Origin of the sequence: Anaerobacillus sp. MEB173 (assembly GCF_052119505.1) — a bacterium.
In the GTDB taxonomy this organism is placed as follows: Bacteria; Bacillota; Bacilli; order Bacillales; family JBJMAU01; genus JBJMAU01.
The window spans coordinates 1-109,106 of sequence record NZ_JBJMAU010000010.1; the positions used below are offsets into that span (position 1 = coordinate 1).

The following is a 109,106-nucleotide window of genomic DNA, read 5'->3' on the forward strand; positions in this document are numbered from 1 at the left end:
CAGGGAATGAACCCTTTAATTTGGAGTTGCGCTGTAAGCTTCCTCGGAAAGCCCACAACAATTCTAAATTATAAATTCTTAATTCTAAATTAGCGTAGCCCGGTGGCGATAGCGAAGAGGTCAAACTCGTTCCCATGCCGAACACGACAGTTAAGCTCTTCAGCGCCGATGGTAGTTGGGGGTTTCCCCCTGTGAGAGTAGGACGTTGCCAGGCAAAAAAACAGGACTAATCCTTTTGTGATTAGCCCTGTTTTTTTTTTGCTGTATTTAAGTGGGATGAACTGTTGACTTGACCAGGTTTAAGTTCCACAAGCAGAGACATTCGAACTTATACTGTTATAATAAGACCATCTAAAAAGAACCCTACATAATTGTGCACTAAATGTCGGATGGATTCATGAAATTTCAGTTATCCTTTTGAATAAGGAGGTAAAAACTGCTTACAAAATATCTATTTAAATATTACAAAAGTTATAAAATTCTAAAAATTTGTTCCCCCTAGGGTAATCGTGTGTTACATTATAAATAGAAAACACACGTTTGCATTAGGGGTGATCAAATGAAGGTGACAAGAACACTGAAAATGATTGAGAAAGATGAAACGAAATTACATGAATTGAATGAATTGATGCGCGTGTTTTGTTCTGCTGTTCGTTATTCCTTTAACCGCCTACAAGAAGGGCTTGCCGATAAAGCATTGATTAAAGAGGTAAACCGAAAGTATGGCATCAATAAGCGTTATGCTGAAGATGCTGTATTGTTCGCCCAATCTACCCTTAAAAGTCAGAAAGAACTCCTCCCACAACGAATCGAAGCTGTTCAAGCTAAAAAGAAAAAGACAGAACAGAAGCTCCAAGAGTATAAAGATGGAAGGAAGAAACCGAAAAAGGTTGATCTCCTTGTTTGTATTGAAGGGCTTACGAAACGGATCGCCAAGCTTACTGAAAAAGAAAAAATGCTGATTAAACATCAAGAGGAAAACACCGTTCCAAAAGTCATTTTTGGTGGTCGAAAGAACTTTTATGCGAGAATGAAAGGGAAACTCTCGAGGGAAGAGTGGAAAATGGTACGCTCCAATACTCTTTATTCACGTGGTGACCGCTCAAAAAAAGGAAACCTGAATACACGAGTTGTTTACGATGAAGGAAAGCAATCGTTTTTCCTTGAAGTTGCCAATCCATTGTTGTTGCAAACTGGAAAGCGAAACGCACCTAGGATCCGTTTGGCCCTTCAAATCCCTGATAAATTTTTTGAAGAAATCATTGCTGTTATCTTTCCAAATGAAGTGGGAACAAAACCAAATGGAAAAGCAGTTGAATCCTATATTCCTTATACCATTGAAATAAAACGAATGAATGAAAGCTATTTTGTTCATCTCACATACGACTATGAAACACATGGCAAAGAAGTAGGAGTCTACCAAAAGCTTTCTGCCGATCGAGTGGCAGGGATTGATGTCAATGTCGATCGAATTGCGGTTAGTATTTTGAATCAACAGGGGAATCTTCTCAAAGTGAAGACGTTTTATTGCCATGAACTTGAATACGTATTGAGCAATAAAAGAGAGAATATTTGCGGGGAAACAGCAAAAGACATTGTGGAATGGCTTCTGACCGAACATGTAGGGGCGATTATATTAGAAGATATTCACATCAAGCAGGATCATGATACGAACCGAAAATTGAATCGACTGACTCACCAGTTTACGAAAACAAAAGTACAAAGAGCGGTTACATCAAGGGCCGTAAAGAATGGCATCGATGTCAAGAAAGTTCATCCTGCTTATACATCAGTAATTGGACGCTTCAAATACAGTAAACCATATAGCCTATCCGTTCATGAAGCTGCCGCCTTTGTGATTGGAAGAAGAGGCTTAGGTTTTGACGAAAAGCTTCCAAAAGCACTGTTGAAACAAGTACAGCAAAGTGTCAAACCACATTTGATTTCTCTTCTTGGATCAATGGAAGAAACTGAGAAAAAATCAACAACTGGAAAAGCAAAGCGACGCTATCTTGGAATGTTACTGAAAAATATTGAAACGTTTAAAGAACAACATGTGTGGAAACTTTGGAATGTGTTCATAAAACATTACAAATGAAGAACCAGGAAATCAAATTCAAGGAGGTGTAAAACTGGTTACTAAAAACTATGCAACAAGCTGACCGTTAGAATGGAATGGTTTTGTTGCACGAGCCGACCCTAACAGGGTACCGCAGAAAAGCTTGTACTTTAGGTACATGACGGGACGTTTCCCACTGTGGAACGGAGTGAGAATCTCCGCGGTAGGTCACCTTTCCTGGTTCGGTGGCGCAGGTTCGGGAACGAACCTTTAGATTTTTATAGATTTTAGCAACCAGGTCACACATAATGGATTTGCTTAAGAATATGAATGATGCCATAAAGTATTTGGAAGATAACCTTACAAACGAAATTGATTATAAAGAGGTGGCACGGATATCTCATTGCTCAGAATATCATTTTAAAAGAATGTTCTCTTTTCTAGCAGGTATTACGCTTTCGGAGTATGTTCGCCGAAGACGCCTTACGCTTGCTGCATTTGAACTAAATCAAAGTAATACAAGGGTCATTGATGTTGCGATAAAATATGGATATAGTTCAGCTGATTCTTTTACGAGAGTTTTTCAACATTTACATGGGATTACACCGTCAGAAGCGAGAAGTAATGGGCAAGCATTAAAAGCATATCCACGAATGACCTTCAAATTATCAATTGAAGGGGGAGACGAAATGAATTACCGAATTGAAGATAAAGAGGCCTTTCACATTGTTGGTATTATGAAAAGGGTACCGATTATTTTTAGAGGTGAGAACAAGGAAATCACTGCGATGTGGAAAACATTGAATCCAGAGAAGATCAATCAACTGATTGCTTTATCAAATAGTGAACCTAAAGGGATAATACAGGCATCCACTAACTTTTCGGAAGGGCGTATGGAGGAAAAAGGAAGTCTTGATCATTATATTGGTGTGGCAACTACGAATGAATGTCCAGTAGACTTTACTAAGCTTGATGTTCCTGCCTGTACTTGGGCTGTCTTCGAATCAGTGGGGCCTTTTCCAGATACGTTGCAGGAAACTTGGGGACGAATTTATTCTGAGTGGTTTCCGTCCTCAATTTACCAGCAAACTGAAGGACCAGAAATTTTGTCGATTAAAAGTAAAGATTTAAGTTCACCAAGTGTGAAAAGTGAAATTTGGATTCCGGTATTAATAAGAAAATAGAGTAAGCAGTGGATAACGAGATCGCTATTATTTCTTCAGTCAAAAATGACGTGTAAATGAATACACGTCATTTTTTAATTTCTGCTAGATAAGTCTAATGTTTATATCTTTTGACCGCTTTTCCGTAATCTGGAATAGCGATTTGATCAAACTCATTTGCAAGATTTTTCAACCCCTTGGATAATTGTTCACCGGTAAGTGCCAGTCCGTGTCCAGTGATAGCTATAGCAGGGTCTAATTCTGCCAATGTATTTACAGATTGCCACGCAGATTCCCAATCAGGTGTAAAATACCGAGGTGGTCCACTAATTTCTGATTTTTGCGTTAGTACTGAGTATAAGGAGTCTTGTCTAACCGCTACAAATGCGTCCCCTGCAATCAGAGAGCGGTCTTTTTCTCTATATATTGATATGTGCCCTGGTGTATGTCCAGGTGTGTGTAACCATTGAAACTCATGGATATGAGGAATACTCCCATCAGTTGGTAGGGGCTTTACATGCTCTCCTAAATTAATGGATTCATTAGGGAACAGTGAAGATACTTTTGCTATCATCCCACCCTCTACAGTAGGATCAGGATCGGGATAACTCTTTTTCCCTGTTAAAAAAGGAATCTCTAGTTCATGAGCATAAACGGGAATATTCCAATATTCAACTAACTCTAAAATCGCTCCAACGTGATCAAAGTGGCCATGGGTGAGGATGATTGCTTTAGGTCGATTATCTTTACCAAATCGTTCTTCTGCAACAGAAATAATTTCATCTGCTGATCCGGGCATTCCTGCATCAATTAATACATAACCTTTTCCTTTTTGCTCGCCAACGAATACGATATTTACTATTTGTACTGTATAACTATAGAGATCAGGTAGTACCTCGACTCCTGATCCATTGGCTATAGAGATAGCTGGTATAAATTTATAATCACTACCATAAGACATCTGATGTTGATCCATATATTCACTACTTTCTGCTTGTTTTAGCAAAACTCTCTAATAATATTAAGTTTCTTTGACTTAATTATGTAGTTTTTTACAAAACAGCCTAAACAATTCTATACAAGCATAAATAGAAGATTTATGAAAAATGTAATGATTATTAATGGATTGGGAGGGTCCTTCAAAAAACTGATGTGGACAAAACAGAACAGAAATTAGCTAGCCATTGAGAAATGATTAAAAAATATTGTGAAATGCAGCCATTAGTAAGTGCTATACTTGTAATAACAGGTAGTAATGAAAGGCAGAGTCATGATGAATCTCAAAGAAAAGGTAAAAAAGCTTCCAGCTTCCCCGGGTGTCTATTTAATGAAGGATTCATATGGTCATGTTATCTATGTGGGGAAGGCAAAAAATCTAAAAAATAGAGTTCGTTCATATTTCCAAACCTCTAATCATCATTCAAAAAAAGTTGAAAAGTTAGTCGGTCATGTAAAGGATTTTGATTATCGTTTAACCGATACGGAATTCGAAGCATTCATGCTAGAATGTAAACTAATTAAACAATTACAGCCTATGTATAATAGATTGATGAAAAGTCCCCAATCCTACACGTATATCCTCATCGAAAGGGATAAGGATTTTCATCGAATTGAACTGGTCAATCATATTAATAAAAATGACAAAAATCTATATTTTGGACCATATACAGGCAAAAATAACGCAGGAAATGCCATTAAAGGGCTAAAAGAATTTTTAAAAATGGACTGTTCGCAACCATCTGCTAAAAATATTCCCTGTTTAAACTATTCTCTAGGTTTATGTATGGGGAAGTGTTTTGATCACTCAGCATTACAACAGTACCAGTTCAATATAAATCGAATAATAGCTTTACTTAAAGGGAATGACACGAGCATTCTTGAAGAGATGAAACAAAAAATGATGGAAGCTTCGCTGAATTGTGATTTTGAAAAGGCCGCAAAGATTAGAGACTCACTTGAAGCCGTCAATCAGCTTTTGAAAAAAGAAAAGGTAATCGAGTTCACAAAAGAAAATAAGTATATTGTTATGATGGAAGCGATTGATAATCTAAACGTGAAATTGTTCATCATTAACAGAAACAAAGTAATTTTTAACGAAATAAACGAGATAGAAGATACAAACATAAACGAACAGTCTGCGACGATTAAATCTACTATTCTAGCTCATTATAAAGCTTATCTCCCTTACTTACGCTATGAAGTTAGTAAAGATGAAATTGATGAAGCACAAATTATCTATCGTTATGTAAAAAGTAATGCTTGTAAATATTTTTTCATACCTGAAACATTGCTTTGCACAGAAAATGAAGAAAAAATCGACTTAGAAATAGCGAATTTGTTCAAAGTCTGGTACAACAAATTCTTGCATCTAAGCTCTCATATTGATTAGCCTGATAATTTTCGTGTATAAAAAAGACTACCTCCAGCTTATACTCCCGGAGGTGAATAAGCTGGAGGTAGTTTAGCCCATCCTCGTTTTCTCATTTTTGTTTTCAGAGTTGCACCATATATTACTGCTTCATTAAAAAATCGAACCCATATAGCTCCCATATCAGTTCTAACACATTCTGCTGCTCCAAGAGAGGATTTTGCAGCCATAGCCAGGATTTTTAAAGCTAATCCATTTGCTATCTCGTCATCTGTTAATTTAACACCTGGGGGAATAACTTTATTGTCGCTAAAAGGTTTTGGCTCTGAGACAGGTGGTAAAGTAACTCCTTCCTTTCTCATGAACTGTTCAAGTTGTTTAGCTTGTTTTGAGCATAACTTAATAGCATCGTTAAGTATCCCTATTAATTCATCATCATTAGTTGTATTTAGCCCTGCTTCTTCAAAAGCAATCGCTTCTTTTACAATTCCGTAATAAAGCCAGCAATAAGAAGCTTCAATGATATTTAATTGTAATTTCGGCTCATCATCGATTATTGTATTGAAAGCACTGCTTACCATCTCAATTAAATTTGGCACTATCTTACCCTCCTTACGTTTTTAATTTACCCAATATTTGTTTTGTTATTTAACTTTTTCCATATTTTTTACAAAGAGCAAATTCTAGTTGTATTTAATATATATTTTGTATTCAAAACATGCTGCTGAAGCCTAAACAATACAGTCAGCTATTCCTTAATGATCTTTTTTATTAAATGGCTGTAAGGATTGTTGCTAATAGTATATAAAAGGTTTTTTTGTGCGTTTTATACAGATAATTTTCTAAGAATTATATAATTTAGAATTCAAAGAAAGTTCTAGGTAAATCATTGACTTCATCTGCAACTCGAATTCCAGATTCGATTGCTCCCTGGATCCATGCATGAGCCGTTGAAGCATGTTCGCCAGCAAAATGAACCCTACCCTCGGGAGTAGATATATAAGGAAATAATTCTTTTACCTGTTCTGGTTTAAACATTGTGAAAGCCCCAGCTGAAAATGGATGCCTGATCCAACTATGGCTTACACCCCCTTGAAAATCTTGATACACCTGATTACCATGAATTCTAGCCAAGTTTCTTAATACATACTCCAAGCGATCATTATCTTCTAAACTATCCCATGGAATAGCATCATCATCCCATGTATAACTTCCCAAAATGACACCAGGTCCATCTGTGCCAAGGTTATGACTTGGGTATTGCACATATTTAATAGGCAGATCAGTTAATGTTTGCCCGCCATACAGCCCTTGCTTTTCCCAGAACCTGTTCTTAAACTGGATTCCTGTCTTCGTAGAGCCTGCATACTTAGTTTCCCGAATAGCCTTCCATTTGTTTTCAGAAAATGAATTACGTGGTTCAATATCTACAAATTGTAGTACCGAAAAAGGAATGGTCACAATCACAAGATCACCAGTGATTTTAAATGGCTCTAAAATTCGATGGACGGCTCGAACCGTGACTTGATTGTCATGCTGGGTTATTTTCTTCACATAAAGACCATAATGGATATTATCTTTCAATTGATCCGTAAATGCGTTTGGAAGTTGGTCGTTTCCACCCGTAATTTCATAAAAGGTAATATCAGGAGTAAATAGGACTAACAGTTCACGCAATATTTCCAAGAAAGAAAGTTCCATCAATCCTTCTAATGTAAGGATAACTTTAATCTTTTCGATAGCTCCCGAAGATAATGTGCGTCCAAATGGATTATGTCTTAAATAAGTATCCATGGAGTATCTATCGAGCTCTTGTATTGCCCAAGACCAACCTCTTATTGGGTCTCGTTCAACAAAATCTGTCACCGGTTTTATCGCCCACTGAAGCAATTCTGAAGCAGTTTTACCTCTTTCGTGTGGATAAACCGGAAAGCGCAAAATGTCAGGGTGTTGATCATACACCCTTAATCGAGTTCTAATCCCTTTCACATAGATAAGGTCATTAGGAGTTGAATTAATAAATTCATTAATCGGAAGCTGAAATTTTTTTATATACTCTAACGTCAACGAATGAGTATTAGGAATACGCATAGCTCCAGCTTCAAGATATTGCCCATCCCTAAAATCTCTTTTTAATGTATAGATTCTTCCTCCGACCCTATCTGTAGCTTCAAGGATTGTTACATTATGTCCAGCCTGTTTAAGTAATGATGCAGAAACAAGCCCTGCCATACCTGCCCCAAGAATAATAATCTTTTTCGGAATCTTGGTTTTTTTAAGTCCTTTTCTGATGATTGAAATCATTTGTTCCATAGGCAACTTAGGGATTGCATAATTTAACATTCCATTTCTCCTCTACTGAATAGACTGGAGTACAATAAACTATCGATTATTCCACCTTATTCAGATAGGGGCTAGTACTATGATAGAAAACTAGTGTTCAAACTAAACCCTAATATGATCATCTTATCATCATCTGAGCATAAAAATTACCTGCTGTGATCTTTGTAACTCGTTCATTTTTGTTCAAACAGATTGGAAAATGATGTTAAACTAAAGAGGAGGAGAGGTTAAAAAGGCAAAAGGAGAGAATGTTGATTTGAAATCTAAAAAAAGAGTAGCAATTGTAGTTATCGTTATACTATGTGTCTTGGTTTCAATAAATCTATTAAAAAAAGATTTGTGGGAAGTGAACGAAGAATTATTAAGAGAACAGATAACGTCAATTGAACAATCGGTTGAAACGATAAATTTATTAGATTTCACTCCATTTGAGTGGGATGTTGTTTATTCTTTTGACCCATATACTTCGAAAGATAAGGTTTATGAGACGGTAGGGTATAAATGGGATAATATCAGTGAAACAGTTAGTGAAGGAATGAACCAAATCGTTTTTATGAAGGAAGAAAAAGTCATTTGTTATATATATGGTTATCCTGAAAATAACAGCTATGGGCTTTATTTTTCTGGAGAAACAATTAACTATGTCGCTGAAATGCTTAAAGTGAATGACAATTTAAACTTTCAAGTATTTAGAAGTAGTAATTACATATATTTAAAGAATTAATAGCAAAAACATCTTCAAGTAACGATTAGCTTCTTCTAAGAGCTGGTCAAAATCTATACGAAAACAGCCTATAAATAATGATAAAGTTTCAATAGCAAAAGTGCTGAGGTTCTCGAATAATTTGTGTTATAATTTTCGGTGGCAGAAAACTATTATAAAAATTTTTGTCATGTATATGAAGCAGGTGGAGACATTGATGAAGAAACATAATACAAAGACATATCGATGCCCGGTAACGTTGACAAATAAGGCAAAGGACAAGATGCGGGAGCTCGGACTTGATGAGCGCTCGTTTTTTTCGTTGCAGACATCCTTTTGTATTTATATAGAGAAGTATCCACAGACGGATGATCGACCGCTTTCGGCGGGGTTATTCTTTGACAATGAGGGTAATGCGCGCCTTGCCGATCAGTCCAATGGGCTGGTGGTCGTTCTTCATTGTGTGGTGGAAAAAGATCGGTTCATTGCGACAAACGTAACGACAAGAGCGGCGCATTCATCTGTACAGACAAACTGGCGCCGAGCGGTGAACATAACATTTGATTTGAACGTACAGCGGGGTGGGATGCTCCCGTATGATTTGTTGAACTTGATTCATGAAATGCCGATTGCACAGGAAAGCTCTGAATATGTAAAAAAACGGATTGCCAGCTGGGAAGGCTATTTGAAAATTCAGGAACGAACTGCCGATATTCCGGATGTGACCGCGCGTTATTCGAGGCTGACCTTTAATGGTGATTTCAGCCGAATGACGATCATTGGCTGTCAACTCAGTGACAAGGACTGGTCCTTACTCAAAGAGATGAGCGTCAAACTGAAGGGTATTGACAAGGATGTCGGGAAGGTGCTTAAGACGAATCGCTCTGCTTTGAGTGTTGAAGTAGAACTGAACAGTTATATGGAAAATTGGGCGAGGCAGCAGCGATTTGATATGAAACAAAAAGAAGTCGTCTTCAGTAATTTTGCGACATTGAGTCAGGTGAAAAGACTACGGCAAGGGTTTAAGATTTTAGAAAACGGAATGGCCGCAAATCCTGAGCTTGAGCGTTTATTGTTTGAAAACAAGCCGCCAGTTCGAGCGCCGAAGAAGCAAGCGACAATCCGCTTTCACAATCGCTTGAATGAGTTCCAACAGGAAGCGGTTCGAGGTGCGATGTCTGTGGATGATTTATACGTCATTCAAGGGCCGCCTGGTACGGGAAAAACAACCGTTATTTCGGAAATTTGCCTGCAAAATGCAAGGGCCGGGCTACGGACACTTGTTGCTTCGCAGTCAAATTTGGCGGTCGACAATGCTCTTGGAAGATTGCTGGCAAATAAAGATATTCGCATTCTTAGGGTAGGGCGTACAGAAAGCATTGAAGAAGAAGGCAAGAAGTTCATTGAAGAAAATGTCGGCCAGTATTGGAAAGATCATACGTTAAACGAAGTCGCTGCTCATTATGAAGCGCGTAAAAACCGCGAAATCGAAATCGAGGCAGAATGGACGGCAAATGAAGAGGAGCAGAAGAAGCTTGAACCAGTGCTTGCCCGAGTAGAGGCGGAGCTTGAAGCAAAACAGAGAGCGGAAAAGCAGTTTAGCGAAAACCAGCACATCATTGATGAGCAAAAAAAGAAAGCAAGTGTTACTGAAGCGGAGATGCTGACGGCTACGCAGCTTGTCGATGAGCTCGAGGAGTCTCTGTATGAGTTGAATGCATTGATGGAAGAAGATGAACTTTTTCTACGCAGTGAGCCAGATCTTTTTACGATTCAAAAAGAGTGGGCAGCCAATGAGCAATTGATTCAGCGCTTACAGCAAAGCATTGCCTATCAGGAGCTTGAGGAAGAAATTGGTGAAAAAAAACAAACAGTGGAACAAGCTTCAGCTGAATGTGAAAAGTGGTCTGATGAGACGAAGCAGACGAGTGCTATTACGGCAAAAATACGGGATGTACAACAAATTGACCGCTTAAGATGGATTATGCTTGAACATCATGTGGAGCGATCGTTAACAGTACAGCAGTTGCTTGATGAACTCGAGGACATTCGTGCTGCTATCAAGCAACTTGAAAAATTAAAGCTATATTATGATAAATTAAGCAAGGCAATTTCATACATTGAATCGCTTTTAGTGCGCCATCAGATTTCGATCGACGAACTGCAACAGCAGAACAATGGATCATCAGCTTACACGGCAGTGGAGATCGATCAATTTTTAGCAGAACTGAAAAGTCAGCTTACAGGAAAGTCAAAAATCTATCCACAGACACTTAAGGCTTACCTTGAAGGGTTATATGCAAGAAGAATGTTCATACAGCAAAAAAGTCGACGGTTCAAACCGTTTGATACGTATAAAAAGATGGCACAGGAAGCATTTCAACAGTTAAAGTTGGAAATGATTGAACAATGCCAGGATAAACAGAATGAAAAAAATGCGTTGTATCAAAAATGGCTGCGGACGTTGGAAGAAGAGACGAGCGCACTTCATGCATTGCAAACAAAGCAGATGCAAATAACGACCGATCCTATTCCAAACGCAAAAGAATTGCTTCGTCAAAAGGAAGATGAAGCGCTTGGATTACAAAAAAGGAAAGAGAAATACGAGGAAGTGAAGCAGCGGATTGAAAACAATGGCCAGAAGAAGGAAAAAGAGGTCATGGAGCTGCTTGAAGTTCAGCGAAAACTTACTCAAATCGATGTACGTCTAACACAGCTGAAAAACAATATTCACGAGAAGGAACAAGAACAAACACCTTTAAAGGAAATTTTATCTAAACAACCAGAACAAGAGCATGAAGAGCTGTTAAAGCAATTGGCGAGTCTATCCTTTAAGCGTGAATCGCTGAAACAGGAAAAGAAGAGACTGCCACTATTTCAGTCCATCCAAGGGCAGTGGCTATCTTTATTAGAGGAAGCAAGCGACCACGATCTTGATGAAATCCGCAAGCTGTATGTTAAGCATGCCAACGTCATTGGTACGACATGTGTAGCATCGGCACGTAAAGATTTTATCGAAAGTTTCCCAATGTTTGATGTCGTTATCATTGATGAAGTATCAAAAGCAACTCCGCCTGAGCTGCTTTTGCCGATGTTGAAAGGGAAAAAAATTATTCTGGTTGGTGACCATCACCAACTTCCTCCACTTCTAGGCAATGATACGCTTGAAGAGACATTGCAGGAAATGGCCAATGAAAGCGATGATTTTGAAGGGAAAGCCGAATTAAAAAAACTGTTAAAAGAATCGTTGTTTGAAAGATTATTTAAAAATTTACCGAAAAGCCATAAAACGATGCTCGCAATTCAGTACCGGATGCATGAGAATATTATGGAAACCATTACGCCATTTTATAAGCAGGAAAATGAACAGCTTCAATGTGGCTTGACTGACTCCGATACGCAACGTGATCACTTGTTGCAATCACCTCTTATTAAGAGAGAAAATCATCTGTTATGGCTTGATATCCCGAATGACCCGGCGTTCTTTGAGGAGAGAATGAAAGGTGGAAAAAGCTTGTACAACCCTTCTGAATTGAGCAGAATTGCTGAGCTCTTGGAGGAATTAAATACTGCGACAGCACAGGCAAAGCAAGAGGGAAGAATAAATGCTGATGAGAAAAAAAGTATTGGTGTAATCAGTTTTTACGGCGAACAAGTAAAAAGAATCGACCGTTTAATCGATCAGGAGCTCCGATTGCCGCACTTGACGATTCGTACCGGGACAGTGGACCGCTTTCAAGGTATGGAAATGGATGTCATTCTGTTAAGTATGGTGCGTAATCACGATAACAAGCATGATGATATCGGCTTCGCAAAAGACTATCGCAGGCTGAATGTTGCTTTATCAAGAGCGAGGGAGTTACTCGTTTTAATCGGCAGTACAAAAATGTTTACCGAACGGACAAAACAAGCAGATGCAAGAAAGATGTATAGTCACGTATTAGAGGTCACCAAAAAACAGCATGGGCTCAGAACACTTGAAGAGGTGAAATAAGATGGATAAGTTGACAAAACGTTTACGCGCTACTCTGCTTGAGAATCCATCAGTACAAATCAAGGAGTCAGTAACCTGGTATTTACCGGTTAAGACAATAGATGTGACATATAAACGGGTCAAACGATCGAAAATGGATATTCTCATGAAAATGATGCTCCTCGCTTTTGAACAGACGGATATACGCAGGGCCGCTAATTTGTCGGAATTGCTATTAGTAGAGGAACTTTTCATTGCTGATTTAATTGAAAAAATGCAACGGACAGGCTTGATTCGGCTGGAAAATGCCACCTATAAGCTAACTACGAAAGGACATGAGCAACTGAAGACGGGCATCATCGAGGAAGAAATGGATGATGAATGGACTGAGCTTTTTTTCAGTCCAAATCACAATGAATTTTGGACGGAGATGACTGAATCAATCCCCGATACAGAGAAAGAATTGTCTCTTTACCGGTATATGAATGATCAGGATATGATTGACAATGATCGCATTTTGCAAGTTGTTTCCGAGAAAGAAAACGGACTGGACGAAAACGGCTTTCAGATGGTCGTCTCTGACATCATTAGCTTGGACCAAGAGACGGTTGAACGTGTTCCATGTCTGGAATTTCGGATGTACAATAAAGAACAAGATGTTTTCTACGCGCGCGTCTGGAATACGTGGCTCGGGCGGTGGGACGATACTCTTGAGAAACAAATAGAAGAGCAAGAACAACTGGCATGGCGGGAAAAATGGGCGACAAAAAATGAACGTGCCGAGTAATTTACAGTGTAACGATAAAGGGTACAAATCGAACATCGATGAGTACCCTGTTTTTTTGCTAATAAACAGGATTAATATTAACAATATATTTTGTGTTAATGCATATCCAAAGATAACAATAAATAAGATTATCATAGTTCTCCTAAATGTTACATATTTGTGATAATAGTGGTTATTTTTTTAATTACTGGTAACAGTTTAGTAGAATAATAAGAGAATAATGATTGTCTCCTAGTTTGTAAGGTTCTTACCACTAGAGGCATAATTATTTACACTTATTTTACTCAGAAAGGGGAAAGTATATGGACGCTAAAAACAATGCAAACACTGGAGGATGCCCGTTTCACGGGGGTGCTACTAGTAATAAATCGAGTGGTACATCAAATCGTGACTGGTGGCCTAATGCGTTGAATTTGAATATTTTACATCAGCATGACAAAAAATCTAACCCTATGGGAGAAGAGTTTGATTATAAAGAGGAATTTCAAAATTTAGACTACTATGCCCTTAAGCAGGATCTTGAGGACCTAATGACAACGAGTCAAGATTGGTGGCCTGCTGACTATGGACATTATGGTCCATTATTTATCCGTATGGCTTGGCATGCTGCCGGTACATATCGTACTGGTGACGGTCGGGGTGGTGGTGGAACTGGTAACCAGCGTTTTGCACCGCTTAACAGTTGGCCAGACAATGGTAACCTTGATAAAGCTCGCAGGCTGTTATGGCCGATTAAGCAAAAGCATGGCAACAAAATTTCTTGGGCCGACTTGCTTCTGCTAGCAGGTAATGTTGCGATAGAATCAATGGGAGGCAAGACGTTTGGTTTTGGAGCAGGACGAGAAGATATCTGGCATCCAGAAGAAGACATCTACTGGGGTGCTGAAACAGAATGGCTAGGTGATAATCGTTATTCAGGTGAGCGTGATCTTGAAAATCCACTCGCTGCTGTTCAGATGGGGCTTATTTATGTTAATCCAGAAGGTCCTAACGGTAAACCAGATCCTGTTGCAAGTGCTCACGACATACGTGAAACGTTTGCACGTATGGGGATGAACGATGAAGAAACCGTTGCACTAATCGCCGGCGGCCATACTTTTGGTAAGGCGCATGGTGCAGGTGATGCCGCTCACGTTGGTCCGGAACCAGAAGCGGCTCCGATTGAAGCACAAGGGTTAGGATGGATAAGTTCACATGGCAAGGGCAATGGTCGTGACACGATTACGAGCGGTATTGAAGGAGCTTGGACTGCGAATCCGACACAGTGGGATAATGGGTACTTTGATTTATTGTTTGGCTATCAATGGTGGTTGACAAAGAGTCCTGCAGGTGCGTGGCAGTGGCTGGCTGTAGATCCAGATGAAAAAGATCTTGCACCAGATGCAGAAGATCCATCTGTACGAGTTCCGACGATGATGACGACCGCGGATATGGCATTACGTTATGATCCAGAATATGAAAAGATTTCGCGTCGTTTCTATGAGAATCCAGAAGAGTTTTCAGATGTTTTTGCTCGTGCTTGGTTCAAATTGTTACACCGTGACATGGGTCCTAAAGCAAGATATTTAGGTCCGGAAGTTCCAGAAGAAGATCTTATTTGGCAAGATCCGGTACCATCTGTAGATTATGATTTGACAGATGCAGAAGTAACAGAGCTTAAAGCAAAGATTCTAGACTCAGGACTTACAGTGAGTGAGCTCGTAACAACGGCTTGGGCTTCAGCTAGTACTTTCCGTGGCTCAGATAATCGTGGCGGTGCTAATGGTGCCCGTATCCGTCTAGCTCCACAGAAGGATTGGGAAGTAAATCAGCCAGAACAGCTTGAAAAAGTGCTCACTGTACTCGAAGACATTCAACACGGTCTAGATAAGAAAGTCAGCATGGCTGATTTGATTGTACTGGGCGGAAGTGCTGCAGTTGAAAAAGCGGCACGAGATGCTGGCTTTGATGTCACCGTTCCATTTGTATCAGGACGCGGCGATGCAACAGAAGAACAGACAGATATTGAAAACTTTGAAGTGCTGGAACCAGTCGCTGATGGTTTCCGAAACTATCAGAAGAAACAATACAGTGTAAGTGCAGAAGAGCTCCTCGTAGACAAGGCACAACTGCTCAATCTGACTGCACCGGAAATGACTGCCCTTGTCGGTGGTATGCGTGTTCTAGGTACAAACCACAGTGGCACAGAACATGGTGTATTCACAGACCGTGTCGGCACACTTACGAACGATTTCTTTGTTAACTTGCTTGATATGGGTGTGGAGTGGAAGCCTGTAGAAGAAAATGTTTATGTAGGACGTGATCGCAGTACAGGTCAAGTCTTGCGTACAGCAACGAGAGTGGATCTCGTATTTGGTTCAAACTCTGTTCTTCGTGCCATTGCAGAGGTGTATGCACAAGACGATAACAAAGAGAAGTTTGTAAATGATTTTATTGCTGCCTGGGTTAAGGTAATGAATGCAGACCGCTTCGACCTAAAGTTAAGGCAAGCACAAGTAACAAGCAAGTAAAGTAATAAAGGTCGCGACTTTTCAGTAATTCAATGAGAGTCAACGATTTGATAATGTTGTTGCACGAAAAGCAGAAATGTTTGTCTGACGGTAGTTCTTTAGGAACTACCGTTATTTTGTGAAAAGATCATTTCCTAGTTTATTTAAGAATTATTTAAGAATTACATAAGAGTGAATTTAGAATTGACTTGTATACAAATATAGATAATAATAATATTTTTCAATTTAAAGATTCGTTTGTAGGTGGTAACAGTGCAGTAGGAAACATTGCTAATCAGTAAAATTATGGGATTGATTACTCAGATAGCATCAAAGAGGGTGAACGTACACCAGACTAAACAGTACCATTCACTATATGATCTTGCTCAGCTATTGAAGCATAAGTAACCATTTAACAGAATTAGAAAGAAAGTGGTTAAATGAAGAATTATGATAAAATCAACAGCTACGGCTTAACATAACAAAAAAAGAAAAAAGACAGCTAATAAAAAGCTGTCTACACGTGTTTTTAGAAGATCTATTCTAGAATGAAAAACAAAATCATGTGGTTTTTTGAATGATAAAGTGGGAGAAGAAAGCGATATCTTTAAAAGGACTCATCTTCCCTAGTTCTAATTCAAGTGCAAGAAGATCATCAACATGAGGGTCATGCTGCAGAGTACTCTTTTCATGAAGATAATCAAACACACATCGAATCCCATAGTGTTTTGTTAATTTGAATTTCAGAAGGTCAAACCATTTGTAGTACGTCTCTGTACTGTATTGATGTACAACAGCTCCAATAAGAGGATTGTATTCCTGTTCTTCTCCAATGGCTTCCTTTGCCTGAGTGAGATCTTCTTCTACCAAAGCTTTTTTAAAAACCTTAGACGCAGGGTTGTGATTGATGATCGAAATATAACCATCTTTTGTAAGAAGCCATTGTAGTTTTTTCAAGAACTCTGTAGGATTTTCCATATAGCCAAGAACATTGTGACAAAGAATAAAATCAAAAGTCTCACTTTGGAGTGTATGTTCTAAACTAGTAACATCCCCGAGTAGAAACGTTATGTTTTGCCCCTTTTCCTTAGCTTTTTGTTTGGCAGTTTCAATCATATCTGGTGTAATATCGATGCCTGTTACTTGGTGTCCGAGTTCAGATAGCCAAATACTTGTTAAGCCAAACCCACACCCGATATCTAGGATTCTTAATGATTTTTCTTTGTTGAAATGACCTTTTATCTGATTCCATGTGATGGAATAAAAGAGTTTTCCAGATGGATTTTCAACATCACTAAGATAGTCAGGTAAACTTTTCGTAAATGCGTCAATTAAATTTTGCTTCTGTTGCATAGTTACACCTACCTTATTTATAAAAAACTTACTTATAATACTGTTTTTATCATTCATTTTTTCCTTTTTTTAGTGGAAGGTTGATTTATATTCAGTATAATTATAATATTATGTTTTGTCTAAAAGGGGGAAATTATGATTCGTGGTTCATGGAGAGCGTTAGTATGGATTGGAATAGCTGAATTATGCGCATTAAGCTTATGGTTTAGTGCATCAGTTATTGCGTCCGAACTAATTGAAATTTGGAACCTAAGCCCTAATTCAGAAGCATGGCTATCTGCTTCTGTTCCAATTGGATTTGTAATAGGTGCATTGGTTAGTTCATATTTTGGCATAGCAGATCGTTTTAATCCTCGAAAGGTGTTTGCACTTTCAGCGTTTCTAGGGGCACTATTGAATGTCTCACTTTTACTAGTAGATCATGCTTTTTTCGGTATCCTGCTTAGGATATTAACTGGTGTAACACTCGCTGGTGTATACCCGATAGCTGTAAAAATTTTATCACAATGGTTTCCAAAAAAACGTGGACTTGCTATTGGTATCTTAATAGCCGCATTAACCCTAGGGTCCTCTTTACCACATTTCATTGTAATATTCTCTTCTTCTTTAAATTGGCAATTAGTGATTATTTGTAGTTCAATATTGGCTCTGCTGGCAGCTATAATTGTCAATTGGGTTTTAGAAGATGCTCCAGTAACAACTAAAAAATTACCTTTCTCTTTTAAATTAATCAAAAAGGTAGTATCGAATAAACCAGTAATGCTTGCGAACTACGGTTACTTTGGGCATATGTGGGAACTGTATGCGATGTGGACGTGGATACCTAGCTTTTTGACCGCTAGTTTTACTAGCTATTCACCAGGGATTTCTCCTTGGTTCATTGCATTATCCTCATTTATTACAATCGGAATTGCAGGTGGAATTGGTTGTGTATTAGGTGGACTAGTCTCAGATAGAATTGGAAGAGCCAACTTAACGATTATTTCTATGTTTATCAGTGCTATTTGCTGTATCTTGATTGGTTTTACTTTTGGACAATACATTTGGTTAACTTTAATCCTTTCTATCATTTGGGGAATGTCTGTCATATCAGATTCTGCACAGTTTTCGGCCGCAGTTTCAGAAGTAGCAGAAGTAGAGTATGTGGGAACAGCCCTTACTTTTCAAATGTGCATCGGTTTCCTCATCACTATATTTTCTATCAATCTAATCCCTATTATTCAGAGGCTTGTTGGTTGGGAATGGGTCTTTGCATGTTTAGTGATAGGACCGTTTCTTGGTATTGTATCTATGCTCCAATATAAACGGCATGAATCTAATAATGTTTAAGAGACAGTCAGCAGAAGAGTTGAAGAAATTTCATTTATAAATGTGCTTAGAAATGAATAAGTAGGAAACTGAAAAGGAAATCAAACTAGTTATTGGACAATAATTTACTACATATATTAATGAAGGGAGATGAGAAATAAGGAGGAATAACATGGCAAATCCCATTGTTTCTCGGTCGTTAGATGAAATTAAATTTTGGTCAAGAATTATGAAAGAACATGCTTTATTTTTAAGTTTAGGATTCACCTATGAGCATCAGCAATTAATTGATGAGGCAAACCAATTTATTTCGTTGTTTGAAAGAATTGAGGAAAGGTTATCAAGATTTACGATCAATTCAGATTTACGCCAAGTTCAAGCTTTCAATACCGAGGTTTATCAAGCTGCTGCTGCAATATGGAGTTATAAAAGAAAGGTATTAGGCTTAACTTTACGCTGTGAAATTCGTGGCAGCAACAATTATCCGTTATTAGTAGATCATATTAGCAGAGAAGCTGCATACTTTGCTAATCGCTTAAAAGAGCTAAATGAAGGGAAATTAGCTCCAACCCCAGATGACGTCATAGAAGAAAATGTATTCTTCTTAAAAATAATGGCTGATCATGCTAAGTTTATTGGTCATCTATTAGACCCTTCAGAAAGAAAGTTAGTAGAACAGGCTAGAGAATTTAGTCATGATTTTGACCAACTGGTTTTTCAGGCAATTGATTTAGACTCAATGCGGCCTCAATCTGAAACCGTACCAATCTTGAATCAGTTCTTAGATCAAAACAGAGTTTCAGTAGTTTCATTAAGGGATTTTAAGAAAACAGCAAGAGAATTAATAGAGGCTTGTCGTATTAAAAGTAATATTCATCCACTCTTGGCAGATCATACATTTAGAGAAGCTGAAAGATTTTTGGAAATTATTGATTTATTTGAATCACATCTTAATTAAAAGAAAAGGTAAAAATAAAAGCTCTCTTACAAGGAAAACTTTAAAGAGGTCTTTCTATGAGACGATTACAATAAAAGTAATCGTCTTTATTGCTTGTTTCAATAAAACATGTTACTATTTAGTCACATAACACACATTACTTACATGAATTAGTACATTAATTATATTTATAGAATTGAAAGGAAGATGGAATGGAAGAAAATCTTTCCTCAGTATTTAAAGCTATAGGTAACCCGACTCGGAGAAAAATTCTTGATATCCTGAAAGAAGCACCTAAAACTACAGGTGAACTAAATGATTTTTTCCCTGATGTCACTAGGTATGCCATCATGAAACATCTAAACATTTTAGAAGAAGGTAACTTAGTGCTTGTTAGGAGAGAAGGAAAATATAGAAGAAACTATCTTAATGCGGTTCCTATCCAAGAAGTACATAACCGTTGGGTAGGAAAATATATGGAATCAACCGCTAATTCATTACTCAATTTACGTTCAAAAGTAGAAAATAATGAAGGGAAATATACGATGACTACAAATAATAATGTATTTCGAATAGAGCAAGAAATATTTATGAATGCACCACGAGAAAAAGTATTCAAGGCTTTAACTGAAAAGGTAGAAGATTGGTGGGAGTTCCGATTGGCTCCAGAAGGAAAAACATCTCACTTTACATTTGACCCGATTCCAGGAGGACGATTTATCGAAAAGTGGGGGAAGAATGAGGGGGCAATTTGGGGAAATGTATATTATGTAAATGCTCCAGAAGAAATACGTTTATACGGTCATCTAGGAATGCAAGGTGCCGTAAATAGTTCCTATACCTATCGTCTGATTGAAAAAGAAGATGGAACATTGCTCCAACTTTCACATTCCGCTTCGGGTGTTATTCAAGAAAATTGGGAACAAGATCACAAAAAAGGTTGGGAATATCTTCTTGGAACTTTACTAAAAAACTATGTAGAAAATGAATAACTCTTTTATGTTTTTTCTCTTAATACGAAAGTGGAGGAATTATTAATGGTAGACGTAAATACAGAAATTATTATAGATTGTCCAATCTCAAAAGTATCAGAGTATGCAGCTGATCCAGATCATGCGCCCGAGTGGTATGTAAACATTCATTCAGCTGAGTGGAAAACACCAAAACCACTTTCGCTGGGCTCTCAAATTGCTTTTAAAGCGAAATTTCTAGGAAGGGAACTTGCTTATGTATATGAAATTGCAGAATATATTCCTGGAAAGAAACTTGTAATGAAAACCGCTAATGGGCCTTTTCCAATGGAGACAATCTATACATGGCAAGCTTTAGATAATAATCACACACGAATGACTTTAAGAAATAAAGGTATTCCAACTGGCTTTTCTAAAATGTTTTCTCCTTTTATGTCATCGATGATGAAAAGAGCAAACATGAAAGATTTAAAAAAAATTAAAAGTATTCTTGAAAGATGAGTTACATTCAAGATATGAATCAGGATATAAGAAAAGAAAGCACTTTGTAAAAGTGCTTTCAACAAAAAAGATTCTAGTAATATGGTTTCATAAACGCTGCCCCAACGATAATTAATAAAATGAACAGCACAACAATTAACACAAAATCATTATTTTTTTTGATTGGAGACACATGTCCGTAATCACTCATGAGTTTCACCTCCATATTTACAGGTTCAATATACTTTATGTATTTTCTGCAAACATGTTTAGACGAACTATACATGACAAAAAAACATTTTTTTGTATTTAAAGAAATTTGGATTATTAATATTGATGTAACCGAGTATCAAGTAAAAAATTTAGTCATCTATGCAAGTCTTTGTTGACGAACGCACGTTCTTTGTCTTAGAATACAATTAGAGGTAATAATGGAAGAGTGATTATTACCACTAACAAGTTACTCATGTAGGTTTAGAAATTACTCATGTAGTGAAAAAAATTAGAATCAAGGAGCTGTATAATTATGTCATTACGATTGTCTCCCTATTTAATGATGAACGGAAATGCAAAGGAAGCTATTCAATTTTATGAAAAAGCATTGGGTGCGAAACTTCTTTTTAACCAAACTTTTGGAGAAATGCCGAAAAATCCCGAATTCCCTTTACCTGAAGAAGCAAAGGAACTTGTGGCACACGCAATGATAAAGGTTGGCGAAACGGACCTCATGTTTTCAGATACATTTCCTGGTCAAACAAGTCAAATTGGAGATCAAGTTACGATCTGTATTACAACTAATGACATCGAAAAATCAAACCAAATTTTTAAATCTTTACAGCAAGACGGACAAGTAAAAATGCCATTGCAGGAAACTTTTTTTAGCCCAGCTTATGGAATTGTAACGGACAAGTTCGGTGTAACATTTCAAATTTACACAGAGGGTCAACAATAAATCAATATTTTTCAAGAATAAAAAAACAGCCCCATGGATAATTCAAAAGGGCTGTTTTGTTAATTTGGGCGTGTTTAATATTATGTCTTTACTGAATCAAAATTTGTTCCATTAACTAATTTATTTGCAATTAAATAGATTACAACATAAAAAGGCACAGAGGCTAAATAATGCCAATTAGGGTAGTCAAAAAAACCCAGCCATTTAAACAATGGTTCTCCAATAAACGCAGTTAAAGCTGAAAAAATTAAGGCTTTTACTAGAGGTTTGATATTTGGTTTTATTTGGATAAAAAACATTACTGTTACTGGTAAGAGAGCAAAATCCCAAGCAAGGAAATCAGGCATTATAGGGATTAGTTTAATATCGTAATGCCACAAACCCATACTTACACCAGCATAGTTTAAAAAAGTTGCTATGAATGCTACCCAAACCCCACCAATAAGGAGACGATTCGTGCTTTCTTTTTTTCTAAAAATAATCCATAACAACCAAGGGAGAATTAGTAAACAGAGGCCTATCCACCAACCTGCACTAAAAACTATATGTTCAATCCATATTTCTACTATATTAGTGTTAGCTTTATCAATAATGACGTATTGTTTTTCAATAAGTTTTTCAACATCCTTATCAGGACTAAGCATTTAATATCCTACTTTCAATTAAGATAAGGACTATTATTGACTACAATTTTTAAAAATAAAACATGTGAAATTTATAATGATTGGTTAATTTGATTACAGCCAACTAAATGTACCACATATGACAGATTACCCGGACAAAAGTAAAGTCAATGGTGGCGGACTTTTGGTTACGCACTATAAAAGCGATACATTAAAGTAGCAAAAAATAAGGAGGACGCTAATATGACAATGAATAATAAGGAGCTGTCACTAGAACAACGTGAAGAACTACTCGCAACGTTGAAAGCCCGTTTCGAGAAAAGCATGAACCGGCATAAAGGTCTTGAATGGGCCAAAGTACAAGCTAAGCTTGATGCGAGTCCTGAAAAACTGTGGTCTCTCTATGAAATGGAAAGAACTGGCGGTGAGCCGGATGTTGTTGACTATGATGAAAAGTCGGGCGAATACATATTTTATGATTGTTCAGCGGAAAGTCCTAAAGGCCGCAGAAGTGTTTGTTACGACCGTGAAGCGCTTGAGTCAAGGAAGAAACATAAGCCGGAAACTAGTGCTATTGATATGGCAACAGCAATGGGTATTGCACTTTTAACGGAAGAACAATACCGTGAATTGCAGAAACTTGAAAATTTCGATATGAAAACATCGAGTTGGGTGCAAACACCTGATAATATTCGTAAACTTGGCGGGGCTCTTTTTTGTGATCGTCGCTACGAAACTGTCTTTGTTTACCACAATGGAGCAGATTCCTACTTTGCAGCAAGGGGTTTTCGTGGTTCGCTAAAGGTCTAAATTTTGCAATTTTTTCCCGTATGATTTATGGCTGCCAGATCTTACAATTTAACTGGCAGCCATGGTTCTTATTAAGGATGAACTGCCGATCCTTATTGATACGGGTGTTGGAAGTGATGCGTTAATTTCCAACTTCAGCTGAATGATTGGAATCTTCAAGATTCTCTCACATTATGAGTGAAAGGGGAAATGAATAGGTATGTCATTAAAAGTAGGAGATATTATTACGTTTGAACGGACGTTTACATTCAGGGATGTTGAATTATTTACGGAGGTATCACGTGATGAAGGAGTTCATCATATCACTCCAGATGAACAGGGGAGACTTGTCGTTCAAGGGTTACTTACGGCAACTCTGCCAACAAAAGTAGGCGGAGATCATAACGTATTGGCTCGTAATATGAATTTTGAGTTTATAAGACCTGTGTTTACTGGTGATACAATCATTTGTGAAGTGAAAATTGAAAAATACGAAAAAAGTGAAAAAAATAGAACAGCGATTATGGCCACCTTTTTATGCAAAAACCAGAATGAAAAAGAGGTTTTAAAAGGGGACTTTTCAGGAGTAATCCTTTAAGTTGTTTATACTCTTTCTTCAATGGTAGAAATTAGTAGACCAAAACTAAATAGCAAAAGTTAAGGAGCTTTGGAAATAATTCTAAGCTCTTTTTTGTGTGTTTTAGACTATTAGACTACATGATTACGTTATTCTATCATAGCTCAATAATATTTATTAAAATGTATATGGAAATAACGATAGGGCAAAATATCCATAACTTACTATGATTGGATTGACACAGAATGAAATTCTCGCGCCTTCAATTATTTTTCGTGCTTATTTTAGCTCTCGGTATATCTAATCATGTCCTTTTACTACCTCATCTATTGAAAGCAGCAAAACGAGATGCATGGGTTTGTATTTTGATCGGTTATGTCATTTTGATTCTTTGGGGCTTTCTACTACATCTTATTTTAAAAAAGAATGGAAAACAAAAACTATCTTTATGGTTGAAAGAGCGTACCAATGTTCCTTTTTCTGCTTTTATCATTTTATTATTCATTGTTTACATTGGCTTATCTGGAGTAATAACGTTTTATGATTTTATCCAGACGATACATATATATTTTCTTCCGTTAACGTCTATTTGGGTTATCGTCGTCTTTTTTCTTATTCTATGTGTTGTTGCTGCCTATTCTAACCTAAAAACGATTGTATACATGTCCGCCATCCTTTTACCATTTGTGTGGGTTCTTGGTCACTTTGTTGCAATTGCTACATTAGGAGGAAAAAATTATTCATATATATTTCCAATCATGACCCAAGGTACTGCACCTTTAATAGAGGGAACGATGATCGTCCTAGCGGGGAGTGTTGATTTATTGCTATTGCTTCTTTTGCAGCAACATGTAAATAAAACATTTACTTTTACTAATATCTTTATTTTGATCTCGATACTTATGGGACTGGTTCTTGGACCAGCAATCGGTTCTATTTCTTCATTTGGGCCAAATGTAGTTGCTCAATTACGTTTTCCAGCTTTTGAGCAATGGAGACTTCTCATGTTAGGGGAACATTTTTCCCATCTCGATTTTTTAGCTGTTTTCCAATTACTTAGTGGATCAACAATACGCGTCGCTTTGTTCTTATTTTTGCTTTATGACATTTTCGAGAATCAATCGACAGTTGTAAAAAGAACTACGCTTATATTGTATAGCATATTACTTGCGGTTCTTTCCATCTATCCAATTAGTGATATTTGGGTAACGACAGCACTTAGGTATTATTTTTATCCATCTGCATTAATTTTTGGGGTAATTATAACTTTGATCTTTATCGTTGTGAGTTATTTACCACAAAAGAGAGGGGTGGATGAAAGTTTATGAGGGTAAGCTGGAAACGACGATACAGTGAGCAAATGATTGAAGATGATCTTCAAAAAGGCTTACTTAGTCATGCAAATTTAAAACAGTTGCTGAGTGGTTATTCTGACGTACATTTTGTGCCAAGCAGCCAAGATTCGCCTATCCTTTCCTTTTATTGTGAAGGTATGATTGATACGGTCCAGCTCAATGATTATTGTCAGGTGATCATGAAAAATTTAATGAAGAATACCTTTGAAAATGGCGATCCATTTCGCGATTTAGATTTGCCACCTATCGATCAAATCACATCGGTTCCACAGATGTTTGAGAAAGTATTTTCTGGATTTCTAATATTATATAAAGAAAGCGATTCTTTCTTTTACGGTGTAGATATTTCGAAGATACCACAAAGGGTTCCGGCAGAATCAACGACAGAAGTTTCAATAAAAGGACCGAAAGATGCTTTTACAGAAGAATTACATGTGAACATATCACTCATTAGAAAACGTATGAAATCAAAGCATCTATATAACGATACCTTTACGATTGGGACTTTAAGTCAAACAAAAGTGGCTTTACTTTATCTAGAGCATAAAGTAAATAAAGAATTGATTAAGGCTGTGAAAAATCGCTTAGAAACATTTGAAACAGAGTGTGTGGTCAGTAGTGGTCAATTAGAACAGTGGCTATCTGACCGGTCTTTTTCGTTATTTCCACTTTATGATCATATTTTGAGACCAGATTTTGTTATTGAATGTTTACTGCGTGGTCGATTTATTATTGTTATTGACGGATCACCAGCAGTTCTAATAGGTCCGATCAATTTATTTGAGTTACTAAAATCCCCAGAGGATGTACACTTTCCATATTTCTTTGTGATGTTTCAAAGAATATTGAGAATTATAGGGTTAGTCATTGCGATTTTTTTACCTGGATTTTGGATTGCAATATCTTCTATCAATTTAGATCAACTTCCTTTTGCATTATTAACAACTGTTGCTGTTGCTAGAGAAGGATTACCATTTCCGGCAGGGGTTGAGGCTTTTTTTATACTTGGATTATTTGAAATTCTTAGAGAAGCAGGGCTTCGTATGCCGACAGCGCTAGGACAAACGATTTCCATTGTTGGTGGTTTAATTATTGGAGATGCAGCTATACGTGCTGGGTTAGCCTCTCCAGCATTAATCGTTATTATTGCTCTTACTGCCGTAGCGACTTACACACTTGTAAATCAATCATTAACAGGTACTGTGACAATATTGCGTTTATATACACTACTAATTTCTGCAATATTAGGGATATATGGATTTTGGATTGCGATGTTCAGTATTCTTGTATATCTATGCCACTTAGAGTCCTTCAAAATAGCATATTTGGAACCTGTTGTCAGTTTGAAGTTTAATGAATTTCTTTCAGCGTTAGTAATGGATCCTTTTAAACGAAATAATTGGACAGCATCGATGCTACGTAAATGGAGAAGATCTTGATGAAGTCATCTTTACGTTTAATTCTTGTACTAATGATTTGTTTTTTTTGTCTGCTTACCACTGGTTGCAGAGATGTTAAAGAGATTCAATATTTAAATTATGCCACTGCCATCGGTGTCGACTACAAAGATGATAAATATTACAGTTACATTCAATTTGTATCGTTAGAGGGAATTGCGAGAATGGAAGGTCAAGTAAGCGACAAAGGTACTATGTGGGTCTCAGAAGTAGCTGCTGATTCATTTGAAGATGCCTTTTTTGAAGTGTACAAAACAGCACAAGAGCGAATTGTTTGGGCTCATGTTTCTACCATTCTTTTAAGTGAAACTGTCTTAAAAAAAGGCTTCGATAACATTTTTGATGCATTAACAAGATATTATGAATTCAGATTAACTCCTTGGGTGTTTGGAACAAAAGAACCGATCAATGAAATCTTGTCAACTTATGGATTTTATGGAAGAACTTCTTTAGATACAATATTACATGCACCTATGAGAATTTATGGACAAAGTTCTGAAATACGTCCGATACAATTACATCGGTTTTCAAGAGAATTATATGAGCCTGCGGAAACCACCTTTATCCCAACACTGATGATTAACAAAAGTCATTGGAAAAAAGATGATGAAGTAGATGCTAAGCTAGCTCCAGATGGCGCCTTTTTTATTCAAAATGAGCACTATAAAGGTTTTTATACTTTAGATCAATTAAATGGTCTAAGGTGGACAACACCTGATACAAGGAGAGCAGCTGTAAAGATCCCGGATGGAGGGATCCCGGAATACTTTATCGTTATTGATTACCCCCGTGCAAAAATTGAAGTTTTACCAAATGAGAGTAGTCCTAGGTTTACTATTCACCTTAAATTAAAGGGGTACTTGACTAACCGTAATCTAAATCAAACTCTTATACTTCAGGACATCGAACAAAAAACTAAAAATAAAATAGCTGAAGAGATTGAAGGGCTGTTTAGACTCGGAGTTGAAAAAGGTGTAGATTTCTTTAATTTAGAGCATCAATTATTTCGAAAAGATTTTGCTACATGGCAACATTTTCGGAAAAATGGTGAGCCCATCTTAACCGAGGATTCATTACAAAATATAAATATTGAATTAACAATTGAACACTCGGGTATTTTGAAAAACCGAAGTGTTGAGATAAGAGAAATTGAATAATAAAAACAAGCATTAACTTAAAAGTAAGGTGGCGAGCCCTCTAAAAATAATGTTTTGGAGGGCATTGTTAGTTAAGTTTACTTTACTTAAAATCCAAAAGGGTTTACTTATAAAATTCTCGTTCCTATTTTTACAAAAAACCATATACATAGAGTAAAAGCCTAACAGGAGTAGATCTTATTGGATAAACAAAATAGCCGATTTAGATGGGTTGTATTTGCTTCTGTCTTATTTACGTATTTGTTAATCTCGAGCCAGCGAACGGCTCCGGGGTTGATTACCGACCAAGTTATGTTGGATTTTAATGTAACAGCAACAACAATTGGGTTACTTACAAGTATCCAATTTTTTGTGTACACCGGTTTGCAAATTCCGATGGGGATATTGGCTGATCGATACGGCCCCAATTTTTTTCTCATTGCCGGTGCAATTCTTACAGGGGTAGGGACGATCATTTACAGTATTGGTACGCATGAATTTGTTTTATTTTTTGCTCGAATTATGATTGGAATCGGGGATGCGACGATCTGGGTCAATATGGTGTTAATTTTGAGCCAATGGTTTAATGCAAAGGAGTTCACACGATTAATTGGTGTAGCAGCCATGACCGGAAGCCTTGGTTTCCTGCTCGCGACTGTTCCTTTCTCCTTATGGATTGACTTCCTTGGCTGGCGGGCAGCATTTTTTTCAGCGGGACTCGTACTGTGTGTATGTTCGATTCTCCTTTATTTTATCCTCTTAAAAAAGCCGAAACAATCAGTGTTCATTAAAAGTGAAAAACAACATGAAAAAACATTGGTGCTATTGCGGAGATTAATTTCGAATCGCCAAGCATGGGCGTTATTTCTTTGTCACTTCGGGATTGTCGGGACGTATGTTGGATTTATTAGTTCCTGGGGAGTACCTTATGGGATGCATGTGTATGGAATGACACGTTCAGATGCGAGTCAGCTTATTATGCTTGGTCTAATCGGGGCCCTTATTGGTGCGCCACTGGGCAGTTGGATTTCCAGCCGATTAGGAACAATTAAACGTCCGTATATTATTGTCCACATCATTCTTTTACTAAGTTGGTCAGTCTTTCTTTTATTTAACGGAAATCCGCCACTTGCCATGTTAACTATGCTTTTCTTTATTATTGGTCTTGCATATGGGGCAAATGCTTTAACTTTTGCGGCCGTTCGTCAATCTTTTCCTATCAAAGAATCTGGTATTGTCTCTGGGTTTGCGAATACAGGTGGATTCCTAAGCGCCGTATTACTGCCAAGTATTTTTGGAAAGGTTTTGGATCATTTTCAGGCAGTTTCTGGTAGTATAAGTCATGGATTTTACTATGGTTTCATCACACCTGTTGTCTTCTCAATCATTGGCTTGATTGGAGTGATTTGTATTAAAGAAAAGCGTCAGTGTCAGGAGATAAAACAAATATCTACTACTTTTGAATAATTCGTTTACGAGTGGCAAAGCTAATTTATTGTTGACACTTGAAAATAAATTATTATATAATTATCTCGAATTCGAGATAAAAGTGAGAATTGGGAGTAAGAGAATACGATGTATAAATTTTTTTGGGTGAATATCTCGAATCAAGAATAATTTAATTTGTAATAATGATTTCTTGTCGTAAGGGAATAAGAAAAAGAACATATGAAAAATAAAGGAGAGAAATATATGCTAAAAAAAATGGATAGTAATAACATGGGTTCAAGTAATCTTGGGTGGTTAAGAAGTAAATTTCATTTTTCATTTGCTGAATATTATAATCCAGATAACATTCAATTTGGTGCTTTACGAGTAATTAATGATGATCTCATTGCTCCAAAAACTGGATTTGATACACACCCTCACCGAAATATGGAGATTATTTCTTACGTAGTTGACGGCGAACTTTCTCATGGTGATAGCATGGGAAATCAAAGTACGATATCACGAGGGCATGTTCAATATATGAGTGCAGGAACAGGTGTACTTCATAGCGAGCATAATTTTGGAGAAGAAACATGTAGGCTTTTACAAATTTGGATCTTGCCTGATCAACTAGGATACAAACCAAATTACGGTGATTTCAGATTTAATTGGGAAGACAGAACAAACCAATGGCTTCATATGGTGTCAGGAAAAGACGGAGATGCACCGATCAAAATTAATCAAGATGTGAATATTTATTCCTTGGAGTTAGAGAAAGGAAAAGAGATTGATTTTTCTGTTGCGGAAGGAAGACAAGCCTATTTAGTTCAAATCGAAGGAGCTTCAACGATCAATGAGCTTCAGTTATCTGATCGAGACGGAATGGAGATTATTGAAGAAGAGATGACAGTGAAGGCTGAGGAAACATCGCACATCCTTATTATCGAAATGAAAAAACAGGACTAATCGTAAAGATTTACTGATAAATATTAATAAAGCAGTGATTTCTTATGTAAGAATTCACTGCTTTATTTGTTCGCTAATACCCTTATATGAATGATTTCTTCTGTTCATGACTGTGTCGATACATTTGTTGTGTTATTTTGCCTGGGAGCTCTTGAACGGATTCATTGACGAGATCGAGCTTTTTTTCCACCCGGTGTAACAAATAGAGTGTTACAACGATCGGAAAACCATATTCGCTCAGTAGTGGAATCCACGTTTCCATAGAACTTCCTCCTTTGTTTTGTATGAAAAAAGAGGGAGCATATCCCTCTTCTTATTACGAAATATCGATATCTGCTACACTACGACCAACGATTCTTGCTTGTTTTTTTGCAATGAGTTCTCCACCACTTGATGTAAAAGCATTTTGTGCAAGTACTGCATCCATTGCTGCTTTAACCGCAGCAGGGTCAACCGGTTCAATTGGATCGTCGAGTGAAATTGTGACATTTTTACCTAATTGGTTTTCAAAAATTAATTCAATACGCTTGTCCATACAGATTCTCTCCTTCATTAGATTTTGTCATTGTTATAGAGAGTAAACATTGTTGCGGTCCATTTTTTCAATCGGGTGGACCTGTAACGTCATAAGAGCCAAAGCAGTGTCCCGTAAGTGTGAATCAGTAGCAAGGGTTTTAATGTTGGTAAAGTTCTTGTTGCGAAAAATCGGTTCACCGCTGCCGTTTGTCCCTACTTCTAATACGACTGTTAAACGTGAGTTCACTAATACACCATCCATTGTTATCCCTCCTTTCACATTGTATATAGCAATATGTCTCGGAAAAGGTGCTATGATTTTGAAATTCTAAAAAAATCGATCCCTTGTGTTAGGATCGATCTGTAGCATGATTCTTATTTCGTTAGGGGGATTGAAAACTATATAACAATAGCCAGTCTATTACAATGTCTATTCATTAAACTCTTTTGCAAAAAACCATCGGTAGTAGCGCCGAGAGATAAATAAGGTTATACCCATCGTAATCGTACTCCAATACCATTTCCAATGAATGTATCGAATTAGCTTCGTAAATTTTAATGCAAATAACTCTAATCCAGATAATACAGACAAATAGAAAGAATAGTACAATGTTTTTATGATTGCTTTATGTTTTTCTGGATAATAAAGATTAAAAAATACTGAAACTGCAGGAAAAACAAAATATTCAAATGTAAAGCTGGCTTTATTCGATTTCTTAAAAAAACGTCTTGGATACTGTATTAACTTGTTTTCAGCAACGATTAGTCCAAAAGACCAAGTAATGACCTGCTGAAATAAAAAAGCGATATGAGCTTGACGAATCTTATTTTTCGGTACGAGCAAAACGAGTAATGAACCTACAAGAACCCACGAGAAAACTAAAAGACCTTTTTCTTTTGACATAATTCGACACCATCCTAATGCAAGTATATCCAAAAAAATTCATATTTATAAAGGTTTTAGATTGGTTTGATATCAAGAAAGAGGTAACCTCTAAAGTTTTTGCTATCAAAGAGATAAAGCACTGGAAATTATCTCTTCGTAACAACTACAGGATAAAAAAATCGCAAACCAAATCATAAAAATGTGAAATGGTTTGCGATAATTAAATTCTGAAATGCTGAATAATAAATATCCTTTACTCTATTTGGACATTATTTTTGATTAAAAAACTCAGTGAAAGCCTGGAAAATTTCAATAGCTTGATATGAAAAAATTGAAATTGCTGTTATAGAAAACATTCCCATCATTATTAAGCGTATCCACATCATAAATATCTTCCTCCTTTGAATTAAAAAAATATGATTAGTAATTCAAACGAGGAGTGTCCACATTCTTAGATTGATAGAAGACGGGTCCAAGTAATAATCGCTTTCTTGCCAGAAAAATAAGACGATTGAGTAAATCAAAAATTGTTAAGATAATTGCAACAAAGAGTGATATGACTACTAAGTATGCAGTCAATTGGTTATTAGTATCAATTGGGTACAAGCTATTAGTATTATCATAATCTAATATAGTAATCTCTTGGAGCTCACTCACATGAATAAGATTTAGTACGGTATGGTTATTAAGTGATAGGGATAAAATGAAGAAAATTAAAATTATCAATTTATTCATCCTTAGCCCCCCCTTTTTGTAGTAAAAACAATTATACATTGAAAACAATAAAAATTAAATGGGATTATTTGTTAGTGATGAATTTTTTTTATCATCATTTTAGAATGTTTGAAGTAGTTTCAGCCTTTGTTACCGTTGGGTTTCTATGGGACTAACTGTGGAATAAAAAATGTAAAAAATTAGGATTCTATATTTCGTAATTACATATTTTACATTTTTTAGGAGGTAGTCATGGTTACAAATTATTCGAATTTTGTACAACAGGCATTGTAAAACGAAAGGGGGAAAATTATGATATGAATGAACTTTTTAAAAACCCTTTGATCTATCGTGAAATAACAGGGGATCAGATTTTTATTCCGTTAGATACAAAAAGGTTATGGGGAAGATAATCGATGATTTAAATGCTTATGGATGATATTTAGATAGGAATCTAATACTTCTATGTAGGATACTCCTCGAGTTTAATTCATTAATCTCAAGCAATTAAAACAAAAGGAGTATCCGCTTTTGATAAAGGTCATCCAATACCTAGGCCATAATTTTATTAATAAGAAAGTAAGAGTCTCCAAACAGGTTTTTATCATTTACTCTACGGGAGATAATTCAGATTGATTCACTAGTAAAACATTATTTAACGATGAATTATCCAGTCTTTTTATTTCACAGAAACCATTTTCGTATATCCAAATAATCTTGTAAACACTGTCTTCAAATTTAACCTTGGTACCAATTTTCAAATATGTGCTCCTCCCCTAACCTGTTTGGAAACCCTATATAAAATAACAAATATAAACGCTTTCAGTTAAGTGGTAATTACTACCTGAAAACTGTATTTCTACAAAAAAAACAGTAAAGGCAATTAAGAATTTTCAAAGAGAAGAACAGATACCTATTACCGGGAGGATTAGTAAAAGAGAATACATGATTAGGATTGTTGGACTAAATATTCCTATTTCTGATCAGGAATTTCCTATTGTTAAGTGTAGACCTTTTTTACTGTAGTGTAGTCATATGGGTGCCTTTAACAAAAATTAAATATAGGCAAATGCCGTTACACAAAATTAAGTTATACATAAACTGCCATTGACTTTTTTAATTTAAAGGAGGAAAAAGATGTATTATTATTACCCGGTGTTCCCTCAATATTCAGGTAGATCCAAGTTATTATCAGGGTAATAAAACGGAGGTAGAAGAAGTGGGGGAATATGGTTCCCTTACAATTCAAACTCAACAACTTAAGGAGATTGAAAAAGAGATCGAAAAGGCTGAAGATACTTTACAACGAGTTCAGACAAATCCGGTCATATATGGAAAAAAAGCAGATACAGTAGACAATGTTAAAAAGGAGAATAATACAATTGCTCCTCCAATAACTGAAAATATAACCTTAGGCGAGCGAGATTTTACAGAACTAATGTACAGAGAGTTACAAGCAATTCGTAAGCTGTTAGAAAAAAATAAAATAAAAAATAGCCTTTGTTCTTCTCATATACATAGCACATATTTTAGGAAAACAAACCATTTCTCAAATGACCTATCATGATTTTATTGCATCAATTATGATAGGGTCTATTGCCGGTAACCTGGCATTTAACACATCGATAAGTACTCCGCACATTCTTGTCGCATTATTCTTTTTTATTATTATTTGTATCGACTATCCTTTCATTAAAACATCGAAATATTAGAGCTTTGCTGTCTGGAGAGCCAACAGTAATATTACAGGATGGAAAAATCTTAGAAAATAACATGAAGAAGTTAAAGTTTACAATGGACTCATTTAATCAAGCATTAAGAGAAAAAGGTGTGTTTGATATTGATGAAGTGGAGTATGCCATTATGGAAACGGATGGTCATTTATCTATATTAAAGAAACTTCCACATCAAAATGTAACAAAAAAAGATATGGGAATATTTACGACAAATAAATCCTATTTTCCAATTGAACTTATTATGGACGGACAAATCATAGAAAAAAATTTTACACAAAACCATCTAACTAAACCTTGGTTAGAAGCTGAACTATCTCAAAGGAGATTAAAGCTAGAAGACGTTTCTTATTGTGTTCGTGGAACGAATAATCAATTGTATTTTGATCTATTTGAGGATAGTATCCATTCCCCTATAGATGTAGAATCATGAGAGTAATTTCGTCCTCAATAAAAAAATCGCAAACCAAATCATCAAAATGTGAAATGGTTTGCGATTATTTAAATTTAGAAATGCTCAATAATATCTTTTTATATTAAACAGTTTTCATTTTCTAATAGATAATAACCGGATCATAGACTGATAGATTTTCATAAACTTCATTCATAATACTAGGAGGTACGTTGACACAACCAGCCGACCCAGCTGTACGATAGGCATCGCTTCCCCAGTTTGTTCGCCAACTGGCGTCGTGAAAACCTTGTCCACTGTTTGTAAATGGCGCCCAATAATCAACTTTTATTGCATAATTGGTGCCTGCCGAACTTCCTGTAAGTGTATATTGTGTTCGTTTGTAGAGGATATACCACACTCCCGGTAATGTATCTTGATTTGTACTTTGTTTGCCAGTAACCACATTCGTCGATACAACTAGTTCTCCATCTTTGTAAATCCACATCCGTTGTTCGGCAATGGACACTTCAGCATACGTATCACCAATACCATTGTTTGTAAGAGTGTCATAGCCATAGCCCTCACCGCTCCAGCCATTTCCATAAATATTGGAAGCAGAAACTGTTGTTTCCCCTTTTTGAAAAGCTTCTTGAATCAGTGCTGCTTCTTTATCTACATCAAGTGCCCAGCCATAACCTTGTCCTTTAACTGAAATAACTGAACCTGAATGGGTTTTAAAGGTAAAATCTTTCCCTAAGGTGGATTGAGTGTCATTAATTTCTGCAATTTTATTTTTAATCCTGCTTAGGTCTATCGTAACTTCTAAATCTCTTGACACAGTGGCATTTTTGATTAGATCAATTCCAGTTAATGAATAAACTTGATCCTGTACGTTATAGTCGATAGAATGCTGAAGGAGTTCTTGAAGCCTTTTCTCTTCATTTTTTACAATTTCGCTGTCTTCCATGATAGGAGCTAGGTAGATTGGATTTAGATGGATTTCACTAGTATAGGCATGGTTTTCGAATTCATTTAATAGAAAGGCGATATCGTATTGCTCACCTGTGACGGCTTCAAAGATGATAATTTCTCCTGCTTCCAAAACAGCTTTGGCATCGATAGGAGCTTCTAAATTGGCATTAATTGAGATCAGTTTGTGTTCAAGTTCGTTTTTAAGAGTTTCGTTACGATATTGGTCATGTAAGCTTGGTGTTAAAATATAATCTCTTTCCTTGGAGGAGGGAAAAAATGTCCATTGACTTTTTAATAGGTTTTTGATTTCAGTCAGGTCATCGTCAATAATTCCCATCTTTGTATCTTTTCCATCAAAAATTAGTTCATTTCCAATATAGACTTCGTTTTTTAAGACGGATGATTGCAGTTCTTTAAGAGCTTGATCAACAGTAAGGCCACTGACATTTATGCCATTAATCGTTATATTTGTATTAAAGTGTGTTGCCTGATAATAGCTGATTGCGCCAAACATTAGTGAAATAATAATTGATGTTGTGCTAAACTTCCAATTTTTAAACCATTTATCCGATTTTCTTCGTGAATGATGATGAATTTCTTTTGTTGATTGCTCTAAAGCGTATCCCACATAGATCCCCCCGCATATCTTTGACATAACCTTTTGGTTTTTATTAAAACGATTAATAAATAGTTTATCGTATTAATTAACTTATACTATAATTCAATGGGATAGGATAGAATGAATTTTGTCCTAATTTGAAAATTTTAGGAGTTCCATATACTATCGTAAATAGGTAAATTAATAGTTATCTAACTTTTGGAGAACCTTGACATATGGTCACTAAAAAGTTTTGATGCAGTATCGAAAAAAAATAAGGCGGTATTTTAAATGGTGCAAAAAATTGATCATACTTTATGTGTCCTTGATTTCTCAAGAACAATACATAATACAACATTTGTTAAATTCAGTGGGTACGATGCAGTTAATGGAAAGGATTTTAATGGAGAAGTAAAATTTGTTGGTGGGCTCCCATACGGTGATATCATTCATCCTGAAAGGTCTTCCTTGTCTTCGGAATGTAGAGATTATGTGCGAACAATGCTGATTAGCAAGTATAACGCAGGAGAATTTGATTAAATGAAGGTGGAAAAAAGCTAATGAACATCTTTTTAGCTTGAAGAATAACATATAGGCTAAGAGGTGATGTGAATGTTACATGTTGTACAAAACGGGGATACATTGGGAGGAATTGCTGCAAGTTATGGTACATCAATCGGGGCGATTATGAATGCGAATGTGATCTGTAATCCGAATCTTATTTTCCCAGGGCAACCGTTGATCATTCCGCAAGCTGGAATTGATTTGCCAAGGGCAGGCGGATATCCTTATTATGTTGTTCTTTATGGAGATACATTATGGTGTATTGCAAATCAGTTTTCACAAAGCGTCGCGTCACTTGCTGCGGCTAATCAAATAAGGAACCCGAATCAAATCTACGCTGGCAGTGAATTGCTTGTTCTTTTTGAACCCCCTAATCCACAGGAATTGTTTGACGAATGGAATCGAATGGGAGGGGTGCAATGTGAAGAGATGTCTTCCTTGCAAGTTCATGGTATATACTATATCGGTTCGTTTCGCTGGGAAACACTTGGGGAAAGGGCAATTCCTTATTTGACAGATTTATTAAGGCACTCTTGTGATACGGTACGGTACTACACTGTACTTAGTTTAGGCAGAATCGGAACAGGGATGCAGACGCGTTTGGCTTTGCAACAAGCCTTGAATGATGAAGTGCCATACATTGCTGAGCTAGCACGCTTTGCATTGCAGAGGTATCAGTTGATTCCCGTATGGACAAAACGAATCCACATCATCACTTCAAACACGATTTTACTCAATCAACCGACCTCTTCATCCCCTAGTCATCCTATTTCTAAAGGAACACCCGTCATTGTTCAAAGGTGGAATATCCCTAGTCCTACTGGTGAAGAAGGGCCGCGTGGAGATATCCAAATGTTTGATCTTGTACAAATAACTGGTACGGGGCAAATTGGTTATTTACCTCGAGTTGGATTTAATGAAATTGTTATGGTTTAGCTTGGGTTAGATCCAGAAGAATACATTTATTTGGAGGGTTTGCCATGCAACTTTTTTACACAGTACGTCCTGGGGACACCCTTTACGAGATTGCCAGACGGTGGGAGCTTCCTCTTGAATCGCTGATTGCTGCAAACAATCTAAATCCACCTTATACGATTTATGTAGGCCAACAGCTTTCCGTTCCACCTGGTGTTGATGTTATTCGTGTACGACCTGGTGATTCGGTTTTTAAAATCTCACAATCTTTTCGTGTTCCACAAGCTGTCATAATCGAAGCAAATCGTCTTCAACCCCCTTATGTTATTCAAGTTGGTCAGCTGTTACATGTTCCACCTGGTGTCCCGTACTATGTTGTCCAACCTGGCGATACACTGTTTCTTATCGCATTACGGTTTAATGTTGTAACAGGAGGACACAATAATGCGGAATTAATTAAAGAGGTAAACAGGCTGCCTTCTTATACTATTTATCCAGGGATGAAACTGATCATTCCATACGCTCCATCCGGGGATCGTGGTTTGCTTGCCTATATATCGAACCGTGGTGGGCAATTTGATCTATGGATCTATCATCCTAGTAGCGGTATAAATGAACAGGTGACAAATGGTTTAGGGGAATCCTATTCGATACCATTTTGGTCACCAGACAGCAGGAGGATTGCTTTTGTCGGGAAGAATCGAATTCTTTATGTTTTTCAGTTAGGTGAATTTACAATTGCGAGCATTGATCAATTTGAAGAAGGATTAGGCATTTTTGTAAATTGGTCTAGAGATAGTCAAAAGCTAGTTTATATAAAAGGGAACAATATCGTAATGTACGATATCGTTACACATCAAGTGCAAAGAATACATCAGCCTGGTGCAACGGATGTTCAATGGTTCCCTAGCGGAGTAGAACTGCTTTTTCAAGCGCCAGACGGATCGGGAGTCAGTCAGCTTTTTCGAATGCGAACAAATGGAACGGGCAAACAGCAAATTACTCGCAATACTGGCGGACGGCTAAACGATGTTCGGTTATCTCCTGATGGATCATTTGCACTGTATACAACGCCTGGCGTTAGCATCTCAATCATTCATACTTTAGATCTGACAACTGGAAATGTCGTTGAAGTAAGAGGTGGGCCGCTTGCCAAAAACTATTTTCCAGTGTGGTCACCAGATTCATCGACAATTGCATATAGTGCGACAGCTTATGAAGATAGGGGATATTTTTCTTTAATTAGAACGACGGGAAAGCAAGGAGAGAATGATGTAACAAGAGCCATTTCCGATTGCTTTGCGACACCTGTAACGTGGTCACCAGACGGCAGGAAAATTGCCTATCTTTCTGGATGTAACAATCAAGGGTCTGCAAGTGAAATTTGGTTACTCAATGTACATCAACCTGTTCCAATTCGATTAGTTGAAGGTGGGCGGATCACATCGTTACAATGGTCACCTTCAGCAATTGGACCATTGAAAAGAACATATACAAACCCCGTTTATAACGTTCAATTTCAATATCCATCCTATTGGCGAAAAGTAACAGATGAAAGATATGAAGGACCAGATGGTTTCTTTCAAATTTCTGCAATATCTTCAGAACAATCCATTCACGAAGTTTGTCAGGGTGAAGCATTTCATAAACTGCTTCCTTATGGTACTGAACCACAAATCATTACAACACAAATCCAAAATCAGGAAGCATGCTTTATTTATCCTTCTGAAGACCAGCCAGTAGACATGAAGAATCAAGCCGCTCTTATTATTCGCTACCCAACACCCATTCAGATTAACGGAGCAACTTACAATTTCTTTATCTTATGGGGAGATCAAAATCATCTATTTGAAATAGGTAGAACCTTATCGTTTGTTTAATAATAATAGTTTGTTCAAGTGCCATTTTAGAATGAGTGAAAAAGATATAAAAGTGAAAAAGATATATGGGAAATTCAGATGCGAGTATATTTTCATGGACACACCATTTCTTTCGATTTATTCTAGCCAAATTTTAGAAACTTAACTAAGTAGTGTACTGAAAATATACTAGCATCACTTCCTAATCCAGGGATCGCTCTTTGTTATATTAAAGTAAAATCAAGATAGTTTATTAAAAATTATAAATAAGATAGAATGATTCCTAAAGAATTATCTGTAAGGTGGGAGTAAGATAATGGAAATTTATCAAGCTACAATTGTTGATTTAGAAGGAGTGTCAAATTTATTTAATTTATACCGGATGTTTTATGAGCAAACATCAGATATAGAAGGTGCAAAGAATTACATAAAAGAACGGTTAGAAAGAAAAGATTCTGTAATATTTGTAGTAAAAGACAAACAAAAGTATGTAGGCTTCACTCAGCTTTATCCTACATTTTCATCGATATCTATGAAAAGAGCTTGGATATTAAATGACTTGTATGTCGATGAAGAAGCTAGAAAACAAGGAATAGGAGAAATGCTATTACATAAAGCCGAAGAACACGCAATTAAAACGGGTGCTAAAAGCATTAGTCTAAGTACAGCACCGGATAATGATTCTGCTCAAAAATTATATGAAAAAAACGGATATAAACAGGACACAGAATTTTTACATTATGAATTGAGTTTGAATTAAAATATAGTTTGAAAGCGTGGTTAGACGATGGCGAAAAAAATAGCAAAAACAAATGCAGTTCGTTTGATAGAGCAGCAAAAAATCTCCTATGAGTTATTACTTTACGCAACAGATGATGGTCAAGCAGTAGATGGAATCACTGTCTCAGAAAAAATTGGTTATCCTTTCGAGTATGTTTATAAAACATTGATTGCAACAGCAGGAGCAAATCGATATTACGTCTTTGTTGTACCCGTTGCAGAGGAATTAGATTTAAAAAAAGCGGCAAAGGTAATCGGCGAGAAGAAAATCGAAATGATTGCGGTGAAGGATCTTCTAGGATTAACTGGCTATGTTCGGGGTGGTTGCTCTCCAATTGGGATGAAAAAATTGTTCCCGACCTATTTTGATACGACCGCAGAAATACTTGATTTTATGATAGTCAGTGCAGGGAAAATCGGGATGAAGCTAAAAGTAGCACCACTAGATTTAGCCAAGGCATGCGATGGAAAGTTTGCAGAAATTGTATAATGAAATTGTAGGGGAAGTGACTCCAAGATGTAGCTGAAATATCAATATTTTTCAAATAAACAATTGCGATGCTTCAATAATGAAGGATCGCTTTTTTATATCAAGTAAAGCAAGTAGTTTAGTTCATGGTATTTTCACAGAAGAGGCCGATCATGAGTGGTAAGTCTGCTAAAAGGAAATCAACCTTTTACTGACGATTTGCAACATGTTTTTATTCAATCTAAAGTAGATTAAGAGTACATTGGTGTAGCTACTTGCCTAGCTTTCTAATAACTTAGACTTACCTACTTGTAAATTGTATATTTCTTTGCTCAGTAATTAAAGGTTCATGTTTTTACTAGGACCTTATCTTGCGATCATATCTCACCAAACGTCCCACGGATATCCGTAATTTTAATGTTCTTTGCTCTTTCCTCTTTCCACAAAAACATAATACGATCTTGTTCAAACTACACAAATTTACTTTATTTCAATATCGTTAGAATATAAATTACAATTTTTGTAAAATATAATTGTTGTCCTCTAATTTAATTAACTTTTCTCGAGCTCATCACTCCAAAAAATTAGGGGACATTAAGCCTATGTTTTGCGGGAATAGAAATTATCACTCTAGGTAAATGTAGTAAATTGGAAATGGCAAAATCGTATGAATATAAAATCCAGTAAATAAATATGAATAAAAAGTCTTATACAAAAACGTTTTATTCATACAAATGGTTATAATTATCAAGGATAACTTGTAAGTTTTGATCAATAATAAATTATGTTTGAAACACATCTTAGTTTCAAGCACTAGAAAGGGGGCCCATCATGGTAAATTGGTTAGCTAATTCATTTCGGATAGGAAGAAGATCTCAACAGCTATTTGACATATTTGGTATGAGACGACGAAATAATAATCGTAATGGAATGATGATGTCAATTGTAGGCTTGGGTATTGGTGCCGCTGCATATGGCCTAATGAGAGGACGTAACGGTAACGGACGGAATCAAATGATGCAACCGATACAAAGATCACTCAACATGCTTAGAAATTAGTTATTGCTATGAATGGGGGAAGAGCAGCTGTTATTAGCTGCTCTTTTTTACTTTCTTTTGTAATTACATATCTTACATTTTTTAGGAGGTAATTAAGTAAGAGATTAGTAAAAAAGAAGGAAAATAATTCAATAAGGCAATAAAAACATTGGGCATATACCAAATGTTTCTACTGTTTTATTGTTTTTCAAGGGCTAATTTCAAGCCGAATCCTATTAAGACAAGTCCTGTTGTTTTGTCCATGAAGTTTTGAACTTTAGCAGACATTAACCATTCACGTAAGTAATTGATAAAAAATACGTAAATAAAGAACCAAGATATAGAGAGTAAGGTGTAGATGATGCCCATCATAATGAGTTGAGCCGTAACATTGCTCCCATTACTAACAAACTGAGGAAGAAATGTAATGAAAAACATGGCAACTTTCGGATTTAATACGTTGGATAATAGTCCTTGTTTAAAAGCAGATTTTATTGAAATCATTTTATTATTCTTTTCTTGGTTAAGATTTCTAGCTTTCTTCCTTGAAATAAAAGATGAAACACCAAGATAAATTAAATAAATCGCTCCAATATACTTTACGATTTCAAATGCAATAGCTGACTGCATTAGAATAGCAGAAAGACCAAAAGCCGCTGCCAAGGTATGAACTAACGAACCCATTGTTATTCCTAAAGCCATTTTATATCCATCTTTTCTTCCATCTGAAATTGTTCTTTTTGTAATAAGTGCCGTATCGATTCCAGGACTCATTACCACAAATAATGATAACAATAAAAATGTAAAAAGGTCATTCATGTTAGACACTCCCCTTTGCATTGTCATAAACCATTGGGTAAAATATAATTTAATATTTGTTAAATGTAGATTAACATATAAAATAATAATTGTTTAGTGTATTTTAATAAAATTAAATTTAATTTAATAATATTTAAGGAGATTGTAGTAATGGAGAATATTGATATTGGTAAAAAGGTTGAAAAGTTTAGAAAAGATAAGGGTTTTAGTAGTAGAGAGTTAGCCAAATTAGCTGAAATCACACCATCAATGTTAAGTCAGATTGAACGAGGATTAGCGAATCCATCTATACAGACACTTAAAGTATTAGCCAAAGTACTGGATGTTCCAACATTTAGTTTTTTACTTGAAGATACTCATACCGAAGATTTGGTTGTTCGATCAAATGATAGAAAGAATATGATTGTAGAAGGTTTATCATATGAACTCGTTTCTCCAGACTTTACAGGTACCTTGGCAACAGCGATTATGAAAGTACCACCTAAAACCTCTTCTTCTGAAAAACTTTTAGATCATAAGGGTGAAGAAGTTGCCTTTGTGTTAGCCGGGAAAATAAGAGTATATTTAAATAATGAGGAATATATCTTAGAAACGGGCGATAGTGTAAAAATCCCTGCACATATGAAGCACAAATGGGAAAATAACTTCGACAAAGAGGCATCGATATTATTTTCGGTTACTCCACCAGCTTTTTAAATAGTACTAGTATTTCTAACCAAATGAACATTGAAGCACAGTTTTATGAATCCCAAGTTTACCGAGCGTCTAATATTAGTGTGATTCCTCTAGCGACTGTGGAATCAGTCACTAAATGATCGATCGGTGGTGGCCCTGGCAAATTAGATTTATGTAGGAAATGATTAACTTTTAGGCATATAAAAAGGACTCAACCTCTTTATTTTACATAATTTTATTAAAAGGAGAGATGTAATGAGAATCGCTATATTATCAGATATTCATGAAGGATTGAACCGTAAAAATACACAAGTTAATATCATGGCAACTTTAAAAAAGTGGATTTCCACCCATATGCCAGAAGTGTTTATTATTAGTGGAGATATGACGGCAGGTCCAGAAAAAAGTCTTACCCTTTTGAACCAATTACAAAACGAATTTCCGAATACTAAATTACTGTTTGTACATGGAAATCACGATATATATCATAAGGATTCCAAGAGTGCATACGAAGTACTACTTAATTTTCAAGGTAACCTTGGAAATGGTCCAGTCGAATTGTCAAAAGATTGGGTAGTTATTGGTGATGGTGGATGGTATGATTATTCTTTTGGTATTGAGGGGTTTACTGAGGAACAATTTAAAATTGGTACTTATAATGACTTTACGTGGCCAGATAAAACGTATGCTAATTGGCCTAGAAATGATTGTGATGAGACTCTACGTTCTATAAACAAATTAGAGGGATGGCTAAGGGAATATCAAGGAAAAAATATTATCATGGTAACACATTTTGTACCCTTTTCACACTTTGTGGTATGTAAGGATGATCCGAGTTGGGACTTTTTCAATGCGATGATGGGTAGTTCACGTTTCGGTGAACTAGCGATTAAGTACGGTGTTAAAAAATATATTTTTGGACACATTCATACTCGATATCATGATCAATATAACGGAATTGAAATAATATGTAATCCATTAGGTTACTACCCTCATGAATGGAATTTCAAAACAGTGGAAGAAGAAATTTTCTCATGCATCAAAGTAATTACCATTTAAAATTAGCATTTATGTTTAATTTTAGGCACCATGTTTGTGGTAATAATTGCCGTTCAATAGCTTAATCAAGTATGTTGGGTAGGTACTTACATATGTTTTTTCTCAATTTCTTTAACTTTAATAATTACCCACCTAAGTATTAGTCCAATTAAAATATAAATAGGAAATGAATATAAGTATTTCCAATGGTAGATTTCATATATCCCTAACCATACAATCAGTGGTTCTAATACAAAAGAGAAAATAAAAGAAGTGATTGTTAAGGATATAAAAAAAGATTTCCAAGTATTACAATATTGGTAAATAATCATAAAAGCAATCGGCATATGAACTTTATGAATTTCTATTATTGGAGTTATAATAGGCAGCAATCTATCTGGATAGGACCATAAAACTAAAGTAATACCAATTATATCCAAGAAAAGAGCAATTGAACCAATTAAAAGACCATATGAAGCAACTTCGAGAATTCTTTTCTTATCTAAAACGATGAACCAAATAATAAAAAAAATAAATGTAGATGTTAAGAGTAACCACCAATTGAAAGAAAAAACGGTCTCGGTAATCCAATATTCAAATAACATATCCCTGGTCTTTTGTCTTAGCTTGATGATTTCATCCCAACTAGGATTTAGCAATAAAATCTTTAATTGTGTTAATGTGCTCATATAAGAATTCTCCTATACTTATCATTAAAGATTATCATGGACTAAATTTCAGATATATATTCTTCAACTAATGGAGCATTTCTTCGAGAAGGAGAAGTGCTTTATGTTTGAGAACTTCATAATTATTATTTATTGGTCAATAGCCCCAATGCTCTGCTTATATTAACTAAAAAATTGCTCTGAAAATCTCTTACTCATGTTCATCCAATATAGGCAAGACAGTAGAATACTTGATTTCCCTTAGCCCTAGGCTCGTTTGGATTTTCGTAATCCCGAGCTCATTTAATTTTCGAATAAAAGCTTGTAAGTCTGTTCGGTCTCTGTTGGCAACCTTTAAAAGATAATCATATTCCCCTGTTAAGCAGTGACATTCTAAAACCTCTGTCATTTGGCGGAAAGCATCTTCTAACACATCCAATTTCTCCGCTTGATGGATGTTTGTGCTGATAAAAATAAAGCAAAGTAAATCGAACCCCAGTTTCTCGGGGTTTAAAATAGCCACTTGTTTATTGATATACCCTTCATTTTCTAATCTTTTAATTCTTGAATGGATGGCTGGTGAAGATAAATTCACTCTTCTCGCTATTTCTGCATTACTTACGTGTGCTTGTTTTTGCAGGATATCTAGAATTTGAAGATCGACTCTATCTAGTACTCTACTGGTGATTGATTCCATAATTAAAAACTCCCCTTTAAAATCTTTTGTTCAAAGCAGCTATTTTGATTAGGATCAGAAGAATTTAAATAAAACAATCTAATTAACTTTAATATCCTTTGAATAATTTCTATTATACTAAACATTATTTTGTAAATGAAGTGAAAATGTTAAAGTTATTAATATAAGATGCTGATGAGAAGTTGGGGGGAGTTAGTGAATGCGATATTTTTATTTTGGATTATTATTGTTAACAAGCTTTTTGTGGGCGGGGAATTTTATCGTAGGAAAATGGCTGGTCGGTCATGCTTCTCCAATGACGTTAACAACTCTGCGATGGTTGATTGCAATTGTTTGTTTAGTTCCAATTGTTTGGGTAGTGGAGAGGAAGTTATGGCCAACTCGAAAAGCTATTTTTCCGCTGCTGCTGATGGGATTAACAGGGGTTGTATTGTTTAATATGTTACAGTTTATGGCGTTAGAGCATACGTCGGCAACCAATGTAGGCTTAATATCGACCTTAATTGCTCTTTCGATTGCATTCTTTTCAGTTTTATTTCTTAAAGAAAGGCTAACACTTCTTCAAGTTATAGCAATGTTACTTTCTTTATTTGGTGTGGTCCTTGTCATAACAAATGGCAATCGCGACATACTACTTTCGCTTCAATTTAATCTTGGAGATGTATTGATGATCGGGGCGGTTTGTATATGGGGAATCTATGTTGTACTAAGTAAATGGGCGATGAATTACACGTCACCAATGATGGCTACATTGTATTCCGGCATCTTTGGGCTTATGATGATTATCCCTTTTAACATCTCAAATTTCACCGTGACAAATATCAATGTGACCTTCATTTCTTCAATGTTATACACAGGTGCCGTCTCAACAGTCGTCTGTATTGTCCTTTGGAATATTGGCGTGAAAAATTTAGGAGCAACAACTGCAGGACTGTTTCTTAATTTTAATCCTGTTTTCACAATGATATTAGCTTTTCTTTTACTTGGAGAAAGAATGACATCGATGCAGATCATCGGCAGTGGAATCGTTATTATTGGCTGTTTCTTATTTACATATTTTAAAGGGAAGGGCGAACTTTCTAAAAACCAAGAACAAACATTGGTACAACAAAAAATGGAACAGGCAGGGTAGGATATTCTATGTAAAGGTAGGTAGGAATTGTATTGGATCCTTCAAAAATTTTAGGTGTGATTATATTATTGCAATAGGATTGGGCCTAAAAGTGAGTGATCTTTTTCGCGATGTAGAAAAGTTAATAGAGGAATGAAAATCGGAGCTCACAAGGGCTCTTTTTTTGTGCCAGCGGTTGGAAGATGGTCGTAGAAGGTTGTTAAGTTCACCATTTGCTCATATGTATTACGGAATTTGATTTTAATCAAAGATCTAGATTTCAAAACAATTTAAACTTTAAACATAAGATGTTTTCTAAAACTTTAAGAAATAAATCACATTGGGGGCGTCTTCAATGCAACGAGAAAATCAAAGGCTAGAGGCGGCTGTATGGGAAAAGTTTCATGGTCCAAACCTCGGCTATATCCAACAATCGTATGAAAAATATTTGCAGGACCCTGAATCGGTTGATCAATCTTTAAGAGAAATGTTTGAAAAGCATGGTTCACCACTTTCCAATAAAACTAATTATTCTGAAGCACACACATCAAAAAGTGAAGCGGTCAATGTTTTTAAAGTGATCTCAGCGATAAAACTGATTGATCAAATCCGAACAAATGGACATTTAGTTGCGAACATTTATCCTTTGTACCATGAAAAAAATGAGGATTCATTTTTCGATTTGAAAAAGTATCACCTATCAGAGGCTGACCTAAAAAAAGTTCCAGTGACAATGATTTGGGAAAATAAACCGCCATACATTAAAGATAGCTTACAAGCAATCGAACATTTAAAAAAAGTGTATACAAAAACATTAGCTTTTGAGTTTACACATATTCATGAAAAAGAAGAGCGGAAATGGCTCGATTTTAAAGTGGAAGCAGAACAAATCTATCCAAAGCTATCGAAACAGGAAAAAACAAACATACTTGACAGACTCGTCCAAGTTGAAGGATTTGAGAATTTTCTCCATAAAACATTTGTTGGTCAAAAGCGTTTTTCAATTGAAGGAGTCGATATGCTCGTACCGATGCTGGATGAATTAGTTCAACTTGGTTGTGGAGATGGTGTGGAACACGTCATGATTGGAATGGCACACCGCGGAAGGTTAAATATGTTGGCTCATACTCTTGGAAAACCATATAAAAAGATATTTTCAGAGTTTCATCATTCGGTTAACAAAGATTTGATTCCGTCTGAAGGGTCAAAAGGGATAACGTATGGCTGGACTGGTGATGTCAAATATCACCTTGGGGAAGAACGAAACATTGAGAAAGACTGTGATCATAGGATCAGCGTGACATTAGCCAACAACCCAAGCCATTTGGAATTTATTAATCCAATCATTCAAGGATTCACTCGTGCTGCCCAAGAGGAACGTACAGAAGCAGGCTTACCGACCCAAAATATGCAAAAAGCTTTCGGAGTGTTAATTCATGGCGATGCAGCTTTTCCAGGTGAAGGTGTAGTCGCCGAGACATTGAACCTTAGTCGGTTGAATGGTTACCAAACAGGGGGGACGATCCATATTATTGCCAATAACGGCATCGGTTTTACGTCTGAAAGTGAAGAAAGCCGTTCAACGAAATATGCCAGTGATCTCGCCAAAGGGTTTGAAATTCCGATTATTCATGTGAATGCTGATCATCCAGAAAGCTGCATTGCGGCAATCAGGCTCGCTTACCAGTATCGGAATACATTTAAGAAGGATATTCTCATCGATCTAATCGGATATCGCCGCTATGGTCACAATGAGATGGATGACCCATATGCAACACAGCCTGAGCTTTATCAAACAATCCAACATCATCGAACTGTGATGACACAATATGGAGAAAAGTTAGTTGGAAATGCAACCATTTCGAAAAAAGAGTTTGAAGAGATGAAGAAAAGCTTCAATGACAAATTGACAACGGAATATGAACAGTTAACAACTGAAGCAAAGGGTGTTATAGATACAGAAAAGGATTCGCCAATTTCTGACCGGTTGCCAAAAGTTCAAACAGCAGTACCATTAAATCAATTAAAAGAGATAAACAACAGCTTACTTCGTTGGCCGAAAAACATTAACGTTTATCCGAAGTTGGAGAAAATTCTAAAACGGCGCGGGAAAGATTTTGAGGAAAATAACAAAGCAGACTGGGCACTTGCTGAGACACTTGCCTTTGCAACGATTATTGCTGATGGAAAACCAATCCGAATGACTGGACAGGATAGTGAACGCGGAACGTTTGCACATCGCCATATCGTTCTTCATGATCAAGGTTCAAAACGGAAATTTTCACCACTGCATACGATTCCACAGGCAAAAGCATCCTTTGCGATTCATAATAGTCCGTTATCTGAAACAGCCGTATTGGGGTTTGAGTATGGCTATAACGTCTATGCACCTGAAACACTTGTCATTTGGGAGGCCCAATTTGGCGATTTCGTCAATGTGGCTCAAGTAATTATTGATCAATTTATCGCTTCAGGACGTGCGAAATGGGGCCAGAAATCGAGTCTTGTTATGCTTCTTCCTCATGGCTATGAAGGGCAGGGGCCGGAACATTCAAGCGCACGAATGGAACGCTTTTTGCAATTAGCGGCTGAAAATAATTGTATTGTGGCAAATGTGACAAGTGCTGCCCAATATTTTCATATTTTACGACGTCAGGCTCATATCCCGGTCAATACGGAAGTTCGTCCATTAATCATGATGTCCCCAAAAAGTTTATTACGACATCCAAAAGTCATCTCAAGTGGGGAGCAATTTAGTGAAGGGAGTTTCCAATTTGTTATCGATCAACCCGGTTTGGGAACTCAGCCAGAGCAAGTTGAAAGACTCATTCTATGCAGTGGTAAAGTTGCTCTTGATCTAGAAGCAAAACTTCAACAATATGATACTTCAAAACTACATTCACTTCATATGATGAGGTTGGAACAGCTGTATCCTTTTCCGCGTCAAGAATTGGAGGAGAAGCTCCGTCAATATAGCAATGTGAAAGAGGTCGTCTGGGTTCAAGAAGAGCCCCAAAACATGGGAGCATGGTCATTTGTTGAACCAAGAATCCGTGAACTGCTTTCAGATCATATCACTATTCATTACATCGGAAGACCGAGTCGTTCGAGCCCTGCCACTGGGGAGTCAACAGCCCATAAAGCAGAGCAAGAACGTATTGTAAATAAAGCATTATCGATGAATAAAGGTGGGATGTCAGAATGAAAGAAATAAAAGTTCCAGAATTAGCTGAATCGGTCACTGAAGGTACAATTGCGGAGTGGTTTAAAAAAGAAGGCGAATACGTACAAAAAGGTGGTCCTTTGCTTGAACTAGAAACAGATAAAGTAAATTTGGAAATGAACAGTGATGTATCTGGTGTGATTCAGGAATGCAAAAAAGGTGTCGGTGAAACAGTTGAAGTTGGAGAGGTTATTGCCGTTATTGATGAAAGTGCTGTTGAACAGAGCGATGAAAAAGTTTCCAAAGTAATAGATAAATCTAATCGTAACGACACTGAAAAATATTCAACTTCAGTACCTTCTTCATTACCGTCAGAAACAAAGAAACAACCACAGCCCATAGCATCTCCAGCAGCGAGAAAACGCGCAAGAGAGCTTGGGATTGATTTACAATCAGTGACTTCAAGGGATCCACTTGGAAGAATAAGGCTTACTGATATAGAGGTAAATCAGAGAAATAAGCAGAACAATCAGAATGAACGCCAACATGATATCGAAGAGGATTCAAGAATTGAACGAATACACATGTCAAGACGCCGGCAAACAATTGCCAACCGGCTCGTTGAGGCACAGCAAACAGCGGCAATGTTAACAACATTTAATGAAGTTGATATGTCAGCGATTTTCGATATTCGAAAGCGTCGTAAAGACAAATTTGAAGAGCGGCATGACGTGAAGCTTGGCTATATGTCGTTTTTCACAAAAGCTGTTGTCGCTGCACTGAAGGCATATCCGTATGTTAATGCAGAGATTCAAGGAAACGATATTCTATTAAAAAAATTCTATGACATTGGTATTGCTGTTTCCGCAAATGAAGGTTTAGTAGTACCGGTTGTTCGTAATGCCGACCAGTTGAGCTTTGCTGGAATTGAAAAAGAAATTCTGGCACTCTCTGAAAAAGCACGAACAAATTCATTAAGCCTTAACGATTTAACTGGAGGTACGTTTACGATTACAAATGGAGGTATATTTGGCTCATTATACTCGACACCAATTTTAAATACACCACAGGTCGGTATTCTGGGAATGCACAAAATCCAAAGACGGCCAGTTGTCATCGATGATCAGGACACAGTGGAAGTTCGGCCAATGATGTATGTCGCACTCTCTTACGATCACCGAATCATCGATGGTAAAGATGCTGTTCAATTCCTGGCAAAAGTAAAGGAACTCCTGGAAGATCCTGAAGATTTGCTGCTTGAAGGGTAATTGAAACGCTGTAGAAAAAACGCTTAGCAGGCGTTTTTTTTACGTTATTAGAATCTTCTTTTTTTATAAATATAGGGGTACCTTAAAAAATACAAATAATCTAATTATGAGACTTTTCAAGGGCTAGTTTTATACCAAAACCTATCAGTATTGAACCTGTAATTCCTTCAATAATATTTTGTGTTTTAGGTTTTTTCATAAAAGCACTAATTTGATTAATTAAATAGACATAAAGTAAAAACCATATGGAAGTCAATACAGTGTAAGTGATACCCATTATAAGAAACGGTATAAAGGTATTGCTTCCAGAATCCACGAATTGAGGCAAGAAAGTTAAGAAAAAGACAGCAACTTTGGGATTTAGAATATTGGTAAGGAACCCTTGTTTAAAACAAGATGTATTTTCAAACTGACTTTTTGTGTTCATATTAACGGTTGCTGCTTCTTCCTTTTTCCGCAAAGACCATAAGGTTTTAATACCCAGATAAAGTAAATAAACAGCGCCAACGTATTTGAAGACGGAAAATAATAATGCTGATTTCACAATGATTGCAGAAAGTCCTAATACAGCAGCAGAAGTATGGATAAGGAGGGCACAACAAGTACCTAAAGCTGTCTTAAGCCCCCCTATTTTCCCAACCGTGACAGTATTTTTTGTAGCAATTGCAGTATCCGGACCAGGTAAAATAATTAGAAGAATACACATAAGAACAAACAAATAAAAGTTTTCCATTATATTATCACCTTTCTGATTATGATAAGTTCCAATCTTACATCGTATTATATATTAATCGTGTTATTAATTGAATGAAATTAATTATTACCTCCATTTTAGAACAAGCATACATGGATTATCGTACTGGAAATTTTGGTCTTTATTTAGTTGAAGGGAACGCAGGGAAGGATTGTTTTTTTCATTTCCCTTTAAGAGGCTAGATAAGATAAAAAAACTGACCCAGGTATCGACATTGTGATATCTAGGGTCAGTTTTTGTTAATTTAGAACCTTTGGCTCAGGGTAGTCAAAGCCTTTCGTGTCCACTCTTATTGATTTGATTTGCTGATCTTCCAATGGTTTATCTGCACGGTCACGTTCTACAGAAACGATTTCGTCAACTGTTTCCAATCCTTCAAGTACTCTTCCAAATGAAGCGTATTGCCCATCAAGGTGCGGAGAATCACTGACCATGATAAAAAATTGAGAACCGGCTGAATTCGGGTCATTCGTTCTTGCCATAGAAATGACACCACGATCATGTGTTAAATTATTTTCAAAGCCGTTTGCGGTAAATTCCCCCTCAATTGAATAGCCGGCTCCACCCATACCAGTTCCATCAGGGTCCCCGCCTTGAATCATAAAATCAGGGATAACTCGATGGAAAATGATACCATCATAAAACCCATCCTCAACTAATGAAATAAAGTTTGCGACCGTATTTGGGGCAACACCTGGATATAATTCAATAACAATTTCTTCATCATTCTCCATCGTAATCGTCACAATTGGATTTTCTGTAACTTCTGAAGCGTAAGATGTTTCTTCACCCGTTCCACTTGTTTCATCTCCACCCGTTTGTTCAGTATCATTTTGTGTTCCACAGCCAGTCAAAACTAAAAAACCGACCATTATGGCAAAAATAAAGTAGAATGCATTTTTATGTGAGTACATATGTAACCTCCTATTAAATTTGTTTCGACTTTTATCCTACAGGATGTTTCGCATTCATAATTATATCAGTAAAGACTTCCTCGGACAAAAAGGATACATATTAATAATCAAATATGGAAATGCGGCCGTCGTTATTTACACTAAAAAAGAATAGTATATAATAATAAAAAATATACTGTCATACTAAAAAATTAAGGTAGGTGATTCGATGTCAAAAGCTAGTTATTCGAAGAAACCTGTTGTTACTTATTGTGAAGGGAATTATATGTTCCAAATCGGAAAAACGGAGTGGGAGTTGGTCGTAAAGAGTTACAATAAACGAAGAAAAAGAACATTTTTCGAGCGCCTTATCGGTTTTGATCCAAATGAACCTGTTAAAAGAACAAGTTTTTTCGATATTATAAATGAGGATGAAACAGACTACCACTGCATTATTGGCTTCCGGGACCAAGAATTCGGACAGTTTACGTACACGAAACTAAATAAAGAACAGTGTATGATTGGTGGTGGAATCGTCATAGCCAGTAAACATGCTTTCAAGGAATCAAATAGATCGAATGATGAAGAAAAGTTGATGATGGATATCATTGAGGAGAGTTCGATTATGAATGGTGCGACGATCACCAGTGAGGACAAAGTAAATCAAGGAGAATTAAAGGATAAATATGAGATGAGGTTAACAAGAGATCGCCATTTGGTTGTTAATGGGTACCATTATGCATTTGTTGCGGCATCGTATGCTTCGCTTCTACATTTCGATGGCTTTGAAGATTTCGCCCAAGCAGAAGACTTTGGTGATAGCAGTTTTCCAAATCTATTTTAGATTGATGACATTTTCGACTGCCAAAGTTTGTTTGAGGTTAATCAAAACCGCCGGATTTCTAGTAACGGGTTGGTTAATGCATGAGCATTCTGAAGCGCAACTAGTAAGATGCCAAACAAGCGATTCGTAAGCCAAAACGCATGGATTTTCGCAATGGAAAATCACCATGCGTTTTTTTTATTGGCGAGATAATAGAAGAAGTTGATGGCGATAAGTGAAATTTCACGTACCGTATTGGGTGCTAGCAGTGGAAAATAGAAGAGATGTGTTGTTAAAGGAAAGCTGGGATTTAATCGTAAGGAAACCTATTGAACAAAATGAACGGGAAATATTATTTTGTTTAGTATAACAATACCAATATGAGTAACAATAGGATTGTCATTATAGATTGAACCATTATTGATTTCCTATCTATACTCTCTGCGATTATGAATGTTAGTCAATCATTATTTATTTTCTTGAAAGGAAGAATAATATGCCTCAGTCAAATATTAAAGTTGCAGTTCAGAAGTTCGGTAACTTTCTGAGTTCTATGGTGTTGCCGAATATTGGTGCTTTTATAGCCTGGGGTTTAATTACAGCATTATTCATTCCTACTGGCTTTTTTCCTAATGAACACCTTGCCAGTTTAGTTGGCCCGATGGTTACATACTTATTACCTCTATTAATTGGTTATACAGGAGGTAAATTGGTTCACGATCAGCGTGGTGGAGTTGTAGGTGCTATTGCTACGATGGGAGTTATCGTTGGAGCACCTAATACCCCGATGTTCTTAGGTGCCATGGTGATGGGGCCGCTTGCGTCATATGTTATTAAGCAGTTTGACCAAGGTATTGAAGGGGAAAGTTAGGTCTGGGTTTGAAATGCTCGTTAACAACTTCTCTGCGGGTATTATTGGTGGAACCCTTGCGATTCTTGCATTCTTAGGGATAGGTCCTGCAGTCCAGTCATTCACACAAGTACTTGTGTGAATGACTGGTTAGTGGATGCGGGTTTACTCCCTTTAACAAGTATTTTAATTGAACCTGCTAAAATTCTATTTTTAAACAATGCGATTAACCATGGTGTTATGACACCGATCGGTTTAGAACAGGTACAAACTGCTCGACGCTCGGTTCTCTTCCTCCTTGAAGCAAACCCAGGACCAGGTCTTGGTGTGTTATTAGCATACTTACTGTTTGGAAGAGGAACTGCAAAACAATCCGCACCGGGAGCAGCGATCATTCATTTCCTTGGTGGTATTCATGAAATTTACTTCCCGTATGTGTTGATGGGAAAGAGCACGAGTTTAATAAATCATATAATACAAAAAACACCTCGTACATTGTTTAATCAATGGTCATAAGAGGTGTTTTTTTATTGAATTTTAGGCAAGTACATCAGTAACAACCACCTAAAAGGAATCATATTTTGTTGAAGAGAGTAATCGGAATTATAACTTCGTTCAACTCTCTTGCCAGGTGTCGGTTTAACCTGAAATTCATTACAAAGGGGAAGAAAAATGGAGAATTTTCAAAATCAATTGCAAAATTTAGAAATGGATCATTTCCAAGTTGGTGAGTTAACTCCTATGGATCCTTCTGGTGAAGATGTACGATTTGGTACATTTGGAGGCGGAGGTTTCCATCGTTGCGGCGGATTTCGATGTTTTAGCTGCTTCAGCTGCTTTTTTCATTGTTTTAGCTGCTTTTTTAACTGTTTTAGATGTCATAACTGTTTTAGATGTCATAACTGTTTCCGTTGTTGGGGAAGTTAATCGACATTTAAAAAATAGCTACTTAATGAAAAAGAAGTGTCCCTGCCTGATCTATCGCAGGGGCACTATTTTTTTAGTTAATCATAATGGACAAAGAAAGCTACATAAAATGGTAGAGCATAATTTGAATCGATTAGAAATCAGGAGGAGTAGAATGACAAAACTTAATGCTTCCACTTGTTTGAAGGTAAAAAGAGATACATTTTATCTGCCTGATCAAGAAGGTGGTGTGTATTTTAGAAATAACGAAAGCTCATTCCGTATCAAGGGAAGTACAATCTATCAGTGGATTGAAACATTGATGCCGATGTTCAACGGGGAGCAAACATTGGGAGAATTGACAAAGGGATTAACCCCCTCATATAAGAAGAGAGTTTATGAGATTGGAGAAACGTTGTACAAGAATGGTTTTGTACGAGATATAAGTCAAGATCGGTCCCATCAATTAAGTCGTACAGTTCTTGAAAAATTTGCTTCACAAATTGAATTTATCGAGAGTTTTTCTGATTCAGGTGCGTATCACTTTCAACAATTCCGTCAGACTAAAGTTCTGGCAGTCGGAGCTGGTCCGATTCTCGTTTCATTGGCGGGTGCATTACTCGAATCGGGACTTCCTAAATTCCATTTCATGATAACTGAAACAATACCTACAAATCGGTCACGGATTTTTGAACTGGCGGAAAATGCCCGGAAAGATGATTCAGAGGTTGAGGTAAAGGAAATCCCGTTTGAAAAAGGGGAGCAAAGCGGATTTTTAAAACAAACGGTGCAGACCTTTGATTGCGTTCTGTATGTCTCGCAGAACGGAAATGTAAATGAACTAAGGGATCTTAATTTCATATGCAAAGAGGAAAAGAAGATATTTCTACCTGCCATATGTTTAGAGCAAGCAGGGCTAGCGGGTCCACTCGTACACCCGGAATCAGATGGATGCTGGGAGTCTGCATGGCGCCGCCTTCATCAATCTGCTGTTCAAGAAGATCAACAGTCGAACAATTTCTCTTCAACAACCGGATCCATTTTGGCAAATGTCATTGTATTTGAATTTTTCAAGAAGGCTGCAGGAATTGCAGGTTCATCTCAAAGTAATCAAATTTACCTGCTTAATCTTGAAACATTGGAAGGTAACTGGTTATCATTCATCACACACCCGTTGGTTACGCCTACAAGGTTTACGCCCAGGCTGGTTGAAGAACTTAAAAGAAGGATTAAACACCAATCGAACAGTAATACCCCAACGACTAACCTGTTGGAGTATTTTAGCCGACTAACCTCTGAAGAGACAGGAATTTTGCATTTATGGGAGGAACAAAATTTAACACAGCTTCCTATCGCACAGTGTTATGTTCAACCAGTTAATCCGTTGACTTACGGTCCAACAGAACTTCTCCCCAAAGTGGTTTGTGCTGGTTTTACACATGAGGAAGCAAAAAGACATGCCGGGCTGACGGGCATTGAAATGTATGTTACACAATTGATCGATTCACATGATAAGGGATTTAATAATCAGAATGATCATGTTAACTCGAACATTCGAGAAGGGTTACTGGGCATCGGTGCAGGAGAAACCATTGAGGAGGCTGTTTGTCGAGCGCTGCAAGGATATTTAGATGAAGAGTTGAAAGAAAGAAAGGCTGATCAGCCCAACACGCTCATTGAATTGCAGCTCGGATTGATACAGGATAGACAATGCAGAATTTATTTAGATGCGTTGACTACTTTAAATGGTCCACCAATCATCGATTTAAGAGAAGATATACTGGGCTTCCCGGTCATACGAGTAAGATCTAATGGTCGATGGTACACTAGGGCAGGTTTAAATACAACGCTGGCACTTAGAAATGCATTAGAACAAGCACTTTTGGATACTCAAAACATGGTAACTTCACCTGAAAGGGATGAAATGAAGAAAGCCGAATCTCTTGAAAAAAAGGAAGCAAAACTTAATATTCCTTCTTGCAACGGAATGACGCAATTAGAGCTATTACAATCTTCCATTAAGGTCTTAAAAGAAAACAGAAAACGCTTATTTGTTTATGATCTTTCGTTCGAACCTTTTCTAAAAGAGAAACTGGCAGGTGTGTTTGGTGTACAGGTTCGAGAGGAGGAATCGTAATGGCATCCCTAATTCTAATGGATGGAAAGGGTTTATTAGCGGATTTTGTCTATCATCAATTGTCAGGAAACTATCTCATAAAGCGTCAAAGTATAGTAGAAGACGTTCCAGATGAAACAGAATTAGCTCTGGTGCTTCATGATTCCTGGCATCCATCGGTTCATCAAAAAGCGGAAGAAAGATTCAGGGAAGCAGGTATCCCATGGCTTCGGGGTTTCATATCGTTTGGGGAGGGAATCATTGGTCCGTTCGTACGATCGGACACATCGGGATGTTCTTACTGTGCTGATATGCGCCGGATCATAGCGGGACCTGATCGTCAAGAAATGTGGAAGTTTCAAGGAAAAATGGCAGCAGAAGAAGGTACACTGCAAGATGCTTGGGCATCACGGATAGGATTGTCGCAAATGGCAGCTTTGATAAGTCATGAAGTGCAAAGGATTCTCCAAGGAGAAACCAGCAACTTAGAAGAAAAATTGTTCATTACGAATATGAGAACGTTATCCAACTCTCTTCATTTTTTCCTCCCTAATCCATCGTGCCCGATGTGCAGTTCATTACCCGATGATACATCAGAATTAGCTCAAATTCGTTTAGAATCCAGTCCGAAAATTAATGGTGAAGGTTATCGGACTCGGTCGATCGATGAATTAAAAACAGTGTTAGTCAAAGATTATCTCGATTATCGTACTGGGCTTATGAATGGAAAAATGCAGGATGTCAGGCTTCCATTTGCTGATGTTTTAGTGAACATGCCGTTGTTTGGAGGAGATGAGGGAGTAGCAGGGAGGTCTAATTGTTATGAAATGAGTGAGCTGACTGCCATTTTGGAAGGTTTGGAACGATATTGCGGAATTGAGCCTCGAGGAAAAAGGACGGTCGTTCATGATTGTTATCATCATTTAGAAAATAACGCACTAAATCCAGTAAGTGTCGGTGTACATGATACGGATCAATATGCAAAGCCTGATTTTCCGTTTAAACCATTTAAGCCTGATGCCCCAATGAATTGGGTTTGGGGTTACTCATTCTTACAAGAACGTCCTATTCTAATCCCAGAGTTGCTTGCTTACTATAGTTTGGGCTGTGGGGATGGCTTTGTTTATGAAACATCAAACGGATGTGCATTAGGTGGGACTTTAGAAGAAGCGATTTTCCATGCGATTATGGAGGTTGTCGAGCGAGATTCGTTTTTGTTAACCTGGTATGCAAGGCTTCCCCTCCCATGGCTTGATCTTCGTTCAGCTAACGATACAGAATTACAGCTGATGGTCGACCGTATAACTGAGGTTACCGGTTATGACCTTTATTTTTACAATTCAACAATGGAACATGGGATTCCAAGTGTTTGGGCAGTGGCAAAAAACAGAAAATCAAAGGGCGTTAACATTATATGTGCAGCAGGTGCTAATCCTGATCCGGTCAGGGCTGTAAAAAGCTCGATTTATGAGCTTGCAGGAATGATGTTTAGGGATGACGAAAAATTGGAGAAAAACCGCCAAAAATATAAAACGATGCTTAAAGATCCGTATGCAGTACGTACGATGGAGGACCATGGAATGCTATACGGTCTGAAAGAAGCAGAGGAACGGATGAATTTTTTATTGGATGATCAGCGACCTTTACGTATGTTTGCTGAAGAATTTAAGGAGACACCGGTCAATACTGATTTAAAAGATGATCTTCAGGACGTCCTGCAAAGGTTCCGCCGTTTAAACCTTGATGTTATTGTCGTTGACCAAACCACGTCTATTACTAAACGGAATGGTTTATTCTGTGTAAAGGTGGTAATTCCCGGAATGTTACCAATGACATTCGGGCATCACCTTACCCGTGTGAAAGGGTTGGAGAGGGTACTCACGGTCCCTAAGAAACTAGGATTTGTGAAGGAACCGTTATTGTATGAACAGCTTAATCCATTCCCCCATCCATTCCCGTAATGGAAGAGTAGGAGGATAAAAGAATTGGAACTAGAATCTTTTCTGCATCAACTGCATTTTGAAACAGAGAAAACCTTTCCCCCGGATTGGCAGGTAAATTGGGAAGATGCGCCGCTTCCCTATAAATTGTACCGTGGTTTACCTGAAATCGCTCTTACTCCGGAAGTACCATTGACATTCAAGAAGAGAGAAGAAAATCTAAACCCTAGACTTGAAGAACTTGGTCAATTCTTAAAGTATGTCTACGGTTTGACTCAATACGCTCAATCTCCTTTAATTGATGAAACGAAGGAAAAGAATGTGAGCTTTACTCAGTCTTTACGGAGATTTGTTCCCTCAGGCGGGGCGTTGTATCCTAATGAATTATATGTGTATGTAAAGCTGGATGACGCTCCCAACGGAATTTACCATTATGATGTGGCGCATCATCGTCTTATTTTGTTACGAGAAGGAAACTACGATTTCTATTTATCTAGAAGTATGAACAATAGTCCTCCTATTTCGGATTGTTTTTGTACCGTTTTTGTGTCGACCGTTTTTTGGAAAAATTTTTATAAATACAATAATTTCTCCTACAGACTCCAAGGGTTAGATGCAGGAGTGTTAATTGGGCAATCATTAGAAGTGGCCAATCAGATGGGGTTCTCTACACGAGTATGTTATCAATTTCTTGACCGGTCTATTAATCATTTGCTTGGGTTATCACAACAGGAGGAAAGTGTATATGCGGTTATCGCATTAAGTAGTAAACGATCAATTACTTGTGGTGACAACAATCAAAAAAGAGAAGAATTTGTTTCTGCATCTGAATTGTGTTCGGAAGTTCCGGTATTAAATCATGTATCCTATAATACTTCAAAAAGAGTTATTGATTATCCGATGCTAAGAAAACTTAATGAAGCATCGATGTTTGAAACAACGCAGTCATTTATGAAAATAAAGAAAAATAACTGTGAGAAACTTTCCTTAGACAGGGAGATGGTTTTGCTGCCATTTCCGGAGTGCTTTTCTTACGATCTCGCATCTGTATGCAGAAAGCGATATTCTCCTGATAGCGATTTTCTGTTAGGAAACGTGAGCCAAACCCAATTATCTGCTTTATTAAATGAGACATATTCTTTCTCGTATGAAAATGACCTTGACGATACAGAGTGCCAGATTGAGACTCGTGTTTCTTTATATGGCAGTTTTTATAATACAGAGGGAATTCCTAATGGTGCCTACTCTTATGACAATGAAACTCATGCACTTCGGAGAATATCCAAAGGGGATTACCGCGAGTTTTTGCAATCTGGATTAACGATGCCCAATGTGAATATGTATCAAGTTCCACTCTGTTTGCACGTGGTTGGAGACAGGGATCACCTCAAGGAGATATTTGGGTATAGAGGATACCGTATTCAACAGATGGAAGCGGGCATTCTTGTGCAAAGGCTGCTCTTGGTGTCGTGTGCTTTAGGAATGGGAGGGCATCCGTTGCTGGGATTCGATGTAAACCAATGTGATGAACTTTACAGGATCGGTGATAAAGGAAAAACTAGCTTGATTCAAATTCCTATCGGACCATACCGGCCACGCGCCTGGTTAAGAGGGAGTTTACTTAGCTAGGTTAGTCAAGTTAATTGTCGGATTTATCATTTAATAAATAAAAAGTAGTTATTACGGGACTGTTTAATGAAACTTAAAGAAATGGGGTGGAATTGGTGACTTATAGAAGGTGGTCGCAACACCCATACTTTGGAGAGGTAATACCCCCAATAGGTTCTCCGGAAGCGAGCCGTGGACCAATGTTTTTCTTTAATAGGGATAGAAATAATCATTTTTTCGATCCTTTTGGAAAGCCGATTAATTGGAGGATTAAACATCCTAATGATATTGATTGGGAAGGTGAGTTATTAATCGTTCAGCAAGCATTACAATCACTTACTCCGCAACAAATCGAACTTGCTAATTATTGGGGAACAATGGAAATGACAAAGCGACTTTCACCATTACTTTTTCATTTAACTGAAAAATATCAGCTAGATTCACCACAAACTGCGAGAGTACTGGCATACTTTTATGCTGCTTTAAATGACACCTTTGTTATCACTTGGTACTTTAAATATCTTTGGGATGTAGCACGTCCGAATCAATATGGCCTAAGATTGCCTTTCGTTCTGACAACGCCTCGTTTTCCAGCTTATCCTTCAGCGCATGCTTCTTTGGCAGGTTGTGCAGAGGTAATATTAAGTTACTTCATACCACAAGAGTCTGCTGAAATCAAAAGGATATTGGAAGCGAGTGCACTATCTCGCTTATACGCTGGCGTTCATTTTAAGGTAGATAATGATGAAGGCTTAAGGCTAGGCAGACAAATTGGAGAAATTGTTGTCAACCAATTGAAAGCACAAAGTTTACCTCGCTAAACAATATAGTATTACAACCTTAAATCTCAATGAGGTTTTTTTCACAATGCTGACAACGCCCCGTTTGTTCATTAAGGCAAAGGAGCTGCCGAAATAGCAGCCTTCTTCAAACTCTTACTCTCTTTAGTAATATAAGGTTAGCCTGCTTTCAGGTTGACCTTTTTTATATCGTCTTATTATAACGGTAAGTTCCATAATACTAGATGAAAATGCAATGAAAGCATGTATATACTTGATTATCTTTAGTAAACAGTATTATTGTTATTTTATTGGAAAAAATATTTCTGTTACGAATTATACTTCAATAAAATTTGGGAGATGATTTTCTTTGGAAATCAAACATAATCCTCAACTAACTTCCACTGAGTTAGCGACTTTATGGAATACATATATGGCTGATTCTATGGGAAGATGTATTCTTACTCACTTTAAACAAACCGTGGAAGATCAATATATTGCAGAAATTATTGATACAGCTCTCCAAATTGCTAAGAATCATATTGATACGATTACAGAGTTGTTTCATGAAGAAAAAATACCAATTCCTCAGGGCTTTGGAGTAAACGATTTAAATAATAATGCACCAAGGTTATTTGGCGATTTATTTTACCTGAGATATATTGAACATATGGGGCGAACCGGATTAACTACATATGCATTAGCAAAAGCTATTTCTTCAAGAAAAGATATAAGAGAATTATATAAGCTTTGGTACAATCAAACAGAAAAAATGTTTGATATGGCAATAGATTTAGCATTAGAAAATGGAACTTTAGTAAAACCCCCATACATTGATTATCCTAAAGAAGTTCAATTTGTGGAAAATGATAAGTTTTTGGGGCATTTTTTCGGGAAAAAGCGATCATTGTTAGCGATTGAAATCACTCATCTAGGTACAAATATAGAAGTTTGCAATGTAGGACAAACAATTCTTTTAGGTTTTAGCCAAGTTGCTAATTCAAATGAATTAAGACAATTCTTTTATCGAGGGGCGAAAATCGGGAAAAAACAAATATCTACATTTCTTGGAATCTTAAAAGACAATAATACCTCTTATCCATCTACTTGGGATTCATTAATTACAGACTCCTTAGAATCGCCTTTCTCTGATAAATTAATGTTGTTTCAAGCTAATTTATTGAGTGCTATTGCAATGGCTGATTATGGCACTGCCATTGGTGGAAGTGTTAGAAAGGATATTGGTGTAATATATGCTAGGTTGATGGCTGAATTGGCAAATTATGCAGAAGATGGAGCAAAATACATGATTAAAGAAAGGTGGTTGGAAAAACCGCCACAGACTCACGATCGATATAAATTAATAAACCGTAAAGATTAAGTTGAATATCATATTTGTTTAAAGACTAGTAAGGTTTCTAATGTTAACCAAAATAGAATCTTTTAATTGTTCTACTAATGAAGTAATAGTTAAGCGAGGAAGGAGGGTTATATTATCAAGGAAAAAAGTTAATATGGACGATAGGGATGGTGGGGGAGTGAGAGGAGGATGTGATAACACAAAGGGGATTCAGAATGTCTGAATCCCCTTTAGTCGAGAACATGAAACAGCGGAAAACCGCTGTTTATTTAAAGAAACTTAAAGCTAATTTCATATTTTCTTCATATAAGCTGAAAAAATTTTGTTGAGTGGACTTCATTTGATTTTTATATTCTTCACGAATTTTTTGTTGCTGCTCAAAGCCAGTTTGAACGAATTGTTTGAATTGATCTTGGGATTGACTAAATAAGCTAAGGCTTTCATTATATGATTTTAACGTTAATTCTTGCAGGTGATTATTCATTAAATCAATCTGTGAACTAAATTGATCGAAAACGTTACTTGCAGATTGACCAAATACTGATTGAAGATTTAATTTTGCAGATTCACGATAATCTTCAAATAATTTTTTCTGTTCCTCATCAATTTGAAGATTTTCGTTGAATTTTTCCCAAAGTTCCTTTTGGTTATCTAAAGCTTGAAGGAATTGGTCTTCTAATTCTTTTTGAGTTGTAAAAACTCTGTCTATTCCTTCAGCCCAAGTATTTAGCAGGGAATCACTTAGATTTACTGTTTCTGAACTCTTTGGAACTTCTGAACTCTTTACTACTCTTGAACTGATTGCAACTTCTAGACCCTTTGCAACTTCTGAATTCTTTACTACTTCTGGACTTTTTGTACTTTGTGCCATTAAAAAAACCTCCTAAAGAATATGATGATCATTACAGGTAAAACAGCAGCTTCATTAGCTTTTGTACTGACGGAGACTTAAAATAAGGACAGCCACTTTGACATGGGAGTCATTATTTTATCCTCTTTTGATGGTTGTTTATATTAGATACAATATTGACTGTTGTCATTATGTACCTCTCCATAAATCAAGTCTATATGTGTAACTTACACCTAAGAGCAAAATATGTAAAGGCATTTATCAAAATTTTTACAATAATTTATTATTTTATTTATATGAACTGCTAGTCGACATTATTCTCTATTTACATGTTATTGAATGTTGCTATAGCAAGGCATTGCTAGCTTTGTTCCACTGACAATCAGTTTCGCAAAAAATTCAGCCATAAAATATTTATTATACATTTGAGAAAGATAATAAAAGTGGAAATTAACCCATAGGAGAATGGATTTATGAACATGAAGAAAAATCATAATTTAAAATATTATATGTTATTCAGTTTTTTTCATCTTTTTCTTTTACTTTATGTTCTTTATAAAAAGAAAGACCGAAAAACGATTTTCTTCACATTTTTGTCTATAGTGGGTTTAGCCTTTTATTTTGAGTATCCGTTATATATATTAAAAGCATATAAATATAAAACGAACCTGGTTAAAAACAAAGAACAAGATAACTCGTTTGGATCTGTTCTGTCTCAAGGATTATTTGTTCCATCTGTTGCAATATTTATTTCTTCTTTCCAGTTAGGGTGGAAAATGAAATTCTTATTTACAATGTATTTTACGTTTATTGAAAGACTTTTTATAAAATTAAACATTTTTAAAAATAGATGGTGGCATACAATTTATACTATCATTTCAATTTTTACTTATTTTTTTATAAGTGACGCTTGGTATAAAGGATTGAAGAATGGAAACAAGTTCATTACAAAAATGACTCAATTCAATATCTTCCACGTAATTTATATGAATTTGTTTTTTATACTTTCCATATTAAAGAAGTTCAAATTCACGCCTATAAGATTTACAACAAAATCTTGGTATTATCACTATTCTTTTGTGAAAGTGTACTTAATTTTTGAAACGTGTTTAACAATATATTTTTCAGAAAAAAAGAATAAAGGATTAAAGATACTTCCTTTCCTGATTATTTTAATGATGGATTCCTTTTTCAAAAAAATAAGTTATCTGAAAGTGAAAGGGAGCTACTGGGCATATGTTTTTCCTGTAAGAGCTCTTTCTCATTTAGCATTATATGTATTACAAAAAAGAAATAAGTTACTAGTTAATGAATAATTATATGTATATTCCTTCACATTTTAAAATCACAGATGAAACAGTGATTTGCGACATTGTAAAAAAACATAGTTTTCATGAAGTAGGGACAGAGGGACTGACATGTCCCCTTGTCCCATTACAAATGTGGAAAGTACATTCTCGGTAGAAAATAAGGTACTCCATTATAAGCCTGAACGGGTATATATCCTTGTGAAAGATTTTTTGGTAATCGATAGTGATATTCATATGGTTGTAAATGGATGAAGTAATATGGGAAGTATGGATTATAATAGGATGATTGCCTGTAATAAGGTAATGGACTATTAGCAATAGGATGAGAGGTATATTCTTTTTCGTATAAACCAAGTGTATTTCTGCGTAATATATCTGTTAGTTTCACGCCATGTGGAAGCTTTTTCACTGTTTCTGCAAATGGAGAAACCGTATTGTAATATAGATTAACATCCGCCCCTTTTTTCACTTCATAATTAGCTGGAGGAAGCTGACTCTCAACGAAATCTTTTCTTACATTTGAATCCTTTGCCACATAAGTAGGGTTAAGCTTTGGATTTAGGCCTAATGCTTTCAACAACTCACAAAACTTCACATTTTGTACGATCCCCAGAAAATACCCGTCCATCATATGTCTCGTTTAAGTAAGTGTTTCTTTATAGGTTGTAAGAATAACCGATTAGTACTCTTTTTGATAAATCGAAAAAATACAGTGAAACATTTCAGGATTCCAAATTTCCCGATATTATACGTCTATTTCCTTTTTGGGGAAATTGTCCTAGTGCAAATAGGCAAATGCCATGGAAGAAAAGTGAATTCCTATTTTAAAAATGGGCAGGTCAACCGAATAGTAATTGTTATCACTGCGGGAGTATATGCCTCTTTCGGATGATGATATGCGTTCCGCTAGAAAACTCCCTTGGGTAGTTCCCCAAATATAGATTGACAAACATCTAAAGTATAAATAACCACATAAAATACTAAGGAAAAATATTAAAAAAAGGAGTGGTTATATTTGTATCATCCGTATTATTCACCTTATAGTTATACACATGGTAGAGGTATAGCTAAGCGCACATCTGGTCCAGATTTACCATATGAATATGAGTATCCATATCAGCAATATAAAAAACCTAGAGGACCTAAAATACCTTATTGCATAAGCAAAGAATCGATACTTTCGAGTTATATCTATGGCAGGGGAATAGACGAGTACACATCTGAGGCTAATCAAAGTTTCCCTTATCAGCCTTCTCTAACTTTACGCCAGACTGATAATCAAAAACGGGGAGGGTGTTACAACCATGTCCCTCAAATTTCAGAATAAAACTAATGTACCATTAGTATTAGCCATTGGCTACTGGGATTACCGTTGTAGTAGCAAACGGAGAAAAGAAGGCTGGTGGACACTGGCCCCTGGAGAGACGGCGACCGTGTGGATCGGGAATGCTACGAATAAATATTTTTACTTTTACGCCGAGGACACACTTAATAAAGGACACAGATGGCATGGAAATTTCCCAACCGACCTCCCAGATGAGCCATTCTCTCGGTGCATGCACGAACCTGGAGGGAAAAGATATCATATGGATCGTTTTCAGGCCACAGCGGAGAATTATACCATGGAACTTACATTTTAGAAAAGGGCGGATAAAACGCTTTTCATTCATTATTGAGTTTATGTAGGGATAGCATTTTAAAAGAATAACCAAAAACGTGTGTTACTTTTAGATAATCCAATCTTTTTTTTGATAAGATTCATTGTCCCGTCCCTTCTAAAAGATTGATAGATTTTTACAGTGACTCCCAGGAAAAAATAGATTTATCAAAGAATGATTACAGCTAATAAAGCTACATGATTATTTCTGATTGATTGGCTATTCGGTATGTATCAGTCATTATATTCAATTAACGGTGCGATTGCTGAATTAAGGGTAATCGCCTTTTTTATTCATTGGTAAGTAATCATATTAGGTAATAGCCGACCGAGATCCTAGAGGTGCTGATTTTGAGCTGAAAGTAAGTGTTGCACGAGCAGAAGCGGCACAATTTGGATGCTGTTCAAAATATCATTTGCTTTACCTTTATATTTCCTTCATCATGACCCTCCTTAGAATAATTTTTTGTTGTAAATGCAAAAAAAATAAGTAATATAGAATTTAAACCTTCTTCAAAGAGTACGAAAAAATATAAGACTGGGAATTTGTAAAAAGGGAAACACGAGAAATTTTTGATGATATAAAGGAGCGACAAGTAAAGTGACTGTAAAAATTAAAAAGTGCAACATTGAAGATTTGCTAATACTCCAAGAAATAAGTTTCGAAACATTCAACGAAACATTTAAAGATCAGAATTCACCGGAAAATATGAAAGCCTATTTAGATAGAGCATTTACCTTAAAACAGTTGAAAAAGGAATTGTCTAATATCGATTCGGAATTCTTTTTTGTTTATGTTAATAATGAAGTTGCTGGATATTTAAAGGTTAATACCAATGATGCTCAGTCTGAAGAAATGGGTGAGGAAGCACTTGAAATCGAGAGGATTTATATAAAGAGCAACTTTCAAAAACATGGGCTTGGTAAGTATCTGCTAAATAAAGCAATCGAAAAGGCAATGGAACATAATAAAAAGAAAATCTGGCTGGGTGTATGGGAAAAAAATGAAAATGCAATGGCTTTCTATAAGAAAATGGGGTTTGATCAAACTGGATCTCACTCTTTTTATATGGGTGACGAAGAACAAACCGATTTTATCATGACTAAAACACTTACATAACTTTTTGGGAGAAGAATGATTATGTATATTCCTTCACATTTTAACATCACAGATAGACCAATGTTCAAATACAGATGAGCAACAGATATCATTCATTAATGAAAACAAATCTAAAGAAGTAATTGTTTAATGGTATTCCGCATAACAGTCCTTTTTGTGATGGAATAATTGTGAAGAAGAAGTATGTTAAATTAGAAACAGGAATTAATAGGAGGGATAGTTATTGACAGCGGAAAAAAGTTTAAGGGTTTGTGAAAAAGGACATAAGTATTACAAAAGTAGTGATTGTCCAAGTTGTCCAACTTGCGATAAAGAGAATAAACCTGACAGTGGCTTCCTATCGAAACTAAGTTCACCAGCAAGAAATGCCTTAGTTCACGAAGGGATTGATACATTGCAAAAACTCTCAAAGTACACCGAAAAAGAAATTCTAAAAATCCATGGCATTGGACCAGCATCCCTACCAACGATGAGAACTTCATTAGAAGAAGAAGGTTTGTCATTTAAAGGGTAATTTGGTGTTATCCTATCAATACCAACATGGATATTAAAAAAGTGTATTTAAAGTAACTGTGCGAATATTGAATAGGAGTTGTCGATGCGACAACCCCTATTGCTTAATATAATACATAGTAACCAAATAGTTGGTAACAAAGGGTTTAAGAGGTGGAATAGGAATGATTCGTTCTGCTGAAATAAATAAAGTGATTAGAAAGTCTTATCACCAACATTAAGAGAAATTGGACCATAGATGAGAGCTGAACAAACAAGAAATATAATTATTGAGGCTTATGCAAGTGTCAAGGCATTTTATTTGGATTATCGGGCGATGAATTATCTTACTAAGTTTTTATTTTTATTGTTTTTACTGATATATACAAAGTTAGGAGTACATAATAAAGTAAAAAGGTTTACTCAGTAAAATAAGGTATATTATATTTGTTGAATAGATTCTCTTTAAAGACAAGAAAAGTAGGTGAACAAAGTGGGAAAATATCAATTGGATACCAAAGGTCAGGTAGCTGTGACAAAGTTTCATGAAAAACAGAGGCCTGCTAAATTTGATAAAAAGCAGCAACTTGAAAAAATACGTGCGGAGTATTTGAAAAAAAAGCAAAAACAAACAGATAAATAATATGAATGAAAACATAGGAAGACTAAAATCTCCCTATGTTTTTCTTATTCGAAATTCTTTTTTCAATTGATTACAGAGTTTATTATGCCCATAAATTTCAGATTCTGTGACAAAAAACTCCTCATCAGATATCCATTTCCTCACTAAAAATCAGTAGCAGAATCAATAGACCAGCCATTACTTTGGATACACCAGTGATCTCTAGCAGAAAATTTTAAAACATTATCAAGAAAAAATTAAGTGTTGGAAGTTGCAAGGTCAATGAAATAATTTATAGAACTAACGGTTCGTTGTTCCAAGAAGGATCAGTGCAAATAAGCAATATTTTTTGAAAATAATTACCATAGTATTTATATTTACAAATGCTGGATAGAAGCTCTACAAAGCCAACGTGACATGGATAAAGTGATCATTGAAATGGAACCTACTGAGCATTATAGGTATAGTTTAGCTTATTATATTAATTATTGTAGAGTAGAGAGTTCATATAGTTAAAAAATCCTTAATACAATAAGTGGGTGATTCTATTCTTTTTCTCTAAATCACTAAACAGTTGTCTATGATCAACTCCCTTACAAACCGTCCCGAATAAACCGTACTGCATTTAAACCAATCATCTGAGCAGGGATAGACGTATTACCATCCGGTAAAATAGGAGCAATTGAAAGATCAGCAACCTTAAGGTTTTTGGTACCAAAAACATTTAAGAACTTATTAACAACCCCATCTGCAATATCTACTCCCATTTTACATTGCCCTCCAAAATGTTCGTAATTCTCATAAGAGGCCAATGCATGATCAGCAAGCAGACGTCTTTTTTCTTCTTCATCCGTTAAATTGAAGATACTCTCATCAGGGAAGACCACCTTATATATACCATCCTGATCTAGTTCCCGAGCCTTCATTATGATATTGAAAGTTTCAATATATTGATCGATGATATAATTTAAGTCATTAGGATTTTCTAACGGATTAAAACTAATCGATGGATAAGCTTCCGGGTCACTGTGCGCAACTGTAATTGTCCCCCTGCTTAGTGGGTTAAGGTCAGAAATTCCAATACTCATAACGTTGCTTTCCTTTTCGTGATCAAATTGCCAATTATTTTTCATTACTTCTCGAATTGGTACAAAGAGTGGTAGTGGGAACCCTAACAATTGAAGGCGGCGACTAGATTCCTGATCACTCTTAAATGCACCTAATGCAACAGGGTCAGAATCCAATAATTGTAGAAGCCTACTCGTTTCTACTTCTATTCCCATCCCTACAAAATAATGAGTTTGGAAATTGTGGCCCACATTTGGACTGTTTACCAATGTTGAAATACCTGCTCGAGCTAAGTCTTCCGGTCTGCCTATTCCTGAACGTTGTAAAATAACTGAGGAAAAGTTACCTGCAGAGATAATAACACCTTTTCGAGCAAAACTTCGTTGCGAAATCCCGTTTCGAACAAATTCAACCCCAACAGCAGTATGAACCCCATTTTTTTGTTTAAATAAAACTCTATTCACTGTTGATTTAGCAAAGATAAACAGTTTTCTCTCCCCAACTCCAATTCCATCAGGATGGAATTCGTCTCCCTGTGTAACAATCGATTCATTTAAATAACCAGTCGCCGTAGAGGAACGGACAAATCCATTTACATCTCTTTGAAGAAATTGACCTTTGAAAAATGTGCAATCTCCTATGCCTGTATTATAGTCTTGAACTATAGGAATATCCAAAACATCGGAAGTTGCTTCAGTTAAAACTTGAATAAGTCCATTATCGGGAATCATTTGTTGTCTAATAAAAATCGGTCCATTTGTACCCCGCTCTTCGGGACTTTGTGTATTACCTGTGTAGGTTTCATTTTGTACAAATAAGGATCGAATATTTTCGTAATTCCACTCACACTCAGGATCTCCGAGGAGATTAGCCCACTCATCATAAAGATGACGGCTTCCTCGTACTGCATACATAGCATTATGTTGTGAGCTTCCTCCAATTGTTCTACCACCTGTTAATCGAAGTTGACGCCCAATTTTTGGCTCTAGCCTTGATAAAGTATTAAATGAATACCTATTATCGGTACTTAAAGTAAGTGCTTCGAATGCATCAGGGCTACTTAACTCATCCACCATATTCGTTCCTGCTTCAAGGACTAGCACGGAAGTTTGATTGTCATCCGATAATTCTTTGGCAATAACCCCTCCAGCAGTCCCAGCGCCAATAATAATATAATCAAATGTATCAAGAGGTCGAATACCCATCAATTATCACCTTTTTTTTCGTAGAATGTAATACAGTAAATGCAGAAGCAAAACTCGAGGTAACGGTCATTTGATTATAATCAATCTAAATGGGTACTATTTTCTTTTGGAGAGAGTAGATTCCTCGTCAATCTTTTTTCTATAATTAATTGTTTGCTTACCTAGTACAGGTATTCCGAACAGACATACACTACAAAGAAAAGAGTTTTCGTTAAATTAACCTAAAGCAGGTGTGTCTTATGGGTGATGTACCGTTAATTGGAATTATGGTTCCGCGTAGGAAACAACGAAGAAAAATATTACGAATGTACAATCGTTATAAAGGCTGCTTAAAGATTGAGTTATTTTGTTTTACCCCAAAGGATATTAATTGGTTTAACCGAGAGATACAGGGAGTTTCAATAGAAAATAATAAATGGAAAACCAAAATGTTTCGTTTCCCCGATGCAGTCTACAACCGCTGTTATTTAAAAAGAGCAAAAACGATACGTAGATTGGAAAAACATATTGGAGAAAATAAATGTATTAATCGTATCACACACTTTAATAAATGGCGTATTTATGACATATTGTCGAGTACCGAGTTAGATAAATATGTTCCAAAAACGTGTTTATATAAGCCAAAGGTATTTATGAACCAGTTAAACCAGGAAAAACGTTTAATATTGAAACCTATTTATGGTTACCTTGGTAAAGGAATTTATTTAGTTGAATTAAATGATGATCATATGATAAACGTTTATCAAGATACGTTAATACCTATGTACACTTTTAACGATAAGAAATTATTTTTTGAAAAAATGACCGAGTTAATTGGAAAGAGGAAATATATTACCCAAAAAGTAATCCAGATAGCAGAAGTAGATGAAAAAATTGTAGATATAAGAATACTAGTACAAAAAGATTTAAATGGAACTTGGAGTGTTACAAATGGAGTTTGTAGGATGGCTCCGTATAACTTTTTTATCACAAATTTTAGTGAAAAGGTCTACGAAATGGATGAAGTACTTGACGTTTTGGTGAGCGATTTAAATAAAAGAAACACTATTAGACAAGAGATATATGATATTGGTATAAATGTAGGTCAAGTACTAGATAAGGCAATAGGATTATTAGGAGAGCTCGGAATAGATATCGTGATCGATGAAAATAGAAAAGTTTGGATTATAGAAGTCAATGGTAAAAGTCAGAAAAAAATGTATCACATGCTAGATGGAGCCGAAGACGAGAAAATCGCTCTTGTTTATAAGCGACCATTAGAATTATCTTATTATTTGTCGCAAAGGTAGTGTGTAATATGAGGATATCTTGCAAAAAATCCTTTATTGTCTAGCAGACAAGAGAGTATTCAAGGTTAAACAAGAACTGTTATTTATAACAGGATCTTTGCTTAGTAATACAACTATACTGGCAATAGAATAACCAACTAAGAGGGTCGATTGCATTCAAAGTGATCGTCCCTCTTAGTTGACGAATACTGCGCATTCAAACAACTTTTTTTTTGTACTAACTTTGTGAAACAATGTTCTTAAAGCTACAATATGCATTAGCTGCGAAAACTTGCAATGGCAGTTCATATTTATGTTAAAGTAAACGGAACGCTAAGAAAAAGCCTTAATTTCATAAAGTGTTGATATGAAACATAGGCTTTTTTCTATTCACTTTTAATGAAATTGAAGTCAGAGTATACGTTTTATCCTTTTATTCTTATGAAATAAGTTTTAGTCCTACCGCTGCACTTAGAACCATAGCGATAAAGACTAACCTTTTCCAATCTTTTGATTCACCATATAACAACATTCCAAGTATTGCTCCGCCAGATGCACCAATTCCTGTCCATATCGCATAAGCTGTCCCCATAGGGAGTGTTTCCATTGCATAAGCTAGAAATAAGAAACTTGCCCCAAATCCAAGAACTAAAAAAACCAGTGATTTCCAATTTTGGTCCTTATGAAGTTTATTTATCATGACAACACCAAACATTTCAAATAATCCTGCTAAGATTAAAGAAAACCATGCCATTAGGAATCAGTCCCTTCTTGAACGGTATCCTTTGTCACTAATTTTAATCCGATAACACCGGTTAGCAAGAGTAAAATCAAAAGTATTTTACTTATTTTGAATGGTTCTTCAAAGAAAATAATTTCAGAAATGACAGTACCTGCCGTGCCTAACCCCACAAAAACCGCATAAACAGTGCCTACTGGAAGCTTACGTCCAGCCATAATCATTAAATAGAAGCTTATGAGGATGGAAATAACTGTTCCAGCCCAAGTCCAAAAACCATCAGCGTGTTTCAACCCTATTACCCAAAATACTTCAAAAAAAGCAGCCACAAATACTTTCAACCAGTTTGTGTTCATCTTAATGACACCTCCGATTTTTCTTATTAAGACAAAAAAGCCTGAGAGAAAAGTATCTCCCAGGCTTTTATCCTTCCGTGACACAGCAAGCTGTGAGTTTTCTCTCGAACCAGACCAACTTGCGTTGCGGAACCCTAGAAAACATTTTTGAATTATACATTTTAGCTTATATTTTACACATAATCGACATTATTTCAAGACTGAAATATTGGCCATGGTGATATTTGTAGCCCTTGTTTTATTGAACCAAATTAAATACTAAATCAATTCCTCATACTGTTTTGTTACCAATCCATTCGCTTACCATCTCTGAAGAATCCGCCGTTAGGTCCTTCATGTCCTATGGTTGCTAACCAAAGGATTGACTCAGCAGCTTGCTTAGGAGTTCTTGGAGGTTCAATGATTGGAGGCATTCGTGAAACATTGAAGTGATTTCGGCAGACCAAATTGACGAAGCATACGAACGGGTATTAACTTCAGATGTGAAGTATCGATTTGTGATTGATACTAGTACAATGTGAGTTTCAAAGATAAATTGTCTTGTTATTAAAAAAATATGATTGAAAAATAAACGAAACATCTATCTCCTTTTTAAAGCTATAGCCCCTTTCAGCAAAAACTAGCTGATTTTGAGGGGCTTTTTGTTTTGTTTGCTGTTATTTGAAGAAGAATCTTTATTCAAAGCCAATAATAAAATCATTATAAGGATACATGTTGTACCAAACCATTGAAACATTCCAAAGGGTTCTTTTAACCAAAAGACGGTTGTGAAAACAGCTGCTAATGGCTCAGTGCTTCCTAGAAGACTTGATTCTTTAGCGGCTAGACTTTGTAAACTTTCTATATAAAACCAGAATGCGATCATTGTACCGAAAATAATAACGAAGACTAAGTATAAATAAGCTTCAGCAGTTAAGGTTGTAAAGTCCATTTGCCAAGGAGGATGGATAAAACTTAATGCAAAACCGCCGATAATCATAGCCCAGCCAACAATGACAAGTGAATCGAATTGTTTCAGTAATGGAATGGCGTATAAAGTATAAAATGCTAAAGCTACTCCAGATAAAATCCCCCAAATGATTGCAGGAGTTGGAACAGTTAATTGAGAGATTGAGCCGTTTGTTAATAAGAAAAAGCAACCGACTAAAGCGAGCGAAACAGTCAACAAATCTCTTTGGGTTAGAACAGCTTGTTTGCGGAAAACCAGGTAAACGATAATCATTACAGGAGCTAAATATTGTAATAGCGTTGCAACAGCAGCATTTCCGTGTTCAATAGAAGCCATATATGTGTATTGAACCGCAAGCATTCCGAGTATACCGAAGATTATTAATTGAATAGCGATCCTTCCAGTTTTCCAAACACCAAGGATTTGGGCACGGTCTTTCCCAAAATATTGAACTGTTAAGAGTAAAAAACCAGCTATGAGCAATCGCGTCGTTACAAGCCAATCTACATCAATTTCAAACTCTTGAAACAGCTTTTTTGAAACCGTGCCACCAATCCCCCATAATAATGCTCCAGTGATAACAAGAAATATTCCCTTTTGTCTACTCATATTTGATTCTCCACCTTAAATATAAAAATAGTGTTACAATACTTCATATAATAAATGAAAAATCCCTTAAATAATACCGGAATCGAATGAAAAAATATAAGGATATTGAGGTGTGAGATGCAAATAAAAGATTTTATGATTGATCAAAATCTAAAGGAATTAACAGAACACCGAACAGTTGTGTTACCGGTTGCATGTTACGAAACAACAATTAACCAAAATTTAAATGGCTTTATACCACTGCATTGGCATGATGAATTACAGTTTGTTCTAGTACGAAAAGGGGAAGCGTTTTTTCAGATAAATGAAGAGAAAATTACTGTTCGAGAAGGCGAAGGGCTATTTATAAATAGTGGCTGTCTGCACATGGCGAAAGATAACATCGATTCGGGCTGTGTCTATATCTGTTTAAATGTTTCTCCAAGTTTCGTTTTATCACAAGAACTTTATACCACCTTTGTAAACCCTTATATTCAGGCGACGAATATCTCTTATTTACACTTGGTTCCAAAAGAGCTTTGGGCGACTAATATTTTGGACTCTATTATGAAAATCAATCAGTTGATAAAAGAAAACCCACCATACTATGAAATTGACGTCAGCCTACATCTAACATTAATTTGGAAGAACATAATTATTAATGGTGTTCAAATAGAGTACGAACAAACGGAAATGGTAAAGAGTCAACGAATGAAGCAAATGTTAAACTGGATACACACTCATTATGCTGAGAAAATTCTACTAGACGATATTGCACGGGCTGGAGGGTTAAGCCGTTCCGAATGCTGTCGATATTTCAAACGAATTTTAAAGAAAACACCTTTGAATTACGTAACCGATTATCGAATTCAAAAAAGCCTGCTTTTACTGCAACAATCAGAATCCAATGTCACTGATGTTGCCTATCAGGTAGGGTTTAACAGCACAAGTTATTTCATTGATAAATTCCGAAAGTCAATGAAGATGACACCATTAGCATACAAAAAATCTAAAAATAGCTGACTTACTTTTGTGAAAAAAATATACTTAAGCAAACAAATGATAAGGTATACGAGATAGATTTATTTGTTAGGGGGGAATAGGAGATGAAAAATCTATTTATAACTTCAATATTTATCGTGATTATGATACTTGCTGCATGTTCGAATGAAGAAGTGACTAACTATAAGTACACATATATAGGTGAAGGTGAGTTTTGGAAGGCTGAATATATTTATCAGGGAACCGAGATATGGGGCGAAGAAGAAGGAAAAACAACATATTCTAATGAAGATAGTGATCTATTTAGAATAACCTATAAAGGTTCAACGGAAGATATTCAACCAATGAAAAAGCTTGAATATTCTTATGATACAAGTGGTGGAAGTGCTACTAGCGTCAGGGAATTTGATGCCCCGCCAAACGATACTACATTTACAATTAAGGGTGGTGGTACTGGTATGAAAGTAAAAGAAGACGAGTTTATACGGGTAAATGTAAAATGGGATAATTTTGAAGAGTCATTTGAGTTGACAAACCAAGGGAAATGATTAAGGAAGTTTTGTTCAGCTAACTGGAGCAAGATTATAGAACGATTGAGCTGAGTACTGTTCTTTTTTCTTTTTCAGCTAACGAGGCAAATAGGTCATACTATTGGAAAAAATAAGGTCTGTTGTGACCGCAAAAAACGCATGATATGTCTAAGCGGCCAGGGGGGACCTTATGTTCATGAAAAAGGGTTTAATTAGTGCTGGGCGGCCACCAGGGTTCTTAGTGATTGATAATAGGAGTAAATTAATGCGTAGAATCGAGATTAGGGTACCTCATGGCCGCTTAGAAAGAATAACATAAGAAAATAAGGAGAATATGGTCCCTGATGGCCGCGAAAAACTAGTGCTGCATCTAGGCGGCCACCACAGTCCTAATGGCTTAGGGTTAAAATAAATCTTTAAAAAAGGATTCATTTTTTGGGGGAGGGATGATGTTGTATAAATACATAGTAGTAGGGGCTGTTATATCTGCACTATACCTATTACAAATTAAATTTGTCAGTTTTAGAAAAGAGGAAATGCTTGCGGGATTATTGGCAGTTATAGCTGTCGGTGTGTTTGGGTTAATTTGGAAAAAGGAAACGAAATCAAACCATATAAACTCTGTTGTAGGAATAAGTATTTTTGTTTTCTTTGTTTTCTTCTTTTTATCTGACAATACGTTTGTTGGTGGAGAAAAAATGACTGCAATTGCACTCAGTTTTATAGTTGCAGGAGTTTTTGGTTTGCTCAAAAAAGCTTGATAAGGCATTCTGTTTTATTAAAGTAAAGAATGCATTACCTTTTTTGCAATATTAGTTAAAGTAGAGCTTGCCGTTGAGACTGGACCCTGATTTATTGAGATAGTAGGTTATACTGTTATCTACGAAATAAAAATTTGAGGTAACCATTATGGAAATTAGATTAGAAAAATTACAACAAGATTTTTTTTAGATGGGGGGGCGTTCTTTGAAAAAGAACTATTTCATTCTCAGTGTTATCATATTATCTAGCTTAATACTAAGCTCTGGTTGCTCTAATTCAAGTAACAAGGTAGCAACTATTTCAGTTAATTCGGATTCTGAATATGTAAAAACCTTTGAAGATTTGAATATAGGAATACTATATGATTTTAATTTCAAATTACTTAATGCAGATAAAAGATGGGTAAATCTTTGGGTAGAGAGATATAATGATGGAAAGAAAGTTTCTCAACCATTAGCGCAATTATCCTACGGTAACAGTCCAATAGAAGTTGATGAAGGGCATTTGGGGTTTGGAATGATAAATCCCAACTCAGAAGATACTTTTGTATTTCTCTATGGACCTAGTGTAAGCACTCAACCATCAATAATTGAAAAGGAATCTAAGACTGATATGTTTATTGCTCGGGATTATGCCATTGGTGATGAAGAAGTAGAATTAGAATTAGGTGAAACAATAATATTAGCAGCTTATAGAGAAACAGGAAGTAATTCGATTAGCACGGTTGATTTGCAAGATGAGGAATCAGTAAATAGAATGATTAAACAAGATGATATGGTACTATTACTGAAACTAAAGGTAGATGAAGAAAATGTAAATCTTAACTAAAGACTGTATTTAGCAAATTTGTGAACAAATTGATAGGTATTTATTAAGGAAGGAAGTGCAAATAACATGGACTTCGAAACAGTTATGCAGGAGCTTGAAGCACTCGGCAAGGAACGAACTAAAAAAATGTATATATCAAATGGTGCGCACGAACCGCTTTTTGGTGTGGCAACAGGCGCTATGAAACCGATCGCAAAGAAAATAAAAATAAATCAAACTTTAGCTGAAAAGCTTTATGCAACAGGTAACTATGATGCCATGTACTTTGCAGGCATAATTGCAGACCCAAACGCCATGACCGAGTCAGATTTTGATCGTTGGATGGATGCAGCTTATTTTTATATGCTGTCCGATTATGTAGTGGCAGTAACTTTATCAGAGTCAGATATTGCACAAGACGTTGCTGATAAATGGATCGCAAGCGGTGAAGAGTTGAGAATGTCAGCGGGTTGGAGTTGCTACTGTTGGCTTTTAGGGAATCGCCAAGACAGTGAATTTTCCGAAAGCAAGATAGCGAATATGCTTGATAGTGTGAAAAATACGATTCATGATTCTCCAGAACGAACGAAATCCGCCATGAATAATTTTTTATATACTGTGGGAATTTCATATTTGCCGCTTCATGAAAAGGCAGTCGAGACCGCAAAGGCAGTAGGTACTGTGGAAGTCAAACGTGACAAGAAAAAAAGCAATTTCTTAAATGCTTATGAAAGTATTCAAAAAGAAATTGATAAAGAAAGGCTTGGTTTCAAACGCAAATACGTAAGGTGTTAAAAATCAGCTTCTTATCAGGGTGTTGATCCAAGAAGGGTTGACACTCTTTTTGTTGAAGTTACTGAACGAGTCAGAATATTTGACTTAAACTATTGGGGAGGATGTTTGGATGAAAAAGTGGTTTATTATACTAGGAAGTGCTCTAGTAATATTCGTTATTATTTTTAACGATGCCTTTTCTAAAGGGGAATTTATTATCGGCGGCACTACATCTTATATCGCTTTGGATGCACCAATTGTGGAGGAAAGACTTCCCTTTTATATAGGCTACGGTCTCTATTGGGACGGTATTGGAAAACCGAATTTAACCAACGTCACATTAATAAAAAATGATGGAACGGAGCTTAATGAAGAGGATTTACAAATATCGGTCACTTCGATGATTGATGAAATGGGTGTGACGGGAGTGATCGCCGAGGAAAGTGTAATTGAAGAAGGGTATATCAATGAATATCTACCAGTGGAAAACTATAAAGTAGACGATAACTTTCTGCTCGTCTTTCGGGTGGAGCTACACGATTCAAACTATGAAAATAACATAAGTCATCTCATTATCGAATACAAAAACTTTGGCTTTCAACAAAAGCAAACATTGAATTTTGAAGGTTTTTTCAAGGAATTTGAATAAATTTTCATTGAATATAGCCCTGAATAAAGCCTAATGCTTGTAGGCATTCAAAAACAATAAAACATGACATGCACGACGACAATTCCTGCTCCTATTACTTTTCAATTTCAGATTCTAGAAAAGAATCAATTGATTCATCCAATAATCTTTCCCGATTTGAGTCTTCATTGACATCTGAATCCACTTCCATTTCTTGTTTAAATATGCCGTATGTATCATCTTCATTATTTAATCGATTCACTTGATTTTTATGTAGAATGCGTTTGTAATGATTATTTTTTTGATGTGGCATGTAATCTCCTCCTGTAACAGGTATTAAGCTTAGTATGCGTAATTGATCCGAAAATAAATCTAAGATTGCTTTTAAGATGATAATTATTTCGGTTTCTTTGGCGAGCGGGGGATAGGAGAACTGACTGCAACAACTGGAGATTTAGAAGAAATACCCGAAAAGTGGTAAAATAACATGTGATAACTTTTCCGTTAGTGAGATGGATTTATGATTACATTAGACATCCATCTATGGTGCATGTAAAAAATGAAAAATAAAAACCAATCAGCTGCATAAGACCAACCTAAATTCCACCACAAGCCATGTTCAATAAAACCGATAGACAACAAAATGAACTCAAGAAAAATAGTAGATAGTGTCCAATAAAAAATATGCTTGGCTACCGTAAATGTCGTTTGGTTTTTAGGTAATGTTTGAAGAAAAAAATAAAGAACGACAAAATATAAGCCAAAAGAGTTCATTATTTGAATCCAAAACATCTCTACATCCGTGCCTGGATATTGCCACAAAGGATAGACAAACATCAATAAGTCAGTAATAAAAGCTAAAATAATAGCAACATAGCCTGTCGCCACATATAACGGGAACCTTTTTTTATTACCAAATATAAAAAAAACCAACCAAGATAAAATAAATAAAGTAATACCAATGAACATTTCGCACCTCTAACGCACTTATTATAACTTATTTATCATTTATTTTGGGCATAACGCTAGATATAATACTTTACTAACGGAATAATTAAAAGTGGTTACAAGTTGAAATTTCACGTGAAAGTACACGACTGGATTATTAATAATAGTTCCACCTCTAAAAAATGGTAAATATAATGTACGGAAAACGTATAAACCATTTAGAATGAGGTGAAAAAGTGTATTTTTTTAAGCCTATTTCTGATGAGGTTCGTTTATCTCAAATAATATTTAATAAACAGAAAAAAACGATGAAGCTCATATTAGGGTCTATTTTTGCTTGTATTGCTGCTATTTTACAGGCTGCTGGTGGCTTTTTACCTGGTGTGGGATATTTTATAAGTCCGCTTGCCACTGCCCCTATTCTGTTATGTTCCATGTTATCCATTCCCTTTGGAGTAATGTCCTATTTTCTTACAATTATGTTGTTATTCATCCTACAGCCAGCTGAACTAATTGTATTTCCTTTTACAACAGGATTGTTAGGACTTGGCATAGGGGCATCTTTTTACCTTTTCAGGAAGAGGTTAAGTATTATTGCTACTGGTACAATTCTTTTAATATTAGGAATTATGAGTCTAATATTTATTTTACACTTTCCAATTTTAGGTCCAGCCGTCTCTCATTCCTTTTCATTTCTTACAACTATAAGTATCTTTTTATTTGCTTTTCTTTATAGCTGGTTATGGGTTGAAATTGCTTTAATCATTTATAAAAGAGTAATAATTATTATAATTTAGTTATCCTCCAAAACAGTCGAGTCTCAGGAAATCCACCCATTTTTTTCAGGTGACTACAAGATACTCAAATCTTATGATTCATGGAACTATTTCAAAAACAGTGCCTTGGTTAAAATCAGTCACATTCATAGAGCCATAAACCCCTAAATATAGTCGGGACTGATCCAGATTCGTTCCCAAACTAGCATAAAAGGCTGATTGAGACCCAAAATCATAATCGGTTTGAATCACACTAAAATCATTTTGTATGCCATCTGGTCTCACTCTCGTATAAGCTAAAGCCCCTCTACCCTGAGGTTGAGAATCTTTTCGGGCAAAATCAGTAAACACAACACTTCCTGTTAAACCAGGGATTCGATTTCCCATATAAGGCTGAATTCCTGTAAGTGCAGTTCCTCCAAACTTATCGGGACGGGGATCAATATGAAAATAACTAGTTAAAGGCTGAAGACGATTACTTGAAAGTGCTACTGATTCATTGTAATAAGCAATTGTTTTCTCATTCAAAGACGGATTATTAGTGCAGCCTTCCATGGTCGAAGTAGGAAAACAGCCTTCCCATCCCCGCCAGCCAAAGTTAATAAATCCTTCTTGGTCAGGCTTAGAATACATTAAAGAAGCTTGAACAAGCTGTGTAACCGGAATAGGTTTATAATGAACAAATGAAAAAATCGACTCGACCAAATCCTGTCCGACATTTCCCGTATATTTTATATACTGATTATTAAACCTTTGAAATGAAATGCCTGGTATATTGCGAACCCCTTTTGCAATTACTGTAAGCGTTTCCTGAATAGATGCGGGAAGTTCATTAAAACGTGTGACTACAAGTGGATTATTGATAAATGAATTCTTATCTACATCAATTTCAATTATTTTGCCGGCGATTTCCATATCATCCTGGCTTAAATTAAATGGATCATAGCCTGATCCACCATCTCCGGTTGTTAAAACAAGTTTTCCTGTTTCGGGTGAAAAGTTTAAGCTATTGACACCATTATGATTGAAAAATGGTCTTCTTAAATTAAGTAATGTCCGCCGTTTTTGAGGTTGACCATTCGATTGTACAAACCATTCTTCAACTGTATCTATATGATCATATTGAATGTCTCTATTTATCCATTTTAGATTTAAGGTTCTGGGATCACACGGATTAGGCTTAAAAAATTCAGGAAGACCATCATTTCCTTGTCTTGCAGCTTCTGAATTTAGAAGAGCACCTGGACCTTGTGTTCCAGCTACTGAATAATGAAGATAAAACAGACCGTTATAATAAAATTCGGGATGAAACGCTAGCCCTAGCAATCCCCGTTCATCATATCCGCCACCAGAAACACCTAGTTTTATGACGCGTGGGTGAATATCTAAAAAAGTCCTTATATCTCCGTTTCCAATGAAATAAATCTCTCCTACCTGGGTTGCAATAAATAATCTTTCAATTGAGTCACCTGGAAGTATAGTTGTTTTCAATACAGTGGGTAAATTTATCTTACTTACAATAGGCTGTAAACTAACCTTAAGATTTTTCAATTAACTTACACCCCTTCTTATTGGTTTCTATGATAAGAATATGATTAGAAAAGTTCAATAAGTACCAAAATAGGACCGGGGAATTTTGAAATCCACCACCGAAAGGAAGGGTTAAATAAGGGGGGGAATATGGCAATCCGATAGTTGAGAGGTGATTAGACGAAATTCGATTTTGAGTAATATTCATCCTCTTTTGGCTGATCATACATTTAGAGAAGCTGAGAGATTTGTAGAAATTATAGATTTATATGAAGCAAGTTTGAAAAGAACATGATTTTCAGCTAACTGGGTGCAGTAATGTTGAAGAAAAATATTATAATTTCGATTAGACAATTACTGTGCAACAAATGTCTTCATTTTTAGGTGACTTTGTGAAAAAATGTACTTAATCTAACGGCCTCTTAGTGCATGATGGCTTAAAACATTGCTATAATTAAAATTATATTTTATAAACACAAAATTGGGAGGATATTCATGACTAAACACGAAGGACCACCAAGTACACCACGGTGGGTAATAGTCTTTGGGATAATTGTTATTGTTTTAGTTTTATTATTTGTAATTTTGAAAATTATAGGTATCGGTGGAGAACATGGTCCCAGTCGCCACTTTTCACTTAATGGTGTTGGTTACGATGTTTCGTTAGTAGAACAAGGTAGTACCGAGTCATGATGATGACACCACGCGTCCGAAAGTTTGCACTTTTGATACATATCGTTTCTACTCTTGGCTGGATTGGAGCTATTGCTTGTTTTCTTGTTCTTTCTATTGTTGGTTTGAATAGTGAGAATGAACAGCTGGTCAGTGCATCTTACCTATCGATGGAATTGACTACGTTGTTCGTCATTGTTCCGTTAAGTATACTCTCTCTGTTAAGTGGTCTTATACAATCGTTAGGTACAAAGTGGGGCTTGTTCCGTCATTATTGGGTATTGATAAAATTATTGTTAACGCTGGTTGCAGCTATCGTTTTGTACTTACAACTGGAGCCAATTAGTTATATTGCAGATGTAGCAGCAGAGACGACATTATCTAGCGCAGATCTCCGTGGGATAAGACAGTCCCTTGTTGTACACGCTGTTGGTGGATTATTGGTCTTACTTGTGGTTACAACGTTATCAGTATACAAACCACGTGGAATGACTCAATACGGTTGGCGAAAGCAGAACAATAGTAAGAATGGATAAGTGAAGTAAATAAAACTCAATTATCATGTTTATTATGAAGGATATTGGAATAAAAAGGGCGTGCAAAAACAGAAGTCGATGAAATCATCCGTTGGTTAACAGGGTATAGCCAGGAAGAGTTAGAAGCGGAACTGGAAAAACAGACAGACTTTGAGACCTTCTTTGCGGAAGCTCCCCAACTTAATCCTTCACGGAATTTGATCAAAGGTGTGGTCTGCGGTGTCCGAGTGGAAGACATTGAAGAACCAACTATGCAGGAAATTCGCTATTTGGATAAGCTGATAGATGAGTTAGCAAAGGGAAAAGCGATGGAGAAGATTTTGCGAAATTTTTGATGAACATGAAAAAAATACTTAAAAAAGAAGGAGAAGCAAGGAGCCTACTAATTGTAGGCTCTTGCTTTTTTATTTGGAGGTGATCAACCTTTAACAAAACCTAGTCAAACTACTATTTTACCTAACCAGCCCAATCTTCTCCCGATAATTTAATAAGTAAGTAGTAAGTTATTATTTTCATTTGAATAAAGTAATCAAATAAGAAGAAAGATAGCAACTTTACAATGTAACAGTGTTATGTTACATTGTGTTTAAGGAGTGAAGACAATGGATGAAGAATTAATCTCGAAAAAAGACTTGCTAGAGCAAACGGACATTACTTACGGACAGCTCTATCGTTGGAAGAGAAAAAAGTTAATACCGGACGATTGGTTTATTAGAAAATCAACGTTTACAGGACAAGAAACGTTCTTTCCAAGGGAGAAAATGATTGTAAGAATTAACAGAATCAAAGAATTAAAGGACAGTTTATCACTGGATGAATTAGCAAATGCTTTATCTCCAAAGAAGAAGGACGTAAACATATCAAGGAAGGACTTCATAGAACGAAACATTGTTTCGTCCAATGCTGTCGCTATTTTTGAAGAACAATTCAGTGAACTGGATACGATCACCTTTCAAACTTCGCTATATTTGTATCTTTTAGATAAATCCTTGGAGACAGGAGAGGTTGGGTGGGAAGAAGGAATGCAAATCATTCAAACATTACATGACCATTTTCCGAAGCTAGAGGAAAAGCGTGCTTCACTAGTGGTGTTAAGAAAAATGGGTGTTGTAACAGTGTTGCTTGTTACCAATCCCAATGACTTTTATGTTGATGAGAAAACAAAAGTGGCTGTTTCATTGGACATTGATACAGAAGTGGATAAACTACTGAATTCCTTAGGAGCAGGGGGTTTTTAAATGACAAAGGAAAAAAATAAAAATTTAAAGGTTATAGGAGAAGGAAGCTATCCTTGTGGAGATTACGAAAAAATTAAAGTTACAGGTCAAGGGGAAATTTTTGAAGATGTTTGTTCCCAAGAAACAAAGATTGTGGGGGAATATCGTATAAAAGGAAAGGCGAAAATGGATCAAGTGCATGTAACTGGAAATCTGAGTATAGATGAAGAATTAAATAGCAATAGAATAAAAGTTATTGGTGGGCTAAATGTAAGGAAGTCCATGATAGCAAATACGCTTGAAATGAGAGGATTTCTCAACGGGGATGAAAATGTGGAGCTGGAAAAAATGAACCTTAAGGGGGGATTTAATATCACTGGGTTGTTAAATGTTGGTGATTTACAGGTTAATTTACTAGTTGCTCCTAGCAAGGTCGGTGAAATTGGTGGTGAGAAGATAATAATCAAAAGTAGAAGTTTCTTGAAGCGATCTTACACACTAGAAGCAGAGGTAATTGAAGGAGATAACATTTATCTAGAACATACCACAGCAAAAATAGTTAGAGGAAATGACATTGAAATAGGTCCAAATTGCCATATTGAGAAAGTAGAATATAGATCTACCTTTACAAATAAAGAAAAGAATTCAAAAAATATTTTACAAGTTAATCAAATTTAATAATGGGGGCTTTTATTATGGTTCAAAAAGCAAAAGGGGATTTAATTCTATCTGGGAATAGTGAAGCAGGTGGTGGCTCATTCATAAAGGTTGCGATCAACGGCCATGGAGCAATACATGGTGATGTAGAATGTAATGATTTTGAGTGCAATGGTTCGGCACAAATAAATGGGGATATCACGTCCCAGCACGCTGTTATCAATGGAAGTACAAAGGTACAGGGAAATTTTTCTTCTGACGAGATTGAGATACATGGGGACTCAACGATAGACGGAAATGCATTTTTTCGGAAAATGGAAATCAAGGGGCATACACGATTGAAACAATCTTTAAAAGGAGACGAGATTCTCCTCGAAGGAATTATTAAGGTAGCCGGGGATTGTGAAGTGGAGAAAGCAGAGCTAAATGGAGCTTTTACCATTGATGGATTGCTAAATGCTGATCACGTTGAAGTCACGTTACATGGGAAATCATCCGTGAAAGAAATAGGGGGAGAAGTGATTACTGTAAAAAGAAATCGGCACCCTATTCTTCATTTGGATAAGTTGATTAAAACGTTGAGTAAAGAATTACATGCAAATATCATTGAAGGTGATGTGGTTAAACTAGAATATACGAAGGCGAAAGTTGTTCGTGGAAATACAGTAGAGATCGGTCCTGGGTGTGAAATTGAGTTTATCGAGTATAGCAGTGACCTAAATGTTTCGGAAAAGGCTGTCGTAGAAAAATCTGAGAAAGTTTAAAATAATGGAGAGATTGTTAAAAAATGGAGAAGAGGCTTATTACCGCAAGTCATCATAATCATTTTCACTCTTTGGCTTTTGTGAAAAAAAATCGGGATACCATTTTGGGGCGAATCCAGACAAAACTGATTTAGAATCTTTCATTACAATAGCAGAGTCCATAAAATCAAAGAATAAACTTTAAAAAAACTGTATTAATGATTACTTGGTAATCTAAATACAGTCTTTAATTTATCGGTAACTAATTGTTTTTATATATATTTAACACTTAGGGGGTTTTTTAATCGCGCATTGCTCCTGCCTCTCGGGAAGTCATTGCACCTTGTCCTTGACTTACATCTCTTTGAATTTCTTGTTTTACTTTTTGTGCATCAGTGCCGGCAAATTCCGGTTTCATAATAGAACCCAAATTCTTTTTTGCTTGTTGATTCTGTCGCATAGAAATCCTCCTTTTATTTTTTGTTTAACAATTTTATTATTTACCTAATAACTATCGGTATTCCTAGGCGATTACCTATGAGGGATAAAAACAATTAGTGGCTTTTTTCTTTCAAAACTCAACGTCTACATTATGGCGGAAGGGCAGCTGTTATAAGCTGCTCTTTATTACATTCAATATTTAGGCACATTAATGGGAATTTAAAATTTATTCATATTAAATTTTAAAATCTGCGGAATAAAAAATGTAAAAAATTAGGATCATATATTTCGTAATTACATATTTTACATTTATTAGGAGGTAGAGATGGTTACAAATTATTCGGATTTTGTAAAACAAAGTAATGTAAAACGAAAGGGGGAAAATTACGATATGAAGGAACTTTTTAAAAACCCTTTGATCCATCGTGAAATTACAGGGGACCAGATTTTTATTCCGTTAGATACAAAAAGGTTATGGGGAAGATAATCTATGGTTGAAATTTAGATAGGAATCCAAAACTTTTTTGTAGGATACTCCTCGAGTTCAATTCATAAGTCAAAAGCAATTAAAACAAAAGGAGTATCCGCTTTATGGTAGTTTGTTTTTGAGTCTAATAAAGCCGTAAATAAGCAAGAAATGAATAAGCCTTGCATATTTTGGGGCTTATAAATAATCTTAAGTCTAGAACAAAAGCACCCATTTACTTGAATAAAACCTTAGTAAAGCATAATAAAAAGACTCCAGCTAATATTTTAGCCAGAGTTTCTAATTTACCCAGTATACACTTCATCATCTGGGTAGCGGACAAGTGATTTTTTCGGTTTTGAAAGAATGAAGCCAAGTGTAAGCGGACCAATACGCCCAATAAACATCATGACAATAATGACTTGTTTACCAAAAGTTGATAATTCCCCAGTAAGTCCCATAGATAACCCAACGGTTCCAAAGGCTGAAACCACTTCAAATACAATCATTAAAAATGGTGCATCCTCGGTTATTGTGAGCATGAATAATATTAGAAAAATAAATAAATTACTGACAACAGTAATCGCTAAAACCCTTATTATTGTTCTAGATGGGATTGTTCGTCTAAACACAACGGTTTCGCTTTTTCCTTTTAAAAATGTAATTGTCGCTAAAAGTAAAACAATAAACGTTGTCAACTTAATTCCACTTCCCGTTGATGCACTTCCCGCTCCGATAAACATAAGTAATAGGATAAGTACGATGGAAGCTGTTGTCATATCACCAATCTCAATTGTATTAAAACCCGCTGTTCTAGGAGTAACTGCTTGAAAATAAGCCCCCCATAACTTGTCAGATAACGGCATTGATCCGAACGTAGCTGGATTTGCATACTCCAATATGAAAATAACGATTAGTGCAATAGCATTCGTAATGATCGTACCAATAATCATCAATTTCGAATGAATTGATAACCTTTGAAAGCTTCTTTTGTACCAGACATCAGCTAAGACTGTAAAACCTATTCCCCCCGTTATAAATAGCCCTGTAATCACCAAATTAACAACTGGATCGCCTACATAAGCCGATAAACTATCGGACCATAATGAAAATCCAGCATTATTAAATGCGGAAATGGTGTGGAATAAGCTTTGGTACATCCCTTCTTTCCAACCAAATTCGGGTACCCATCTGAATGAAAGTATCATAAAAGCAATTGCCTCTAAAATAATAGTAAAGGTAAATAAAATCTTTACTAATCGAACTAAGCCACCTAAGGAGGTTTGATTAAAAGCCTCTTGAATCAGAATTCTCTGTTGCAAACCTATTTTTTTCCCAAGCATCATGACAATTAATACAGCAAAAGTCATTAACCCTAACCCACCAAGCTGAATTAGAGTCATAATCACTACTTGTCCAAAAACGGTATAATCTGTACCCGTATCAACAACAACTAAACCTGTTACGGTAATCGCTGATGTCGCTGTAAAAAGGGCATCAATCCAGGAGATGTATGTTGTTGAGGCCACCGGTAATTTTAATAAAGCAGTTCCTAATAAAATAAAGATTAAAAAACTTAAAGCTAAGATTTGTGGCGGACTTAAGTTAATGATTTTTCCTTTAAGCAGATGAGAAGAAATTAATTTTTTGCGCATATGTATTACATCCCCTCATCTTCAAATCGCTTTAAGTCATTTTTATGGCCAATAACTATCAATACATCACTTTTTAAAATTAAATCATCTGGTAACGGTGAAATATTTACATCTTCTCCCCTTTTTATCCCAAGAATCGTACACCCAAATTTTGCTCGTACATCAAGCTGAGCTAGCGTTTGATCCGCAACTTTTTCTGTTGCAATTAACTCAACAATACTATGATCTTCAGAAAGCTCAATGTAATCAATAATTTTTTCTGAAGCGATATGCTGCGCAATTCGTATTCCCATATCCTGTTCTGGATGAACAATACGATCTGCACCGATCTTCTCTAGTACTCGGTGATGATAATAGTTCTGTGCCTTTACCCAAATCTTTTTTACTCCCATCTCTTTTAAGAGTAATGTACAAAGGATACTCGATTGAATATCATCACCGATTGCAACGACAACTTGATCAAAATTTCTTATTCCAAGCGTATTTAAGGCTTTTTCATCTGTTGCATTCGTAATTGCCGCATGAGTCACATAATTTGTAATATCGTTAACTTTATCCTCACTAATATCAATTGCCAGCACTTCATGCCCTAGCTTAAATAGTTCCTTACAAACACTGCTTCCAAAACGACCTAATCCAATTACTGCAAATTGTTTTTTCATTTTTTCTACTTCTCCTTTTTTTACGGCACCAAAAAAAGACCATCATAAATAGAATGGTCTTAGGTTAAACCTAGACCTTTCTCTCGACAAAATAAGGTAACGCTTACGAGGTTAGCTGTCGGATTAGGGACTGAGAGTATCCCTTCTTAATCAATAAGATTCACCCCAAGACAGAAAATATTCTGTCAAAATTGGTTCCCCCGCTCACTAGGATTCAGCGAATTAAAGGTGCATTGGTATTTTATAAAACTGATAATTGATAATGTAAATCGAAAAACAATTTTTGTCAATAATTTTTTTGTTAGTAATCTTTTATTATGGGGAAACAAATGGAATATTTGATTTAAAACAGACAAATCCGGTCTTTATGTAAATGTGTATCCTTAGTATTTTTTTTCTTTAATTACAAAAATCCACACCTTTTTAAATATTATCCATAAGCATATTAATATAAAAAATGAAAGGATGGATAAAGAGTTGAATACTGTACCTGTAACTGGATATTTATATCATTCTGATGGGGATGATTCACACCATACCCATAATCTTTATATAACAACATGGGATGGCCAACCTGTTCATACTCATGAATTTAAAGGTATTACGTCATTTGATGTAGGTCATAATCATCATTATGCAGGAACTACGGAGCCAGCACCAAGTGGAGTGCAGCATACACATCGTTATTTTACATTTACATCTTTTGATGATGGCCACAAACATACTATAAATGGAGTAACAGGGCCAGCAATTCCTTTGCCAGGTGGGGGACATTATCATGAGTTCAGTGGGTTAACCACTGTTGATGGTGCAATTCCGCATCGACACAGATATGAAGGGAGAACAAGTCGTTAATAAAGAATAAACTTAGAATATAGGAAATAACCTTAACCAAATCGTGAGTGATTACTGTTTGGTTAAGGTATAGCATGAAACTTTATATTAGCTCATACGGTCGATCACTTTCTTACCTTTATAATAAACCTGCTTAATTTGACTAACCTCTGTAATTTCTAATTACTTTGACTTCGTTACAGATGTTAAACGGGCCAAATTTTCAAAGCCGATCGAGATGCTAGTCGCAATCGCTATGGATATAAGCTTCGTAACACTATTTTAATTCCCCTTGTTATTTTACCGTGTTATTAAGATTGAATTTAGTATGCTTTAATTGATAAACTGAGGAAGATGGTGATGTAAAGATTATTAGTTAAAGGAGCGTGTTCATTATGGTTGGAGTAGAAATTGATATGGTTGTGAACGATAGCTTGAAAGCATTGGAATTATACGAAAATATATTTGATATCAAGCGAGTGGAGGTTTCAAACTTTCCTCGTGGTGAAAATGAGGTAGTTTTTACGCTATATGATGTTCGCTTTCATATGTTAGATGAAAACCCAGAATTCCATTTGATCGCACCAAAACCTGACGACCCTAAAACTAGTTGGGTTAATGTTAGAGTCCCAGATATTAAGGAGACCTATGCAAAGGCGATGGATTTAGGTTGCACAGAGGTGCAACCGGTGACAGAGATTTCTGACTACGGAGTATCGAACGCCATATTCATGGATCCCTTTGGCTATATATGGATGCTGCATCAAGTACATAAAGAAGTTAGTCACAAAGAGCGTATACAGCTTTGGGAGGAAAAAAGGAAGAATTAACAATTGGAGTATTATTAGAATTATCTAACACGATCTATAAGCAGTCAATTTTTCTTTGAAATCATTAGTAGATTAAGAGGATTGAGAGGGGCATAGTGAGGCGGTTTCTTAATACTAAAGTCACTTTAATGATCGATTTGAAAATTTTTGTTGTAATTTTTTTGGGGAATGATATATAATTCAATAAAGCGCTTACGAAATTAAAACAGATATGGTTTACCCGTTGAATATTGTCAAGTGCTGAAGAAAAAAGACTGAGTTAACAATAATAATCAATCACGTGTTACTGATAAAGCAGGCATGAGTGAAAGTAGATTAGGACACCAAAGTGTGTTACTATCAGCTTTTCCTCATGCTTTTTTTATTGTTAACAGTGATAAAAAACGATTAATAATTTGTAAGAGGGGGTTTTCTAGTTGGTAAACAAAACATTTACGGTGATAAGCGATGCGGGGGTACATGCTAGACCTGCAACATTATTAGTTCAAGTTGCGGGAAAATTCCAATCAAATATTTCATTAGAGCATAATGGAAAATCGGTAAATATGAAGTCAATCATGGGCATTATGTCGTTAGGTATACAAAAAGGTGCTAATATTACAATTCAAGCTGAAGGTGACGATGAGAAAAATGCGATCAACATGATTATTGAACTGATCGAAAAAGAAAGATTAGGTGAGTAGTAGTACTTCTTCTTAAGGAGAGTTAATAACAAAGGTGTACACGATAAAACGCTTTTATTAGGGAAGGAGAATGATCTTGTTAAGAAAATTATTCGAAAAAAAAGAAATGAAATTAAAAGAGGTATTGCTAGCGCCATTAACTGGAAAGGTACTTAACATTGTCAATGTGCCCGATCCGGTTTTTTCACAAAAACTGATGGGTGATGGCATTGCGATTGAGCCAACTGAGGGTGTAGTTGTTTCGCCAATTGAAGGGGAAGTCGTACAAGTTTTTCCAACAAAGCATGCAATTGGAATTAAAGGGATGACCGGGACTGAAGTACTTATTCATATTGGATTAGAGACGGTAGCGATGGAAGGCGAAGGGTTTGAAACACACATTCAAGAAGGGGACAAAGTAAAAGCTGGTGAAAAATTAGTAACCTTTGATCTTGAGCTTGTAAAAGAAAAAGCAAAGAGCACGATTACCCCAATTGTAATAACAAATGGGGATATAATAAAAAACATTGAAAAATATCATCAAAATACTGCTGTAGAAAAGGGTAAAATGAAGGTAATCGAAATCGACGTTAATTCGTAATTTTGTTAAGTTGTCCTTTATTTATAATAGACAACTTACCTTCCAAAACGTACAACTAATCGTATCAGGGAGGTAGTAACGTTTGAAAATTAATAAAGTACTAAATAATAATGTGGTAGTTGTAAAGGATGGTAAATTAGAAAGAATCGTCATGGGCTCAGGTATAGCGTTTGGAAAACGAAAAAATGATATTGTTCCAAAAGATAAGATAGAAAAAATATTTGTGATGAAGGAAGAAAATGAAAGATTTCAAGAACTTATTCATAAATTACCTGAAGAACATATTACTATTGCTGAAGAAATAATCACATTTGCCGAAAAGCAATTAAGTGTGAAGTTGAGTAATCATATTCACATCGCGCTTACAGACCATTTGTCTTTTGCAATCGAAAGAATTCAAAAAGGAATTGATATAGAAAATAAATTATTAAACGAAATAAAAATTCTTTATCGTAAAGAGTATGATGTTGGCTTATGGGCAAAAGATTTGATTAAAAAGCGGTTAAATATTGACATTCCAGATGATGAAGTGGGTCATATTGCATTACATATTCATACCGCCAAAGAGGATAGAAATATCCAAACAACAATTAAGTTGACAACGATGATCAATGAGATCATTGAAGTGATTACAAAAGAATTAAATATATCGATCAATGAACAAAGTATATTTTTTCATCAATTAGTAAATCACTTACGCTATACAGTGACGCTACTTAATAATTGTGAGCCTTCACAGCCAATGGATGTTGAAATGATTGATATCATTAAATCTAAATACAATAAAGCATTCCAAGTTGCAAGAAAAGTGGCTCAATTTTTACTGTCGGAGTATAACATTACTCTTCCAGAAGCTGAAATTGCTTTTATATCCCTTCATATTCAAAGATTTTATGAGAGGGAAAAATGTAAGCGTATATAAAAATGAATAATTGGATTGTTACTGTTCAGCAGGCAAAACCAAAATGTATGTAGGGGAGGCTATTCCTTATTCCTTGCTATATTTTGGTTTTTTTAATTTAATAATCCATTTAAGTGAACCGCCTGTAATAAAAAATGGGAAAGAAAAAACTAAACAAGTTAGAGAGAGGGATATTTCATGGAACCTAAAAAAATAGCAAATAAAATACTCCCGCTGTTAGGAGGAAAAGAAAATATTGAAAGCGCTACACACTGTGCGACACGCTTACGTCTTGTTTTAAAAGATGATGAAAAGGTTGACAAAGGAGCTATTGAAGAATTAGAAAGTGTAAAGGGAGCGTTCTTCACTTCTGGTCAATTCCAAATCATTTTTGGTACTGGTTTAGTCAATAAAGTTCATGCAGCATTAATCAGTGAAGGTGGAGTAGAAGAATTAAAAACATCTCATGCTGAGGCAGCAAAAAAGAAAATGAATCCATTAGCACGCTTTGCGCGAACGCTTTCTAATATATTTGTACCGATTATCCCAGCGATTGTTGCAAGTGGTTTGTTAATGGGGCTTCTTGGGATGATGAAAGCTTTTGGTTGGGTTGAACCTGATAGTCCATTTATTCTTTTATTGGACATGTTTGCTAGTGCAGCATTTATTATTTTACCGATTCTTATTGGTGTGAGTGCCGCAAAAGAATTTGGTGCCAATCCATACTTAGGTGCTGTTATGGGGGGGATTTTAACTCATCCAACACTTCTTAATCCATGGGGGCTTGCTAATGCCACACCGGACGTGATTAGTGTACTAGGTTTTAATGTTGATTTAATTGGTTATCAAGGTACAGTGATCCCGATTCTTTTAGTTGTTTATGTCATGAGTTTTATCGAAAAAACAACAAGAAAATTTGTACCGAATGTGCTTGATTTATTAATCACGCCTTTTGTCACGGTTATTTTAACAGGCTTTATTGCTTTATTAATCATTGGGCCGTTAGGAACGGGGATTGGTAACGCACTGACTGGTGCTTTACAATTTATTTATACTCATGGTGGCTTCATTGCAGGTATCGTTTTTGGCGGTCTATATTCAACGATTGTTATTACAGGGGTTCACCATAGTTTCCATGCGATTGAAGCAAGTTTGCTCGCTGATCCTAACATTGCTGTCAATTTCTTGCTTCCGATTTGGTCAATGGCCAATGTTGCACAAGGTGGCGCAGGTTTAGCGGTATTCTTTAAAACGAGAAATAAAAAAATGAAGAGTATTGCTCTACCTGCATCTTTTACATCCTTCTTAGGAATAACAGAACCTGTCATCTTTGGGGTAAACTTAAAGCTCGTTCGACCTTTTATTGCAGCGGCAATTGGTGGTGCTGCTGGTGGTGCTTATGTCGTATTTATGAATGTAACAGCAAATGCTTACGGATTGACGGGTATTCCAATGATGGCGATTGTTGCTCCACTTGGCATGTCAAACTTGATTAATTATATTATTGGATTTGCGATAGCGGTAAGTATAGCCTTTATTATGACCTTTGTTTTAGGGTTTAAAGAAGAAGACGCAAAGCAAACGAAGGTATAATCGATAAGATTAGGTGAAAGTGACTCACCTGTCTAACTACATTCAGGCATATATAGGAGGGAATATGTTACCTAAAGGAATAAGAGGTCTAGGGGAAGCGCTCATGGATTAACGAATATCAGGGCTTGATTGATGATTTAGATAAAGAGGCAATTTCAACATTTTACAAGGTTTGCTAGTGTTTCAGGTACATTAGCTTCTTCAACAAAAGGAGAGATGACAGCTTTGCCAATGCTTGATCAAGTCAATAGACTTCTAGAAGAAAATAAAGGAGAGTAGGGCATGAAGGGAATTTATAAACCAAAAGGCAAATTTTTATGGGATTTTTGGGTATACGAAGAGAATGGTGAATATCACTTGTTTTATTTACAAGCTCCTTTAGATCCAGATCCACATACAAGGCATCGTAATGCAAGTATTGGTCATGCTATTTCAACAGACTTAATTAAATGGAAGGAGGTTGGAACAGCTCTTGAAGCAAGTAATATTGATGATGATTGGGATAGTGTATCTACATGGACAGGCTGTACACTTAAGAAGGATGACACGTACTATATGTTCTACACAGCTCGTTGTAAGCAAGATGTAGCAGAAGACGGGTATGTTGGTCATACGCAACGTATTGGTGTTGCCTTTTCTAAGGATTTATATACATGGAAGAAATATGAGGACAACCCCATTGTCATAGCTGACCCACGCTATTATGAACAACAAGATGAAGCGTATAATAAACATGAGGGCTGGCGCGATCCAGATGTCATTTTTGATGAAGAAACGGGTTTTTACTACATGTTTTTGACGGCACGGGATAAAGAGGGCGACCCTAAAGCGAGAGGTTGTATCGGAAAAGCTCGTTCAAAGGATCTATTAAACTGGGAAGTATTATCACCAGCTGCATCACCACGTACGTTGACAGATCTAGAGGTCCCATCTCTTCACAAGCATGAGGGTAAGTGGTATATGATTTTTGCAGTCAAAGAGCAGTGGTATAGTGAACAGTATAAACAGGAAATTGCACCGAATGAACCACAAACAGGTCAGCTATATTTTGTCTCAGACTCCCTAGATGGAGAGTTTAAACCAATTGATCATGATAATGTACTAATTGGAACAGCGGATCGACAATATACAGGTCGCATTATTAAAGGGCCTGACGGTTATGATTACTTCTTAACGTGGAATGCAGGAGAAGATGAAGGTTATACGGATGTAGAAGATCCTTATACATTAGCAAAACCACGTAAAGTGATTTATGAAAAAAGTGGTAAGATGAGATTAGAATAACATGTATTCGGAGTACCTTGAATTTTATCCTAAGCTTGAAAAAAGATCATTACAACAATTATTAATATTGCAGGATTGTTACTACTTAAGTGTAGGCAAGACCTAAAATGTGTGGACGGGATCCGTTTGTTCCGTTTTACATCTTTTAGGTCTTTTTTTATTGCTTTTTTATACTTTAGAAGTTTGATTTCAATAGTTAATGTTGGAAGGGTTTGACAAGTAATGACTAATAATTACAAAGAGGAGGAGGAAAATGAGGAAAATAGCAGTTTTAACAAGCGGAGGAGATGCACCAGGAATGAATGCAGCGATTAGAGCTGTTGTACGAAGTGGTATTTTTAATGGTTTATCTGTTTTAGGTGTACGTCACGGATATCAAGGTTTAATGGAGGGTGATTTTCTTCCAATGGATCTCGGAAGTGTAGGTGACATTATTCATCGAGGAGGAACAATTTTATATAGTGCTCGTAGTGAAACTTTTAAAACAGATGAAGGTCAAATGAAGTCTGTATATTACTTAAAGGAAAATAACATTGATGGTCTGATCGTTATTGGAGGCGATGGTTCGTTTCGTGGTGCCCATCAATTATCAAAATTAGGTATTCCTACGGTGGGTATTCCTGGAACGATTGATAATGATATTCCTTTTACAGATTATACAGTTGGGTTTGATACGGCATTGAATACAGTCATTAATTCTATTGACAAGATTAGAGATACAGCGACCTCTCACGAACGAACATACGTCGTTGAAGTCATGGGAAGGGATGCTGGTGATATTGCCTTAATGTCAGGCTTAGCCGGTGGTGCTGAATCAATTATTATACCAGAAACCCCTTTTAATATAGATGAGGTAGTTAATCGTTTGTTGCATGGGAATAACCGTGGTAAGAAACATAGTATTATCATTGTTGCAGAAGGTGTAACCAGTGGTTTAGAAATAAGACAGTTGATTAGTGAAAGAACGGGATTTGAAACAAGAGTGACAGTGCTTGGTCATGTTCAACGGGGAGGATCACCAACAGCTTTTGATCGCTTGTTAGGGAGTCGTATGGGAGCTGAAGCGGTTTCGTTGCTCTTAGCAGGAAAAGAAGGTGTGATGGTAGCTATACAAAACAATCAACTGATATCAGTACCATTAATAGAGGTATTTAATTCAAAGCATAGTGTTGACTGTTCATTACATGCTTTAGCACATAGATTATCAATTTAAACTTTTTTGTACCCAGAAGTTATAAAAAGAAGGAGGAAAAGTAGTTGGATAACAACATCACTTTTGATTACTCTAAGTTAGTACCATTTTTAAAAGAAGGTGAAATCAGCCACTTACAACCTTTTGTTTCATCAGCTCATCAGATGCTACACGATAAAACAGGAGCAGGCTCTGATTATACTGGATGGGTAGATTGGCCAATAAGCCATGACAAGAGAGAATATAAAAGAATAAAGCAAACCGCTTCTTATGTAAAAAATAAGGCAGATGTATTCCTAGTAATTGGAATTGGAGGGTCCTATCTAGGAGCAAAAGCAGCAATTGAAATGTTGACACATACATTCCATAACCAACTTCCTGTTAGTAAGAAGAAGGCTCCAGACATTATTTTTGCTGGACATAATTTGAGTACGTTATATATGACTCATTTATTTGATTTACTAGAAGGGAAAGATGTCGTTGTAAATGTTATTTCTAAATCAGGGATGACGACGGAGCCGGCGATAGCGTTTCGAATGGTTAAAAAGTTTATGGAGCAGAAATATGGAAGAAATAATGTTAAAGATAGAATCATAGTGACCACTGATAAAGAAAAAGGAGCATTAAAACGATTAGCAGATGAGGAAGGGTATGAAACATTTGTGATTCCAGATGACATTGGAGGGAGGTATTCTGTTTTAACTTCAGTAGGTCTGTTACCGATTGCTGTTGCGGGAATAGATATTGATGAAGTTATGGCAGGTGCTCGTGCTGGCTATGAACAGTACCTTGAAGAGGACCTCCAAAAAAACCCTTGTTATCAATATGCTGTAGTAAGGAACGTTCTATATAATAAAGGAAAGCATATTGAGTTATTTGTGCACTATGAGCCATCTCTTCAATATTTTTCTGAATGGTGGAAGCAACTTTACGGAGAAAGTGAAGGGAAAGATAACAAAGGAATATTCCCTGCATCGGTTAGCTTTACAACAGACTTACATTCCATGGGACAATATATACAAGAAGGTCGACGGAACTTATTTGAGACGACAATATCCATTCAGCAAAACTACCAATATTTAATGATAGAAGAAGATGAAAATAATTTAGATGGACTTAATTATTTAACTGGAAAAAGCCTTCATGATATAAATCAGCAAGCAATGTTAGGGACAATACTAGCCCATATTGATGGCGGGATTCCTAATGTTATAATAAAATTACCTCAATTATCATCCTTTTATTTCGGGCAGCTTGTATACTTTTTTGAAAAAGCTTGTGGAATAAGTGGTTATCTATTAGGGGTTAATCCTTTTAATCAACCTGGTGTAGAAGAATATAAGAAAAATATGTTTGCATTACTAGGGAAGCCAGGATTTGAAGAAGAGCAGGAAAGACTACTGAAGCAATTTGTATAAAAGAGTAAATTACAAATAATTCGTCAAATGATTATTCGCTATTTTTCTATATGATTACCATTACTGGACTAACGAACGCAGCAGTGGATCAAGGGGTTGTCGATGTCGGCAGCCCTATTTCATTATCAAGCAAGATGTTTCAATAATTTATCGTCAAATAGCAGTTTTTTTATATAAAGGATAACAAAGGGAAGAATATGGTGTACATATTTTTCGTTTATTAGGGAAGAGTATTAATGTCCACATATAAAAAATGGTAGGAGTTTATGGACACCCAAAAGATGAAATGCCTTTTGAAGACATTTCATCTGTGCAGCTATTTATTTTCGTTAGTATTTTCGTTAGTATTTTGGTTAGGTGTTAGTTCTTTTGCAAACTCAGCAACCGCTGTATTATAGATATTTGGCATAGTGTTTTGATTACGATTTTTAAAGTTACTCATTATATTTTGAATGGTTTGTTGCGTATTTCTGTTCTGATTTCTTCCAAATCCATAAGCGGCTGCACTAATTCCTAACCCAATTAAGGAAGTCCAAAACACTCCACGATTGTTATTTCTTCTTCCAAATATATTAAAAAAACGCTGCCTTCTACTCATATTAAAAATTGTGCTTATCCACCGGAAATTATTCATTATTTAATGTATCCTTTCTTATTTGAGATTTGATGAAAAGTGAATTCACTATCCACTAACTAATTTTTGTATTGAATCAATTGATTATACTGACAATGATTTGAAGGATTGGTATAAGAGAAAAGGCTGATGCAATTGCACTAACCCTTTTAATTGTTTAGTTTTGCTTATATTGTGGTTCTTCTTGCTCGATTTGCTGTAAATTAGGGGTGATTCCGAACCAACAATCCCACAAGGAGTTTATGCAGAGCTTCGTGTGGCTAAAAAAATACGCGATCTTTTTAATGTTGATTTACGTTTTTGCGAAATGCGATTAAAGGCTGAAATGTTATAAAAACATTCGAATAAAGTTATAAATTAAACACAAAATGAAAAGGGAAATGAAAACCCAAATACAAATAATTGGAGGAGTGGTGTTATGGATAAAAACAAAGAGAAAGCGCCAAATGTTTCTGGAAGTTTTCAAGTGATTGATGACGACCGAAAAGAATCGATTGAGGAATTGAGAAAAGAAAATAAGTTAGATGAAGAAACAGAATACTACGCACGAATTTTCATGGAAGATTAGACGTTTCTGTTAAGTCGATTGTAATATGAGAAGAGCTGGCTGATGGGCCGGCTTTTTTGGTGTGAATTTGAAATGGATCCTCAAAACCCTTTGATGACTGTTCTTGGTTAGTATCAATTTTGGTCAGGATTTTTATCGGTTGTGACCGAAAAAAACACATGGTATGTCTAAGCGGCCAGGGGCGACCTTATGTTCATGAAAAAGGGGTATAATTAGTGCTAAGCGGCCACGAGCGTTCTTATTCATTGAAAAAAGGGTAAATTAATGCGTTGAATTGAGAATAGGGTACCTGGTGGCCGCTTAGCGAGAAAAACGCAGTAAAATAAGGAGAATAAGAACCCTAGTGTCCGCGAAAAACGAGTGCTGGATCTAAACGGCCACTAGTCTTAAATTGCTGAAAAAGGGTATTTGGAAAGAAAAGGTAATGGAAATCATCCATAATCAAAAAATGATTAAAGAGTATAGGATTACAAATGTAAGTAAAGGTTTTCCTCCAACTGAATCTACATTTAATTTTAAAGACCATATTGTAGAGATTGAGGAAGCAATAAAAGATGAGGATAGTTATATAGACCCTTGGAGTAATAAAATCGGTATCTCAGATTTATCGATAAAAATTAGATGGAGAGGAAATAGATATATTAAAAGATTATCCAATAAGGGTGGAGGAAGAAGGTTTAAATAGATACTATGGAGAAATTGCTTATTTAATCCTAGAAGGTAAAAAAAAGGTAAAGTCCAATTTATTGTGCTTTTGAAGAAAACAAGAGAATTGCAAAAAGAGATGCCATACGGAGAAATCGTTGGTTGGGTTTCCACAGAGGAATTAAAGTACAGGCTATATGAATTAGATGAAGAAGGGAATTTAAACAATAAATCTTTTAGTTTTTCCGAACGTGACGCTTTACAAACAGAACTACTTAATGCTGGTTTTTTGGTTCCTCATTCGATTGGATATTACACAGACGCTTGGGAAGGTTATCCGTCATTATTTTTCCCTTTAATTTTTCCTTTTGTAACTTTGGTCGTCGGATTCCTATTGATAATTGTCTATTTTCCTATTAAAGAAGTAAAAAAATAAAAACTTGTAAACTTAATTAACTTAGTGGTGAGATTACTGGATTTAATTAGCGGAGTTAGTTTAATAAGGTTATTGGGTTTTTGGAGGATTTTCACTAAGGAGGCAGTAGTATTGAAGAAAAATTTTATGATGGCGAACTTATTTTTGTTCATTGTTTTTCTTTTAAGTGCGTGTAATAATACTGAAAAATATCAGCATATTGAAGTTTTTGTAACTCAGACATCAGAACAAAACGATGAAAGCTTATATGAAACAACTGGTTTTAAGAAGGTCAATGCGATTACTACTATTGAAGAAGGAAAAAATCATATAGCTACGGATATTAAAGCGATTGAGGACTTTTATGATGTAGATGGCAGGTATATCAAAACGGAAATAGTACATTCTGAATTTAACAGGTCTAAGGTAACTAATGCAGAAGATGGAGATGAACATAAAAAAGAACTTCAAGAACCAACAACAATCCTAATACCAGATGAAACGATTGAACATTTTCAATTGGAAAATATGACAGAGGAAGAAAAGGAAAAAGTCAAAAATCATGTATTATCTTTTATAGATATGCTTTAAACGGAACTACACTAACGGAGTACTTAAACAAAGGAACTGGAGCTGACATAATAAGGGGTTCCGTTATCTATCACAAACATTGAAAATCCAACTTAAACTGACTACTAAATTGTATATCAATTTGTAGTCAGTTTTTTATTGATATCAGCATTTGTACTTATTATTTCTTTGAATTTTCAGGTAATTAGTTATCAGAATTGTGAGGGTACATCGGCAAGAGTAAGGTACATTTTAATCTACACATTTTGCTAACGAGGTTTGTAAAATAAGGACTTGTGATTTTAAATATTAAAATATAGCATTAAACTAATAAGAATAGCATTGTTTTAAAAAGTCTGAATACCTTTTTTGGGAGTGAAATCATTATGAATTTTTCAGTATTAGAAGAAATTAATTCAATCTACGAAAAATTAATTGGTGCTTGGAATAACCGCAGTGCATCTGGAATGGCTGAACTATTCACAGGAGAGGGAGAGCTTATTGGATTTGATGGAAGCCACGTAATCGGAAGAGAGGACATTTTATCACATCTGAAACCTATCTTTGAAAACCATCCTACCCCTCCATTTGTAAGCAAAGTTAAAAGCAAACGGATTTTAGGTTCTGATATTGCCATTTTACGGGCTATTGTCGGTATGATTCCTCATGGAGAAACAGAGCTTAATCCTGAACTGAATGCACACCAAACACTTATTGTAGCTAAAAGAGATGTTGGATGGGGAATTGAGCTATTTCAAAATACCCCAGCACAATTTCATGGAAGACCTGAATTAGTAGAACAAATGACAAATGAATTGAAAGATATGATTTAGAATAAATTTATTTTATTAAACAAATTAGTGCGTTTTTGAAATAAGCAGAAACGCTTTTCCTAGTGTGGCAGAAGAGCTCAACAAGAATATTTACTATAATAAATTTAGTACATTATTATTTGGGAGGTAGATGAGGTAGATATAATGACTAGAAAATTGATTGTAAAAGATAAGGTTCTCATTGAGACAACTCCTTTTTGGGAGGATTTCATTAAACCAAATTAATATCTTAAACCTGGTTGCATTATTCACTTTTAAACTAAGTATACGGTAGCGTAATAACAGCTATCTCTGTTCTGCTAAAGTACAGTTTTGGAGTCTTTCTTTTTAATGTAAAAAGAGATGTTAATTTTACAACATCTCTTTTACTTATAATTTCTTGTAATTCTAATTCATACTTTAGATATTTTAGAAAGGGATGCTTTAGTGAAGAGAGGAGATTGTTGCCGCATCTCTTTTTCTTTTTAATCAAACGAGTTAATTCAATATGAAAGTAGTATAAAAATATGATTAGTAGGCGATACCTACACGTGATTTTATATAATCGCTTGTTTTTATCTGTCTAAATGTAAATTCTGCTGTATCCGGTACAGAAATTTCAACGCCATCCTCCGGCAAAAAATTTCGCTCTATACGATATTTGCCTATCCTTTCTCCATCCGGCAAGTAGGTAGGACAGACAATCGTCCATTCGAGGGTTGATTGTTTGAGCATATCGTAAACTTTATGATGTTCTTTCGCTGCACGGGTTGACTTACGCTTTGATTCACTTGATTGATAACGCAGAGAATTTTGCGTGGTTCTACTTTGCAGGATACCTGCAGTTCCTACAGTTATTATTCGTTTTATACCTTCATTTTCCATTGCTTCGATAATAAATGGCATACTTTCTGATAGAGTGGTGCTGCCATCAGTATTTAGTGCACTTATAACTATATCAATCCCATGCATTGCACGCACGATATCATCTTTATTTAAAACATTCCCCTGAATAATTGTTAAATTTTCATTATTTATTTCAACCTTCTCTGGAGTACGAACTAATACAGTAACATTATGCCTGTCATGGAGGGCATAAGTAACTATTCCACTTCCAACTCGTCCAGTTGCACCTAAAATTAAAATATTCATAAGAATAGCCTCCTTTTGCAAATACTTATATTTTACTATAAAAGTTATTATTTTATTGTCTTTTTTAACTAACTGTTAGCTTTAAACTGATGATTTAGGTGTAGAAAGGATGAAGTGAATATCCTTGAAAAAATTGTACCGCTTTAAAATATCTAATGCACAGGTTGTTTTAATGCTGTTCGATATTTTTGTTTGAGTGTTGGAAATTATTCACATAGACAATTGGATATATATGCTAAAATTTAATTGAAATATCTTTTACCTCTAGATAAGAACCATCCAAATATCATATGAACCCCAAAATGAAAGGCCTTCAATCAATCTGCAACAGTAACACTCAAACAACAATAAATCTCTGTAAATTACTAATTAAACCAAGGCGGTGATCATGATGGAAAAGCGTATATTTCTGTTGATTCCGGGCTGTTTGTTATTAGGGATGGGGATTGGCTTAGCATATGGCGACCCAGCTCCTGGTATGTTTATTGGTCTAGGTCTTAGTTTTATCTTAATAGCCATTCATTCTTTACTTAAAGGATCAAAAGCTAAAAACCAAGACAAAAATACTGATGTCTAAACGATCGCTGAAATTTAATAGAAGGTAGGTGGTACCAATGAACAGGAACACTGTACTTGGGATCGTGCTGTTTGTGATTGGGATCCTAGTGCTTGCTGTTGGTTTAAAGGCCATTAATTCAAGTCAATCGGTGTTTGCACTTTTTAGTAATATGGAAGAAATATATGAAAGTAAAGTTGTAGAGGAAGAAATAATCTCAATCGATATTCGTTCTTCATCTCCAAGTGTGTCGATGATTCCATCGAACCGGGATGATATCTTGATTGAACTCAACGGTGAGGTTAATAGTAAGCTAGCAAATTCATTTTCATTGGATGTTAAAACTAGCGGTGAAAAGCTAACAATTTATGTAAACAGAAAAAGTGAAACGATAAGAAATATTTTTGGCACCAATATTATAAATGTAAATCTAGATGTATTTGTACCAGAAAAAATATATAACACGATTAGCATTACGACTTCTTCAGGAAAAATTTCCATTTCTGATATGCACGGAGAAAGCTTTGATCTCACAGCAAGCTCAGGGAGTATTGATACCTCAAACATCAGTGCTGAAAAAGAGCTTCATGTAAAAACCTCAAGTGGACGAATAGAGGTTACAGCAAGTAATGCAGATTCTATTGATTCTCGTGCAAGCAGCGGCGCTGTTACATTCAATGACATACGTACTAAGAATGTTCGTGTTGCAACTTCTTCAGGGAAAATTGAATTAAACAATGTTGCTGGAGAGATAAAGGCAGACGCAAGTTCAGGGAGAATTACAATTAATAACGAAGAGCTACTTGGAAATATTCATGTTTCTACTTCAAGTGGTCGTGTTGATATTCGCTTGAATGAAACTCCTTCAGCCGTCGTCGACTTTAAAGGAAGTTCGGGTAAAGGAAGTGTGAATATTCCTGGATTTTTATTTGAGGAAAAATTAAATAATCAGATTTATGGAAATGTCGGTTCGGGAGAATATACGATCAAAGTTCGAACTTCGTCTGGAGGTTTTGATTTATATTAAGCATTCTAATGTCTGTTAGGGAGGGAATGACTTAATGGTCGGGGCAACGGGTACAGCCTGATTCCCTAGGAATCTTTATTTATTAGAATAAAGTAAGACGGAATTGCAAGAAGACGATCTTTTCTCAAGTATAGATTAAAGCTTGGTATGAACGAATGGAGGTGGGATATATGGGTCACGAACCGATTCTTGTTGTTGAGGATTTAAACAGGTCGTTCGATCATAAAAAAGTGATTCATCATGTGAGCTTTACCGTTGATGAAGGGGATATTTTTGGTTTCCTTGGTCCTAATGGCTGTGGTAAAACAACGATTATTCGCATGATTTTAGGGTTAATTAAACCAGACTCAGGAACAGTAAAAATCAATGGCTATGATATCAAAAAAGAATTTTTAAAAGCGGTTGCCCATGTTGGAGCTGTTGTCGAAACACCTACCTTTTATACTAATTTAACCGGATATCAAAATTTACTGCTAATCAAAAACCTTTATCCAAATTTAAGTAAAAGCAGAATTGATGAAGTCCTTCAGCTCGTAGGCCTTTCATCAAAGGCAAAAAATAAAGTGAGTACGTATTCGTTAGGAATGAAACAACGGTTAGGTTTAGCTAGAACGCTTCTCAATCACCCCAAAATCGTTTTTCTAGATGAACCGACGAATGGGATTGATCCAAAGGGAGTCAGCGATTTACGTGAATTGATTGTCAGTCTCGCCAAAAAAGAAAATATTACATTCTTCATTACCTCCCATATTTTACATGAAATTGAGCAGGTTTGTAACAAAGTAGCTGTATTAAAGGAAGGCCACCTGATCGCTATAGGGACTGTGAAAGATTTGATTTCCAAGGACACAGAAAAAATTGAAATTGTTACTACTAGTAAAAAACAAGCTATAGCTTTAATTGCACCAATTTCTTATGTAGAATCTGTGGTTGAGTCAGAGGAAGGTATTATCGTCACACTTGAAAAAAATCACACCAATCAATTAAACAGGCTCTTAATCGAAAATGGGGTTGATTTGGCCTATGTTATTCCGAAAAACCAATCGTTAGAAAGTATATTTTTTGAATTGACTGGAGGTGACGATTCAAATGGGTAGACTTGTGCAAAATGAACTGTATAAGCAAATATTTGGCGGGAAGAAAGTTTATATTTTTATGGGGATTGTCATCTTTTTTAACTTACTAGGAATCTTTGAAATTAATACAATTGGTGATATGGACTTTGTCATTAACGCCCAAAACTATTCAATGTTTATGCTTGCGACGATTGTCGTTTACATTATGCCTTTTTTTGTCATCTTAGTCGTTGCGGACATGATTACCCAAGAACATGTGCAAGGGACATTAAAGGAAACGATAATGCGGCCGATTAAAAGAAAATCGGTTTTGAACGCAAAAATCATTGCTTTATTCCTATTAATCTTAGGTTTTATGACGTATTCGTTAGTCGTTAATATGATTTTCGGTTTTAGCTTTTGGGAGTTTGGGGAAGGGTTTGTCTATGAAGATCCGAGCTATGCAGCCGGTGTTGCTTATAGCACTGCTGAAGGATTAGTAAGAACAGTAGGAGGCTACTATGTTTCAATTGTTCCACTGTTTGTATTTGGCGTTATTACAATTTATTTAGCATTTTTGTTTAAAAGCAGCGGAGTAACTGTCGGGGTAATATTTGGATTGTTCATTCTTTTAAATGCGATTGGAGGTATGTTTGAGGCAACACGGCCGTATCTAATTGTTTCTTATTTTAGAGAACTAGCCCAAATGGCATTTTTTGATGAAACTACCTATTCACTCGCTACTGCCTTTCTTGTCTTAGTGATCTATGGAACTGCTGCTTATCTATCGGCTTTACGGCATTTTAATCAAAAGGATATCTTTTATTAATATGAATACAGAGAAGTTCTGAATAGAGATGGAAGAAAATAATGGAAAACGAGTAGTTTTTACTAAAGGGGAAGTGATAAATTAGTAGATGAAAAATTTACCGAGAACTTGTAATCTTTATTCAGGGGAGAGGTTGTTATAAAAAAGTTTGCCATTTTTATATTTGTAATGATCTTGATAAGTATAGTTATCATCTTAGTATTACCGAAGAGTCAGAAATATCCTGCAGGAGATATTGCTCTATTAGAAGAAGTTGAGATCGGCGGGATGAAACAGTGGATTATGGCTAATGGAGAGAGCGAGGACTTACCTCTATTACTATGGTTACACGGAGGTCCTGGTGCGGCGCAAATGCCAGTTGCTAGATATTTTAACCGTAATCTTGAACAGGAATTTATTGTCGTTCATTGGGACCAACGCGGGGCGGGTAAATCTAACCCAAAGGATTTTGATGAAAGTACGATGTCGATTGAGCGTTTTGTAGAAGACATTCATGAAATGACAGCATATTTAAAAGAGCGTTTTCAGAAGGATAAACTTTATTTATTAGGTCATTCCTGGGGTTCGCAAATTGGAATCGTTGCTGCAAACCGCTATTCAGACGATTATATTGCCTATATCGGAGTTAGTCAGCTTACTAATCTTAATGAAAGTAATATTATTGCCCATGATGAATTGGAAAAAAGAATCAAAGAAAAAGGCCGAGAGAAGGCCATCAAGAAGGTAGCTCTGCTAAACGGACCACCTTACAAAATTCATAGTGAATACGTAGCTTTTGCTAAGTTGATGGATGAGTACAATATGAATACTGATGTTAAAATGAGCAAGTTTATTAGAATTGCACTAGGATCTGATGTTTATAGTATAAAAGATTACTGGTTTTGGATTAAAGGAGCAAACCGTGGCAGTGGTCCAATGTGGGAAGAGACTCAAGAATGGGACCTTTTAGAGTGGGCACCTCGTGTAGATATACCTAGCTTTTTTATTATCGGTGAGAATGACTTTAACACCCCGTTCATACTTATGGAAACTGTGATGAAAGAACTTCAAGCTCCTGAAGGAAAAGAATTAATCATCTTTGAAAATGCAGCTCATATGCCTTTCTTTGCAGATCCCGAGCGTTTTCTTCATGAATTGAAAAAAATAAAAGCATTCGAGAAAAATATCTTAAATTTCTGAGTTGAAAGAGATGAGCCGTGAACATCTTACTCAATTGAAACAACCAAGTAAACCGGAGATCTCAAGAACAATCAGAACAATCTTTAAAAGATGATATCTATGAATAGTGTGCCTGCCCCCTAGTGCAGTAATGCTTTACTACGTCGGGGGTCAGGTACACTGGCCTTGCATAAAAGTAATTAAATTGAATCAGTTC

General features: G+C 35.9%; 110 protein-coding genes, 1 rRNA gene, 3 pseudogenes and 2 riboswitches. Of the genes and pseudogenes, 83 read left to right on the plus strand and 31 right to left on the minus strand.

Translation table 11 applies throughout. The features are described 5' to 3' along the window. Positions 1-98: 98 nt before the first annotated feature. From rrf to ACJ2A9_RS17020, 3 genes are all read left to right on the plus strand, one after another. Positions 99-214 (plus strand): 5S ribosomal RNA (gene rrf, locus ACJ2A9_RS17010). 345 nt (positions 215-559) lie between these two features. After that, positions 560-2,098 carry an IS200/IS605 family accessory protein TnpB-related protein gene (locus ACJ2A9_RS17015; protein WP_441422879.1) on the plus strand — a complete coding sequence of 513 codons (1,539 nt, stop codon included), beginning with the start codon at positions 560-562 and terminating at the stop codon, positions 2,096-2,098. A gap of 269 nt (positions 2,099-2,367) precedes the next feature. After that, positions 2,368-3,243, plus strand: coding sequence for an AraC family transcriptional regulator (locus ACJ2A9_RS17020; protein WP_441422880.1), 876 nt, complete (start codon positions 2,368-2,370; stop codon positions 3,241-3,243). A gap of 94 nt (positions 3,244-3,337) precedes the next feature. On the opposite strand, the gene ACJ2A9_RS17025 is transcribed toward ACJ2A9_RS17020, so the two are convergent. Continuing rightward, the gene (locus ACJ2A9_RS17025; protein ID WP_441422881.1) at positions 3,338-4,198 is read right to left on the minus strand and encodes an MBL fold metallo-hydrolase; all 861 of its coding nucleotides are present in this window, start codon (positions 4,196-4,198) and stop codon (positions 3,338-3,340) included. A gap of 294 nt (positions 4,199-4,492) precedes the next feature. On the opposite strand from ACJ2A9_RS17025, the gene ACJ2A9_RS17030 reads away from it, so the two are divergent. Next, positions 4,493-5,611, plus strand: coding sequence for a GIY-YIG nuclease family protein (locus ACJ2A9_RS17030; RefSeq protein WP_441422882.1), 1,119 nt, complete (start codon positions 4,493-4,495; stop codon positions 5,609-5,611). A 38-nt stretch (positions 5,612-5,649) separates the two neighbouring features. Here ACJ2A9_RS17030 and ACJ2A9_RS17035 read toward each other — a convergent pair whose 3' ends face one another. Then, positions 5,650-6,189 carry a DUF3231 family protein gene (locus tag ACJ2A9_RS17035; protein ID WP_441422883.1) on the minus strand — a complete coding sequence of 180 codons (540 nt, stop codon included), beginning with the start codon at positions 6,187-6,189 and terminating at the stop codon, positions 5,650-5,652. Between the two features lie 259 nt (positions 6,190-6,448). Further along, entirely contained in the window at positions 6,449-7,933 is a 1,485-nt protein-coding gene (locus ACJ2A9_RS17040; RefSeq protein WP_441422884.1) for a flavin monoamine oxidase family protein, read from the minus strand. A gap of 256 nt (positions 7,934-8,189) precedes the next feature. Here ACJ2A9_RS17040 and ACJ2A9_RS17045 point away from each other — a divergent pair, with 256 nt between their 5' ends. From ACJ2A9_RS17045 to katG, 4 genes are all read left to right on the plus strand, one after another. After that, positions 8,190-8,657, plus strand: coding sequence for a hypothetical protein (locus tag ACJ2A9_RS17045; protein WP_441422885.1), 468 nt, complete (start codon positions 8,190-8,192; stop codon positions 8,655-8,657). 196 nt (positions 8,658-8,853) lie between these two features. Next, positions 8,854-12,630 (plus strand): DEAD/DEAH box helicase, encoded by a 3,777-nt coding sequence (locus ACJ2A9_RS17050; RefSeq protein WP_441422886.1) that lies wholly within the window; start codon positions 8,854-8,856, stop codon positions 12,628-12,630. A 1-nt stretch (position 12,631) separates the two neighbouring features. Next, entirely contained in the window at positions 12,632-13,396 is a 765-nt protein-coding gene (locus tag ACJ2A9_RS17055; RefSeq protein WP_441422887.1) for a hypothetical protein, read from the plus strand. A 302-nt stretch (positions 13,397-13,698) separates the two neighbouring features. Next, a complete protein-coding gene (gene katG / locus ACJ2A9_RS17060) occupies positions 13,699-15,906 on the plus strand; it encodes a catalase/peroxidase HPI (RefSeq protein ID WP_441422888.1) in 2,208 nt (735 codons plus the stop codon). Between the two features lie 540 nt (positions 15,907-16,446). Here the strand turns inward: katG and ACJ2A9_RS17065 are convergent. Beyond that, the gene (locus tag ACJ2A9_RS17065) at positions 16,447-17,238 is read right to left on the minus strand and encodes a class I SAM-dependent methyltransferase (protein WP_441422889.1); all 792 of its coding nucleotides are present in this window, start codon (positions 17,236-17,238) and stop codon (positions 16,447-16,449) included. Between the two features lie 135 nt (positions 17,239-17,373). Between ACJ2A9_RS17065 and ACJ2A9_RS17070 the strand changes: the two genes are divergently transcribed. From ACJ2A9_RS17070 to ACJ2A9_RS17085, 4 genes are all read left to right on the plus strand, one after another. Beyond that, entirely contained in the window at positions 17,374-18,567 is a 1,194-nt protein-coding gene (locus tag ACJ2A9_RS17070) for an MFS transporter (RefSeq protein WP_441422890.1), read from the plus strand. A 151-nt stretch (positions 18,568-18,718) separates the two neighbouring features. Further along, positions 18,719-19,504 carry a DUF2935 domain-containing protein gene (locus ACJ2A9_RS17075; RefSeq protein ID WP_441422891.1) on the plus strand — a complete coding sequence of 262 codons (786 nt, stop codon included), beginning with the start codon at positions 18,719-18,721 and terminating at the stop codon, positions 19,502-19,504. 191 nt (positions 19,505-19,695) lie between these two features. Then, positions 19,696-20,475: an SRPBCC domain-containing protein gene (locus tag ACJ2A9_RS17080; RefSeq protein ID WP_441422892.1), complete on the plus strand. Its 780-nt coding sequence runs from the start codon at positions 19,696-19,698 to the stop codon at positions 20,473-20,475. Between the two features lie 45 nt (positions 20,476-20,520). Beyond that, complete coding sequence (locus ACJ2A9_RS17085) at positions 20,521-20,955, plus strand: SRPBCC family protein (RefSeq protein ID WP_441422893.1); 435 nt, start codon at positions 20,521-20,523, stop codon at positions 20,953-20,955. A 73-nt stretch (positions 20,956-21,028) separates the two neighbouring features. On the opposite strand, the gene ACJ2A9_RS17090 is transcribed toward ACJ2A9_RS17085, so the two are convergent. Further along, the gene (locus tag ACJ2A9_RS17090) at positions 21,029-21,145 is read right to left on the minus strand and encodes a YjcZ family sporulation protein (protein ID WP_441422894.1); all 117 of its coding nucleotides are present in this window, start codon (positions 21,143-21,145) and stop codon (positions 21,029-21,031) included. Positions 21,146-21,460: 315 nt separating this feature from the next. On the opposite strand from ACJ2A9_RS17090, the gene ACJ2A9_RS17095 reads away from it, so the two are divergent. Then, a complete protein-coding gene (locus tag ACJ2A9_RS17095) occupies positions 21,461-21,886 on the plus strand; it encodes a VOC family protein (RefSeq protein WP_441422895.1) in 426 nt (141 codons plus the stop codon). Between the two features lie 80 nt (positions 21,887-21,966). On the opposite strand, the gene ACJ2A9_RS17100 is transcribed toward ACJ2A9_RS17095, so the two are convergent. Then, positions 21,967-22,530, minus strand: coding sequence for a CBO0543 family protein (locus ACJ2A9_RS17100; protein ID WP_441422896.1), 564 nt, complete (start codon positions 22,528-22,530; stop codon positions 21,967-21,969). Between the two features lie 222 nt (positions 22,531-22,752). On the opposite strand from ACJ2A9_RS17100, the gene ACJ2A9_RS17105 reads away from it, so the two are divergent. The 7 genes from ACJ2A9_RS17105 to ACJ2A9_RS17135 all read left to right on the plus strand — a co-directional run bounded on the left by ACJ2A9_RS17105 (position 22,753) and on the right by ACJ2A9_RS17135 (position 30,217). Beyond that, positions 22,753-23,319, plus strand: a complete 567-nt coding sequence (locus ACJ2A9_RS17105; protein WP_441422897.1) for a DUF4256 domain-containing protein — start codon at positions 22,753-22,755, stop codon at positions 23,317-23,319. Positions 23,320-23,518: 199 nt separating this feature from the next. After that, positions 23,519-23,896, plus strand: coding sequence for a hotdog domain-containing protein (locus ACJ2A9_RS17110; protein WP_441422898.1), 378 nt, complete (start codon positions 23,519-23,521; stop codon positions 23,894-23,896). Between the two features lie 224 nt (positions 23,897-24,120). Beyond that, positions 24,121-25,203: an endospore germination permease gene (locus ACJ2A9_RS17115; protein ID WP_441422899.1), complete on the plus strand. Its 1,083-nt coding sequence runs from the start codon at positions 24,121-24,123 to the stop codon at positions 25,201-25,203. Further along, positions 25,200-26,669 (plus strand): spore germination protein, encoded by a 1,470-nt coding sequence (locus ACJ2A9_RS17120; RefSeq protein WP_441422900.1) that lies wholly within the window; start codon positions 25,200-25,202, stop codon positions 26,667-26,669. The genes ACJ2A9_RS17115 and ACJ2A9_RS17120 overlap by 4 nt, the downstream gene beginning before the upstream one ends. Next, a complete protein-coding gene (locus tag ACJ2A9_RS17125) occupies positions 26,669-27,844 on the plus strand; it encodes a Ger(x)C family spore germination protein (RefSeq protein ID WP_441422901.1) in 1,176 nt (391 codons plus the stop codon). Before ACJ2A9_RS17120 ends, ACJ2A9_RS17125 begins: the two co-directional genes overlap by 1 nt. A gap of 180 nt (positions 27,845-28,024) precedes the next feature. Beyond that, positions 28,025-29,290, plus strand: coding sequence for an MFS transporter (locus ACJ2A9_RS17130; RefSeq protein WP_441422902.1), 1,266 nt, complete (start codon positions 28,025-28,027; stop codon positions 29,288-29,290). 225 nt (positions 29,291-29,515) lie between these two features. Next, entirely contained in the window at positions 29,516-30,217 is a 702-nt protein-coding gene (locus tag ACJ2A9_RS17135; RefSeq protein ID WP_441422903.1) for a pirin family protein, read from the plus strand. A gap of 82 nt (positions 30,218-30,299) precedes the next feature. Here ACJ2A9_RS17135 and ACJ2A9_RS17140 read toward each other — a convergent pair whose 3' ends face one another. From ACJ2A9_RS17140 to ACJ2A9_RS17160, 5 genes are all read right to left on the minus strand, one after another. Then, the gene (locus ACJ2A9_RS17140) at positions 30,300-30,479 is read right to left on the minus strand and encodes a YvrJ family protein (RefSeq protein WP_441422904.1); all 180 of its coding nucleotides are present in this window, start codon (positions 30,477-30,479) and stop codon (positions 30,300-30,302) included. A 54-nt stretch (positions 30,480-30,533) separates the two neighbouring features. Next, entirely contained in the window at positions 30,534-30,752 is a 219-nt protein-coding gene (locus tag ACJ2A9_RS17145) for a DUF2922 domain-containing protein (RefSeq protein WP_441422905.1), read from the minus strand. Positions 30,753-30,785: 33 nt separating this feature from the next. After that, positions 30,786-30,995, minus strand: coding sequence for a DUF1659 domain-containing protein (locus ACJ2A9_RS17150; RefSeq protein ID WP_441422906.1), 210 nt, complete (start codon positions 30,993-30,995; stop codon positions 30,786-30,788). 168 nt (positions 30,996-31,163) lie between these two features. Further along, on the minus strand, positions 31,164-31,637 hold the full coding sequence (locus tag ACJ2A9_RS17155) for a CBO0543 family protein (protein WP_441422907.1): 474 nt from the start codon (positions 31,635-31,637) through the stop codon (positions 31,164-31,166). A 402-nt stretch (positions 31,638-32,039) separates the two neighbouring features. Next, positions 32,040-32,354 (minus strand): hypothetical protein, encoded by a 315-nt coding sequence (locus ACJ2A9_RS17160; protein ID WP_441422908.1) that lies wholly within the window; start codon positions 32,352-32,354, stop codon positions 32,040-32,042. A gap of 1,198 nt (positions 32,355-33,552) precedes the next feature. Between ACJ2A9_RS17160 and ACJ2A9_RS17165 the strand changes: the two genes are divergently transcribed. Genes ACJ2A9_RS17165 through ACJ2A9_RS17175 form a run of 3 tightly spaced genes read left to right on the plus strand, consistent with a single transcriptional unit; the run spans position 33,553 to position 34,499 of the window. Further along, positions 33,553-33,900: a hypothetical protein gene (locus tag ACJ2A9_RS17165; protein ID WP_441422909.1), complete on the plus strand. Its 348-nt coding sequence runs from the start codon at positions 33,553-33,555 to the stop codon at positions 33,898-33,900. Further along, positions 33,887-34,045 (plus strand): hypothetical protein, encoded by a 159-nt coding sequence (locus ACJ2A9_RS17170; RefSeq protein WP_441422910.1) that lies wholly within the window; start codon positions 33,887-33,889, stop codon positions 34,043-34,045. The genes ACJ2A9_RS17165 and ACJ2A9_RS17170 overlap by 14 nt, the downstream gene beginning before the upstream one ends. Before the next feature lie 4 nt (positions 34,046-34,049). Further along, a complete protein-coding gene (locus tag ACJ2A9_RS17175; RefSeq protein ID WP_441422911.1) occupies positions 34,050-34,499 on the plus strand; it encodes a DUF421 domain-containing protein in 450 nt (149 codons plus the stop codon). Between the two features lie 121 nt (positions 34,500-34,620). On the opposite strand, the gene ACJ2A9_RS17180 is transcribed toward ACJ2A9_RS17175, so the two are convergent. Further along, complete coding sequence (locus tag ACJ2A9_RS17180) at positions 34,621-36,087, minus strand: L,D-transpeptidase family protein (RefSeq protein ID WP_441422912.1); 1,467 nt, start codon at positions 36,085-36,087, stop codon at positions 34,621-34,623. 234 nt (positions 36,088-36,321) lie between these two features. Here ACJ2A9_RS17180 and ACJ2A9_RS17185 point away from each other — a divergent pair, with 234 nt between their 5' ends. The 6 genes from ACJ2A9_RS17185 (at position 36,322) to ACJ2A9_RS17210 (ending at position 41,676) form a co-directional block, all read left to right on the plus strand. Beyond that, positions 36,322-36,570 (plus strand): hypothetical protein, encoded by a 249-nt coding sequence (locus ACJ2A9_RS17185; protein ID WP_441422913.1) that lies wholly within the window; start codon positions 36,322-36,324, stop codon positions 36,568-36,570. A 72-nt stretch (positions 36,571-36,642) separates the two neighbouring features. Continuing rightward, positions 36,643-37,530 carry a LysM peptidoglycan-binding domain-containing protein gene (locus ACJ2A9_RS17190; protein WP_441422914.1) on the plus strand — a complete coding sequence of 296 codons (888 nt, stop codon included), beginning with the start codon at positions 36,643-36,645 and terminating at the stop codon, positions 37,528-37,530. Between the two features lie 44 nt (positions 37,531-37,574). Beyond that, positions 37,575-39,389 carry a LysM peptidoglycan-binding domain-containing protein gene (locus ACJ2A9_RS17195; protein ID WP_441422915.1) on the plus strand — a complete coding sequence of 605 codons (1,815 nt, stop codon included), beginning with the start codon at positions 37,575-37,577 and terminating at the stop codon, positions 39,387-39,389. 295 nt (positions 39,390-39,684) lie between these two features. Then, positions 39,685-40,128 (plus strand): GNAT family N-acetyltransferase, encoded by a 444-nt coding sequence (locus tag ACJ2A9_RS17200; RefSeq protein WP_441422916.1) that lies wholly within the window; start codon positions 39,685-39,687, stop codon positions 40,126-40,128. 27 nt (positions 40,129-40,155) lie between these two features. Continuing rightward, positions 40,156-40,638 (plus strand): Cys-tRNA(Pro) deacylase, encoded by a 483-nt coding sequence (ybaK, locus tag ACJ2A9_RS17205; protein WP_441422917.1) that lies wholly within the window; start codon positions 40,156-40,158, stop codon positions 40,636-40,638. Positions 40,639-41,448: 810 nt separating this feature from the next. After that, positions 41,449-41,676, plus strand: coding sequence for a hypothetical protein (locus ACJ2A9_RS17210; protein WP_441422918.1), 228 nt, complete (start codon positions 41,449-41,451; stop codon positions 41,674-41,676). A gap of 177 nt (positions 41,677-41,853) precedes the next feature. On the opposite strand, the gene ACJ2A9_RS17215 is transcribed toward ACJ2A9_RS17210, so the two are convergent. Then, complete coding sequence (locus ACJ2A9_RS17215) at positions 41,854-42,474, minus strand: LysE family translocator (RefSeq protein ID WP_441422919.1); 621 nt, start codon at positions 42,472-42,474, stop codon at positions 41,854-41,856. 150 nt (positions 42,475-42,624) lie between these two features. Between ACJ2A9_RS17215 and ACJ2A9_RS17220 the strand changes: the two genes are divergently transcribed. Next, a complete protein-coding gene (locus tag ACJ2A9_RS17220; RefSeq protein ID WP_441422920.1) occupies positions 42,625-43,170 on the plus strand; it encodes a cupin domain-containing protein in 546 nt (181 codons plus the stop codon). A 234-nt stretch (positions 43,171-43,404) separates the two neighbouring features. Beyond that, the gene (locus tag ACJ2A9_RS17225; protein ID WP_441422921.1) at positions 43,405-44,208 is read left to right on the plus strand and encodes a metallophosphoesterase; all 804 of its coding nucleotides are present in this window, start codon (positions 43,405-43,407) and stop codon (positions 44,206-44,208) included. An 86-nt stretch (positions 44,209-44,294) separates the two neighbouring features. Here the strand turns inward: ACJ2A9_RS17225 and ACJ2A9_RS17230 are convergent, their stop codons facing one another. Together ACJ2A9_RS17230 and ACJ2A9_RS17235 are read right to left on the minus strand one after the other, a co-directional pair. Further along, positions 44,295-44,876, minus strand: coding sequence for a CBO0543 family protein (locus tag ACJ2A9_RS17230; protein WP_441422922.1), 582 nt, complete (start codon positions 44,874-44,876; stop codon positions 44,295-44,297). A 190-nt stretch (positions 44,877-45,066) separates the two neighbouring features. After that, a complete protein-coding gene (locus ACJ2A9_RS17235) occupies positions 45,067-45,552 on the minus strand; it encodes an Lrp/AsnC family transcriptional regulator (RefSeq protein WP_441422923.1) in 486 nt (161 codons plus the stop codon). Between the two features lie 199 nt (positions 45,553-45,751). Between ACJ2A9_RS17235 and ACJ2A9_RS17240 the strand changes: the two genes are divergently transcribed. From ACJ2A9_RS17240 to odhB, 3 genes are all read left to right on the plus strand, one after another. After that, on the plus strand, positions 45,752-46,684 hold the full coding sequence (locus tag ACJ2A9_RS17240) for a DMT family transporter (RefSeq protein WP_441422924.1): 933 nt from the start codon (positions 45,752-45,754) through the stop codon (positions 46,682-46,684). A 334-nt stretch (positions 46,685-47,018) separates the two neighbouring features. Next, positions 47,019-49,868, plus strand: a complete 2,850-nt coding sequence (locus ACJ2A9_RS17245) for a 2-oxoglutarate dehydrogenase E1 component (protein ID WP_441422925.1) — start codon at positions 47,019-47,021, stop codon at positions 49,866-49,868. After that, the gene (gene odhB, locus ACJ2A9_RS17250; RefSeq protein WP_441422926.1) at positions 49,865-51,094 is read left to right on the plus strand and encodes a 2-oxoglutarate dehydrogenase complex dihydrolipoyllysine-residue succinyltransferase; all 1,230 of its coding nucleotides are present in this window, start codon (positions 49,865-49,867) and stop codon (positions 51,092-51,094) included. Before ACJ2A9_RS17245 ends, odhB begins: the two co-directional genes overlap by 4 nt. A gap of 100 nt (positions 51,095-51,194) precedes the next feature. Here the strand turns inward: odhB and ACJ2A9_RS17255 are convergent, their stop codons facing one another. Further along, the gene (locus ACJ2A9_RS17255; RefSeq protein WP_441422986.1) at positions 51,195-51,830 is read right to left on the minus strand and encodes a LysE family translocator; all 636 of its coding nucleotides are present in this window, start codon (positions 51,828-51,830) and stop codon (positions 51,195-51,197) included. A gap of 257 nt (positions 51,831-52,087) precedes the next feature. Further along, the gene (locus ACJ2A9_RS17260; RefSeq protein ID WP_441422927.1) at positions 52,088-52,762 is read right to left on the minus strand and encodes a peptidylprolyl isomerase; all 675 of its coding nucleotides are present in this window, start codon (positions 52,760-52,762) and stop codon (positions 52,088-52,090) included. Between the two features lie 208 nt (positions 52,763-52,970). Here ACJ2A9_RS17260 and ACJ2A9_RS17265 point away from each other — a divergent pair, with 208 nt between their 5' ends. The 8 genes and pseudogenes from ACJ2A9_RS17265 to ACJ2A9_RS17300 all read left to right on the plus strand — a co-directional run bounded on the left by ACJ2A9_RS17265 (position 52,971) and on the right by ACJ2A9_RS17300 (position 63,144). Next, positions 52,971-53,585 (plus strand): hypothetical protein, encoded by a 615-nt coding sequence (locus tag ACJ2A9_RS17265; RefSeq protein ID WP_441422928.1) that lies wholly within the window; start codon positions 52,971-52,973, stop codon positions 53,583-53,585. 475 nt (positions 53,586-54,060) lie between these two features. Further along, positions 54,061-54,858, plus strand: a pseudogene (locus ACJ2A9_RS17270) (PTS transporter subunit EIIC); the annotation flags it as partial. Positions 54,859-55,122: 264 nt separating this feature from the next. Next, entirely contained in the window at positions 55,123-55,341 is a 219-nt protein-coding gene (locus ACJ2A9_RS17275) for a hypothetical protein (protein WP_441422987.1), read from the plus strand. 154 nt (positions 55,342-55,495) lie between these two features. Further along, the gene (locus ACJ2A9_RS17280; RefSeq protein WP_441422929.1) at positions 55,496-57,457 is read left to right on the plus strand and encodes a putative thiazole-containing bacteriocin maturation protein; all 1,962 of its coding nucleotides are present in this window, start codon (positions 55,496-55,498) and stop codon (positions 57,455-57,457) included. After that, positions 57,457-59,397: a TOMM precursor leader peptide-binding protein gene (locus ACJ2A9_RS17285; RefSeq protein WP_441422930.1), complete on the plus strand. Its 1,941-nt coding sequence runs from the start codon at positions 57,457-57,459 to the stop codon at positions 59,395-59,397. Before ACJ2A9_RS17280 ends, ACJ2A9_RS17285 begins: the two co-directional genes overlap by 1 nt. Positions 59,398-59,421: 24 nt before the next feature. Further along, entirely contained in the window at positions 59,422-61,005 is a 1,584-nt protein-coding gene (locus ACJ2A9_RS17290; RefSeq protein WP_441422931.1) for a SagB family peptide dehydrogenase, read from the plus strand. Between the two features lie 95 nt (positions 61,006-61,100). Further along, on the plus strand, positions 61,101-61,805 hold the full coding sequence (locus tag ACJ2A9_RS17295) for a vanadium-dependent haloperoxidase (protein ID WP_441422932.1): 705 nt from the start codon (positions 61,101-61,103) through the stop codon (positions 61,803-61,805). 328 nt (positions 61,806-62,133) lie between these two features. Next, positions 62,134-63,144, plus strand: a complete 1,011-nt coding sequence (locus tag ACJ2A9_RS17300; protein ID WP_441422933.1) for a DUF3231 family protein — start codon at positions 62,134-62,136, stop codon at positions 63,142-63,144. A 244-nt stretch (positions 63,145-63,388) separates the two neighbouring features. On the opposite strand, the gene ACJ2A9_RS17305 is transcribed toward ACJ2A9_RS17300, so the two are convergent. Continuing rightward, positions 63,389-63,994 (minus strand): hypothetical protein, encoded by a 606-nt coding sequence (locus tag ACJ2A9_RS17305; protein WP_441422934.1) that lies wholly within the window; start codon positions 63,992-63,994, stop codon positions 63,389-63,391. 452 nt (positions 63,995-64,446) lie between these two features. Between ACJ2A9_RS17305 and ACJ2A9_RS17310 the strand changes: the two genes are divergently transcribed. Next, a complete protein-coding gene (locus tag ACJ2A9_RS17310) occupies positions 64,447-65,289 on the plus strand; it encodes a hypothetical protein (protein WP_441422935.1) in 843 nt (280 codons plus the stop codon). A gap of 118 nt (positions 65,290-65,407) precedes the next feature. On the opposite strand, the gene ACJ2A9_RS17315 is transcribed toward ACJ2A9_RS17310, so the two are convergent. After that, positions 65,408-65,911 carry a hypothetical protein gene (locus ACJ2A9_RS17315; protein WP_441422936.1) on the minus strand — a complete coding sequence of 168 codons (504 nt, stop codon included), beginning with the start codon at positions 65,909-65,911 and terminating at the stop codon, positions 65,408-65,410. Positions 65,912-66,587: 676 nt separating this feature from the next. Here ACJ2A9_RS17315 and ACJ2A9_RS17320 point away from each other — a divergent pair. From ACJ2A9_RS17320 to ACJ2A9_RS17335, 4 genes are all read left to right on the plus strand, one after another. Further along, positions 66,588-66,923: a DUF1036 domain-containing protein gene (locus tag ACJ2A9_RS17320; protein WP_441422937.1), complete on the plus strand. Its 336-nt coding sequence runs from the start codon at positions 66,588-66,590 to the stop codon at positions 66,921-66,923. Between the two features lie 618 nt (positions 66,924-67,541). Continuing rightward, positions 67,542-68,060 carry a GNAT family N-acetyltransferase gene (locus tag ACJ2A9_RS17325; protein WP_441422938.1) on the plus strand — a complete coding sequence of 173 codons (519 nt, stop codon included), beginning with the start codon at positions 67,542-67,544 and terminating at the stop codon, positions 68,058-68,060. A gap of 223 nt (positions 68,061-68,283) precedes the next feature. Further along, positions 68,284-68,574, plus strand: a complete 291-nt coding sequence (locus ACJ2A9_RS17330) for an RNA polymerase alpha subunit C-terminal domain-containing protein (protein ID WP_441422939.1) — start codon at positions 68,284-68,286, stop codon at positions 68,572-68,574. 471 nt (positions 68,575-69,045) lie between these two features. Next, complete coding sequence (locus ACJ2A9_RS17335) at positions 69,046-69,195, plus strand: hypothetical protein (RefSeq protein WP_332634948.1); 150 nt, start codon at positions 69,046-69,048, stop codon at positions 69,193-69,195. 572 nt (positions 69,196-69,767) lie between these two features. Here the strand turns inward: ACJ2A9_RS17335 and ACJ2A9_RS17340 are convergent. Further along, a complete protein-coding gene (locus tag ACJ2A9_RS17340) occupies positions 69,768-71,447 on the minus strand; it encodes a GMC family oxidoreductase (RefSeq protein ID WP_441422940.1) in 1,680 nt (559 codons plus the stop codon). Between the two features lie 239 nt (positions 71,448-71,686). Here ACJ2A9_RS17340 and ACJ2A9_RS17345 point away from each other — a divergent pair, with 239 nt between their 5' ends. Then, positions 71,687-72,736, plus strand: coding sequence for a YheC/YheD family endospore coat-associated protein (locus ACJ2A9_RS17345; RefSeq protein WP_441422941.1), 1,050 nt, complete (start codon positions 71,687-71,689; stop codon positions 72,734-72,736). 418 nt (positions 72,737-73,154) lie between these two features. On the opposite strand, the gene ACJ2A9_RS17350 is transcribed toward ACJ2A9_RS17345, so the two are convergent. The 3 genes from ACJ2A9_RS17350 to ACJ2A9_RS17360 form a co-directional block, all read right to left on the minus strand. Further along, positions 73,155-73,469, minus strand: a complete 315-nt coding sequence (locus ACJ2A9_RS17350) for a DMT family transporter (protein ID WP_441422942.1) — start codon at positions 73,467-73,469, stop codon at positions 73,155-73,157. Continuing rightward, a complete protein-coding gene (locus ACJ2A9_RS17355) occupies positions 73,469-73,810 on the minus strand; it encodes a DMT family transporter (RefSeq protein WP_441422943.1) in 342 nt (113 codons plus the stop codon). Before ACJ2A9_RS17355 ends, ACJ2A9_RS17350 begins: the two co-directional genes overlap by 1 nt. A 54-nt stretch (positions 73,811-73,864) precedes the next feature. Next, positions 73,865-73,959: riboswitch (guanidine-I (ykkC/yxkD leader) on the minus strand. Between the two features lie 470 nt (positions 73,960-74,429). Then, positions 74,430-75,368, minus strand: a complete 939-nt coding sequence (locus ACJ2A9_RS17360; RefSeq protein ID WP_441422944.1) for a DMT family transporter — start codon at positions 75,366-75,368, stop codon at positions 74,430-74,432. A gap of 117 nt (positions 75,369-75,485) precedes the next feature. On the opposite strand from ACJ2A9_RS17360, the gene ACJ2A9_RS17365 reads away from it, so the two are divergent. The 7 genes from ACJ2A9_RS17365 to ACJ2A9_RS17395 all read left to right on the plus strand — a co-directional run bounded on the left by ACJ2A9_RS17365 (position 75,486) and on the right by ACJ2A9_RS17395 (position 79,871). Further along, positions 75,486-76,370: an AraC family transcriptional regulator gene (locus tag ACJ2A9_RS17365; RefSeq protein ID WP_441422945.1), complete on the plus strand. Its 885-nt coding sequence runs from the start codon at positions 75,486-75,488 to the stop codon at positions 76,368-76,370. An 83-nt stretch (positions 76,371-76,453) separates the two neighbouring features. Then, entirely contained in the window at positions 76,454-76,897 is a 444-nt protein-coding gene (locus tag ACJ2A9_RS17370) for a hypothetical protein (protein ID WP_441422946.1), read from the plus strand. Between the two features lie 172 nt (positions 76,898-77,069). Further along, positions 77,070-77,198, plus strand: a complete 129-nt coding sequence (locus ACJ2A9_RS17375; RefSeq protein ID WP_441422947.1) for a hypothetical protein — start codon at positions 77,070-77,072, stop codon at positions 77,196-77,198. A gap of 133 nt (positions 77,199-77,331) precedes the next feature. Beyond that, positions 77,332-77,640 carry a hypothetical protein gene (locus ACJ2A9_RS17380; RefSeq protein WP_441422948.1) on the plus strand — a complete coding sequence of 103 codons (309 nt, stop codon included), beginning with the start codon at positions 77,332-77,334 and terminating at the stop codon, positions 77,638-77,640. Between the two features lie 205 nt (positions 77,641-77,845). Then, positions 77,846-78,469 carry a hypothetical protein gene (locus ACJ2A9_RS17385; RefSeq protein WP_441422949.1) on the plus strand — a complete coding sequence of 208 codons (624 nt, stop codon included), beginning with the start codon at positions 77,846-77,848 and terminating at the stop codon, positions 78,467-78,469. A 66-nt stretch (positions 78,470-78,535) separates the two neighbouring features. Beyond that, positions 78,536-79,243, plus strand: coding sequence for a DNA alkylation repair protein (locus tag ACJ2A9_RS17390; protein WP_441422950.1), 708 nt, complete (start codon positions 78,536-78,538; stop codon positions 79,241-79,243). Between the two features lie 109 nt (positions 79,244-79,352). Beyond that, a complete protein-coding gene (locus ACJ2A9_RS17395; protein WP_441422951.1) occupies positions 79,353-79,871 on the plus strand; it encodes a hypothetical protein in 519 nt (172 codons plus the stop codon). A 94-nt stretch (positions 79,872-79,965) separates the two neighbouring features. Here ACJ2A9_RS17395 and ACJ2A9_RS17400 read toward each other — a convergent pair whose 3' ends face one another. Continuing rightward, entirely contained in the window at positions 79,966-80,163 is a 198-nt protein-coding gene (locus ACJ2A9_RS17400; protein ID WP_441422952.1) for a hypothetical protein, read from the minus strand. A gap of 191 nt (positions 80,164-80,354) precedes the next feature. Further along, positions 80,355-80,819, minus strand: a complete 465-nt coding sequence (locus ACJ2A9_RS17405; RefSeq protein WP_441422953.1) for a CBO0543 family protein — start codon at positions 80,817-80,819, stop codon at positions 80,355-80,357. 215 nt (positions 80,820-81,034) lie between these two features. On the opposite strand from ACJ2A9_RS17405, the gene ACJ2A9_RS17410 reads away from it, so the two are divergent. Further along, positions 81,035-81,595, plus strand: coding sequence for a hypothetical protein (locus ACJ2A9_RS17410; protein ID WP_441422954.1), 561 nt, complete (start codon positions 81,035-81,037; stop codon positions 81,593-81,595). A 78-nt stretch (positions 81,596-81,673) separates the two neighbouring features. Here the strand turns inward: ACJ2A9_RS17410 and ACJ2A9_RS17415 are convergent, their stop codons facing one another. Beyond that, complete coding sequence (locus ACJ2A9_RS17415; RefSeq protein WP_441422955.1) at positions 81,674-83,125, minus strand: PQQ-dependent sugar dehydrogenase; 1,452 nt, start codon at positions 83,123-83,125, stop codon at positions 81,674-81,676. A 169-nt stretch (positions 83,126-83,294) separates the two neighbouring features. On the opposite strand from ACJ2A9_RS17415, the pseudogene ACJ2A9_RS17420 reads away from it, so the two are divergent. The 7 genes and pseudogenes from ACJ2A9_RS17420 to ACJ2A9_RS17450 all read left to right on the plus strand — a co-directional run. After that, positions 83,295-83,399, plus strand: a pseudogene (locus ACJ2A9_RS17420) (DUF2935 domain-containing protein); the annotation flags it as partial. A gap of 200 nt (positions 83,400-83,599) precedes the next feature. Next, positions 83,600-83,797 (plus strand): hypothetical protein, encoded by a 198-nt coding sequence (locus ACJ2A9_RS17425; protein WP_441422956.1) that lies wholly within the window; start codon positions 83,600-83,602, stop codon positions 83,795-83,797. After that, positions 83,794-84,312: a DUF2269 domain-containing protein gene (locus ACJ2A9_RS17430; protein WP_441422957.1), complete on the plus strand. Its 519-nt coding sequence runs from the start codon at positions 83,794-83,796 to the stop codon at positions 84,310-84,312. Before ACJ2A9_RS17425 ends, ACJ2A9_RS17430 begins: the two co-directional genes overlap by 4 nt. A 53-nt stretch (positions 84,313-84,365) precedes the next feature. Then, positions 84,366-84,647: pseudogene (locus ACJ2A9_RS17435) on the plus strand (DUF2200 domain-containing protein); the annotation flags it as partial. Positions 84,648-84,914: 267 nt separating this feature from the next. Next, positions 84,915-85,550 carry a YhbD family protein gene (locus ACJ2A9_RS17440; RefSeq protein WP_441422958.1) on the plus strand — a complete coding sequence of 212 codons (636 nt, stop codon included), beginning with the start codon at positions 84,915-84,917 and terminating at the stop codon, positions 85,548-85,550. Next, positions 85,551-86,207 (plus strand): hypothetical protein, encoded by a 657-nt coding sequence (locus ACJ2A9_RS17445; RefSeq protein WP_441422959.1) that lies wholly within the window; start codon positions 85,551-85,553, stop codon positions 86,205-86,207. Between the two features lie 17 nt (positions 86,208-86,224). Then, on the plus strand, positions 86,225-86,950 hold the full coding sequence (locus ACJ2A9_RS17450; protein WP_441422960.1) for a polymer-forming cytoskeletal protein: 726 nt from the start codon (positions 86,225-86,227) through the stop codon (positions 86,948-86,950). Between the two features lie 280 nt (positions 86,951-87,230). Here ACJ2A9_RS17450 and ACJ2A9_RS17455 read toward each other — a convergent pair whose 3' ends face one another. Beyond that, positions 87,231-87,389: a hypothetical protein gene (locus tag ACJ2A9_RS17455; protein ID WP_441422961.1), complete on the minus strand. Its 159-nt coding sequence runs from the start codon at positions 87,387-87,389 to the stop codon at positions 87,231-87,233. Positions 87,390-87,695: 306 nt separating this feature from the next. Between ACJ2A9_RS17455 and ACJ2A9_RS17460 the strand changes: the two genes are divergently transcribed. Next, positions 87,696-87,857 (plus strand): hypothetical protein, encoded by a 162-nt coding sequence (locus ACJ2A9_RS17460; RefSeq protein ID WP_441422962.1) that lies wholly within the window; start codon positions 87,696-87,698, stop codon positions 87,855-87,857. 284 nt (positions 87,858-88,141) lie between these two features. Here the strand turns inward: ACJ2A9_RS17460 and ACJ2A9_RS17465 are convergent, their stop codons facing one another. Together ACJ2A9_RS17465 and ACJ2A9_RS17470 are read right to left on the minus strand one after the other, a co-directional pair. Then, positions 88,142-89,491, minus strand: coding sequence for a TrkH family potassium uptake protein (locus ACJ2A9_RS17465; protein ID WP_441422963.1), 1,350 nt, complete (start codon positions 89,489-89,491; stop codon positions 88,142-88,144). A 5-nt stretch (positions 89,492-89,496) separates the two neighbouring features. Then, entirely contained in the window at positions 89,497-90,153 is a 657-nt protein-coding gene (locus tag ACJ2A9_RS17470; RefSeq protein WP_441422964.1) for a potassium channel family protein, read from the minus strand. An 85-nt stretch (positions 90,154-90,238) separates the two neighbouring features. Further along, positions 90,239-90,383: riboswitch (cyclic di-AMP (ydaO/yuaA leader) on the minus strand. 235 nt (positions 90,384-90,618) lie between these two features. On the opposite strand from ACJ2A9_RS17470, the gene ACJ2A9_RS17475 reads away from it, so the two are divergent. The 9 genes from ACJ2A9_RS17475 to ACJ2A9_RS17515 all read left to right on the plus strand — a co-directional run bounded on the left by ACJ2A9_RS17475 (position 90,619) and on the right by ACJ2A9_RS17515 (position 99,468). Beyond that, positions 90,619-91,008, plus strand: a complete 390-nt coding sequence (locus tag ACJ2A9_RS17475) for a YmaF family protein (protein WP_441422965.1) — start codon at positions 90,619-90,621, stop codon at positions 91,006-91,008. Between the two features lie 374 nt (positions 91,009-91,382). After that, the gene (locus ACJ2A9_RS17480; protein WP_441422966.1) at positions 91,383-91,817 is read left to right on the plus strand and encodes a VOC family protein; all 435 of its coding nucleotides are present in this window, start codon (positions 91,383-91,385) and stop codon (positions 91,815-91,817) included. Between the two features lie 416 nt (positions 91,818-92,233). Continuing rightward, complete coding sequence (locus ACJ2A9_RS17485) at positions 92,234-92,500, plus strand: phosphocarrier protein HPr (RefSeq protein WP_441422967.1); 267 nt, start codon at positions 92,234-92,236, stop codon at positions 92,498-92,500. A gap of 76 nt (positions 92,501-92,576) precedes the next feature. Continuing rightward, positions 92,577-93,080: a PTS sugar transporter subunit IIA gene (locus tag ACJ2A9_RS17490; protein ID WP_441422968.1), complete on the plus strand. Its 504-nt coding sequence runs from the start codon at positions 92,577-92,579 to the stop codon at positions 93,078-93,080. An 82-nt stretch (positions 93,081-93,162) separates the two neighbouring features. After that, on the plus strand, positions 93,163-94,002 hold the full coding sequence (locus ACJ2A9_RS17495) for a PRD domain-containing protein (RefSeq protein ID WP_441422969.1): 840 nt from the start codon (positions 93,163-93,165) through the stop codon (positions 94,000-94,002). Between the two features lie 177 nt (positions 94,003-94,179). Beyond that, positions 94,180-95,574: a sucrose-specific PTS transporter subunit IIBC gene (locus tag ACJ2A9_RS17500; protein ID WP_441422970.1), complete on the plus strand. Its 1,395-nt coding sequence runs from the start codon at positions 94,180-94,182 to the stop codon at positions 95,572-95,574. A gap of 282 nt (positions 95,575-95,856) precedes the next feature. After that, the gene (locus ACJ2A9_RS17505; RefSeq protein ID WP_441422971.1) at positions 95,857-96,858 is read left to right on the plus strand and encodes a hypothetical protein; all 1,002 of its coding nucleotides are present in this window, start codon (positions 95,857-95,859) and stop codon (positions 96,856-96,858) included. Between the two features lie 253 nt (positions 96,859-97,111). After that, positions 97,112-98,071, plus strand: coding sequence for a 6-phosphofructokinase (gene pfkA / locus ACJ2A9_RS17510; RefSeq protein WP_441422972.1), 960 nt, complete (start codon positions 97,112-97,114; stop codon positions 98,069-98,071). 44 nt (positions 98,072-98,115) lie between these two features. Then, positions 98,116-99,468 carry a glucose-6-phosphate isomerase gene (locus ACJ2A9_RS17515; RefSeq protein WP_441422973.1) on the plus strand — a complete coding sequence of 451 codons (1,353 nt, stop codon included), beginning with the start codon at positions 98,116-98,118 and terminating at the stop codon, positions 99,466-99,468. A 316-nt stretch (positions 99,469-99,784) separates the two neighbouring features. Here ACJ2A9_RS17515 and ACJ2A9_RS17520 read toward each other — a convergent pair whose 3' ends face one another. Beyond that, positions 99,785-100,102, minus strand: a complete 318-nt coding sequence (locus tag ACJ2A9_RS17520) for a hypothetical protein (protein ID WP_441422974.1) — start codon at positions 100,100-100,102, stop codon at positions 99,785-99,787. A gap of 418 nt (positions 100,103-100,520) precedes the next feature. On the opposite strand from ACJ2A9_RS17520, the gene ACJ2A9_RS17525 reads away from it, so the two are divergent. The 5 genes from ACJ2A9_RS17525 (at position 100,521) to ACJ2A9_RS17545 (ending at position 103,133) form a co-directional block, all read left to right on the plus strand. Then, positions 100,521-100,670, plus strand: coding sequence for a hypothetical protein (locus tag ACJ2A9_RS17525; protein ID WP_441422975.1), 150 nt, complete (start codon positions 100,521-100,523; stop codon positions 100,668-100,670). Between the two features lie 424 nt (positions 100,671-101,094). Next, positions 101,095-101,355, plus strand: coding sequence for a hypothetical protein (locus ACJ2A9_RS17530; protein ID WP_441422976.1), 261 nt, complete (start codon positions 101,095-101,097; stop codon positions 101,353-101,355). 87 nt (positions 101,356-101,442) lie between these two features. After that, positions 101,443-101,751 carry a hypothetical protein gene (locus ACJ2A9_RS17535; protein WP_441422977.1) on the plus strand — a complete coding sequence of 103 codons (309 nt, stop codon included), beginning with the start codon at positions 101,443-101,445 and terminating at the stop codon, positions 101,749-101,751. 111 nt (positions 101,752-101,862) lie between these two features. Beyond that, on the plus strand, positions 101,863-102,321 hold the full coding sequence (locus tag ACJ2A9_RS17540; RefSeq protein ID WP_441422978.1) for a hypothetical protein: 459 nt from the start codon (positions 101,863-101,865) through the stop codon (positions 102,319-102,321). Positions 102,322-102,686: 365 nt separating this feature from the next. Then, the gene (locus tag ACJ2A9_RS17545; protein ID WP_441422979.1) at positions 102,687-103,133 is read left to right on the plus strand and encodes an SgcJ/EcaC family oxidoreductase; all 447 of its coding nucleotides are present in this window, start codon (positions 102,687-102,689) and stop codon (positions 103,131-103,133) included. A 510-nt stretch (positions 103,134-103,643) separates the two neighbouring features. On the opposite strand, the gene ACJ2A9_RS17550 is transcribed toward ACJ2A9_RS17545, so the two are convergent. Then, a complete protein-coding gene (locus ACJ2A9_RS17550) occupies positions 103,644-104,264 on the minus strand; it encodes an NAD(P)-dependent oxidoreductase (protein ID WP_441422980.1) in 621 nt (206 codons plus the stop codon). 391 nt (positions 104,265-104,655) lie between these two features. Between ACJ2A9_RS17550 and ACJ2A9_RS17555 the strand changes: the two genes are divergently transcribed. From ACJ2A9_RS17555 to ACJ2A9_RS17575, 5 genes are all read left to right on the plus strand, one after another. After that, positions 104,656-104,841 carry a hypothetical protein gene (locus tag ACJ2A9_RS17555; protein WP_441422981.1) on the plus strand — a complete coding sequence of 62 codons (186 nt, stop codon included), beginning with the start codon at positions 104,656-104,658 and terminating at the stop codon, positions 104,839-104,841. A 37-nt stretch (positions 104,842-104,878) separates the two neighbouring features. Then, entirely contained in the window at positions 104,879-105,847 is a 969-nt protein-coding gene (locus ACJ2A9_RS17560; protein WP_441422982.1) for a DUF4097 family beta strand repeat-containing protein, read from the plus strand. Positions 105,848-106,017: 170 nt separating this feature from the next. After that, positions 106,018-106,944, plus strand: a complete 927-nt coding sequence (locus ACJ2A9_RS17565; RefSeq protein ID WP_441422983.1) for an ABC transporter ATP-binding protein — start codon at positions 106,018-106,020, stop codon at positions 106,942-106,944. After that, entirely contained in the window at positions 106,937-107,731 is a 795-nt protein-coding gene (locus ACJ2A9_RS17570; protein WP_441422984.1) for an ABC transporter permease, read from the plus strand. The genes ACJ2A9_RS17565 and ACJ2A9_RS17570 overlap by 8 nt, the downstream gene beginning before the upstream one ends. Positions 107,732-107,905: 174 nt before the next feature. After that, positions 107,906-108,910 carry an alpha/beta fold hydrolase gene (locus ACJ2A9_RS17575; RefSeq protein WP_441422985.1) on the plus strand — a complete coding sequence of 335 codons (1,005 nt, stop codon included), beginning with the start codon at positions 107,906-107,908 and terminating at the stop codon, positions 108,908-108,910. Positions 108,911-109,106 lie beyond the last annotated feature (196 nt).

Excerpts from the sequence above, each read along its gene's own strand:
- ACJ2A9_RS17115 (WP_441422899.1), top strand. The coding sequence starts at position 24,121 with ATGAAATTCTCGCGCCTTCAATTATTTTTCGTGCTTATTTTAGCTCTC.
- ACJ2A9_RS17350 (WP_441422942.1), bottom strand. The coding sequence starts at position 73,469 with ATGGCATGGTTTTCTTTAATCTTAGCAGGATTATTTGAAATGTTTGGT.
- ACJ2A9_RS17110 (WP_441422898.1), top strand. The coding sequence starts at position 23,519 with ATGTCATTAAAAGTAGGAGATATTATTACGTTTGAACGGACGTTTACA.
- ACJ2A9_RS17390 (WP_441422950.1), top strand. The coding sequence starts at position 78,536 with ATGGACTTCGAAACAGTTATGCAGGAGCTTGAAGCACTCGGCAAGGAA.
- katG (WP_441422888.1), top strand. The coding sequence starts at position 13,699 with ATGGACGCTAAAAACAATGCAAACACTGGAGGATGCCCGTTTCACGGG.
- ACJ2A9_RS17360 (WP_441422944.1), bottom strand. The coding sequence starts at position 75,368 with ATGAGTAGACAAAAGGGAATATTTCTTGTTATCACTGGAGCATTATTA.
- ACJ2A9_RS17140 (WP_441422904.1), bottom strand. The coding sequence starts at position 30,479 with ATGGAAACGTGGATTCCACTACTGAGCGAATATGGTTTTCCGATCGTT.
- ACJ2A9_RS17215 (WP_441422919.1), bottom strand. The coding sequence starts at position 42,474 with ATGAATGACCTTTTTACATTTTTATTGTTATCATTATTTGTGGTAATG.
- ACJ2A9_RS17545 (WP_441422979.1), top strand. The coding sequence starts at position 102,687 with ATGAATTTTTCAGTATTAGAAGAAATTAATTCAATCTACGAAAAATTA.
- ACJ2A9_RS17050 (WP_441422886.1), top strand. The coding sequence starts at position 8,854 with ATGAAGAAACATAATACAAAGACATATCGATGCCCGGTAACGTTGACA.
- ACJ2A9_RS17305 (WP_441422934.1), bottom strand. The coding sequence starts at position 63,994 with ATGGCACAAAGTACAAAAAGTCCAGAAGTAGTAAAGAATTCAGAAGTT.
- ACJ2A9_RS17185 (WP_441422913.1), top strand. The coding sequence starts at position 36,322 with ATGGTGCAAAAAATTGATCATACTTTATGTGTCCTTGATTTCTCAAGA.
- ACJ2A9_RS17145 (WP_441422905.1), bottom strand. The coding sequence starts at position 30,752 with ATGGACAAGCGTATTGAATTAATTTTTGAAAACCAATTAGGTAAAAAT.
- ACJ2A9_RS17570 (WP_441422984.1), top strand. The coding sequence starts at position 106,937 with ATGGGTAGACTTGTGCAAAATGAACTGTATAAGCAAATATTTGGCGGG.
- ACJ2A9_RS17405 (WP_441422953.1), bottom strand. The coding sequence starts at position 80,819 with ATGTTCATTGGTATTACTTTATTTATTTTATCTTGGTTGGTTTTTTTT.
- ACJ2A9_RS17025 (WP_441422881.1), bottom strand. The coding sequence starts at position 4,198 with ATGGATCAACATCAGATGTCTTATGGTAGTGATTATAAATTTATACCA.
- ACJ2A9_RS17195 (WP_441422915.1), top strand. The coding sequence starts at position 37,575 with ATGCAACTTTTTTACACAGTACGTCCTGGGGACACCCTTTACGAGATT.
- ACJ2A9_RS17065 (WP_441422889.1), bottom strand. The coding sequence starts at position 17,238 with ATGCAACAGAAGCAAAATTTAATTGACGCATTTACGAAAAGTTTACCT.
- ACJ2A9_RS17225 (WP_441422921.1), top strand. The coding sequence starts at position 43,405 with ATGAGAATCGCTATATTATCAGATATTCATGAAGGATTGAACCGTAAA.
- ACJ2A9_RS17170 (WP_441422910.1), top strand. The coding sequence starts at position 33,887 with ATGACCTATCATGATTTTATTGCATCAATTATGATAGGGTCTATTGCC.
- ACJ2A9_RS17525 (WP_441422975.1), top strand. The coding sequence starts at position 100,521 with ATGGATAAAAACAAAGAGAAAGCGCCAAATGTTTCTGGAAGTTTTCAA.
- ACJ2A9_RS17470 (WP_441422964.1), bottom strand. The coding sequence starts at position 90,153 with ATGAAAAAACAATTTGCAGTAATTGGATTAGGTCGTTTTGGAAGCAGT.
- ACJ2A9_RS17500 (WP_441422970.1), top strand. The coding sequence starts at position 94,180 with ATGGAACCTAAAAAAATAGCAAATAAAATACTCCCGCTGTTAGGAGGA.
- ACJ2A9_RS17200 (WP_441422916.1), top strand. The coding sequence starts at position 39,685 with ATGGAAATTTATCAAGCTACAATTGTTGATTTAGAAGGAGTGTCAAAT.
- ACJ2A9_RS17085 (WP_441422893.1), top strand. The coding sequence starts at position 20,521 with ATGGTAGACGTAAATACAGAAATTATTATAGATTGTCCAATCTCAAAA.
- ACJ2A9_RS17320 (WP_441422937.1), top strand. The coding sequence starts at position 66,588 with ATGTCCCTCAAATTTCAGAATAAAACTAATGTACCATTAGTATTAGCC.
- ACJ2A9_RS17310 (WP_441422935.1), top strand. The coding sequence starts at position 64,447 with ATGAACATGAAGAAAAATCATAATTTAAAATATTATATGTTATTCAGT.
- ACJ2A9_RS17445 (WP_441422959.1), top strand. The coding sequence starts at position 85,551 with ATGACAAAGGAAAAAAATAAAAATTTAAAGGTTATAGGAGAAGGAAGC.
- ACJ2A9_RS17425 (WP_441422956.1), top strand. The coding sequence starts at position 83,600 with ATGACTAAACACGAAGGACCACCAAGTACACCACGGTGGGTAATAGTC.
- ACJ2A9_RS17265 (WP_441422928.1), top strand. The coding sequence starts at position 52,971 with ATGTCAAAAGCTAGTTATTCGAAGAAACCTGTTGTTACTTATTGTGAA.
- ACJ2A9_RS17125 (WP_441422901.1), top strand. The coding sequence starts at position 26,669 with ATGAAGTCATCTTTACGTTTAATTCTTGTACTAATGATTTGTTTTTTT.
- ACJ2A9_RS17280 (WP_441422929.1), top strand. The coding sequence starts at position 55,496 with ATGACAAAACTTAATGCTTCCACTTGTTTGAAGGTAAAAAGAGATACA.
- ACJ2A9_RS17550 (WP_441422980.1), bottom strand. The coding sequence starts at position 104,264 with ATGAATATTTTAATTTTAGGTGCAACTGGACGAGTTGGAAGTGGAATA.
- ACJ2A9_RS17430 (WP_441422957.1), top strand. The coding sequence starts at position 83,794 with ATGATGATGACACCACGCGTCCGAAAGTTTGCACTTTTGATACATATC.
- ACJ2A9_RS17040 (WP_441422884.1), bottom strand. The coding sequence starts at position 7,933 with ATGTTAAATTATGCAATCCCTAAGTTGCCTATGGAACAAATGATTTCA.
- ACJ2A9_RS17455 (WP_441422961.1), bottom strand. The coding sequence starts at position 87,389 with ATGCGACAGAATCAACAAGCAAAAAAGAATTTGGGTTCTATTATGAAA.
- odhB (WP_441422926.1), top strand. The coding sequence starts at position 49,865 with ATGAAAGAAATAAAAGTTCCAGAATTAGCTGAATCGGTCACTGAAGGT.
- ACJ2A9_RS17395 (WP_441422951.1), top strand. The coding sequence starts at position 79,353 with ATGAAAAAGTGGTTTATTATACTAGGAAGTGCTCTAGTAATATTCGTT.
- ACJ2A9_RS17530 (WP_441422976.1), top strand. The coding sequence starts at position 101,095 with ATGGAAATCATCCATAATCAAAAAATGATTAAAGAGTATAGGATTACA.
- ACJ2A9_RS17015 (WP_441422879.1), top strand. The coding sequence starts at position 560 with ATGAAGGTGACAAGAACACTGAAAATGATTGAGAAAGATGAAACGAAA.
- ACJ2A9_RS17450 (WP_441422960.1), top strand. The coding sequence starts at position 86,225 with ATGGTTCAAAAAGCAAAAGGGGATTTAATTCTATCTGGGAATAGTGAA.
- ACJ2A9_RS17440 (WP_441422958.1), top strand. The coding sequence starts at position 84,915 with ATGGATGAAGAATTAATCTCGAAAAAAGACTTGCTAGAGCAAACGGAC.
- ACJ2A9_RS17365 (WP_441422945.1), top strand. The coding sequence starts at position 75,486 with ATGCAAATAAAAGATTTTATGATTGATCAAAATCTAAAGGAATTAACA.
- ACJ2A9_RS17375 (WP_441422947.1), top strand. The coding sequence starts at position 77,070 with ATGTTCATGAAAAAGGGTTTAATTAGTGCTGGGCGGCCACCAGGGTTC.
- ACJ2A9_RS17475 (WP_441422965.1), top strand. The coding sequence starts at position 90,619 with ATGGATAAAGAGTTGAATACTGTACCTGTAACTGGATATTTATATCAT.
- ACJ2A9_RS17075 (WP_441422891.1), top strand. The coding sequence starts at position 18,719 with ATGGCAAATCCCATTGTTTCTCGGTCGTTAGATGAAATTAAATTTTGG.
- ACJ2A9_RS17345 (WP_441422941.1), top strand. The coding sequence starts at position 71,687 with ATGGGTGATGTACCGTTAATTGGAATTATGGTTCCGCGTAGGAAACAA.
- ACJ2A9_RS17275 (WP_441422987.1), top strand. The coding sequence starts at position 55,123 with ATGGATCATTTCCAAGTTGGTGAGTTAACTCCTATGGATCCTTCTGGT.
- pfkA (WP_441422972.1), top strand. The coding sequence starts at position 97,112 with ATGAGGAAAATAGCAGTTTTAACAAGCGGAGGAGATGCACCAGGAATG.
- ACJ2A9_RS17150 (WP_441422906.1), bottom strand. The coding sequence starts at position 30,995 with ATGGATGGTGTATTAGTGAACTCACGTTTAACAGTCGTATTAGAAGTA.
- ACJ2A9_RS17105 (WP_441422897.1), top strand. The coding sequence starts at position 22,753 with ATGACAATGAATAATAAGGAGCTGTCACTAGAACAACGTGAAGAACTA.
- ybaK (WP_441422917.1), top strand. The coding sequence starts at position 40,156 with ATGGCGAAAAAAATAGCAAAAACAAATGCAGTTCGTTTGATAGAGCAG.
- ACJ2A9_RS17160 (WP_441422908.1), bottom strand. The coding sequence starts at position 32,354 with ATGAATAAATTGATAATTTTAATTTTCTTCATTTTATCCCTATCACTT.
- ACJ2A9_RS17100 (WP_441422896.1), bottom strand. The coding sequence starts at position 22,530 with ATGCTTAGTCCTGATAAGGATGTTGAAAAACTTATTGAAAAACAATAC.
- ACJ2A9_RS17240 (WP_441422924.1), top strand. The coding sequence starts at position 45,752 with ATGCGATATTTTTATTTTGGATTATTATTGTTAACAAGCTTTTTGTGG.
- ACJ2A9_RS17030 (WP_441422882.1), top strand. The coding sequence starts at position 4,493 with ATGATGAATCTCAAAGAAAAGGTAAAAAAGCTTCCAGCTTCCCCGGGT.
- ACJ2A9_RS17120 (WP_441422900.1), top strand. The coding sequence starts at position 25,200 with ATGAGGGTAAGCTGGAAACGACGATACAGTGAGCAAATGATTGAAGAT.
- ACJ2A9_RS17560 (WP_441422982.1), top strand. The coding sequence starts at position 104,879 with ATGAACAGGAACACTGTACTTGGGATCGTGCTGTTTGTGATTGGGATC.
- ACJ2A9_RS17355 (WP_441422943.1), bottom strand. The coding sequence starts at position 73,810 with ATGAACACAAACTGGTTGAAAGTATTTGTGGCTGCTTTTTTTGAAGTA.
- ACJ2A9_RS17520 (WP_441422974.1), bottom strand. The coding sequence starts at position 100,102 with ATGAATAATTTCCGGTGGATAAGCACAATTTTTAATATGAGTAGAAGG.
- ACJ2A9_RS17315 (WP_441422936.1), bottom strand. The coding sequence starts at position 65,911 with ATGGACGGGTATTTTCTGGGGATCGTACAAAATGTGAAGTTTTGTGAG.
- ACJ2A9_RS17055 (WP_441422887.1), top strand. The coding sequence starts at position 12,632 with ATGGATAAGTTGACAAAACGTTTACGCGCTACTCTGCTTGAGAATCCA.
- ACJ2A9_RS17090 (WP_441422894.1), bottom strand. The coding sequence starts at position 21,145 with ATGAGTGATTACGGACATGTGTCTCCAATCAAAAAAAATAATGATTTT.
- ACJ2A9_RS17505 (WP_441422971.1), top strand. The coding sequence starts at position 95,857 with ATGAAGGGAATTTATAAACCAAAAGGCAAATTTTTATGGGATTTTTGG.
- ACJ2A9_RS17220 (WP_441422920.1), top strand. The coding sequence starts at position 42,625 with ATGGAGAATATTGATATTGGTAAAAAGGTTGAAAAGTTTAGAAAAGAT.
- ACJ2A9_RS17370 (WP_441422946.1), top strand. The coding sequence starts at position 76,454 with ATGAAAAATCTATTTATAACTTCAATATTTATCGTGATTATGATACTT.
- ACJ2A9_RS17285 (WP_441422930.1), top strand. The coding sequence starts at position 57,457 with ATGGCATCCCTAATTCTAATGGATGGAAAGGGTTTATTAGCGGATTTT.
- ACJ2A9_RS17460 (WP_441422962.1), top strand. The coding sequence starts at position 87,696 with ATGGTTACAAATTATTCGGATTTTGTAAAACAAAGTAATGTAAAACGA.
- ACJ2A9_RS17480 (WP_441422966.1), top strand. The coding sequence starts at position 91,383 with ATGGTTGGAGTAGAAATTGATATGGTTGTGAACGATAGCTTGAAAGCA.
- ACJ2A9_RS17245 (WP_441422925.1), top strand. The coding sequence starts at position 47,019 with ATGCAACGAGAAAATCAAAGGCTAGAGGCGGCTGTATGGGAAAAGTTT.
- ACJ2A9_RS17465 (WP_441422963.1), bottom strand. The coding sequence starts at position 89,491 with ATGCGCAAAAAATTAATTTCTTCTCATCTGCTTAAAGGAAAAATCATT.
- ACJ2A9_RS17210 (WP_441422918.1), top strand. The coding sequence starts at position 41,449 with ATGGTAAATTGGTTAGCTAATTCATTTCGGATAGGAAGAAGATCTCAA.
- ACJ2A9_RS17235 (WP_441422923.1), bottom strand. The coding sequence starts at position 45,552 with ATGGAATCAATCACCAGTAGAGTACTAGATAGAGTCGATCTTCAAATT.
- ACJ2A9_RS17095 (WP_441422895.1), top strand. The coding sequence starts at position 21,461 with ATGTCATTACGATTGTCTCCCTATTTAATGATGAACGGAAATGCAAAG.
- ACJ2A9_RS17555 (WP_441422981.1), top strand. The coding sequence starts at position 104,656 with ATGGAAAAGCGTATATTTCTGTTGATTCCGGGCTGTTTGTTATTAGGG.
- ACJ2A9_RS17340 (WP_441422940.1), bottom strand. The coding sequence starts at position 71,447 with ATGGGTATTCGACCTCTTGATACATTTGATTATATTATTATTGGCGCT.
- ACJ2A9_RS17135 (WP_441422903.1), top strand. The coding sequence starts at position 29,516 with ATGCTAAAAAAAATGGATAGTAATAACATGGGTTCAAGTAATCTTGGG.
- ACJ2A9_RS17230 (WP_441422922.1), bottom strand. The coding sequence starts at position 44,876 with ATGAGCACATTAACACAATTAAAGATTTTATTGCTAAATCCTAGTTGG.
- ACJ2A9_RS17565 (WP_441422983.1), top strand. The coding sequence starts at position 106,018 with ATGGGTCACGAACCGATTCTTGTTGTTGAGGATTTAAACAGGTCGTTC.
- ACJ2A9_RS17020 (WP_441422880.1), top strand. The coding sequence starts at position 2,368 with ATGGATTTGCTTAAGAATATGAATGATGCCATAAAGTATTTGGAAGAT.
- ACJ2A9_RS17155 (WP_441422907.1), bottom strand. The coding sequence starts at position 31,637 with ATGTCAAAAGAAAAAGGTCTTTTAGTTTTCTCGTGGGTTCTTGTAGGT.
- ACJ2A9_RS17180 (WP_441422912.1), bottom strand. The coding sequence starts at position 36,087 with ATGTCAAAGATATGCGGGGGGATCTATGTGGGATACGCTTTAGAGCAA.
- ACJ2A9_RS17260 (WP_441422927.1), bottom strand. The coding sequence starts at position 52,762 with ATGTACTCACATAAAAATGCATTCTACTTTATTTTTGCCATAATGGTC.
- ACJ2A9_RS17070 (WP_441422890.1), top strand. The coding sequence starts at position 17,374 with ATGATTCGTGGTTCATGGAGAGCGTTAGTATGGATTGGAATAGCTGAA.
- ACJ2A9_RS17400 (WP_441422952.1), bottom strand. The coding sequence starts at position 80,163 with ATGCCACATCAAAAAAATAATCATTACAAACGCATTCTACATAAAAAT.
- ACJ2A9_RS17080 (WP_441422892.1), top strand. The coding sequence starts at position 19,696 with ATGGAAGAAAATCTTTCCTCAGTATTTAAAGCTATAGGTAACCCGACT.
- ACJ2A9_RS17190 (WP_441422914.1), top strand. The coding sequence starts at position 36,643 with ATGTTACATGTTGTACAAAACGGGGATACATTGGGAGGAATTGCTGCA.